Annotated in this window: 103 protein-coding genes and 3 pseudogenes (1 of these 106 cut by a window edge); 61 read left to right on the top strand and 45 right to left on the bottom strand. The window is 57.6% G+C overall.

What is annotated here, in order from left to right:
* The first annotated feature begins 38 nt into the window (after nt 1-38).
* The 4 genes from ACZ9IM_RS13745 (at nt 39) to ACZ9IM_RS13730 (ending at nt 4,729) form a co-directional block, all read left to right on the top strand.
* A complete protein-coding gene (locus ACZ9IM_RS13745; RefSeq protein WP_476224221.1) occupies nt 39-1,400 on the top strand; it encodes an APC family permease in 1,362 nt (453 codons plus the stop codon).
* A 119-nt stretch (nt 1,401-1,519) separates the two neighbouring features.
* A complete protein-coding gene (locus tag ACZ9IM_RS13740) occupies nt 1,520-2,536 on the top strand; it encodes an arginine N-succinyltransferase (protein ID WP_476224220.1) in 1,017 nt (338 codons plus the stop codon).
* A 61-nt stretch (nt 2,537-2,597) separates the two neighbouring features.
* Nucleotides 2,598-3,632: an arginine N-succinyltransferase gene (astA, locus tag ACZ9IM_RS13735; RefSeq protein WP_427627626.1), complete on the top strand. Its 1,035-nt coding sequence runs from the start codon at nt 2,598-2,600 to the stop codon at nt 3,630-3,632.
* A 227-nt stretch (nt 3,633-3,859) separates the two neighbouring features.
* Nucleotides 3,860-4,729 carry an isocitrate lyase/PEP mutase family protein gene (locus ACZ9IM_RS13730; RefSeq protein WP_427627624.1) on the top strand — a complete coding sequence of 290 codons (870 nt, stop codon included), beginning with the start codon at nt 3,860-3,862 and terminating at the stop codon, nt 4,727-4,729.
* A 192-nt stretch (nt 4,730-4,921) separates the two neighbouring features.
* Here the strand turns inward: ACZ9IM_RS13730 and ACZ9IM_RS13725 are convergent, their stop codons facing one another.
* Nucleotides 4,922-6,163 (bottom strand): M20/M25/M40 family metallo-hydrolase, encoded by a 1,242-nt coding sequence (locus ACZ9IM_RS13725; RefSeq protein WP_476224219.1) that lies wholly within the window; start codon nt 6,161-6,163, stop codon nt 4,922-4,924.
* Nucleotides 6,164-6,452: 289 nt separating this feature from the next.
* Nucleotides 6,453-7,526 (bottom strand): diguanylate cyclase, encoded by a 1,074-nt coding sequence (locus tag ACZ9IM_RS13720; protein WP_427623836.1) that lies wholly within the window; start codon nt 7,524-7,526, stop codon nt 6,453-6,455.
* Nucleotides 7,527-7,840: 314 nt separating this feature from the next.
* Between ACZ9IM_RS13720 and ACZ9IM_RS13715 the strand changes: the two genes are divergently transcribed.
* From ACZ9IM_RS13715 to hglS, 5 genes are all read left to right on the top strand, one after another.
* Nucleotides 7,841-8,767 (top strand): alpha/beta fold hydrolase, encoded by a 927-nt coding sequence (locus ACZ9IM_RS13715; protein ID WP_476224218.1) that lies wholly within the window; start codon nt 7,841-7,843, stop codon nt 8,765-8,767.
* Nucleotides 8,768-8,993: 226 nt separating this feature from the next.
* The gene (gene glcD / locus ACZ9IM_RS13710) at nt 8,994-10,493 is read left to right on the top strand and encodes a glycolate oxidase subunit GlcD (RefSeq protein WP_218396706.1); all 1,500 of its coding nucleotides are present in this window, start codon (nt 8,994-8,996) and stop codon (nt 10,491-10,493) included.
* On the top strand, nt 10,493-11,542 hold the full coding sequence (gene glcE, locus ACZ9IM_RS13705) for a glycolate oxidase subunit GlcE (protein WP_476224217.1): 1,050 nt from the start codon (nt 10,493-10,495) through the stop codon (nt 11,540-11,542). The genes glcD and glcE overlap by 1 nt, the downstream gene beginning before the upstream one ends.
* Before the next feature lies 1 nt (nt 11,543).
* On the top strand, nt 11,544-12,761 hold the full coding sequence (glcF, locus tag ACZ9IM_RS13700) for a glycolate oxidase subunit GlcF (RefSeq protein ID WP_476224216.1): 1,218 nt from the start codon (nt 11,544-11,546) through the stop codon (nt 12,759-12,761).
* Between the two features lie 129 nt (nt 12,762-12,890).
* Nucleotides 12,891-14,282, top strand: coding sequence for a 2-oxoadipate dioxygenase/decarboxylase HglS (gene hglS / locus ACZ9IM_RS13695; protein WP_476224215.1), 1,392 nt, complete (start codon nt 12,891-12,893; stop codon nt 14,280-14,282).
* 159 nt (nt 14,283-14,441) lie between these two features.
* Here the strand turns inward: hglS and ACZ9IM_RS13690 are convergent, their stop codons facing one another.
* Nucleotides 14,442-15,119 carry a type 1 glutamine amidotransferase domain-containing protein gene (locus tag ACZ9IM_RS13690; protein ID WP_476224214.1) on the bottom strand — a complete coding sequence of 226 codons (678 nt, stop codon included), beginning with the start codon at nt 15,117-15,119 and terminating at the stop codon, nt 14,442-14,444.
* Between the two features lie 102 nt (nt 15,120-15,221).
* Here ACZ9IM_RS13690 and ACZ9IM_RS13685 point away from each other — a divergent pair, with 102 nt between their 5' ends.
* The 14 genes from ACZ9IM_RS13685 to ACZ9IM_RS13620 all read left to right on the top strand — a co-directional run bounded on the left by ACZ9IM_RS13685 (nt 15,222) and on the right by ACZ9IM_RS13620 (nt 29,824).
* Nucleotides 15,222-15,416, top strand: coding sequence for a hypothetical protein (locus tag ACZ9IM_RS13685; protein ID WP_476224213.1), 195 nt, complete (start codon nt 15,222-15,224; stop codon nt 15,414-15,416).
* Nucleotides 15,417-15,521: 105 nt separating this feature from the next.
* Nucleotides 15,522-16,037 (top strand): Hcp family type VI secretion system effector, encoded by a 516-nt coding sequence (locus ACZ9IM_RS13680; RefSeq protein WP_007900657.1) that lies wholly within the window; start codon nt 15,522-15,524, stop codon nt 16,035-16,037.
* A gap of 131 nt (nt 16,038-16,168) precedes the next feature.
* Nucleotides 16,169-18,211: a type VI secretion system Vgr family protein gene (locus tag ACZ9IM_RS13675; protein ID WP_476224212.1), complete on the top strand. Its 2,043-nt coding sequence runs from the start codon at nt 16,169-16,171 to the stop codon at nt 18,209-18,211.
* A gap of 4 nt (nt 18,212-18,215) precedes the next feature.
* Nucleotides 18,216-18,944, top strand: coding sequence for a DUF4123 domain-containing protein (locus tag ACZ9IM_RS13670; protein WP_427623826.1), 729 nt, complete (start codon nt 18,216-18,218; stop codon nt 18,942-18,944).
* The gene (locus ACZ9IM_RS13665) at nt 18,941-23,716 is read left to right on the top strand and encodes an RHS repeat-associated core domain-containing protein (RefSeq protein WP_476224211.1); all 4,776 of its coding nucleotides are present in this window, start codon (nt 18,941-18,943) and stop codon (nt 23,714-23,716) included. Before ACZ9IM_RS13670 ends, ACZ9IM_RS13665 begins: the two co-directional genes overlap by 4 nt.
* Nucleotides 23,713-24,126 carry a hypothetical protein gene (locus ACZ9IM_RS13660; RefSeq protein ID WP_007900671.1) on the top strand — a complete coding sequence of 138 codons (414 nt, stop codon included), beginning with the start codon at nt 23,713-23,715 and terminating at the stop codon, nt 24,124-24,126. Before ACZ9IM_RS13665 ends, ACZ9IM_RS13660 begins: the two co-directional genes overlap by 4 nt.
* Nucleotides 24,127-24,231: 105 nt before the next feature.
* Entirely contained in the window at nt 24,232-24,762 is a 531-nt protein-coding gene (locus ACZ9IM_RS13655) for a DUF6896 domain-containing protein (protein ID WP_476224210.1), read from the top strand.
* A 55-nt stretch (nt 24,763-24,817) separates the two neighbouring features.
* Nucleotides 24,818-24,985 carry an HNH/endonuclease VII fold putative polymorphic toxin gene (locus ACZ9IM_RS13650; protein ID WP_427623823.1) on the top strand — a complete coding sequence of 56 codons (168 nt, stop codon included), beginning with the start codon at nt 24,818-24,820 and terminating at the stop codon, nt 24,983-24,985.
* Entirely contained in the window at nt 24,982-25,623 is a 642-nt protein-coding gene (locus ACZ9IM_RS13645; protein WP_476224209.1) for a hypothetical protein, read from the top strand. Before ACZ9IM_RS13650 ends, ACZ9IM_RS13645 begins: the two co-directional genes overlap by 4 nt.
* Nucleotides 25,624-25,922: 299 nt before the next feature.
* Entirely contained in the window at nt 25,923-26,318 is a 396-nt protein-coding gene (locus ACZ9IM_RS13640) for a hypothetical protein (protein ID WP_427623819.1), read from the top strand.
* Nucleotides 26,319-26,454: 136 nt separating this feature from the next.
* A complete protein-coding gene (locus tag ACZ9IM_RS13635) occupies nt 26,455-26,859 on the top strand; it encodes an Imm50 family immunity protein (RefSeq protein WP_427623817.1) in 405 nt (134 codons plus the stop codon).
* A gap of 217 nt (nt 26,860-27,076) precedes the next feature.
* Nucleotides 27,077-27,424 carry a DUF6124 family protein gene (locus ACZ9IM_RS13630; protein ID WP_427623816.1) on the top strand — a complete coding sequence of 116 codons (348 nt, stop codon included), beginning with the start codon at nt 27,077-27,079 and terminating at the stop codon, nt 27,422-27,424.
* Nucleotides 27,421-27,687, top strand: coding sequence for a hypothetical protein (locus tag ACZ9IM_RS13625; protein WP_427623814.1), 267 nt, complete (start codon nt 27,421-27,423; stop codon nt 27,685-27,687). Before ACZ9IM_RS13630 ends, ACZ9IM_RS13625 begins: the two co-directional genes overlap by 4 nt.
* Before the next feature lie 268 nt (nt 27,688-27,955).
* Nucleotides 27,956-29,824 (top strand): ATP-binding protein, encoded by a 1,869-nt coding sequence (locus ACZ9IM_RS13620; RefSeq protein WP_427623812.1) that lies wholly within the window; start codon nt 27,956-27,958, stop codon nt 29,822-29,824.
* A gap of 396 nt (nt 29,825-30,220) precedes the next feature.
* On the opposite strand, the pseudogene ACZ9IM_RS13615 reads toward ACZ9IM_RS13620, so the two are convergent.
* The 5 genes and pseudogenes from ACZ9IM_RS13615 to ACZ9IM_RS13595 form a co-directional block, all read right to left on the bottom strand.
* Nucleotides 30,221-30,406: pseudogene (locus tag ACZ9IM_RS13615) on the bottom strand (hypothetical protein); the annotation flags it as partial.
* 199 nt (nt 30,407-30,605) lie between these two features.
* Nucleotides 30,606-31,679 carry a lipocalin-like domain-containing protein gene (locus ACZ9IM_RS13610; protein ID WP_476224208.1) on the bottom strand — a complete coding sequence of 358 codons (1,074 nt, stop codon included), beginning with the start codon at nt 31,677-31,679 and terminating at the stop codon, nt 30,606-30,608.
* Nucleotides 31,669-34,140: an ABC transporter permease gene (locus ACZ9IM_RS13605; protein WP_427623842.1), complete on the bottom strand. Its 2,472-nt coding sequence runs from the start codon at nt 34,138-34,140 to the stop codon at nt 31,669-31,671. The genes ACZ9IM_RS13610 and ACZ9IM_RS13605 overlap by 11 nt, the downstream gene beginning before the upstream one ends.
* A gap of 1 nt (nt 34,141) precedes the next feature.
* Nucleotides 34,142-34,810 carry an ABC transporter ATP-binding protein gene (locus tag ACZ9IM_RS13600; RefSeq protein ID WP_008013141.1) on the bottom strand — a complete coding sequence of 223 codons (669 nt, stop codon included), beginning with the start codon at nt 34,808-34,810 and terminating at the stop codon, nt 34,142-34,144.
* A 183-nt stretch (nt 34,811-34,993) separates the two neighbouring features.
* The gene (locus tag ACZ9IM_RS13595) at nt 34,994-36,691 is read right to left on the bottom strand and encodes a sulfatase-like hydrolase/transferase (RefSeq protein ID WP_427623809.1); all 1,698 of its coding nucleotides are present in this window, start codon (nt 36,689-36,691) and stop codon (nt 34,994-34,996) included.
* Nucleotides 36,692-37,071: 380 nt separating this feature from the next.
* On the opposite strand from ACZ9IM_RS13595, the gene ACZ9IM_RS13590 reads away from it, so the two are divergent.
* The 18 genes from ACZ9IM_RS13590 (at nt 37,072) to ACZ9IM_RS13505 (ending at nt 56,367) form a co-directional block, all read left to right on the top strand.
* A complete protein-coding gene (locus tag ACZ9IM_RS13590) occupies nt 37,072-38,424 on the top strand; it encodes a UDP-glucose dehydrogenase family protein (protein ID WP_427623808.1) in 1,353 nt (450 codons plus the stop codon).
* Entirely contained in the window at nt 38,421-39,479 is a 1,059-nt protein-coding gene (locus ACZ9IM_RS13585) for an NAD-dependent epimerase (protein WP_476224207.1), read from the top strand. Before ACZ9IM_RS13590 ends, ACZ9IM_RS13585 begins: the two co-directional genes overlap by 4 nt.
* Complete coding sequence (locus tag ACZ9IM_RS13580) at nt 39,476-40,222, top strand: sugar transferase (protein WP_427623806.1); 747 nt, start codon at nt 39,476-39,478, stop codon at nt 40,220-40,222. Before ACZ9IM_RS13585 ends, ACZ9IM_RS13580 begins: the two co-directional genes overlap by 4 nt.
* Nucleotides 40,223-40,867: a CpsD/CapB family tyrosine-protein kinase gene (locus tag ACZ9IM_RS13575; protein WP_427623805.1), complete on the top strand. Its 645-nt coding sequence runs from the start codon at nt 40,223-40,225 to the stop codon at nt 40,865-40,867.
* Nucleotides 40,868-40,891: 24 nt separating this feature from the next.
* Entirely contained in the window at nt 40,892-41,914 is a 1,023-nt protein-coding gene (locus tag ACZ9IM_RS13570) for a polysaccharide biosynthesis/export family protein (RefSeq protein ID WP_427623804.1), read from the top strand.
* 17 nt (nt 41,915-41,931) lie between these two features.
* Nucleotides 41,932-43,527: a GumC family protein gene (locus ACZ9IM_RS13565; protein ID WP_476224206.1), complete on the top strand. Its 1,596-nt coding sequence runs from the start codon at nt 41,932-41,934 to the stop codon at nt 43,525-43,527.
* Nucleotides 43,528-43,559: 32 nt separating this feature from the next.
* On the top strand, nt 43,560-44,615 hold the full coding sequence (locus ACZ9IM_RS13560) for a glycosyltransferase family 4 protein (protein ID WP_476224243.1): 1,056 nt from the start codon (nt 43,560-43,562) through the stop codon (nt 44,613-44,615).
* The gene (locus tag ACZ9IM_RS13555; protein WP_476224205.1) at nt 44,612-45,979 is read left to right on the top strand and encodes an O-antigen ligase family protein; all 1,368 of its coding nucleotides are present in this window, start codon (nt 44,612-44,614) and stop codon (nt 45,977-45,979) included. The genes ACZ9IM_RS13560 and ACZ9IM_RS13555 overlap by 4 nt, the downstream gene beginning before the upstream one ends.
* Nucleotides 45,976-46,944, top strand: coding sequence for a glycosyltransferase family 2 protein (locus ACZ9IM_RS13550; RefSeq protein ID WP_427623799.1), 969 nt, complete (start codon nt 45,976-45,978; stop codon nt 46,942-46,944). Before ACZ9IM_RS13555 ends, ACZ9IM_RS13550 begins: the two co-directional genes overlap by 4 nt.
* Nucleotides 46,937-48,073: a glycosyltransferase gene (locus ACZ9IM_RS13545; RefSeq protein ID WP_476224204.1), complete on the top strand. Its 1,137-nt coding sequence runs from the start codon at nt 46,937-46,939 to the stop codon at nt 48,071-48,073. Before ACZ9IM_RS13550 ends, ACZ9IM_RS13545 begins: the two co-directional genes overlap by 8 nt.
* Nucleotides 48,074-48,085: 12 nt before the next feature.
* On the top strand, nt 48,086-49,087 hold the full coding sequence (locus tag ACZ9IM_RS13540) for a polysaccharide deacetylase family protein (RefSeq protein ID WP_476224203.1): 1,002 nt from the start codon (nt 48,086-48,088) through the stop codon (nt 49,085-49,087).
* A complete protein-coding gene (locus ACZ9IM_RS13535) occupies nt 49,084-50,388 on the top strand; it encodes a lipopolysaccharide biosynthesis protein (protein WP_427623793.1) in 1,305 nt (434 codons plus the stop codon). Before ACZ9IM_RS13540 ends, ACZ9IM_RS13535 begins: the two co-directional genes overlap by 4 nt.
* Nucleotides 50,385-52,304 (top strand): hypothetical protein, encoded by a 1,920-nt coding sequence (locus ACZ9IM_RS13530; RefSeq protein ID WP_476224202.1) that lies wholly within the window; start codon nt 50,385-50,387, stop codon nt 52,302-52,304. The genes ACZ9IM_RS13535 and ACZ9IM_RS13530 overlap by 4 nt, the downstream gene beginning before the upstream one ends.
* 92 nt (nt 52,305-52,396) lie before the next feature.
* The gene (locus ACZ9IM_RS13525) at nt 52,397-53,086 is read left to right on the top strand and encodes an N-acetyltransferase family protein (RefSeq protein WP_476224242.1); all 690 of its coding nucleotides are present in this window, start codon (nt 52,397-52,399) and stop codon (nt 53,084-53,086) included.
* A 4-nt stretch (nt 53,087-53,090) separates the two neighbouring features.
* Nucleotides 53,091-54,305 (top strand): GNAT family N-acetyltransferase, encoded by a 1,215-nt coding sequence (locus ACZ9IM_RS13520; protein WP_427623789.1) that lies wholly within the window; start codon nt 53,091-53,093, stop codon nt 54,303-54,305.
* Entirely contained in the window at nt 54,277-55,089 is an 813-nt protein-coding gene (locus ACZ9IM_RS13515; RefSeq protein WP_476224201.1) for a ChbG/HpnK family deacetylase, read from the top strand. The genes ACZ9IM_RS13520 and ACZ9IM_RS13515 overlap by 29 nt, the downstream gene beginning before the upstream one ends.
* Nucleotides 55,090-55,146: 57 nt before the next feature.
* On the top strand, nt 55,147-55,836 hold the full coding sequence (locus ACZ9IM_RS13510) for an N-acetyltransferase (protein WP_427623785.1): 690 nt from the start codon (nt 55,147-55,149) through the stop codon (nt 55,834-55,836).
* A 222-nt stretch (nt 55,837-56,058) separates the two neighbouring features.
* Nucleotides 56,059-56,367: an addiction module antidote protein gene (locus ACZ9IM_RS13505; protein ID WP_427623783.1), complete on the top strand. Its 309-nt coding sequence runs from the start codon at nt 56,059-56,061 to the stop codon at nt 56,365-56,367.
* Here the strand turns inward: ACZ9IM_RS13505 and ACZ9IM_RS13500 are convergent.
* The 8 genes from ACZ9IM_RS13500 to ACZ9IM_RS13465 all read right to left on the bottom strand — a co-directional run bounded on the left by ACZ9IM_RS13500 (nt 56,356) and on the right by ACZ9IM_RS13465 (nt 64,021).
* Nucleotides 56,356-57,195, bottom strand: a complete 840-nt coding sequence (locus ACZ9IM_RS13500; protein WP_476224200.1) for a methyltransferase domain-containing protein — start codon at nt 57,193-57,195, stop codon at nt 56,356-56,358. The genes ACZ9IM_RS13505 and ACZ9IM_RS13500 overlap by 12 nt on opposite strands.
* Nucleotides 57,196-57,288: 93 nt before the next feature.
* Nucleotides 57,289-58,194 carry a LysR family transcriptional regulator gene (locus tag ACZ9IM_RS13495; protein WP_476224199.1) on the bottom strand — a complete coding sequence of 302 codons (906 nt, stop codon included), beginning with the start codon at nt 58,192-58,194 and terminating at the stop codon, nt 57,289-57,291.
* Nucleotides 58,195-58,389: 195 nt separating this feature from the next.
* A complete protein-coding gene (ycaC, locus tag ACZ9IM_RS13490; RefSeq protein WP_218399263.1) occupies nt 58,390-59,016 on the bottom strand; it encodes an isochorismate family cysteine hydrolase YcaC in 627 nt (208 codons plus the stop codon).
* Between the two features lie 69 nt (nt 59,017-59,085).
* The gene (locus tag ACZ9IM_RS13485; RefSeq protein ID WP_476224198.1) at nt 59,086-60,924 is read right to left on the bottom strand and encodes an amidohydrolase; all 1,839 of its coding nucleotides are present in this window, start codon (nt 60,922-60,924) and stop codon (nt 59,086-59,088) included.
* Nucleotides 60,925-60,933: 9 nt separating this feature from the next.
* The gene (locus tag ACZ9IM_RS13480; protein ID WP_476224197.1) at nt 60,934-61,524 is read right to left on the bottom strand and encodes an antibiotic biosynthesis monooxygenase; all 591 of its coding nucleotides are present in this window, start codon (nt 61,522-61,524) and stop codon (nt 60,934-60,936) included.
* On the bottom strand, nt 61,517-61,933 hold the full coding sequence (locus ACZ9IM_RS13475) for a DoxX family protein (RefSeq protein WP_476224196.1): 417 nt from the start codon (nt 61,931-61,933) through the stop codon (nt 61,517-61,519). The genes ACZ9IM_RS13480 and ACZ9IM_RS13475 overlap by 8 nt, the downstream gene beginning before the upstream one ends.
* Before the next feature lie 261 nt (nt 61,934-62,194).
* Nucleotides 62,195-62,563 carry a DUF6124 family protein gene (locus tag ACZ9IM_RS13470; protein ID WP_427623774.1) on the bottom strand — a complete coding sequence of 123 codons (369 nt, stop codon included), beginning with the start codon at nt 62,561-62,563 and terminating at the stop codon, nt 62,195-62,197.
* 534 nt (nt 62,564-63,097) lie between these two features.
* On the bottom strand, nt 63,098-64,021 hold the full coding sequence (locus ACZ9IM_RS13465) for a LysR family transcriptional regulator (protein WP_476224195.1): 924 nt from the start codon (nt 64,019-64,021) through the stop codon (nt 63,098-63,100).
* A 224-nt stretch (nt 64,022-64,245) separates the two neighbouring features.
* Between ACZ9IM_RS13465 and ACZ9IM_RS13460 the strand changes: the two genes are divergently transcribed.
* Nucleotides 64,246-64,710 (top strand): helix-turn-helix domain-containing protein, encoded by a 465-nt coding sequence (locus ACZ9IM_RS13460; protein ID WP_476224194.1) that lies wholly within the window; start codon nt 64,246-64,248, stop codon nt 64,708-64,710.
* A gap of 33 nt (nt 64,711-64,743) precedes the next feature.
* On the opposite strand, the gene ACZ9IM_RS13455 is transcribed toward ACZ9IM_RS13460, so the two are convergent.
* Both ACZ9IM_RS13455 and ACZ9IM_RS13450 read right to left on the bottom strand, forming a co-directional pair.
* Nucleotides 64,744-65,568: an alpha/beta fold hydrolase gene (locus ACZ9IM_RS13455; protein ID WP_476224193.1), complete on the bottom strand. Its 825-nt coding sequence runs from the start codon at nt 65,566-65,568 to the stop codon at nt 64,744-64,746.
* A 34-nt stretch (nt 65,569-65,602) separates the two neighbouring features.
* On the bottom strand, nt 65,603-66,178 hold the full coding sequence (locus ACZ9IM_RS13450; protein ID WP_476224192.1) for a flavodoxin family protein: 576 nt from the start codon (nt 66,176-66,178) through the stop codon (nt 65,603-65,605).
* Nucleotides 66,179-66,501: 323 nt separating this feature from the next.
* Between ACZ9IM_RS13450 and ACZ9IM_RS13445 the strand changes: the two genes are divergently transcribed.
* On the top strand, nt 66,502-69,306 hold the full coding sequence (locus tag ACZ9IM_RS13445; RefSeq protein ID WP_476224191.1) for an ATP-binding protein: 2,805 nt from the start codon (nt 66,502-66,504) through the stop codon (nt 69,304-69,306).
* Here the strand turns inward: ACZ9IM_RS13445 and ACZ9IM_RS13440 are convergent.
* Together ACZ9IM_RS13440 and ACZ9IM_RS13435 are read right to left on the bottom strand one after the other, a co-directional pair.
* A complete protein-coding gene (locus tag ACZ9IM_RS13440) occupies nt 69,271-70,749 on the bottom strand; it encodes an ATP-binding protein (protein WP_476224190.1) in 1,479 nt (492 codons plus the stop codon). The genes ACZ9IM_RS13445 and ACZ9IM_RS13440 overlap by 36 nt on opposite strands.
* A 187-nt stretch (nt 70,750-70,936) precedes the next feature.
* Complete coding sequence (locus ACZ9IM_RS13435; protein ID WP_476224189.1) at nt 70,937-71,887, bottom strand: GlxA family transcriptional regulator; 951 nt, start codon at nt 71,885-71,887, stop codon at nt 70,937-70,939.
* 321 nt (nt 71,888-72,208) lie between these two features.
* On the opposite strand from ACZ9IM_RS13435, the gene ACZ9IM_RS13430 reads away from it, so the two are divergent.
* A complete protein-coding gene (locus tag ACZ9IM_RS13430) occupies nt 72,209-72,931 on the top strand; it encodes a pirin family protein (protein WP_063340345.1) in 723 nt (240 codons plus the stop codon).
* A gap of 200 nt (nt 72,932-73,131) precedes the next feature.
* On the opposite strand, the gene ACZ9IM_RS13425 is transcribed toward ACZ9IM_RS13430, so the two are convergent.
* On the bottom strand, nt 73,132-74,943 hold the full coding sequence (locus ACZ9IM_RS13425) for an ABC transporter ATP-binding protein (RefSeq protein ID WP_476224188.1): 1,812 nt from the start codon (nt 74,941-74,943) through the stop codon (nt 73,132-73,134).
* Between the two features lie 245 nt (nt 74,944-75,188).
* Here ACZ9IM_RS13425 and ACZ9IM_RS13420 point away from each other — a divergent pair.
* From ACZ9IM_RS13420 to ACZ9IM_RS13395, 6 genes and pseudogenes are all read left to right on the top strand, one after another.
* Nucleotides 75,189-75,321 (top strand): annotated as a pseudogene (locus ACZ9IM_RS13420) (VOC family protein); the annotation flags it as partial.
* A gap of 572 nt (nt 75,322-75,893) precedes the next feature.
* Nucleotides 75,894-76,622, top strand: a complete 729-nt coding sequence (locus tag ACZ9IM_RS13415; RefSeq protein ID WP_429581172.1) for a winged helix-turn-helix domain-containing protein — start codon at nt 75,894-75,896, stop codon at nt 76,620-76,622.
* Nucleotides 76,623-76,633: 11 nt separating this feature from the next.
* Entirely contained in the window at nt 76,634-77,389 is a 756-nt protein-coding gene (locus ACZ9IM_RS13410) for an EAL domain-containing protein (protein ID WP_427623761.1), read from the top strand.
* Nucleotides 77,390-77,427: 38 nt separating this feature from the next.
* Nucleotides 77,428-78,096: a winged helix-turn-helix domain-containing protein gene (locus ACZ9IM_RS13405; protein ID WP_476224187.1), complete on the top strand. Its 669-nt coding sequence runs from the start codon at nt 77,428-77,430 to the stop codon at nt 78,094-78,096.
* Nucleotides 78,097-78,585: 489 nt separating this feature from the next.
* Nucleotides 78,586-79,980 (top strand): undecaprenyl-phosphate glucose phosphotransferase, encoded by a 1,395-nt coding sequence (locus ACZ9IM_RS13400; RefSeq protein ID WP_429379455.1) that lies wholly within the window; start codon nt 78,586-78,588, stop codon nt 79,978-79,980.
* A 142-nt stretch (nt 79,981-80,122) separates the two neighbouring features.
* Nucleotides 80,123-81,574: a hypothetical protein gene (locus ACZ9IM_RS13395; RefSeq protein ID WP_476224186.1), complete on the top strand. Its 1,452-nt coding sequence runs from the start codon at nt 80,123-80,125 to the stop codon at nt 81,572-81,574.
* 26 nt (nt 81,575-81,600) lie between these two features.
* Here ACZ9IM_RS13395 and ACZ9IM_RS13390 read toward each other — a convergent pair whose 3' ends face one another.
* From ACZ9IM_RS13390 to ACZ9IM_RS13310, 17 genes are all read right to left on the bottom strand, one after another.
* Nucleotides 81,601-81,960: a VanZ family protein gene (locus ACZ9IM_RS13390; protein WP_476224185.1), complete on the bottom strand. Its 360-nt coding sequence runs from the start codon at nt 81,958-81,960 to the stop codon at nt 81,601-81,603.
* Nucleotides 81,957-84,047, bottom strand: coding sequence for a YjbH domain-containing protein (locus ACZ9IM_RS13385; protein ID WP_476224184.1), 2,091 nt, complete (start codon nt 84,045-84,047; stop codon nt 81,957-81,959). The genes ACZ9IM_RS13390 and ACZ9IM_RS13385 overlap by 4 nt, the downstream gene beginning before the upstream one ends.
* Entirely contained in the window at nt 84,044-84,811 is a 768-nt protein-coding gene (locus ACZ9IM_RS13380) for a capsule biosynthesis GfcC family protein (RefSeq protein ID WP_476224183.1), read from the bottom strand. Before ACZ9IM_RS13380 ends, ACZ9IM_RS13385 begins: the two co-directional genes overlap by 4 nt.
* Nucleotides 84,808-85,467, bottom strand: a complete 660-nt coding sequence (locus ACZ9IM_RS13375) for a YjbF family lipoprotein (protein ID WP_476224182.1) — start codon at nt 85,465-85,467, stop codon at nt 84,808-84,810. Before ACZ9IM_RS13375 ends, ACZ9IM_RS13380 begins: the two co-directional genes overlap by 4 nt.
* A 14-nt stretch (nt 85,468-85,481) precedes the next feature.
* Nucleotides 85,482-86,594, bottom strand: a complete 1,113-nt coding sequence (locus ACZ9IM_RS13370; protein ID WP_476224181.1) for a polysaccharide biosynthesis/export family protein — start codon at nt 86,592-86,594, stop codon at nt 85,482-85,484.
* A gap of 87 nt (nt 86,595-86,681) precedes the next feature.
* Nucleotides 86,682-86,954 carry a hypothetical protein gene (locus tag ACZ9IM_RS13365; RefSeq protein ID WP_063340354.1) on the bottom strand — a complete coding sequence of 91 codons (273 nt, stop codon included), beginning with the start codon at nt 86,952-86,954 and terminating at the stop codon, nt 86,682-86,684.
* Between the two features lie 425 nt (nt 86,955-87,379).
* On the bottom strand, nt 87,380-87,919 hold the full coding sequence (gene rfbC, locus ACZ9IM_RS13360; RefSeq protein ID WP_476224180.1) for a dTDP-4-dehydrorhamnose 3,5-epimerase: 540 nt from the start codon (nt 87,917-87,919) through the stop codon (nt 87,380-87,382).
* On the bottom strand, nt 87,916-88,794 hold the full coding sequence (rfbA, locus tag ACZ9IM_RS13355; protein ID WP_476224179.1) for a glucose-1-phosphate thymidylyltransferase RfbA: 879 nt from the start codon (nt 88,792-88,794) through the stop codon (nt 87,916-87,918). The genes rfbC and rfbA overlap by 4 nt, the downstream gene beginning before the upstream one ends.
* Nucleotides 88,795-88,839: 45 nt before the next feature.
* A complete protein-coding gene (gene rfbB, locus ACZ9IM_RS13350; protein WP_476224178.1) occupies nt 88,840-89,910 on the bottom strand; it encodes a dTDP-glucose 4,6-dehydratase in 1,071 nt (356 codons plus the stop codon).
* A 2-nt stretch (nt 89,911-89,912) separates the two neighbouring features.
* Nucleotides 89,913-91,037: a DUF1972 domain-containing protein gene (locus ACZ9IM_RS13345; RefSeq protein WP_476224177.1), complete on the bottom strand. Its 1,125-nt coding sequence runs from the start codon at nt 91,035-91,037 to the stop codon at nt 89,913-89,915.
* Nucleotides 91,027-92,121 carry a glycosyltransferase family 4 protein gene (locus ACZ9IM_RS13340; protein ID WP_476224176.1) on the bottom strand — a complete coding sequence of 365 codons (1,095 nt, stop codon included), beginning with the start codon at nt 92,119-92,121 and terminating at the stop codon, nt 91,027-91,029. Before ACZ9IM_RS13340 ends, ACZ9IM_RS13345 begins: the two co-directional genes overlap by 11 nt.
* Nucleotides 92,122-92,123: 2 nt before the next feature.
* The gene (locus tag ACZ9IM_RS13335; protein ID WP_476224175.1) at nt 92,124-93,410 is read right to left on the bottom strand and encodes an O-antigen ligase family protein; all 1,287 of its coding nucleotides are present in this window, start codon (nt 93,408-93,410) and stop codon (nt 92,124-92,126) included.
* On the bottom strand, nt 93,407-94,540 hold the full coding sequence (locus ACZ9IM_RS13330) for a polysaccharide pyruvyl transferase family protein (protein ID WP_476224174.1): 1,134 nt from the start codon (nt 94,538-94,540) through the stop codon (nt 93,407-93,409). Before ACZ9IM_RS13330 ends, ACZ9IM_RS13335 begins: the two co-directional genes overlap by 4 nt.
* A gap of 32 nt (nt 94,541-94,572) precedes the next feature.
* Nucleotides 94,573-95,556 carry a nitroreductase family protein gene (locus ACZ9IM_RS13325; protein ID WP_476224173.1) on the bottom strand — a complete coding sequence of 328 codons (984 nt, stop codon included), beginning with the start codon at nt 95,554-95,556 and terminating at the stop codon, nt 94,573-94,575.
* Between the two features lie 38 nt (nt 95,557-95,594).
* Nucleotides 95,595-96,980: a flippase gene (locus ACZ9IM_RS13320; protein ID WP_476224171.1), complete on the bottom strand. Its 1,386-nt coding sequence runs from the start codon at nt 96,978-96,980 to the stop codon at nt 95,595-95,597.
* A gap of 123 nt (nt 96,981-97,103) precedes the next feature.
* Nucleotides 97,104-99,332 (bottom strand): polysaccharide biosynthesis tyrosine autokinase, encoded by a 2,229-nt coding sequence (locus ACZ9IM_RS13315; protein WP_476224170.1) that lies wholly within the window; start codon nt 99,330-99,332, stop codon nt 97,104-97,106.
* Between the two features lie 45 nt (nt 99,333-99,377).
* Nucleotides 99,378-99,818, bottom strand: a complete 441-nt coding sequence (locus tag ACZ9IM_RS13310; protein ID WP_476224169.1) for a low molecular weight protein-tyrosine-phosphatase — start codon at nt 99,816-99,818, stop codon at nt 99,378-99,380.
* Nucleotides 99,819-100,457: 639 nt separating this feature from the next.
* Here ACZ9IM_RS13310 and galU point away from each other — a divergent pair.
* From galU to rfaH, 3 genes are all read left to right on the top strand, one after another.
* Nucleotides 100,458-101,291 carry a UTP--glucose-1-phosphate uridylyltransferase GalU gene (gene galU / locus ACZ9IM_RS13305; protein ID WP_218399230.1) on the top strand — a complete coding sequence of 278 codons (834 nt, stop codon included), beginning with the start codon at nt 100,458-100,460 and terminating at the stop codon, nt 101,289-101,291.
* A gap of 76 nt (nt 101,292-101,367) precedes the next feature.
* The gene (locus ACZ9IM_RS13300) at nt 101,368-101,799 is read left to right on the top strand and encodes a phosphomannomutase (protein WP_476224168.1); all 432 of its coding nucleotides are present in this window, start codon (nt 101,368-101,370) and stop codon (nt 101,797-101,799) included.
* A complete protein-coding gene (gene rfaH, locus ACZ9IM_RS13295; protein ID WP_401173505.1) occupies nt 101,796-102,302 on the top strand; it encodes a transcription/translation regulatory transformer protein RfaH in 507 nt (168 codons plus the stop codon). The genes ACZ9IM_RS13300 and rfaH overlap by 4 nt, the downstream gene beginning before the upstream one ends.
* A gap of 140 nt (nt 102,303-102,442) precedes the next feature.
* Here the strand turns inward: rfaH and ACZ9IM_RS13290 are convergent, their stop codons facing one another.
* Nucleotides 102,443-103,279: an undecaprenyl-diphosphate phosphatase gene (locus ACZ9IM_RS13290; RefSeq protein WP_123497711.1), complete on the bottom strand. Its 837-nt coding sequence runs from the start codon at nt 103,277-103,279 to the stop codon at nt 102,443-102,445.
* 334 nt (nt 103,280-103,613) lie between these two features.
* Between ACZ9IM_RS13290 and ACZ9IM_RS13285 the strand changes: the two genes are divergently transcribed.
* Nucleotides 103,614-104,030, top strand: a complete 417-nt coding sequence (locus ACZ9IM_RS13285) for a hypothetical protein (protein WP_476224167.1) — start codon at nt 103,614-103,616, stop codon at nt 104,028-104,030.
* Here ACZ9IM_RS13285 and ACZ9IM_RS13280 read toward each other — a convergent pair.
* The 5 genes from ACZ9IM_RS13280 to ACZ9IM_RS13260 form a co-directional block, all read right to left on the bottom strand.
* Nucleotides 104,024-104,926, bottom strand: coding sequence for a universal stress protein (locus ACZ9IM_RS13280; RefSeq protein WP_476224166.1), 903 nt, complete (start codon nt 104,924-104,926; stop codon nt 104,024-104,026). The two genes, ACZ9IM_RS13285 and ACZ9IM_RS13280, sit on opposite strands and share 7 nt — an antisense overlap.
* 204 nt (nt 104,927-105,130) lie before the next feature.
* Nucleotides 105,131-105,730 (bottom strand): trypsin-like peptidase domain-containing protein, encoded by a 600-nt coding sequence (locus ACZ9IM_RS13275; RefSeq protein ID WP_427623839.1) that lies wholly within the window; start codon nt 105,728-105,730, stop codon nt 105,131-105,133.
* A gap of 330 nt (nt 105,731-106,060) precedes the next feature.
* Nucleotides 106,061-107,290 carry an organoarsenical effux MFS transporter ArsJ gene (gene arsJ, locus ACZ9IM_RS13270; RefSeq protein WP_476224165.1) on the bottom strand — a complete coding sequence of 410 codons (1,230 nt, stop codon included), beginning with the start codon at nt 107,288-107,290 and terminating at the stop codon, nt 106,061-106,063.
* 9 nt (nt 107,291-107,299) lie between these two features.
* Nucleotides 107,300-108,304 (bottom strand): ArsJ-associated glyceraldehyde-3-phosphate dehydrogenase, encoded by a 1,005-nt coding sequence (locus ACZ9IM_RS13265; protein WP_476224164.1) that lies wholly within the window; start codon nt 108,302-108,304, stop codon nt 107,300-107,302.
* Nucleotides 108,305-108,351: 47 nt separating this feature from the next.
* On the bottom strand, nt 108,352-108,714 hold the full coding sequence (locus ACZ9IM_RS13260) for a metalloregulator ArsR/SmtB family transcription factor (protein WP_427623729.1): 363 nt from the start codon (nt 108,712-108,714) through the stop codon (nt 108,352-108,354).
* 95 nt (nt 108,715-108,809) lie between these two features.
* Between ACZ9IM_RS13260 and ACZ9IM_RS13255 the strand changes: the two are divergent.
* The 3 genes and pseudogenes from ACZ9IM_RS13255 to ACZ9IM_RS13245 form a co-directional block, all read left to right on the top strand.
* A pseudogene (locus ACZ9IM_RS13255) lies at nt 108,810-109,091 on the top strand (TonB-dependent receptor); the annotation flags it as partial.
* A 325-nt stretch (nt 109,092-109,416) separates the two neighbouring features.
* Nucleotides 109,417-109,680, top strand: a complete 264-nt coding sequence (locus ACZ9IM_RS13250; RefSeq protein ID WP_007900892.1) for a PepSY domain-containing protein — start codon at nt 109,417-109,419, stop codon at nt 109,678-109,680.
* A gap of 7 nt (nt 109,681-109,687) precedes the next feature.
* A complete protein-coding gene (locus tag ACZ9IM_RS13245) occupies nt 109,688-110,215 on the top strand; it encodes a cytochrome b/b6 domain-containing protein (protein WP_476224163.1) in 528 nt (175 codons plus the stop codon).
* Between the two features lie 68 nt (nt 110,216-110,283).
* Here ACZ9IM_RS13245 and ACZ9IM_RS13240 read toward each other — a convergent pair whose 3' ends face one another.
* Nucleotides 110,284-111,960: an MFS transporter gene (locus tag ACZ9IM_RS13240; RefSeq protein ID WP_476224162.1), complete on the bottom strand. Its 1,677-nt coding sequence runs from the start codon at nt 111,958-111,960 to the stop codon at nt 110,284-110,286.
* A gap of 362 nt (nt 111,961-112,322) precedes the next feature.
* Between ACZ9IM_RS13240 and ACZ9IM_RS13235 the strand changes: the two genes are divergently transcribed.
* The 4 genes from ACZ9IM_RS13235 to ACZ9IM_RS13220 form a co-directional block, all read left to right on the top strand.
* A complete protein-coding gene (locus tag ACZ9IM_RS13235) occupies nt 112,323-112,994 on the top strand; it encodes a GntR family transcriptional regulator (protein ID WP_007900901.1) in 672 nt (223 codons plus the stop codon).
* 113 nt (nt 112,995-113,107) lie between these two features.
* A complete protein-coding gene (locus ACZ9IM_RS13230) occupies nt 113,108-114,040 on the top strand; it encodes a 4-hydroxyproline epimerase (protein ID WP_476224161.1) in 933 nt (310 codons plus the stop codon).
* On the top strand, nt 114,037-115,152 hold the full coding sequence (locus ACZ9IM_RS13225) for an NAD(P)/FAD-dependent oxidoreductase (protein WP_476224160.1): 1,116 nt from the start codon (nt 114,037-114,039) through the stop codon (nt 115,150-115,152). The genes ACZ9IM_RS13230 and ACZ9IM_RS13225 overlap by 4 nt, the downstream gene beginning before the upstream one ends.
* Nucleotides 115,145-115,343 carry the 5' portion of a (2Fe-2S)-binding protein gene (locus tag ACZ9IM_RS13220; RefSeq protein WP_476224159.1) on the top strand. The gene runs 38 nt beyond the window's last position, so 199 of the gene's 237 nt are visible here — the first part of the coding sequence; the start codon lies at nt 115,145-115,147; the stop codon falls past the right edge of the window. The genes ACZ9IM_RS13225 and ACZ9IM_RS13220 overlap by 8 nt, the downstream gene beginning before the upstream one ends.

Below are 115,343 nucleotides of genomic sequence, written 5' to 3'. Positions count from 1 at the left end.
CAGCGTGCAGCTGCTTTCAAATCAAGGAGAAGGGCTTCATGGAAATAGAAGAATTCGGCTACAAGCAAGAGTTGAAACGTAGCCTGTCACTGACGGACCTGGTGGTGTACGGGATGATCTTCATGATCCCCATCGCCCCGTTCGGCGTCTATGGTTACGTCAACGCCGAAGCGCCGGGGATGGTGCCGCTGGCCTACATCATCGGCATGGTGGCGATGCTGTTCACCGCCTTCAGTTACGGCAGCATGGCCCGGGCCTTTCCGATTGCGGGCTCCGTGTATTCCTACGCACAACGCGGCCTCAACCCGCATGTCGGGTTTATCGCCGGTTGGCTGATGCTGCTCGATTATTTGCTGATTCCGCCGCTGCTCTACGTCTACGCGGCGATGGCGCTGAATCATTTGTACCCGGATATCCCGAAAGTCGGCTTCATTCTGGCCTTTCTGGTCAGCGCCACCTTCGTCAACCTGCGGGGCATTACCTTCACCGCGCGGATGAACATCGTCTTTCTACTGGCGCAACTGGTGGTGCTGGGGATCTTCCTGTTCTACGCCTGGAATGCCCTGCACAGCGGCGGCGGTAATGGTCAACTGACCCTGGCGCCGCTGTACAACCCCGAGACCTTCAACTTCGCCTTGCTGATGCAAGCGGTGTCGATTGCCGTGCTGTCGTTCCTCGGTTTCGATGCGATTTCCACCCTCGCCGAAGAGATCAAGGGCGACCCTGGCCGCAGCGTCGGCAAAGCTGCGCTGATCACATTGCTGGTGATGGGCGTGATCTTCGTCGTGCAGACCTGGATTGCCACGGATCTGGCCGCCGGCCTGGGCTTCAAGTCCGCCGACACTGCGTTCTATGAAATTGCCGAAATCGCCGCCGGCAGCTGGCTGGCAACCTTGACCGCCGTGGCCACCGCCCTGGCTTGGGGCGTAGCCGTCGCGATCACCTCGCAAGCGGCGGTTTCGCGCCTGCTGTTCGGCATGGCCCGGGACGGCAAACTGCCGAAAGTGCTGGCCAAGGTGCACCCGAAACACAACACGCCGTACTTGAGCATCTATCTGGTGGCGGTGCTGTCGCTGGTGATCTGCTACCTGTTCATCAACTCGGTGGACACCCTCACCTCCCTGGTGAACTTCGGCGCCCTGAGCGGCTTCATGTTGCTGCACCTGACCGTCATCAACTATTACTGGCGTCGGCAGAAGTCCGGCCAGGTGATCCGTCACCTGATCTGCCCGGTAATCGGCTTCATCATCGTCGCGGCCATCATGTACAACATGGGTGTCGATGCACAGAAACTCGGCCTGATCTGGATTGCCCTGGGGCTGGTCTATCTATTCTTCCTCAACAAACTGGGTGCCAGCACGGCGCTGCCTGATCCGAGCACCGACCCAAGCAATGGCTGACAAGAAAAAGGGCAGCGTCTGACATGAATTCAGGCGACTGCCGATTTCAAGCGTGGAAACCGACAGTGATAGTCAGGTTCGGTGCAAATCGCCGAACCCTTTGATACAGGAGTACATCCATGCTGGTCTTACGCCCGGTGGAGTTAACCGACCTGCCCCAGTTGCAGCAACTGGCGCGCGACAGTCTGGTGGGGGTCACGTCCTTGCCGGACGACACCGAACGCCTGCGCGAGAAGATTCTCGCCTCCTGCGCTTCGTTCGAGAAAGACGTCCAGGGTCCTGGTCCGGAGAATTATTTCTTCGTGCTGGAAAATCTCACGACTCGCCGTCTGGTCGGCTGCTCGGAAATCCTCGCCACCGCAGGGTTCAACGAGCCGTTCTACAGTTTGCGCAACCGCCATTTCACCAGTGCCTCGCGGGAGCTGAACATCGAGCACGGGGTGCCGGCGCTATCGTTGTGCCACGACCTCAGTAGTCATACTTTGCTGCGCGGCTTCCATATCGACGCAGCGCTGGAACGTACGCGGTTTTCCGAATTACTGTCCCGGGCGCGGCTGCTGTTCATCGCCGCCCACACGGCGCGCTTTGCCGAAGCGGTGATCACCGAAATCGTTGGCTACAGCGACGAACAGGGCCAGTCACCGTTCTGGGATGCGCTGGGCAAGCATTTCTTCGACCTGCCGTACGTTGAGGCCGAACGGCTTTGCGGTCTGCAGAGCCGGACGTTTCTCGCCGAACTGATGCCGCAATACCCGATTTACGTGCCGATGCTGCCGCCAGCGGCACAGGCCTGTATCGGCCGGATTCATCCTGACGGTCAAGAGGCCTTCGACATTCTTGAACGCGAAGGCTTCGAGACCAACAGCTACATCGACCTGTTCGACGCTGGCCCGACGCTGTACGCACGCACCTCGAGCATTCGCTCCATCGCCCAGAGCCAGATCGGCACGGTGCATCCTGACTCAGCCATCGATGCGCGCGGCAGTTACTTGGTGAGCAACGATTCGTTGAAGGACTACCGCGCAATTGTTGCCGAGCTGGACTACCACGCCGGGCAACCCGTGGCCTTGAGCGCCGAGATGTGCGCGGCCCTGAATGTGACCGACGCCAGCACGATCCGGTTGATCGCCCTGTGAGCCGCCACCGGCCCCGTGCCCAACGACAGCGCCCGAACATGCGCGAAGAAGGAGCTGCATCATGATTGTCCGCCCGGTTCAAGTCACCGACCTGCCCGCCTTGCTTGATCTGGTGCAACGGGCCGGCCCCGGGTTCACCACCCTGCCGGCCAGTGAAGAGCGCCTGACCCACCGTGTACGCTGGGCCCAGCGCACCTTTGCCGAACAGGTCGAGCGTGCGGACGCCGATTACCTGTTCGTGCTTGAGGACGACGATCAACAAGTGGTCGGCGTCAGTGCCCTGGTGGGGGCTGTCGGCCTGCGGGAGCCCTGGTACAACTACCGGGTGGGGCTCACGGTCAGCTCCTCGCCGGACCTGGGTATTGCGCGCCAGATCCCTACGTTGTTCCTGAACAACGAAATGACCGGCCAATCGGAAATCTGTTCGCTGTTTCTGCGACACGATCAACGTCATGGCAATAATGGTCGACTGCTGTCGCTGGGGCGCCTGCTGTTCGTTGCCGAGTTCCCCCATCTGTTCGGCGACAAGCTTATCGCCGAACTGCGCGGCAGTGCCGACGAACAAGGCTGCTCACCGTTCTGGGACAGCCTGGGTCGGCACTTTTTCAAGATGGATTTCAGCCATGCCGATCACTTGTCGGGGCTTGGCAGCAAAGCATTCATCGCCGAACTGATGCCGCGCCAGCCGCTCTACACCTGCCTGCTCACCGAACAGGCGCAGGCGGTGATCGGCAAGCCGCACCCGAACACCGAACCTGCACTGAAGATCCTCACCGCCGAGGGATTTGCTCATAAGGGTTACATCGACATCTTCGACGCCGGCCCGGTGATCGAAGCCCCGGTATCGAGAATCCGCACGGTGCGTGACAGCCAACGCTTGGAGCTGGCCATCGGCACGCCCGACGACCAGGCGCCAATATGGTTGATCCACAACCGCCGCCTGGAAAACTGCCGCATCACCACTGCCCAGGCGCGGCTGGTGGGCAACAGCCTGATCGTCGACCGACTCACTGCCAAACGCCTGCAACTGCAACCCGGCAACTCGGTGCGTGCCGTGCCGCTGCGCAACCGACAGCAGCAGGCGGTGGCGGCGTGATCGGAAAAAAATCGCAGCCTTCGGCAGCGCCTACATCATTCTTCACCCGTCCGCATCGATCGTTGAACATCCTGTAGGAGCTGCCGCAGGCTGCGATCCTTTGATCTTGCATCCCTTGGCCGACAAATTCGTCATCATTCTTTACCCTTCCCCGTGATAGCCTTTTGTTCCTTCGGCGTTGACACTTTTGCTCAAGCCCTTCCATTCCTTTGTATGGTGGAACTCATATGTCCAGGCTGTCACATCAAGATTTGCGCCGTAATTTCCGCCAACTGTTCGCCTCCAACGCCTGCTATCACACCGCGTCGGTCTTCGACCCCATGTCGGCACGCATTGCCGCCGATCTGGGTTTCGAGGTGGGGATCCTGGGTGGTTCGGTCGCGTCGTTGCAGGTGCTGGGCGCCCCGGACTTTGCCTTGATCACCCTGAGCGAGTTCGCCGAGCAGGCCACCCGCATCGGCCGCGTGGCCCAATTGCCGGTGATCGCCGACGCTGACCACGGCTATGGCAACGCGCTCAACGTCATGCGCACCATCGTCGAACTCGAACGCGCCGGCGTGGCCGCGCTGACCATTGAAGACACCCTGTTGCCGGCGCAATTCGGCCGCAAGTCCACCGACCTGATCACGGTTGCCGAAGGTGTCGGCAAGATTCGCGCGGCGCTCGAAGCCCGGGTCGACTCGGAAATGGCGATCATTGCGCGGACCAATGCCGGGATCCTGCCGGTTCAGGAGATCATCAGCCGCACCAAGCAATACCAACAGGCCGGGGCGGACGGGATTTGTATGGTGGGCGTGCGGGACTTCGACCACCTCGAACAAATCGCCGAGCACCTGAGCGTACCGCTGATGCTGGTCACCTATGGCAACCCGTTGCTGCGCGACGACAATCGCCTCGCCGAACTGGGTGTGCGCGTCACCATCGACGGGCATGGTGCGTACTTCGCGGCGATCAAGGCGACTTATGACAGCCTGCGCGAACAACGCCAGATCTTCACCCAGGCATCGGATCTGAGCGCGACTGAACTGACGCATACGTACACGCAGCCTGAGGAATACATCGTTTGGGCGAAGGAATATATGAGCGTCAAAGAGTGAGGGTTCGGCGGAAATGATGGTGTGACATCTGGCCCCTGTGGCGAGGGGGCTTGCCCCCGTTGGGGCGCGAAGCGGCCCCTGCATTCTTTCAGCCCCACCGAGTCGTCTGGATTACGACTGCTGCGCAGCCGAACGGGGGCAAGCCCCCTCGCCACAGGGAGCCGGCCCCACATCAAGGAATGATCTGGCCGATTACTTCCTGGTCAATTCCATAATCATCCGCGACAGCAGATAAATCCGTGGCGCCACGCTCTCGACCTCGGCGTATTCCTCGGGGGTATGGATATTGCCGCCGACAATCCCGAACCCATCCAGCGTCGGCGTACCCACCCCGGCCGAGAGGCTGGCATCCGCCGCCCCGCCGCTGCCTTCTTCCGTCAGCTTGCGGCCAATTTCGCCGTAAATCCCCTGGGCCATGGCCATCAAGCGATCCGACTCCGCCGTTTGCGGCATCGGTGGCAAGCCGCGTTTAAGGGTAGTGGTCACTTCAGTCTCGGGAATCAGCTTGTCCTTGGAGACTCGCGCCAGGTCCTTCTCGATCCGGTCGAACTCTTCCGGCACCGCTGCCCGCACGTCAGCCTTGGCGGTGGCCTGATCCGGAATCACGTTGGTGCGATCGCCAGCATTGAGCACGGTAAAGTTAATGGTGGTTTTCTTCTGCGCATCCCCCAGTTTGCCGAGTTGCAGGATCTGGTGCGCGGCTTCCATGGCCGCGTTACGTCCCAGCTCCGGCGCGACGCCAGCGTGAGATGCCTTGCCCTTGACCTCAACCACGGCGGTGGCGCTGCCTTTGCGCCATACCACCAAACCATCCGCCGGGCGGCCCGGTTCGAGGTTGAGTGTTACGTCGTGGGCCTTGGCGGTGTTCTTGATCAGATGGGTGGCGACGTCCGAGCCGGTTTCTTCGCTGGCGTCGAGCAGGAAGGTGATCTGCGCGTAATCCTTGAAATCAAGGTTTTTCAGGACCTTCAGTGCATAGATCCCGGCGACGATGCCGCCCTTGTCGTCCATCACGCCCGGCCCGTAGGCGCGGCCGTCCTTGATGTGGAACGGGCGCGCGGCGGCGGAGCCTTCCTTGAACACGGTGTCCATGTGCGCCATCAGCAGGATTTTCGCCGTGCCGGTGCCTTTGAGCGTGGCCAGCACATGGTTGCTCTTGTCCGGAGTGTTGGGCACGAGTTCGATAGTGGCACCGAGTTTCTTCAACTCTTCGATGGCGATGTCGCTCACCTGGGTCAGGCCCGGCTCATAACCGGAGCCGGAGTCAATGTTCACCAACCGTTCCAGCAGTTTCAGGGCTTCACCTTTGTACTGTTCGGCATCGGCGAGGACTTGTTTATGGGGTTCGGCGAAGGCTGTAGGGGTGAAGGCGCCGAGGGCGAGGGTCAGGCCAAGGCTGGTGGCCAGGAGGGAGCGAGAGCGTTTGAACGTCATGAATCGATCCTTGTTTCGTGTCGGGGTCGAAAATACCCTACCTGACTACGACGCAAGGCTCTACACCGGATGCGACACCTACAAACCTGAATGACCACACATCCCCTGTGGGAGCGGGCTTATGTGGCGAGGGGGCTTGCCCCCGTTCGACTGCGAAGCAGTCGTAAAACCAGTCACCGCTGTCTAATTCAAGATCGCGGTGACTGGTTTTAGGGGTGCTTCGCGCCCCAACGGGGGCAAGCCCCCTCGCCACATAAGCCCGCCTTCGAAGGAGATGTGCGGTGGTTTGCTAGACCGAATCGAGCAATGCCTTATGCGGTTTACCGTCACTGTGGCAAATGACGCGGTTGCGGCCGGTGGTCTTGGCTTCGTAGAGCGCCTGGTCGGCGTCGTTGAGCCACAGGGTCGCGTCGTCATGGGCCGGGTTGAAGGCTGCCAGGCCGATGCTCAAACTGACTTTCAATGCCGGGTTCTGCTCGTAACCCAACGTGGCGAAACGATCACGCAGCGCATCCATCGCTACGGCAGCGCGGTCCAGCGGCAGGTCCGGCAGCAGCACACAGAATTCGTCGCCGCCATAACGCCCGGCGACATCCGCTGCGCGCAGGTTCTGCTTGAGCATTTTGCTCAGCTGCCGCAGGACGATGTCCCCGGCGACATGGCCGTAGGTGTCGTTGATGGTTTTGAAATGGTCGATGTCGATCAGCGCAATCGCCCCGCCCTGCTGTTGGCGTTGGCAGCGCTGAAACTCGATTTCCAGCTGATCTTTCCAGGCACCGTGATTCAGCAGGCCGGTCAGGCTGTCGGTGCGGCTCAGGGCCAGCAGTTCGCGCTTGTGCCGGCCGAGGGTGTCGGCCTGACGGAAGCAGATCCAGCCAAAGGACAGCGGATAAATCGACAGCAAAGGCAAGCAGGCGTACAGCTGAAACGGACTGGTTTGCGGGACAAAAGCCGGCATGAACACCAGCAGCCCGAGGCCTATCCCAAGCACCTGCGCGACGACGCCCATCAACAGAAAACGCAAACCGCCAATGGCCACGTTGTGCATCGCCATCATCGAAAGGGTCGCCGCGCTGGGCAGCGGATTGAACTGCATGGCGGCCACCCAGAAACCGCCGAGAAACGCGTCCACCAGGATATTGCGGTGTTCGGCACGAAAAGGAATTTCCGCCCGGCGCGCCCATTGATAGGCCAAATGCGGCCAGAGCAGCCCGTTGAACAGCATTACCCCCCAGACCCATGGCGCCGGGTCGAGTGGGTACATCCCTGCGCCGACGCACAATAATCCAAGGGCCAGCCCCAGGATTCGCGACCCGTAAAGCCTCCTGGCCACTGAAAGTCCCTTTCCTCCCTTTTTTTCCATAGAGGCCTCTGTACCGCTGAACGGAGCCTGACAACACACGGGATTGAAAGTGTGTTTGAAGTCTATCAGGGCAACGGCAAATAGCCATCACCGGTTGGCGGTCTGAATAGCATCACCTCCCATGAGCTGAATACCCAATGTTTGGTCTATACATGAAGGGAGGGATCGATAACAACGATAAAGAGGACGCCTTTGTAGCAGCGGAAATGGCTTGATTGGGGTTTCTGGATTTCAGTTTCAGTTATCACCCATTGACCCGAGCGCTCAAACCCGCCGACCACACGCTGTCCTGATCACTGCAAAGGAATAGCCTGATGCTTTTGTTGGTTGTCACTATCGCCGTCTTCGTGGCCTGGAGCTGGTTGAGCTATCCGGCCATCGGTTACTGGCTCTATGACTTGAACATGGCGCTGGAGGCCCGACTGTACCGGTTACACAAGATCGTCGTGCCAATCCCCGAAATGACCGTTTCGACCTGGCAAGGCGGGCCTTACGAAGCCGCCAGCAGTGTGCTGATGCTGCACGGCTACAGCGCCGACAAGAACATCTGGCTGCGCTTCGCCCGGCATTTTGTCGACGACTACCGGGTGATTATTCCTGACCTCGCGGGGCACGGCGAAACCGGCTTCAAGGCCGGCGGTGGCTATGACATTCCGGTCCAGGCCAAACGGTTGATCCAGTTGCTCGATATCTGTGGGGTCGAAAAGGTACACGTGATCGGCAACTCCATGGGCGGCTACATCGCGGCATGGCTGGCGGCCAACTACCCGGAGCGCATTATCTCGCTGGCGCTGCTCGACCCCGCCGGCGTCACCGCCCCGGAGCCCAGCGACATGGAGCGACACCTGGCCCGCGGGCATAATCCGTTTTTGATTCATTCCCGTGAAGAGTTCCAGCATTTTTATGCCATGACCATGGTCTCACCGCCATGGGTGCCGGGGATCGTGCTGGACGCTGTCGCCCAGCGTTATGAACAGCAGCGCGACGAGCTGGAAGAAATCTTCAGGGACTTCCACGCCAGCCCGCCGATGGAGCCAAAACTGCCCGACATCAAATGTCCGGCGCTGCTTCTGTGGGGGCGCAAGGACCGTTTGATCGACGTCAGCAGCGTACCGGTCTGGAGCAAGGGCATCGCCGATCTGCAAGTGGAAATCTGGGACGGTGTCGGCCATATGCCGATGGTTGAGCAACCCGCCAAGACAGCGGGGCTGTATCGGGAGTTTTTGGGAAGGAAAACCTGATGAGATCCCCTGTGGTAAAGGGGCCTGTGGCAAGAGATCCTGTGGTTAGAGGTCCTGTGGCGAGGGGGCTTGCCCCCGTTGGGCTGCGTAGCTGCCCCAAAACCCGCAATCGCGATTCTTCCGGCGCACCGCATTCGACGGTTTACGACTGCTGCGCAGCCGAACGGGGGCAAGCCCCCTCGCCACAGAACTCTTCATCACAGGGATCTGTGATTGGTGGTGAACGATGAACATTCTTTACGACGAACGCATCGACGGTGTTCTGCCCAATGTCGACAAGGCTGCGTTACTCAAGGCCTTGCAGCAGGAGGTGCCGGACCTGGACATTCTCTGGCGCGAAGAAGAACTCAAACCCTACGAATGCGACGGCCTCTCGGCCTATCGCACCACGCCGATGCTGGTCGCCCTGCCCCGGCAGCTGGAACAGGTGCAAGCGCTGCTCAGGCTCTGTCATGCCCGCAACGTGCCGGTGGTGGCGCGCGGAGCCGGCACCGGGTTGTCCGGCGGTGCACTGCCGTTGGACAAAGGCGTGCTGCTGGTGATGGTACGGTTCAACAACATTCTGCACATCGACCCTGCCGCCCGCACCGCACGAGTCCAGCCGGGAGTGCGTAACCTGGCGATATCCCAGGCAGCGGCGCCCTTCGGTTTGTATTACGCGCCGGACCCGTCCTCGCAAATCGCCTGCTCCATCGGCGGCAACGTCGCAGAAAACGCCGGCGGCGTGCATTGCCTCAAATATGGCCTGACCGTGCACAACCTGCTGAAACTCGAGGTGCTGACCCTTGAAGGCGAACACCTGACCCTCGGTGCCGACTCGCTGGACGCGCCAGGCTTCGACTTGCTGGCCCTGTTCACCGGCTCCGAAGGCTTGCTGGGGATCATCACCGAAGTCACGGTCAAACTGCTGCCCAAACCCCAGGTCGCCAAAGTCCTGCTGGCCAGTTTCGATTCCGTGGAAAAGGCCGGCCGCGCGGTGGCCGAGATCATCGCCGCCGGGATCATCCCGGGAGGCCTGGAGATGATGGACAACCTGGCGATCCGTGCCGCCGAGGATTTCATCCATGCCGGCTACCCGGTGGACGCCGAAGCGATCCTGCTCTGCGAACTGGACGGCGTCGAAGCGGATGTCCATGACGATTGCGAGCGGGTCCGCGAGGTGCTGCAACAGGCCGGTGCCAGCGACGTGCGCCAGGCTCGGGACGAAGCCGAACGTGTGCGGTTCTGGGCCGGACGCAAAAACGCCTTCCCGGCGATCGGCCGTCTCTCGCCGGATTACTACTGCATGGACGGCACCATCCCCCGCCGCGAATTGCCCGGTGTACTCAAGGGTATCGCCAGCCTGGCGCAAGAGTACGGCTTGCGCGTGGCCAACGTTTTCCATGCCGGTGACGGCAATATGCACCCGCTGATCCTGTTCGACGCCAACCAGCCCGGTGAACTGGAACGGGCCGAAGCCCTCGGCGGCAAGATCCTCGAACTCTGCGTGAAAGTCGGCGGCAGCATCACCGGCGAGCATGGCGTCGGCCGGGAGAAAATCAATCAGATGTGCGCGCAGTTCAACAGTGATGAACTGACCCTGTTTCACGCCGTGAAAGCCGCGTTCGACCCAAAGGGCCTGCTCAATCCCGGCAAGAACATCCCGACCCTGCACCGCTGCGCGGAATTCGGCGCGATGCACATCCACGCCGGGCAACTGCCGTTCCCTGAGCTGGAGCGTTTCTGATGCCGGATTTCGATGCCAGTGAAGCCCTGCTGGAGCAAGTCAAACAGGCGCGGGAGAACGCCACGCCACTGCGCATTCAGGGCGGTAACACCAAGGCGTTTCTCGGTCGTGAAGTGGCCGGAGAAATACTCGACACCCGCGCCCATCGCGGCATCGTCAGCTACGACCCGACGGAGCTGGTGATCAGCGTTCGCGCCGGCACGCCGCTGAGCGAACTGCTTGCCGCACTGGATGCAAAGGGGCAAATGTTGCCCTGCGAGCCGCCATCGTTCGGCGAAGGCGCCACTGTCGGCGGGATGATCGCCGCGGGTCTGTCCGGGCCGCGGCGCCCGTGGTCCGGTTCGGTGCGCGATTTTGTCCTCGGTACCCGGGTGATCAGTGGCCTCGGCACCCACCTGCGCTTCGGCGGCGAAGTGATGAAAAACGTCGCCGGCTACGACCTCTCGCGCCTGATGGTCGGCAGTTACGGCTGCCTCGGGGTGCTGACCGAAGTCTCGCTCAAAGTGCTGCCCAAACCCCGGCAATGCTTGAGCATCAGCCTGGACATCGACTGCGTCCGCGCCTTGGAAAATCTGGCGCAATGGGGCCAGCAGCCACTGCCCATCAGCGCTGCCAGCCACGATGGCCAACGTCTGTATCTGCGGCTGGAAGGCGGCGAAGGTTCGGTGATGGCCGCCCATCAACGGCTCGGCGGCGAACCGTTGGACTCCGGTTATTGGGCTGACCTGAACGAACAACGACTAGACTTTTTCAATGAGGGCCTGCCGCTGTGGCGCTTGTCATTGCCCAACAACCTCGGGCCTCTGGACTTGCCCGGTGAGCAACTGATCGACTGGGGCGGCGCGCAACGCTGGTTGAAATCCGCAGCCGACAACATTCAGTCGCGAGCCCGTGAACTCGGCGGTCACGCCACCTGTTTCAGTCATGGCGTCAGCGAGACGCCATTCCAGCCGCTGGCCCCGGCGCTGCTGCGCTATCACCGGCAACTCAAGGCGCAACTGGACCCGCAAGGGCTGTTCAACCCTGGGCGGATGTACGCGGACCTTTAGCATGCAAACCAACCTCAGCGAACAGTCCAAACTACTGCCCCGCGCCGAAGAAGCGGACAAGATTCTGCGCACTTGCGTGCATTGCGGGTTCTGCAACGCCACGTGCCCGACGTATCAACTGCTGGGCGACGAACTGGACGGGCCGCGCGGGCGCATCTACCTGATCAAGCAAGTGCTCGAAGGCGCCCCCGCCACGGCCAAAGCCCAGTTGCACCTGGATCGCTGCCTGACCTGCCGCAACTGCGAAACCACCTGCCCGTCCGGGGTGGATTATCACAACCTGCTGGACATCGGCCGCGCCGTGATCGATCAAGCGGTGCCGCGCCCGGCCAGCCAGCGGTTGTTGCGTCAGGGGTTGCGGGCGCTGGCGCCGAACCCGAATCTGTTCAAGACTTTGCTGCAAATCGGCGCCACATTCAGGCCATTGCTGCCACGGGGCATAGAGGCAAAATTGCCCCACGACCTCCCCGCCGCAGGCGAGCGCCCTGTCCCTCGGCATGCGCGTCGGGTACTGATGCTCGAAGGCTGCGTGCAGCCCGGTCTGTCACCGAACACCAATGCCGCGACGGCGCGGGTGCTGGATCGGCTGGGGATCAGCGTGATCCCGGCACCAGACGCCGGCTGTTGCGGCGCGCTGGACTATCACCTCGACGCCCAAGCCATGGGCCTGGACCGCGCCCGACGCAACATCGACGCCTGGTGGCCGCACCTGGAAAATGGCGCCGAAGCCATTGTGCAAACCGCCAGCGGCTGCGGCGCGTTCATCAAGGATTACGGGCATCTGCTGGAACGCGACCCGGTCTATGCGGCCAAAGCCCAGCGGGTCAGCGAACTGGCCCTGGACCTGGTGCAAGTGTTGGCCGATGAACCATTGGAACGGGTCTGCACTGCCACTGACCAGCGGATCGCCTTCCACTGCCCTTGTACCTTGCAGCACGCCCAAAAACTCGGCGGTGCGGTAGAAGCCGTGCTGACCCGATTGGGCTTCAATCTCACGACGGTGCCCGACAGTCATTTGTGTTGCGGCTCGGCCGGCACCTACTCGATCACCCAACCGGAACTGGCGCAGCAACTGCGCGACAACAAACTCAACGCTCTGGAAAGCGGCCACCCCGAGGTCATCGCCACCGCCAACATCGGCTGTCAGAGCCACCTCAACAGCGCCGGACGAACGCCGGTCAGGCACTGGATCGAATTGGTGGACCAAGTGCTGCGATAACCGAACATTCCTGCGATGCAAGAACAGTCCTTGGCAGAATGAAGTTCGTCAGAAACTTCGTTTGTCGGCGCCGCCGAAGGCTGCGATCTTTTCCGGCATCCGTTACGTCACTGCGCCAGGAAACTTTTCATGAGCCATCCGAACTTCGTCAGCCCTGACCTGATCCGCCAACGCTTCTCCAAAGCGATGTCCGACATGTATCGCGAAGAAGTGCCGCTGTACGGCGCGCTGATGGAGCTGGTGGAACAGACCAACCGCCACGTGCTGGACAGCGACCCGCAGATCGCCCGACAGTTGCACAGCACCGGCGAAATCCAGCGCCTGGACCTGGAACGCCACGGCGCGATCCGGGTCGGCACTGCCGCTGAACTGTCGACCCTCGCCCGCCTGTTTGCGGTGATGGGCATGCAACCGGTGGGCTATTACGACCTGACCCCGGCCGGCGTGCCGGTGCATTCCACCGCGTTCCGTGCCGTGCATGAGGCAGCATTGCAGGTCAGCCCGTTTCGAGTGTTCACCTCGCTGCTGCGCCTGGAACTGATCGAAGACGCCGAACTGCGAGCCTTTGCCCAGTCGGTGCTGGATACGCGCTCGATCTTCACCCCGGCGGCACTGGCCCTCATTGAACGCGCTGAAACCCAGGGCGGCCTGACTGAATACGAGGCGCAGGACTTCGTCGCACAAGCCCTGGAAACCTTCCGCTGGCACCACAGCGCCACCGTCACGGCCGAACAATATCAACAACTCAGCGCCCAGCATCGACTGATCGCCGACGTGGTGGCCTTCAAAGGCCCGCACATCAACCACCTGACGCCACGCACCCTGGACATCGACATTGTGCAGGCGCAAATGCCCGCCCATGGCATCACCCCCAAAGCAGTGATCGAAGGCCCGCCCCGCCGCCAATGCCCGATCCTGCTGCGTCAAACCAGCTTCAAGGCGCTGGACGAGCCCATCACCTTCACCGATCAAGCCCAGACCCGCGGCAGCCATAGCGCCCGTTTCGGTGAAATCGAGCAACGCGGTGCGGCGCTCACCCCCAAAGGCCGGGCGCTTTACGACCGCTTGCTCAACGCTGCCCGGGATGAACTCAAGGATTTCCCCAACGAAGCCAATGCTGCACGCTACAACGCACTAATGACGCAGCACTTCGGCGAATTCCCTGACACCGTCGAGGATATGCGCCGACAGGAACTGGCGTATTTTCGCTACTTCGTGACGGAAAAAGGCTTGGCGGCGAAGGGGCTGAATGGTTTGTCGCTGGAGGATTTGCTTCGCGACGGCTATGTGCGGGTTGAACCGCTGGTGTACGAAGACTTTTTGCCGGTCAGCGCGGCGGGGATTTTTCAGTCGAACCTGGGGGATGCGGCGCAAACCCACTATGGCGTGCATTCAAACCAGCAAGCGTTCGAAAAGGCTCTGGGAAGGTCGACGATTGACGAGCTGGGGCTGTATGCCGAGACGCAGCGGCGGTCGGTTGATGAGTGCTGCAAGACATTGGGATTGTCGAATCTGACTTGACCAGTCAAACACACTTTGTGGCGAGGGAGCTTGCTCCCGCTTGAGTGCGTAGCACTCACAAAATCTCCGCTTGTACGCAGAGTTTTGGGGCCGCTGCGCAGCCCAGCGCGAGCAAGCTCGCTCGCCACATAAAAAGTGTCGACCCGCAGGCTTCATCGCTTAACCCAGCTTCGCCAACAACGCCTTGGCGGTCGCTTCCGAAGACGCCGGGTTCTGACCGGTCAGCAACAGACCATCCGCGATCACGTAACTCGCCCAGTCATCGGCCTTGGAGTAAAGGCCACCGTTGGCCTTGAGCATGTCCTCCACCAAAAACGGCACGACATCCGTCAGCTGCACAGCGGCTTCTTCGGAGTTGGTGAAGCCTGTCACCCGCTTGCCTTTAACCAAAGGCTGGCCATCCTCATCCTTGACGTGGCGCAACACCCCCGGCGCATGACAGACCGCCGCCACCGGTTTGCCCGCGTTGTAGAACGCCTCGATCAGCGCAATTGAAAAGGGGTCTTCAGCCAGATCCCATAACGGGCCATGCCCGCCTGGATAGAAAACAGCGTCGTAGTCTTCGGCCCTCACGGTATTCAGCAACCCGGTAGACGCCAATGCGGACTGGGCAGCGGAATCCTTGCGGAAGCGATCGGTGGCCGCGGTTTGCGCGTCTGGCTCATCACTTTTAGGGTCCAGCGGTGGCTGGCCGCCCTTGGGTGAAACCAGGGTCAGTTGTGCGCCAGCATCCTTGAAGGTGTAATACGGCGCGGCGAATTCTTCGAGCCAGAAGCCGGTTTTCTTACCGGTATTACCCAATTGATTGTGGGACGTTAAAACCATCAGGATTTTCATGTCGTTCTCCAGTCAATGCCAGGGGTGTTCAGTGATCTCGGCGCTGGATTTGACCTCCGGGCAGCGCTATTCGTTGCGCCCATTGTCGGGGGATGACGGCTCATGGCCTTGATGCGCAAGAAGTTGCGCAACTGTGTCGGTGAAAAGTCCTCTAGCGAGGCTGGACGTCAGGTTTATCAAGCCCTCCAGCCAAGTGCGCAAGAAGTTGCGCAGTGGTGCGCAACTTCTTGCGCACTTTTTCAGCGGATCCTTGCCAAAAACCTCTCCGGCGTTGGAAAAACAACCTCAACCACCTGATTTATATAGCATTAATCATTTCTGGCACGGACCTTGATAAAACTCAGGCACCCACCGGGCGATACCGCCTCCCGGGCACCCTAACTTTTAGCAAGGAGCACATCCATGGCTACACCAGCGTACATGTCCGTTACCGGCGAGAAACAAGGCCTGATCACTGCCGGCGCATTCACCGCCGACTCCGTTGGCAACACCTACCAGGAAGGTCACGAAGACCAGGTCATGGTTCAGGCTTTCAGCCACGACGTGATCATCCCGCGTGACCCGCAGTCGGGCCAACCGACCGGTCAGCGTGTACACAAGCCAGTCGTGATCACCAAGGTATACGACAAGTCCTCGCCACTGCTGCAAGCGGCGTTGACCTCCGGCGAGCGCATGAGCGAAATCGTTATCCAGTGGTACCGCACCTCGGCTCAAGGTACCCAAGAGCACTACTACACCACCAAACTGGAAGACGCGATCATCGTCGCCATCAACAACAAAATGCACAACTGCCAGGATCCGTCGAACTCGCACTTCACGCACCTGGAAGAAGTGCAATTCACCTACCGCAAAATCACCTGGACCCACGAAGTATCCGGTACTTCGGGTTCCGATGACTGGCGTGTTCCAGTCGCTTAATCGCGGCTGACGGTTCCAAACATCGGCCAGCTCTGCTGGTCGATGTCATTTGCGCCTTCCAGGAATTTTCGCGTCCGCAAGCGCCCGTTTGGGTGCCGGCGTGCGCCGCAGCACTGCACGAGGAACAAGGGATGTTCGCGCCGGCCAATCAGACTCACTTTGCCCTGACTGTCGAAGGTCTGGAAAACGACCTCCAGGTCCTTGCCCTGCAAGGTCGGGAAGCCATCAGCCAGCCTTTTGTGTTTGAGGTGGAGCTGGTCAGTGAACAGCCGTCCCGGGACCTCGAGACCCTGCTGCACAAACCGGCCTTTTTGCAGCTCTCGCCTGACGGCAGCGGCATTCATGGCCAGATCTACCGCGCCGCCCAAGGCGATTCCGGCAAACGCCTGACCCGCTACGCCGTGACCCTGCGTCCGCAGCTGTCCTACCTGGCGCACCGCATCAACCAACGCATCTTCCAGAACCTCAGCGTGCCGAAAATCATCGGCATGGTCCTCGAAGAGCACGGTATCCAGAGCAACGCCTACCAATTCAAAGTCGGGGCGATTTATCCCGAGCGCATTTACTGCGTTCAGTACGATGAATCGGACCTGCAGTTCATCCAGCGTCTGTGCGAGGAAGAAGGTATTCATTACCACTTCCAGCACAGCGCCACGGCCCACAAGCTGGTGTTCGGCGATGACCAGACGGTGTTCCCGAAACTCGCGCCCGTGGCCTACCAGCAAGACTCCGGCATGGTCGCCAACGACCCGGTGATCAAGCGCTTCGACCTGCGCCTGGAAACCCGCACCAGCCGCACCACCCGCCGCGACTACGACTTCGAAAAACCGCGCCTGACCCTGGAAAGCGAACACCGTGGCGACGCCCTGCCCGACCTTGAAGACTACGACTACCCCGGTCGCTTCATCGACCGCGAACGCGGCAAGCACCTGGCCAAGCGCGCCCTCGAGCGTCACCGTAGCGACTTCCAGCTCGTCGAAGGCAAAAGCGATCAGCCGTTGCTGGTCAGCGGCCACTTCCTGGCCCTGACCGAACACCCTAAGCCTAAGTGGAACGACCTGTGGCTGCTGACCGAAATCCTCCACGAAGGCAAACAGCCGCAAGTGCTGGAAGAGTCGGTCACCAGCAGCACGACGAACCTCAAGGACGATTTCCACCAGGGCTACCGCAACCGCTTCCAGGCCACCCCTTGGGACGTGCCGAACCGCCCGCCGCTGAACCACCCCAAGCCACGGATCCTCGGCAACCAGAGCGCCGTGGTCACCGGGCCCAAAGGTGAAGAGATCCACTGTGACCAGTACGGCCGCGTCAAAGTGCAATTCCACTGGGACCGCGAAGGTCAGGCCGACGACAAAACCAGCTGTTGGCTGCGCGTCTCCTCCGCCTGGGCCGGCGCCCATTACGGTGGCATCGCCATCCCGCGGATCGGCATGGAAGTGCTGGTCAGCTTCCTCGAAGGCGACCCCGACCAACCGCTGATCAGCGGCTGCCTGTACCACAAGGAAAACGTCGTCCCGTACGCCCTGCCGGCGAACAAAACCCGCAGCACCTTCAAAACCCTGAGCTCTCCGGGTGGCGGCGGTTACAACGAACTGCGCATCGAAGACAAGAAAGGCCAGGAACAAATCTTCCTGCACGCCCAGCGCGACTGGGACGAAAACGTCGAACACGACCAGAAAATCCGCGTCGGCAACGAACGCCACGACACCGTGGAGAAGAACAGCTACAGCGAATTCAAGGCCGAAGAACACCACACCGTCTACGCCGACCGCAAAGTCGAAACCCGCGCCAACGACCACCTCACCGTGGGCGTGAACCAGCACATCAAGATCGGCACCGGCCAGTTCATCGAAGCCGGTCAGGAAATCCACCTGAGCAGCGGCATGAAAGTCGTGCTCGAAGCCGGCAGCGAACTCACCCTCAAGGGCGGCGGCAGCTTCATCAAGATCGACGCCAGCGGCGTGACGCTGAGCGGGCCGGTGATCAACATGAACTCTGGAGGTGGGCCGGGAAGTGGGACGGGGGCTGCGCCGTTGTTGCCGGGGGTGTTGAAGCAGGCGGATGCGGACAAGGCTGGTGCGGTGTTGACCCCGGCGCAGATTAATACGCTGAAGCGCAATGCGCCGTTCTGTGAAGAGTGCGAGAAGTGCAAGGCAGGTGTTTGTGCGATCTGATCCGATGACTCCACAGGCTTGGCTGGCTGAACGGCCGTTGCAGACGGGCGAACGTTTGTACCTGATCGTCAGCGCCGCCAGCGATGCCGAAGCGCTCAAGACGCTTTACCAAAATGAACCCACAACCCAGGCGATCCCGATCTGGGGCGGTACACCCTACGCGGCTTGGCAGCCAGTGATGCCCTACCTCACCGAGTTGAAACCCAACTCAAGCTTCCTGTCATGGATTGCCGAAACGGACACCCTCGATTGGGGGTGGCTGGCCATTTCCCGCAGCGAACCGAACGTGGTGTTCGAGCATCTGCGTAGCCTCACTCAGGTGAGGATGCCGGACGGGACTGAAGTGTTTTTCCGGTTCTGGGATGGGCGGCATATCTACCCGATTCTGGAAGGTCTCGGCGATGCCGCTGGGGAAGTGTTGCCGGTGTTTGATCGGTACCTGATTAATGGCAAAAGCCTGGAGGTTGGACCGAGGGTGGTGCCGCCGGCGAAGGATTGGCCTTGGTGGGAGGTTCCGAAGGCGTTGCTGGATGGCCTGACCAAGCAAAACCCATCGACCGTAGTCGGCAACATGATGCAGTGGTTGAAGGAGGATCACGCCGACCTGTACTTCTCGTTTCCCGAACCCAACCTGCGAACAAAAGTGGCGCGCTTCGTAAAACGCACGCCATTCACGGAAGAAAACTTCACCGGGCTGTTGAAGGCCCATCTGGAAAATGAGGTGGCTGTATGAGCATTTTGATGGGTTCGATCGTTGGGAACCTGACAGCGAAACAACCAGATGCTCAGGTCATCGTCAGTGACTTCAAGAAGTGCCTGAAGGATTACCGTGAGCATGCCGAGGCCTGGTACGGCGGAGTCCTGGACGCGGAACAGCAATTCAAGGTCGGTGATGAGGTCCACACTCAGGACAAGGACAGCAAAAAGGAAAACACCCTTTATGCCAACTGCCCGGCAAACGGCAAACTCACGCTTTTGCATAGCTTCGAGTCTGCGCGATTTGTTCCGATCGGTAATACGCCGGTCCGTCTGGTGCCTGTGGTGGATGGCCGGTTCATTGGCAAGAACGAAACCGGACCGGAAATCAACAAGACAATCGACTCGACCGGGATTCTGGAAGTCACCGGCCTCACGCCTAATCAACAATACAAAATCACGTTCTTCCCGAACCCTACACGCGCGCAGATCGACAGCCTGTTCAACTCCTATCAGGGCGTGATCGGCGATTTGAGCGGCTGGTTGCAGACTGAATGGAGCACCAGTTTCCTACCGCTTTGGCAGGCACATACCGACGCATCGATGGGTGGCCGCGCCCTGCAGGAGCTGGAGGCCGCATGGGAAGGCTTTCTGAAAGCGATCATGGGTTTGTGGGGCGATATCAAAAGCCTCTACAACCTGGTTGCGCATCCTCGTGAGAACTACGAGAAGCTGAAAAACTTCTTCACCGAAGAGCAAATCAAGAAGATTTATGACGCCTCCGCTGAGGCCATTCACACCGCCTTGTTGATCGCCAGCGATGAACCACTAATGTGGATCTACGTTGCCGCCATCATGGCCTGGGTGAAGATGCTGCCACCGCAGACATGCACAGAAGTGCTGGCTCAGCTGACCACAGAGTTCCTGCTGAACATTCTGGTTGGTGTGGTCCTGACCGGTGGTCTCGGCCTGGCCGTGCGTATTGGCACGAAGGTAGTTAAAGCCACGCAAAACAGCGCCAAAGTTGTGAAACTGATTGAAGATTTTACCGGCATGCTGATGAAAGTCAGCAAAACAAGCGCCACACCGCATACCGAGGCTGCTCGGCCTTTATTGCTTAATGGCAATTCGGCATTCAACCCGGCGCGTAAAGCCAACGTTGAGATCGCCCCGCCCAAACCCGCCGAAACAGCAATGGCGCCGAAGAAAAAGCCACCTGTCGCCGGTGGAAAAGTGGAAACGGATGCGCAGATCCAGGCGCGCGGCAAAACTGAAAGCGCCACACGCGTCGAGCAAAAAGAGGTGGTCGACAACGCGCCAAACCAATCGAAAAACCCGGCTGACCAACCCACCGAGTGTGCCAACAAAACCTGCCTCAAAGACGACCCGATTTCGATGGTGACCGGCGAGGAACTGCTGACCCTCTCCGACGGCGAGTTGGGTGGGTTGTTGCCTCTGGAATGGACGCGCCTTTACCGAAGCAGTGCGGTCGAAATCGACAGCCGTCTTGGCCATGGTTGGAGCCATTCCTTGTCTCATCGTTTGCAACTGGACGATGAAGGTGTGCTGTGGACGGACAACGAAAACCGCCAGATCCGCTTCCCGATACCAACCGAACAACGTCCGGCTATCACCAACAGCCTGGCGCAGGCGGCGATTTATTTGGGCGATGCACCCGGTGAGTTAATCCTTACCCAGGCGGGACCAAAAGCACGCTTCTATCACTTCCGTGCCGGGCGATTGATCACCATCAGCGATGCCTATGACAATCGGGTGCATATCAGTTATGACTTTGTCGACCGCATTCAACGCATCGACAACGGTGCAGGCCGCGCCTTGCTGTTGCGTTACGACGACCGTCATATCGCCGCAGTGGATCATCAGCAACAACGCTCCGAGTATAACGACCGCGGTGAACGCCAGGATCCATGGCTAACCATTCAGACCTTGGTCTCCTACCGCTACAACACGCGCAATCAGCTCGTATCCTCGACCAATGCAGCAGGTGAAACCGAGCATTACCACTACAACGACCAGCACGTCATTCTGGAACGGCAACTGGCCGGTGGTGCCAGTTTTTTCTGGGAATGGGAGCGTGAAGGCAAGCTTTCCCGTTGCGTCCGCCACTGGGCTAACTACTCGCAGCTGGAAGCGCGTTACGAGTGGGATGACAAAGGTTCAGTGACTGCTTACAACTCCGACGGCAGCGAGCATGTGTACGTGCATGACAAGAATGCGCGTTTGATCAGCGAGACCGCTCCCGATGGTGGGGAAACGCAGAAAGCCTATGACGATCAGGGACGTCTGGTCGCAGTAAAAGACCCGATGGGCGCCATCACCGAATATCAATACAGCGATGCCGGGCGCTTGATGGCCGTGATCCCGCCAGAAGACGAACCGACCCGTTACAACTACTTCAATGGTCAACTCATTGATGTCCAACGAGGTAAAGCGCGCTGGAAGTACGAGCGCAACCGTCAAGGCGATATCACCCAGCAAACAGACCCTCACGGCGCCGAAACCCACTACAACTACGACCGTCAAGGCCGCTTGCTGGAAATCCGCCATCCCGATGGCAGTCGTCATCAACTGGGTTGGAACAACCTCGGTCAACTGTTGGAAGAACGCCTGCCCGACGGCAGCCAACGCAAGTACCGTTATGACGCGCTAGGTCGACAAATCACACGTCAGGATGAAACCGGCGCCATCACCCATTACCAATGGGATGCCGTTGATCGCCTGACACAAATCACCTTCCAGGGCGGCGCCACCCGCGCCTTCACCTATAACCCGTATGGTCGCGTCACCGCCGAACGGGATGAACTCGGGCGCATCACCCGCTACGAATACGCAGACAACCTGCACCTCGTGAGCCGCCGCATCAATCCGGACGGCAGCCATCTGCGCTACCGTTACGACAACTCGCGCCTGCTGCTCACCGAGATCGAAAACGAACGTGGCGAGCACTACCACCTCGACTATTACCCGAACGGCCAGATCCAGCAGGAAACCGGTTTCGACGGTCGCCGTACCGCCTATGAATACGACCTTAACGGTCGGTTGCTGAAGAAAACCGAATTCGGCGACGATGGCAGCGAGCTGATAACCGAGTACCAGCGCGACGCTGCTGGCCGCCTGCTGGTGAAAACCCTGGCTGACGGTGAAGAAATTCACTACAACTATGACGCCCTCGGGCGCCTTGTCAACGTCGACGACAGCCACTGGCCCCTCGCCTACGAATACGATCTGCAAGATCGCCTGATCACCGAACACCAGGGCTGGGGCACTCTGCGCTACGAGTACGACAGCGTCGGCCAACTGAAACACTGCCGCCTGCCGGACGGCAGCAAGCTCGATTACCGCCACCAGCCTGGCGGCCAGCTGAGCAGCATCGACCTCAATGGTTCGCGCCTGACCAGCCACCAGTTCAACGCCGGCCGCGAACAGCAGCGTCAACAAGGGCTGCTGCTCAGCCAATACCAGTACGACGAACAGGGTCGGTTGCAAGCACACAGCGTCAGCCAGCGCGAAAAGAATCTGTTCCAGCGCCGCTACACCTACGACGCCAATGGCAACCTCGCCGGCATCGACGACAGCCGCAAAGGCCACCGCAGCTATCACTATGATCCGCTTGACCGCCTGATCAACGTACGCGGCGCTACGCCTGAAAGCTTCGCCCACGACCCGGCGGGCAACCTCCTCGGCCAAAACAACGAGCCGACCGCGAACCTGGCCAACGTCAAGGGCAACCGCCTGCTGATGCAGGGCGACCGTCATTACGACTACGACGCCTACGGCAACCTGATCCGCGAACGCCGAGGCGCCGGGCAGAAACTCGTTACCGAGTACCGTTACGACTGCCAACATCGCCTGATCGGCGTCAGCCTGCCGGGTGGCAGCGTCGCATCCTACAAATACGACGCCTTCGGCCGACGCATCGAAAAGACCGTCGACGGCCACACCACCGAGTTCCTGTGGCAAGGCGAACGCCTCATCGCCGAGAGCGGCGACAACCGCTATCGCAGCTACATCTACGAACCCGGCAGCTTCCGCCCGCTGGTGATGCTCGATGGCGAAGGCCCGCTAAAGGCCGCGCCGTTCTACTACCAACTCGACCACCTCGGCACCCCGCAGGAACTCACCGACTACAGCGGCGAAATCATGTGGTCGGCCAAGTACCGCGCCTATGGCAACCTCGCTGCGCTGGACGTCGCCGAAATCGACAACCCGCTGCGCTTTCAGGGCCAGTATTTCGATGCCGAGACAGGCTTACATTACAACCGGCATCGCTACTACAATCCGGGGACTGGACGGTTTCTGACGCCGGATCCGATTAAGCTGGCGGGTGGGTTGAACAACTACCAATACGTGCCTAACCCTACGGGGTGGGTGGATCCGATGGGGTTGACAAGCTGTCCTGGAGCGGGTGGTAGCAAGCCGGAAATCAGACTGGAAGATCCACCAGTTAAAGCGACCGTAAATGAAGGATCTCCTCCCCCTCCAGCCCCTCCAAAACCGGACAAGTGGAGTCGGGAACCTAAAAGCATTCAAGATCAGATGACATTACAGGCAGCTAAAGAAGGTCGAGGCGTCGTTATTATCGAAAACCTCAATGATCCTGCCTTTAAAGGAATGGATAAAATTGAGCTCAAGATAAAATCGAAGAACGGAAATGACTCCGTAGTACATTATGTACGCAATCCGCAGACCGGAGAGCTCATGGATTTCAAATTCAAAAAACACAGCACCGATGATATAAAACCTTGGGGTAATGACCCATCAGTGCCACCCGGAGCCATCGACAAATGAAAGTCGTATGCAAAATCAACAATCTGAATGACATATCAGCACCAGAAACCGTCATGCGTTTAAAGCGTTACATATTCATGCCTGACGGCGAGCTAGACTTGCAACTGGGAATGGAATACACGGTTTACGGCATCGAGTTTCGAGACAACTGCCCTTGGTTCTATATATGCGCAGAAGAAGATGATGAGTATCCAAAACCATATGCAGCTGATGTCTTTGATATTATTGATGAGCGACTTTCCTCTCATTGGAAACTTAGCTTTCGAACCCAAGAAAACAACAAATACAAAAGCTCGCTTATATTCCAAGAATGGGCCACAAACATTAGCTTTTATGAAAACTTAATTGATGGCGACGAGCAAGCTATCACTACATTTGCGAAATACAAAACACTTATGGACTCAGAGTAACTTAGCAACCAAAAAAAAAATAACAAGAAAGGCGACAGATCTATTTTCTACGCACTCATGAAAATAAATCTGTTCCTTTTGGCTGCTCCCCTTTTGGCTGAGAAGATGATTAACAAAAATCTGAAATTATTAATTTTTGATTTTTTAGGCGCTGTAGAAACCTCACTACAGTTGCTTGAAGACAAATTCGGCTCGAGATCACTACACCAATTATGGCATGACAATAAAATAGCTCAAAGAGGAGAGATTTTTAAGAGTGTAAGCTATCAATTACATGGGAACGGATGCATGATCGAATACCCGGAGTACTGTGTGGATTTCGATTTCGGGCCAAATGGAAGAACCGATGGATTCGACGCATGGCGCTTGTATAACTATGCATGCGAATTCCCAGAAAAACATGCAAAATACACAAACCTCACTACAGTTGAATCAGAGTTAAACCAATACATTCAAGAAAATATGGTTAAAAAAATAGACAATTCCACCTCCAACTTATATTTTTTACGCAACCAAAAAAGACCAATTAATCTCACATTTAAATTTTCGCCCCTTAAAATTCAGAGTTTTTTAAATTTTATTGGGGCGCTGACAACCTCACTTAGAATTCACGGACTAGCACGCCGCCAACATTGAAAGAAAAGGAGACAGATTTATTTTCTATGCGAATTAAAATAAATCTGTCCCCTTTTTGGTCAAGGATGGGCGAACTGTGACAATACGCGAACACTCCCTTGGCCACGTGAAAGGTAATGAAGGCCCACACTTCAATACAGAAGTCACTGGGACCACAGGTACAAAAGCAGCCCTAAAAGAGGGAGACAACTCACACACCTACTTCAAGAAAGAAAAACCATGAGCACATTTTATACTTGTGAACCAGTAATAAAGCTATGGGAGCAACCAACCTATACTACTGCTCCCGGATTCATAACTTTTTCATTTCTTGGTCCGTCCATTTTGGAAGTATGGGGCACTTGGAGCAAAGTCACTAATTCTTTGGCACCCGAATGGTCAATCGTGATGAAATGGCGAACAGTTGGCTACTCCTTGGAGCAACATAAAATTCAAGAGGTACGTCTACGCAAAGAAATTGAAAAAACCTTAACCGACGAAGATTTAATAAAAAAAAATGAAACATCAAAAATATATTCATATATTCAATCCAGCAATAGCCTAGACAACAAGTTCGAACCAAACGAGTTAACACAGCATCGAAATACAATTCTAATCTTCAAAAAGTCCACCCCTAACCTCAACCTTATATGGGAACAGCTTAGTAAAGCAGACAAAGGCATCACCTCGCAAAACATCTTTGACCTTTTAACAAATAGTCGAGAAACCCTCATAGGCCGCTTCATAGAAAGCGATACTCATTCAGCCGCACAACTTATCGCCCCAATAGAGTATAGCGATAAAATAAAATCCTTAATTGAAATGTTAGACACCATAAAAACAACCAAAACTGAAATACCAAACATCATTCAAAGCTTTTAAAACAAAACCCAACATAAATGGCAAGTGACCGCAAGAAAGCGGTGCAGTGATTTCATCTTATCCAACAGGGGTCACCCCATGAAAGGTTATGAAAAAAAACGAGACTTATGAAAAGCTTCACTCATGGATCGGCGATTCGGAGGAGTCAAACTGGACTGAGTACGGTACAGAGCTTGTTGCAAAGTCAGTCCTTATAAAGAAAAGGTGACAGATTTATTTTTCTAGTCACCTTTCTCTAAGCGTTCATAAAAATAAATCTGTCACTTTTTCGATTGACCAAATCAATTTCAAGGTCAAAAATGAGCAATCCAAAAATAATCCCAAGAAAAGTCTGGTGGGGTCTGGAAGCGAAATCGTATACAGAAATCGCGCAAGAACTCCCTACAAACGACGACTCCTTACGCAGATGGATTGCTATATACGCGGTATACCATTTGAATTTTACAAACAGATATCCAGGAGAGCTCTATTATAAGTTCTTGGAAGACGCAAAATATTCAAAATATGTAGCAATAGACTTCACAATACCTAAGTCAATAATTGAAACAAGAGATAGCATTGGAAGCAGAGACGCTACCATTATCAAGTGTCAAACGTTAGAAACCGAAGAAGAGATAAATGACTACCTTCAAGAGAACAACATCAATCCAGAGCTATTCACTCCACCTTGGACATGTGACTATCCGCTAGACTGAAAGGCGAATCGAAAAAAAGAAGAGAAGGAACAGGACAAGGAACAGGGGACAGGGGACAGGGGACAGGGGACAGATTTATTTTCTACTCGTTCATAAAAACAAATCTACCCACTAAGTTTGGCCACAAGGAGCAAAAATGAAGTTCTGGAACGATATCGATGGCAGCATTTTTTTCAATCAGATTTTCAAAAGCCCCGTACCAATCGGCTTCATTGAACTTTCCACAGTAAATATCGACAACAACAGACCAACGATAATACTGGAATTTGACATCGAAGAGCTCCCTGACGCCCCTCCCGCAAAATGGAAAAAGGCTGAATTCAATACATGTTGCATCGGTTTAAACTGCAGCGAAATCAGCAACCTGACGATCAAAAATATACCTACAAAAGAAAAACTTAGCATAAGAATCACTCAGAGCGAAAATCTCTTCACGATTCACGCTTCGAACAACAGCTCGATAATTGAATTCACAACGAAATATCCACTACTTTGTGGACCCTCAGTTTACATGAGCGATAAAAAACCCGAGTTCACTTAAAACCAAATCTGACTCAATTTTTCTGCCCCTCGGGACGGCTGACAAAAGCATCGGACATTTCCCACAAAACCCGTCGCTCCCAATGAACTTGTACACCCCTTCTTCCCCAGATAACCTCCCCCAGCCGCTGCAACCTCAGCGACCGGTTTTGACAGGCCGAACACGATCAAGGCATGCAAATGCCGCTTTGCGGCTCCATTGTTTCAGGAGCTTCACGATGAAAAAATTTCCACCCGAATCCCTCGACCCCAATCAACTCAGCCAAGCAACCCAACGCACCATCAGCGCCCGTCTCCGCGACCCACAAAATCCCGACCCCATCAGCCACGTTTTCACCCTCCTCCCCAACATTGACACCGAAACCCTGCTAAGCCACGCCTACGAAACCCTCGCCTCGCTCAACGTGCTGACCACTGACTTTGCCCGCGAACTCGAAGGCTCGCACCGCAGTCTGGCGCTATCGATTCAGCAATTGGCCGTACTGGGCGAGTTATTGGTAAACCGGGCGCTGGACAACCTCGATCCACCCGGTGGGGCGTCCGACGCTGAGGAGGTTCAACCATGACTCGATACATGCCGATTACCGGCATCGACTGCACGATCCCTTCCCTGCTGATCGACACCGAAGCGCCTGTCGACGTGTTGCACGACACGGCGGCGTATCGCATTCGCAGCGTCACTCAACTATTGGAAACGCTTTCCCTGGGCGAAGCGATTGGTGGTGATGCTGCGCTGTTGCAAGAGTTTGCGCGGGTGTTGGCACTCCCGTTGCGCGATGGTTGCGATTTGCTGGATGTGGTCGGGCGGCGGCTACAGGCGCAGCTTTAAATTTCCCAATAAAAATGGGCGACTTCAAGGTCGCCCATTTTTATGTCCGACACATTTAAACATCGCCGCCCAGACTTATACACGCTGCACTTCACAAGAGTTTGTTAAAAACTGTCTTTAAATTTCTGATCAATCCAAAAAATCGGCGAGTAAAAAAACTGGCTATTCGGTCAAGTAACGCCTCACCTGAAAATAGCAAAAAACAAAACAATGGTTTTCAGCTCGCCTTCAAATTATGCTTGGGCCTACAGTATGGAGGCTGTGATTTATGTTCAAACTCAAGCGGAAAACGTGGATTTTTCTCTTGGTCTACATAGTAGGTGTCAGTGGCTATATCTACTACCTCTACGTCGAGACTCAAGGGATCCTCACTGACAATATTAATAACAAGCTGCTGCATGCCGCGTTGGGCGCTTCGGCCATCCTTGGCGATCGCTACCATGACAATCTGATCGACAAACAGTCCAAATCCGAGGCGGAGGACTGGAATGCCATTCAACGGCTCTCCAGCTTCAACGATTCCATGGGGACTGCTTTTGTCTACAGTGTGGTCAAACGCTCGGGCGAGGCTTATCTAGTCAGCTCCAGCGCATCGAAAAAAGAGATCTTGGAGAAGAATTTCGTACGCTTTTTCGATCCCTACCCGGATGCCAGTCAGGCTTTGCTCGACAGTTTTGAGCGCACCGAACCCACCTGGATCGACTACTCGGATCACTGGGGAGATTTTCGCGCCGTCTTCGTCCCGATGAGATCGCAGGACGGTACGATTTATATTGCGGGTGCGGAGATGACGTTGGCGGATTACTACCAGCAACTTAATCAAGACTCCCTGCAGCATATCATCCTGGCCATTCTGGTATTTCTCGTCTTCAGCCTTATACGCATGCGCGCTCATCTCCAGCAATTGCAAATAAACGAAGAGGTATTGAATCAGGCAAAAAATGCCGCCGAGGACGCTGATCGTTCAAAAACCAGATTTTTGGCCACCATGAGTCATGAAATTCGCACGCCCATGTACGGTGTTATCGGCGCGACGGAGTTGCTGGCGAGGTCCGCCCTGAACCGCGAGCAAAGCAGTCTGCTACAAACGATTAATACAAGCGGGCGAGCCCTGCTGTCTCTTATCGACAACATTCTCGACCTTGCAAAAATCGAAGCGGGAAAACTTGAATTGACGCCTCGTGTCTTCGAAATCAGAGCTCTGGTTTCATCCAGTATTGAAATGATCCGGCAAAACATTCAGGACAAGCCAATTGTACTTGAGGCCCTGGTCTCACCAGACGTACCTCCCTTGGTCAAAACCGATACCAATTGCCTGCGCCAGATATTGATCAACTTGCTGGGCAATGCGGTTAAATTCACCGAAGCCGGAAAAGTATCGCTCATGGTCACGACTAGCGGTTACGGCACTCGGGCCCGACTCGAATTCTCCATACGCGATACCGGCATAGGTATCCCAATGGAACGGCAAGACAGCCTGTTCAAGCCCTTTGCTCAGTTTAAAGGACCGGCCAGTCAACGCTTTACCGGGAGTGGGCTCGGTCTTTCCATCTGCAAAAATCTGGTCGAGGCGCAGCAGGGGACTTTATCCTTTACCAGTCAGCCTGGCGTCGGATCGACGTTCTCCTTCTCACTCCCCATGGAGCTTTTTTCAGTCTCGGAACTACCCATCCGGGATGATCATGCATCGGTTGATTTCGACTCATCCTTTGCCGAGGATTACCCGCTCGATATTCTGCTGGTGGAAAACCATCCCGTGAGTCAGAAAGTTGCAATGGCGATGTTACAAGAGTTGGGCTATGCACCCGGTCTTGCGTCAAATGGCTTGGAGGCGGTCAATCAGTGCATGACTTCGACCCCAGATATCATTTTTATGGATATCAACATGCCTGTCATGGATGGGCTAACGGCCATCCGTAAAATCCGCAAACGACCACTGGGCGATACTTGCTACATCGTTGCTTTCACCGCGAGTGCTTTTTCGGGCGAGATAGAACGTTTCCGGGCCGCCGGTGCCAATGACATTTTAACCAAACCGGCGACCTTTCAGGCCTTGACCCGCGTGCTACAGCGTGCAACCAACTACCGGCAGCAGCTCCAGGCCAGCACGCCGATAATGGATACAATTTCGGGTTGAAATGGACTCAGGCTACAAACGCCATTACAGCCCCCCGGTAGGGTGTCCGGCGCCACAGCTTTAACCCAGCCAATAAAAATGGGCGACTTCAAGGTCGCCCATTTTTTATATCCGAAACTTTTAAACATTGCGTTCCAGAGGAGGTGTTCGCCCAGTGTAATGGCCTGGCAATCCATGCACCGGTAAAGAGCCCTGACACCGGGCGAACGGGAAGGATTTTAATAGAATTTGGCCGATATGTCCTCGGTATAAACATGAAATTTATGCACGTGATATTTCGTAAGCCTTTGCTAAAACTTCAGATACAAACTTCTTAAACTCACCAGTTCGACCATTAAAAATGATTGTTCTTATACAATTATTTGTACAAGAACAATCAATACGTACAAGTAATGATCAGCTTGGGTGTTGGCTGGTTACTTTCAGCACATCGGTATAGGTCACCATAACGCTCTGCCCAACTTTCAGATCTTTCAGTTTCGCCTGGACTTCAGGCCTTTCGACGTTGACGGTTTTGGATTGGCCGGCCGGGTTTTGGAAGGTCAGCTGGTTTTTCTTCAGGTCGATGTGGGTGGTGTTCAGGCTTCGGGATCGTCGACTTCGTGGGCAACGTTCACGGCGGGCTCCTGCCGGTATTATTACGGTAGAGAGATGGAGGCCTCTGGGAGTTCCTGTGGATTGGACGCATTGAGCAGGATCAAAAAATCGCAGCCTTCGGCAGCTCCTACACCGACCGAGTACACCCGCGACATTGCGGCATAGGCATAACCCTCTTTTGATCTTAATACCCGGTCATCTCCAGATACCCCTGCCCGCCATGGCTGCCGCTCAGCCGCACCGGTCCTTCCCAATAGGGAATGCGCAAGTCCATCCAGGCCTTGGGGTTGAGGGCACCGATTGTGATATCGAGGTGCTTGGCGGGTATCTTGATCGACCAGCTCACAGGCATCGAACGGCCAGCGACATTGGCCTTCTCCTGTGGGGTGAGGCTGATGTCGTCGGCATGCAATAACTGCGTTTGCCCTTGGGCATCGATCCAGGTGCCGGTGAGGTACGGCGCGCCGTCCTTTTGCCGCATGCGATAGAGCATGACCTGTTCGCCGCTGTCCAGGTGCAGGGAGAACCAGTCCCAACCGGTCTGGTTGGCGGTCAGGGGTTGGCTGCTCCACTCGCGGTCGAGCCAGGCCGGGCCGCTGACCGTGTAGGTTTTGCCATCGATTTCCAATGTGCCGCTGGCCTGGAAAAACGGCTGGCTGTAGTAGTACGACGCCTGGCCTTGTTCGGATTTCTGGCTGAAGCCTTTGTCGCCCTGAAGTATCAGTGGACGTGTGGAGGTCAGTCGAAGCTGGTATCTAAAAGCCTTGTCGCGGGCGCTGAGTTGCAGGTCCGCCAGCGGATTTTCATTGCTGGCCTGACTACTGAAATGCCAATCGTCGATCCATGCATTGAACGGCGCCAGGCTCACGCCGGCCTGGCCGACGCCGCCTCGGGCGTAGCGTTCGGCGGCGTGATGTACCGTGGCGGAAGTCACGGCCGCGTGGCCCAGCCAGATGGTCTGATTGCCCCAGCCGGGTTGCTCGGGGGTCGCTTTCAAGGCGCTGCGAAACAGTGTCCATTGCGCGCCGAATTCCTGGCCCTGATCGTCTTTGAGGTTGGCGGTGATGTACCACCATTCGATGCGAAAGCCATCGTGGGGGCCGTGGTCCGCCGGGAAATTGAAAACTCGCCCAGGCACCACCGGGGTAAATGCGGCGGCCTGATGGCCAAGGCCGGCGAAGCCTTTTTCCGGCGCAGGTGTGTTGTCGCATCCATTCAGCAGCGCGGCCAGTAGCAACACGCCGACCTTAATCTTCATGAGCAAACGTCCTCAACAGATCCGCCGGTTGCGTGCGATACAGCGAGTACAACGGCCACGCCGAAGCGAGCAAGGTCGCGAGCAAGGCCAGGCCCATCAACTGCAACAGTTGCAACGGAAACACCCGCAACGGCAAGCGCCAACCGAAGGCCTGAACGTTGATCACCGTGTCCAGGCACCACGCCAACGCGATGCCCAAGGGCAACGCCAGCACCAGCGTCAGTACCGCCAGCAACCAGGTTTGCCCGAGGTTCAGCAGCATCAATTGGCGCCGAGTCACGCCCAGCGCCCACAGTGGCGCGAGTTGCCCAAGGCGGCTTTGGCTCTGGGTCAGCAGGCTGATGAACAGTGCCACGCCCGCGACGCACAGCGTCAGGCTGTTGAGCGCGGCGGTGGCGGCGAAGGTGCGTTCGAACACTTGCGTGGACCAGCCCTTGAGCCGGACCTGATCGACGATACGGCTGTCGTCCAGGGCGAAGCGTGCTTGCAGCGCGGTCAGGAACCCGGGGATCGATGCCGGGTCGATGCGCAGGTTGAAACGGTTGGGCGTCAACTGCGGCCAGCCGCGCAGCAGATGATTAATGTTGACCAGCAGATGCCCCTTGGGATTGCCGTAGTCGGCGTAGATCCCGACGATCCGCGGAGACCATGGGCCATTCGGCGTGGGGATCGTCAGGTGATCACCGAGCCGTACCTTCAACCGCCGGGCCAATTGTTCGCTGAGCATCAGCGCGTCGTCCTTGGCCAGTCGCTCCCAAGGGTTGTCGCCCAAGGCTTCCAGCAGCGGCCAGTGCTGGCGATAAGTCGGGTGGTCGATCACGCCAAAGACGTCCGCCGGCCAGCCCTGCAACTGGATCGATACCTGCCAGTTCGGTAGCACCGCGCTGACGTGGGGTTGTTGTTTGAGCCAGGTGTGCAGTTCTCGAGCCTGGGCGGGATTTTGCGGATTGAGGTACAGCTCGGCGGTCAACCGTTGTTCGAGCCAGTTGCTGAAGGTCTGACGGAAACCGGCGGTCATGCTGCCGGCGCCGATGTTTGCCGCCAGCGCCAACAACAGCGCCATCAAGGCAAGGCTCAGGGCCGGCAGTTGCTGGCGGCAGTCGGCGAGAAACCATTGGCCGAGCACCGAACGACTGCGCCCAAGCACCCAGTTGAGCACACTGTTCAACACCACCGGCAAGGCCAGTGCGGCGCCAATCAACAACGCGCCCATCAACACGAAGCCGCTGCTCAGGCTGTCGCCGAAGATCAACGCCAATAACGCGATCATCGTCGCCATCGCCGCGACCCACCCCTGGCGCCGCAACCAGCGCGCGTGGGCCAGGTGCCAGGCTTGCGGATTGGCCAGCGCCAGCAACGGCAAACGCGCCGCCCGCAGCAAACTGTTGGCACCGGCCAGCAAGGCACCGAACAGGCTCAGGCCGATACCGCTGAACCACCACAGCGGACTGAGGTTCAACTGCCCCGGCACTTCGGCGCCGTACAAGCCGCGCAGGCTGGCGGCGACGTCCGGCAACAGCACGCCGGCCAGCAGGTAGCCGCTGACGACGCCGGCGATACCACCGATCAGCGCCAGAGCACCCAGCTCGACGGCAAGGCAGGCAATCAACATGCGGGCACTGACCCCGCAGGCGCGCAGGGTTCTGAGCAAGCTTCGGCGTTGCTCCAGCGCCAGGCCGATCGCCGCGTGAACGATGAACAGACCGACCACGAACGACAGGAAGCCCAAGGCATCGAGGTTCAGGTGGAAGCTCTCGGTCAGGCGCGCGAGGTTGTTTTCTTCGCCGCTGCTTTTGAACTGGAGTTGGCCCTTGAGCTCATCAGGCAGGGTCGCGGTGAAATCCTTGGGCAGCAGCAGGCGTGACAATTGATCGGGTAATTGCAGAATCTGTTGGGCGAAGCCGATGTCCACCAGCAACACACCGGGCGCCATGTCGGTCTGGGCACGCAGCGGCGGCAAGGTGACTCCACTCCGGGCTACCGGGGTTTCACCTTCGCGCAAGCCCAACGCCTGTAAAGTCTGCGGTGAAATCCAGGTGCTGCCAGGCGAGGTGAAAAACTCGACGATCAGCTCGATCGGCAACGACCGCCCGGCCACTGCGGAACCAGCCGGCAGCGACACAGGCTCAATCCCCATTAACTGCAAGCGCTGCTCTTCATGACCCTTGAGCGTCAACCGGCCTTGCAACACGGGCGATACCGGCCAACCCGCACGACGCAGATCGACAAACACTTGCTGGGAAAACACCCCACCGCCGAGTGCCGTGAGACTGGCTTGCGGTTCGCCGCCGATCAGCTGACTGGCTCGGGCGTAGCTTTCTCGCGCCTGGCTGTTCAGCGCTTGCACGCCGGTCAGCAGGCTGGTGGCGAGCCAGAGCCCGGTCAGCACACTGAAAAATTGCACCGGGTGCTGTCGCCAATGGCTGAGCAGCGCCCGCAGCGTCTCACGAAAAACCCGCACTTCAGCGCTCGTCCGCGCCAGCCAGACGGCCACCGTGCAGCACCACTTTGTCTGCCAGCCGCGCGGCGACCCGTGGGCTGTGAGTGACCATCAACAAAGTTGTCGGGCTGTCGTCGAGCAGTTCCAGCAACAACTTCAACACCTCATCGCTGGTGGCTTCATCGAGGCTGCCGGTGGGCTCGTCGGCCAGCAGCAGTTTGGGTTGCGATGCCAGGGCGCGACCTAAGGCGACCCGCTGCTGTTGCCCACCAGACAGTTGCTCCGGATAGCGCCGCAGCAAATCTCCCAACCCAAGACGTTGCACCAGATGCGCCTGCCAACGTGGATCGTGGCGCCCGGCCAGACGTGCCTGAAACGCCAGATTGTCTTCAACGCGCAAACTGCCAATCAGGTTGAACTGCTGGAACACCAGACCGATTTCGGTCCGCCGCCAGTTCGCCAATTGGCTTTCGTTCATCTGCTCCAGCCGATGCTCGCCGCTGCGGATGCTGCCGCGATCGACCTTGTCCAGCCCGGCGATCAGGTGCAGCAAGGTGCTCTTGCCACTGCCCGATTCACCCATCAGCGCCAGGCTGCTGCCGGGTTTCAACGTGAGGTCGACGCCTTGCAATACCGGCAGCGGGCCTTGGGGGGTGGCGTAGCTTTTGAAGACGCCCTGGACCGAAAGCATGAGGGGAGACTCGTTGAAGGCAGTGGGCCTAGGATAGCGGACGGCAGCGGGACCGCGTTATCGTTCTTCGCGAGCAAGCCCGCTCCCACAGGGATCGCCGGTGTACACAAAATCTGTGTTCACACCCATCAAATGTGGGAGCGGGCTTGCTCGCGAAGGGGCCGGCTTAGCCAACAAACAACCTCACTGCCCCACCGCCACACTCGGCACCACCCGCCCCGGCGTCACAATGCTGTTCAGGTCAATGTGCTTCCACTCTGGCTTGGCCCCCAACCGTGCATTGAAACGATAGTTAAAGGTGAAATCGTCCCCCGTCGGCACACTCAAGGGTTTGCCATACACCGCCTCAATCCCCGCTAGGTCATAACCCATCACCTGCAGCAACGTCGGGAAGATGTTGTAGTGGCTGGAGCGATCCTTGTTGGCCGGCAATTGCGCCTGCCAGTCCAGGGTCTGCAAATCGCTGCCGGAAATCACCACCAACGGCACCAACCCTTCCTCCTCCACCGGATCATCACCGCAGTGCGTATTGAGCCCCGGGTTACCGCGCTCGTGCAGATCCTGCCCGTGATCAGAGGTGTAGATCAGCAGCGCATGGCTCAGATCCGCCTGAGCAAACACCCGTGCGAAGAACTCGCCGACATTCCACAGCACGGTATTTTTATAGGCGTTGCGGTACAGCAACCAATCATCCGGCTGACCGTTGAAACCATCGCGTGTGCCCGTGTCCGCCACTTCGACGAACTGCCCGCGGGGCAATGTCGGGCGGTAAGCCATAAAGGCGTCCGGGTACTTGTCGTGTACCGGAAAATGCGCACCGACCTTGTTGATCACTACCAGCTCCGGCTTACCGTCGTTGAGCAACTCAATCAGCTTGGCCGCCGCTGCCATGTCGCGGTCACGCACGCTGGTGCGGTCGAATTGCACGAACTCGTCGATGTCCTTTTGCTCGGCAGCGTTCATCAGGTTCTGCAAGTTGCCGCCCGTGCGCTGGGAGTCGATGTAAACGGTGCGCAGCCCGGCTTTTTTTGCGTACTGCCAGATCGACGGCAATGTGCTGTTGATCCGCATGTAGTCGGCGCGGGTGCCACCGTAGCGCAGGGTGACATTGGTGTCGGCGCTGCAATTGGCGATGGACGCCGCGTAGCCATAATTGAAGATGTCCACGCCCGGGCGCGGTTCCTTGAGATTGCTGTGCACACCGAACGGCGTGTTGATGTCCAGGTAGTTGCCGGAAATGCTCTCGTCGATGATCAGCACAATGTCGTGCCCCACCGGCTGATCGACGCGCGACAGGCTCACTGGCTCACGCGGCCCGACGGTGTTGTGCAGCGCTTCATAGGTGAACAGATTCAGATAGGCCAACGGTGTGTACATGATCGGCAAGCCACGGGCGCCCTCGCCGGCCCGCACGAACAGCACGGTGCTGAGCATCAGTACCCCGAACACTGGCGCCGCCACCAACAGTGCACCCGGTAATGGCGCCCGTCGCCGCGGCTTGAGCCCGATACCGAACAGCAGCAACAAACCACTGACCATCGCGCTGATGATTGCATCGCGGTACTGGTACACGGCCTCTTGAATGAAGCCACCGGAATACACCAGCGACACAAAACTGCTGTAGGTCATGTAACCGGCAGTCACTTGCGTATAGACGTCGAAGAACACCGCCGAGCCAGACATCACCAACGCGAACAGATGACGGATCAGCGTCTGGCGGATGTACGCGGTCATGAACAACGCCACTGTCAGCACGACGAACATTGCGCCATACAGCAGCACAGGAAAACCGATGCCCAGCGCGTCAAGACGATCGAGGTAGTAGTCGTAACTCTTGAGTAAATACAGAACCAGTAACAGTTCCTTGAGGTAACGGATCATGGTGATTACAGCACCTCCGTGGCCAATGGATTGTCGGCCATTTTCTGACACTAGCACCGAGCCCTCGAAGCGCAAGAAATGCCGGTTTTTTCCCCAAAGCGTCAAAAAAACGTTGCCTCGAATCTGACACACTCAAGTGTCTGTAACCCTTGTGTTTCAAGCCCTACGACCGTTTATCGTTTTCTTAAAACCCTCACAAACCCCTCAAAATCGCGGCAAATCCAGCAGCGGCAAGCACTTGATGGCAAAAAGCCCGTCAAACCGGGGTTTTCCCGGTCGCGCTACCCGTCATTTTGCTGACTCGCTTTCCCACGGCTGGGCTATACCCCTTTTGACAGTCTCATTTCAGTTACATCCACCGTTTTACGAGGCACGCCAGTATGGACGTGAGCGTATTTGGTACGGGTTACGTCGGTCTTATACAAGCCGCGGCATTGGCCGATGTGGGACATCGCGTGCTGTGCGTCGACATTGACCTCAACAAGATCAAGCAACTGCAACAAGCCGTGCCCCCGATCAGCGAACCGGGACTGTCCAGCACCCTGGAAGACAACATCAAGGCCGGTCGCCTGCTCTTCTCCACCCAGGCCAGTGACGCGGTCGAACACGCGGAGCTGATTTTCATCGCGGTGGGCACTCCCGCCGATGAAGACGGTTCCGCCGACCTCAGCCATGTGCTGAATGTCGCTCGGCAAATCGCCAGTTTCATGGAGTCCGATCGCACCCTGATCATCAAGTCCACCGTGCCGGTGGGCACTGCGGACCAAGTGGCGATCGCTGCCAACGAAGAACTGCAACGCCGTGGCAAAAAAGCGTTGAACGTGCGGGTGGTGTCCAACCCGGAGTTTCTCAAGGAAGGCAGCGCCCTGGCCGATTGCATGCGCCCGGACCGGATCATTGTCGGCACCAATGACGATGAAGCGCGCAACCAGTTGAGCGAACTCTATGCACCGTTCTGCCGCAACCGCGAAAAGCTCATGTTCATGGACAACCGCAGCGCCGAGCTGACCAAGTACGCCGCTAACGCAATGCTCGCCACCCGCATCAGTTTCATGAACGAACTGGCCAACCTCACCGAGTTGCTGGGAGCCGACATTGAAGCGGTGCGCAAAGGCATCGGCTCGGACCCGCGCATCGGTTACCACTTCATCTACCCCGGCTGCGGTTTCGGCGGCTCGTGCTTTCCTAAAGACCTGCGGGCTCTGCTGCACACCGCCGAACATCACGGCATGTCATTGCGCCTGCTGCGTAGCGTCACCGATGTGAATGACAGCCAACGGCACATCCTCTTCAGCAAACTGCAGGCGCTGTTTCCCGATGGCCTGGTCGGCAAGTCCATCGCGATTTGGGGCCTGGCCTTCAAGCCCAATACCGATGACATGCGCGAAGCGCCCAGCCGTTATCTGATGGAGGCGCTGTGGGCCGAAGGTGCGAGCGTGCAGGCTTACGACCCGGAAGCCATGTCCGAGTGCCGGCGCATTTACGGCTACCGCAATGACCTGCACCTGTGCGCCACCCGCGACGACACCCTGGAAGATGCCGACGCGCTGGTGATCTGCACCGAGTGGAAGAACTTCCGCGTGGTCGACTTCGATCTGCTGGCGAGTAAATTGCGCGCGCGGGTGATTGTCGACGGGCGCAATCTTTACAACCCGGAGCACGTGGCGGCGGCCGGTTTGCACTACAGCGGTATCGGGCTTCGGCACATCGTTCCCGAGGCGCCACGGCCATGAAAATACTCGTCACCGGAGCGGCCGGTTTCATTGGCGCCCATTGCCTGTTGCGGCTGTTGCGCGACGGGCATGAGGTATGCGGCCTGGATAATTTCAACGACTTCTACGACCCGCAACTCAAACACGACCGCGTGGATTGGGTGCGCAAGCAAGTCGGCGATTTCCAGCTCGCGAAAGTCGATGTGGCCGACGCCACGGCCCTCGACGCACTGTTTGTCGCTGAACAACCGCAGGTGGTGATTCACCTCGCGGCCCAGGCCGGGGTGCGTTACTCCCTGGAAAATCCCCGGGCCTACGTCGACAGCAATCTGAGCGGGTTCCTGAACATTCTCGAAAGCTGCCGCCACCACCCGGTCAAGCACTTGATCTATGCCTCGTCCAGTTCAGTGTATGGCGCCAACCAGCACACGCCTTACTCGGTCAAGGACGGCGTCGATCACCCGTTGTCGCTGTACGCCGCGACCAAAAAAGCCAACGAACTGATGGCTCACAGTTACAGCCATCTGTTCGGCATTCCCTGCACCGGTTTGCGTTTTTTCACGGTGTACGGGCCTTGGGGCCGGCCAGACATGTCGCCGATCCAGTTCGCCCGGGCGATTGCCGAAGGGCAGCCGCTGAAGCTGTTCAACTACGGCCAGCACCAGCGTGATTTCACCTACATCGACGACATCATCGAGAGCATCGCCCGCCTGATCGAGCGCGCCCCCCAACCAGCACCGCAGTGGAACCGCGAACAACCTGACCCGGCCAGCAGCATGGCGCCATGGCGCATTTACAACATTGGCGGACAACAGCCAGTGGAGATCAAGGACTACCTGGCGCTGCTGGAAAAACACCTCGGACAAAAAGCCCTCGTCGAGTTGCTGCCCCTGCAGCCGGGCGACGTGCTCAACACCTGCGCCGATGCCAGCGATCTGGCCCAGGCCACCGGTTTCCAGCCACGGATCGAGCTGGATGAAGGACTCGGACGATTCATCGCCTGGTTCCGTGACTACTACCCACTGCGCAACGCCCACTCGCCACTCGCGCAAGGGCTTCAGCGGAGGACTCTATGACTGGACATGAAAAAGGCGTGTTGCTCAATCACATGCTGCGTGACAAACGCCTGGACCCCGAACACCGAATGCGCCTGGACACGGCGATCCACATGCAGGGCCGCGGCTGGATGACCGGCCGTGACGGTGGTCGGCCCTGGACGCTGTCGCGAACCAACCGAGTGGTTGCAAGCCTTGGCGCGCTGGTGATTCTGCTGCTGCTGTCCCCTGTGCTGCTGGGCCTGGCGCTGGTGATCAAGTTCAGCAGCCCGGGGCCGGTGATGTTCGTGCAGAAGCGCACCGGTTACCGCGGCCGCCTGTTCGGCATGTACAAGTTCCGCACCATGGTGACCAACGCCGAAGAGCTCAAGGAATCCTTGCGGCATCTGAACAAGCACGGCGCCGATGCCATCGATTTCAAGATCGACAACGACCCGCGGATTACCCCTATCGGTAGCTTCCTGCGGCGCAGCAGCCTTGATGAGTTGCCCAACCTGATCAATGTGGTCAGCGGCGACATGCGTTTGGTTGGTCCCCGACCGACCTCGTTCAACGCTTATCGCTACAAGGACAGCCACCTTGCACGCCTGAGCATCTACCCCGGCATGACCGGCCTGTGGCAGATATCCGGGCGCAGCAATATCGACTTCGACCAGCGCGTTGAGTTGGACCTCAGCTATATCGCCGAGCAGAGCCTCTTGCTTGATCTGAAGATCCTGTTGAAAACCCCCTTCAAAGTATTCAGCGGCCACGGAGCGAGTTAAATGGACGGTTCATCGAACAAAAGCCTGACCATCGCCAGCCCGAGCGAGTCCAACCTGACCTCGACCGTGCTCGACCTGGATCTGCGGATCCTCTTCCTGACCGCTGCCAATCCAGGCGCCGGCACCACCACCAGCGCCCTGGCGCTGGCCAGCCAACTGGCGTCAATGAGCAGCGGCCAAGTGCTGCTGGTCGACGCCAGCCAGTCGGAGGGCAACCTCACGCAACAGCTGGGGCTGACCAAAGAGCGCGGCTTTCGAGACCTGCTGTTCAACGACTCACCGCCGCTGCTGCAGGACTGCCTGGTGAATGTTTCCAGCCTGCCCTTCCACATCCTGCCGAACGGGCGGCACATCCGCGGCGCCGAGCACCTGACGACCGAACAACTGGCCCCGTTGCTCAACCAGTTGGGCGATCGCTATCGCTTCGTGGTGATCGACGGCGACGCGGTGTATTCGGCCACCGACACGTTGGTCATCAGCACCTTGGTGGACGGCGTGATCATGGTGGTGCGCGCCGAAGACACACGCTGGGAGGTGGCCCAGGCCGCAGCCCAGCGCCTGACTCAGGCTGGCGCAAAACTGGTGGGCAGCGTCTTCAACCGGCGCAAGTACTACATGCCCAAATGGCTCTACAAAAACCTGTAAGCAACCGCAGAAAAGGATGACGCTATGAACGCCAAAATGCTTCTCCTGCTGTTGCTGCCGCTTGCAGGTTGCTCCAGCACCAGTGAAACCCAGCAGATGCCGGTGCAGATCCTCACGGCCGAGCCGGCCAATGCCCAGGCCACCGACATGCCCAAGGTCGAACAGACCCTGCGGCCCAAGGACGTGCTGGATGTGATCTTTCACGTCAGCACCAGTAGCTCGGGCGCTTACCGCATTCAGTCCGGTGACCAGGTCGCCCTGAACTTCACCGCGGCCAGCCAGCTCAACGGCACCCAACGGGTGCTGCCCGACGGCACCATCGAACTGCCGGGGGCCAATACCTCGGTGAAAATCGCCGGGCTGACAGCTGTCGAAGCACGGCAGGAGATCCAGCGTGCCTATGAGCGCAAATCTCTTTTTCAGCCTAATCGCAATCAGGTGACGGTGCTGGTGACCAGCCCGCTGAGCGACGAGCAAAACCTCAAGAGCAACCTGAACCACCCCGCTACCGGTATGAGCCGGGAGATCGTTGTGGGCAACGACGGCTATGCAAGTTTCCCGGAAATCGGCTCCGTGCCGCTGCAAGGCATGACGGTCAACCAACTGGAAACGTTCCTCAATCAACGCTACGCGCAATTGCCGGGGCGGATGAAGGTCGACGTCATGCTCAAATCCACGTCGGGTAACGAAATCTATGTGCTGGGTGAAGTCGCGCAACCGGGCTCCTATCCGATTCGCCGGCCGGTCTCGGTACTCGAAGCCTTGACCCTGGCCCGTGGCACTAACGTCAAGGCGCGGCTCGATTCGGTAGTGATCATGCGCCGCACCGGCAACCATGTGCAGGCCGTGCATTACGACGTTGAAAAAGCCTTGTCCGGTGATGCGTCGCAGATTGCTTACCTGCAACCGGACGACATGCTTTACGTGCCCAAGACCAAACTGGCCAGCGCCGGTGAGCTCGCGCGGCAACTGGCGGACGTGGTGTTGTTCCAGGGGGTGGGCTTCGGATTCGCCTACCGCGTCGACAACAAAGACAGCGACAACTAACGCTCAGGTGACCGACCATGAACCCAAAGGAAAACTACCTGCATGAGTTCTTCAGGATTTTCTTCGCCAACAAGCAGTTGGTGAAACGAGTCTTCCTGATCTTTGCAGTGATCGCCCTGATCTTGCCGCTGATGCTCAAGCAGAGCTTCGACATCACCGCGCAGGTGATCGTGCAATCCAAAAAACTCTCCCAGGGAGACGCCACCACGTCCCTGACCCAAGGTGATGCCTCGTTCATTCCGCCGTCACTGGCAGACATGGAAACCGAGAGCAATATCCTGCGTTCGCCGGCCCTGATCCGTCAGACCATCAGCGACCTGCGGGCCAAAGGCGAGTACGCGCCCAACCCCGGGATCTTCAGCAAACTGGTGACCGAACCGATCAAGCGTTTTGTGACCACCCCCTTGCGTGAATACGTGGTCAATCCGGTGCGCGATGCATTCGGGCTTGAGACCGATCCGGTTCGGGACACCGCCCTGGATACCTACACCCAAGAGGCCGTCGATAACCTGAAAATCGAAACCCTGCCGGGTTCTAACGTGATCTCCATTGTCTACAGCTTTGGCGATCCCGCCCAGGGCACCCGGTTTGTCGCGGCGCTGCTGCAAAACTACCTGGCCAGCCGTCAGGAACTGCAATCGATCGACCTGCCGCAGAGCTTCTACGAAACCAAGAAGAAGCAGTATCAGGTGCGTCTCGATGGCCTGGAAGGCACGCGGCTGGCGTTGCTCGAAGGCGTGGCTTCATCCGATCCGAAGGAAGAAATCACCTTCCGCCTCAATGCCATCAACACCGAGGAACAGGCCCTGAACCTGTATCAGGATCGCCTGTTGCAAAGCCAGCGCTGGCTCGATTACCTGAAAGCCGCCCTGACGTCTGCCACCAATACGTCCCGGCTCAGCGAGTACACCTTCCCCTTCACCTTCACCACCACGGTGGACAACATTGCGTTCGAAGACCGGGAGATCAGACAGCTCGGTGAGCAACTGACCACTCTGGTCAGCCGCTACATGAACGACCTGGCGGTCTTCCAGCCGGGCAGTGAACCCATGCTGTTGACCCGCGAGCAGATTTCCCGCACCCGTCAGCAGTTCCTGAAAATCGTCAGCAACCGGATTCAGGAGCGCACCAACGACCTGGCGATTGTCACCTCGGTGATCAAGCAGAAAACCGCGCGCATCGCCGACTTCAAGGAGCGCATCCATCAGTTGCAAGTGGCTCAGAGCAAGTTGCAGCAGATGGACACCGAGATCAATGCCTTGCACGCGGCGTTCTCCACCTACGCCCAGCGCTTTGCCGAAAGCAGCTCCGCCGGTTTGCTGGACAACGATATGTCCAACGCCCGGGTACTCAGCCCGCCGTATGAACCGACCGATGCAGCGTTCCCCAAACCGCTGCTGATCATTCCGTTCGGGATGCTGACCGGTCTACTGCTGGCGATTGCCTTCGTCTACGTGCGTGAGTTCTTCGATCACCGCTTCAAACACCCAGCGCAAATCACCCATGAACTGGGCTTGCCGGTGCTGTTGGTGATTAACGAGCAAGACGTCGTGCCGAACAATCCGCACAAAAACTGGACCGTGGATAGCTTCGTGCATTGGGTGCGCCATTGAACGGGCCGCTCAGCGCCAGCGCTCTGCCGATCATGCATTTGATCAGCAGCGGCGGCTTCTATGGGGCTGAGCGGATGCTGCTGGACCACTGCCTGGCGACGCCGGGGCGGCACCAAGTGCTGTTTCTCGATGCGCCACCAGCGCTGATCGCGCGATTTCGCGGGGCTGGGGTCGACTGCCGCAGCTTCACGGGTTTGAGGGGATTGCTGCGTCATTTACGTCAGCGGCGGGCTGAACAGCCGCTGATCAACACGCACAATTTCAAGGGGCTGCTATTTGGCTGGGTGGCCGCCACGTTGTTGGACTTGCCGTTGGTGATTACGCAACACGGTTTCACCCCGCGCAGTCGCAAGCAACGCGTTTATGGCTGGCTGAGTTTGCAATTGTGTCGCACGGCGTCGGTGCACCGCGTGGTTTGCGTGGCCGAAAGCATCGCCGTGCTGCACCGCAAGGCCTGTGTCCGGACGGAGAAACTGCAAGTGATTCCCAATGGTCTGCCAAAGGCCAGCGGCCTGCTACCTCACACTGCCACACACCCGCGCTGGCTCGCGGGTTACGTCGGTCGGCTGTGCAATGAGAAAGGCCCGGACCTGTTTCTCGATGCCCTGATTCCGCTCTGTCAGCAACACCCGCAACTGGACGCCGTGATGCTCGGCGACGGCCCGGAACAGAAAACCTTGCTGGCGCGGATTGCCGCTGCCGGCTTGCACAAACGCATCACCTTGCCGGGTTATCAAACCGACATGAACCGGTGGTGGCAGCAACTCGATGCGCTGGTGATCAGTTCGCGTACCGAGGGCACGCCGATGATTTTGCTGGAGGCCATGCAGGCCGGAGTGCCGGTGGTGGCGTTCAGCGTCGGCGGGATTCCCGATGTGCTGGAGGACCGGCACAACGGCCTGCTGGCGACACCCACCGACACCACCGCTCTCGCCCGGCAGATCGATATGCTGCTGAATGAGCCGGCCCTGGCTCGCGAATTGATCGACAACGCAAGACGTACGCAATTGGACCGTTACGACCTGAAGGCCTTGGCCGAACGCTGGTCGCAGCTTTATATCCGTACTGCACGGGAGGCACGCGCGTGATCTTTCCGCTCTCGATCGTCAGTCTGCTCGCCCTGGTCTGCCTTGGTTTGCTGGCCAGCCCTTATCCGTATCTGGCGCCAGGCGCAGTACTGGGCCTGGTGGCTGTCGCGGTGCTGTACCGAAAACCTGCCTGGGGTTTGTTGGGCATCGCGGCGTTGGTGCCGTTCGAAGGTTTCTTCAAGGGCAGCGCGCTATCGGGCACCAAATTCATCGGTGCGTCTCTGGCGCTGATCGTGATGTTGCAACTGGCTATCCACCAGATTCCGTCCGAGCGCCTGCGCAGCAACATCTGGCGCTTCCTGATCTGGTTCATGGTGTTGTACCTGTTGAGCATGATCAATACCGATAACCTGGACATGTCCCAGAGTCATCTGCGGGATATGAGCGTCGGCCTGGTTCTGTTTGTGATCACCTTGCTGATCGGCCGTGAGTTGAACCTCGATATGTTCGCCCGGCTGGTGACCCTCAGCGTCAGCGCGACCAGCGCGCTGGCCATGTTCTCCACCAAGTATCAGGACCAGGGCCGCGCTGCAGGACTGCTGGAAGACCCGAACTCGTTTGCCCTGCTGATTGCCTTCGCCGTGCCATTGGCGCTGCTGCTGGTGATCCGCGGCCCGAACCTGTTGCACCGATTGTTCTGGGGCGGCTGCTGCATTTTGCTGCTGGGCGGCATGACCAAGACCGATTCCCGTTCCGGGCTGGTGGTGCTTTTTCTCAGCTTGATGATCGGTGCCTGGCACTACCGCGCGCAGTTGCCACGCATCCGTCCGCGCCACTTGGGTTTTGCCATGCTTGGCCTTGCGATCGTGATCCCGCTGGCCATTTATTCAATGCCGGCCGGTTACATCGCGCGCATCCAGTCCTTGAGCATCTTGAAAGCCGGGGCCAAGAGCCAGGACGAATCCCTGGGCCGTCGCGCGTCGTACATCCTGGTCGGCAACCAGATCATCCAAGAGCACCCGTTACTCGGTTCCGGCCCCGGCACCTTCCCGCTGCACTACGCCACCACCGGTTACGCCAAAGTGTTTTCCGCCAACCGCAAGCCCGGCGACCTGTACCGCCGCGCGCACAATACTTACCTGGAAATCTTCAGCGAAGTGGGGATTCCCGCCGGCCTGTTGTTCGTCGGCATGCTGGGCCTGGGGATGTACAACCTGGTCCGCGCCCGTCACGCCTGGATGCTGCGACGAAATTGGGAACAGGCCGACCTGATCACGCACCTGAGCATGAGCTATATGTCGTTGCTGCTGTTTTTGATGTTCCTCAGCGCACCGAATCACAAATACCTGTGGATCATGCTCGCGCTGACGTTCGTGTTGCGCCTCAAGGCTGAAGAACGTCCGCCGACGGAGGCTAGCGCATGAGCCGCATCAGCCTCGTCATCCCGATGTACAACGAAGCCCGACACATCGGCCGTACGTTGCTCGCCGCGAAAAAAGCCGTCGAGGCTGCCAGGCTGGAATGCGAGTTGATCGTGGCCGACAACGGTTCCAAGGATCAAGGGCCGCACATTGCGCGGCAAATGGGTGCGCAGGTGCTGGTTCTGCCGGGCCTGCTGATAGGTGCGCTGCGCAATCGCGGCGCCGCCGTTGCCACAGGCGAATGGCTGGCCTTCATTGATGCCGACATCGAAGTGCCCGAGGACTGGCTCACGCTGTTGTTGAGCATCCAACCCGCAGTTCAGGTCGACGTCCTGGGACTGGACCTGCACACCCCGGCCGAAGCCCCGTGGTATGCCAATGCCTGGCAACGCCGCACGTTGCGCCCGAACGATGAAACGTTGAAAACAGTGCGATGGCTGCCCAGTTCCAACCTGTTGATGCGTCGTCCATGGTTCGACAAGGTCCGCGGCTTCAACGAAAACCTGCGCACCGGCGAAGACAAAGATTTCACCATGCGCCTTTCCCACTCTGGCGCACGCCTGCTGTCCGTCAACCAGAGCGTTGCCCTGCATTGGGGTTACGAAAGCAGTTGGCGCGAATGGATGGGCAAGGAGTTCTGGCGTCAAGGAAGTCACCTGCAATTACTGCGCAGCCACGGCATGAATATGCGTTTACTGCGTTTCCCGATGCTGTCAATCATCGCTTGGGTGTTGGATTTCATTGCGCTATCCGCCCTCCTCAACGGTTCTCCCCTGCTGGCGGTATTCACGCTGTTCATCACCAGCCTGCCAGCGCTCGCCCAGAGCCTGCGCCAAAGCCTGAAACACCATGACATAGGCCTGATGCTGCAACTGTGGGGCCTGCACTGGGTGCGCCTGCACCTGGCCGGTGCCGCGCTCATTTTGAGCCTGTGTCATTGGAATGCCAGGAGGCCGGACCGTGGCTGAATTCATTTTCTGGTTGTGCCTGTTATTGCCGGTGTATGCCTGGCTTGGCTATCCGCTGCTGCTGACACTGATCGCGCCGTTGTTCCGCGCGCGGCGTCATGCGCCAGCCCCCCCCATGAATGTCAGCATCATCATCGCCGCGCACAACGAAGCCCGGCATATCGAAGAGAAATTGCGCATCCTGCTCGCCCAGGATTATCAGGCGCGCTCGCTACACATCATTTTGGCCAGCGACGGCTCCACCGACGACACCGTGGCCTGCGCCCACAAGGTCATTGACCCGCGCATCAGCGTGCTCGACCTGCCTCGTCAGGGTAAGGCAGCCACCTTGAATGCCGGCGTGGCCCTGAGCACGGGCGAGATTCTGGTGTTCACCGATGCCGACAACCAATGGTCGACCGACACCCTCGGCCAGTTGCTCGCGCCCCTGGCCGATCCACAGGTCGGGGCCTGTGCCGGGCACATGCTGATCCCGGTGCCGGGCAAGGGCCTGAGCCTGGGCGACAGCCTTTATCGGCATTACGAAGGCTGGTTGCGCAAGGTGGAAAATCGCACCGGCTGCATGGTCTCCGCCGACGGCGCCCTGCTCGCCCTGCGCCGCGAGTTGTTCCAGTACGTGCCGGCGGAGGTCAACGATGACTTCTTTATCAGTACCTGCGCACCGGTGGCGTTCAAACGCATTGTCTATGTGCCCCAAGCACAAGTGAGCGACCAGGGCGTCGACGAAATCGCCAAGCAATGGCGCCGCCGCCAGCGCGTCACCGTCGGCGGTCTGCAAAGCCTGGCCCAGCGCCGGGAGCTGCTGAACCCTTGGCGGTATGGCCTGTATGCGATTGCACTGATCAGCCACAAGCTGATTCGACGCTTGGCACCGGTCCTGTTGGTGCCGTTGCTGCTGAGCAATTTCTGGCTGTGGAATGTACATGGCTTCTATCGCCTGAGCCTGATCGCACAACTGCTCGGTTACGCGATGGCCATCGTCGGCCTGCTGGATGTGCAACACCATTTACCCAAACCCTTTCGCCTCGCCGCGTTTGTTCTGGTGACCCTTGCCGGGATGAGTATCGGTCTGTGGCAGTTCTTGCGCGGCCAGCGGTACGCGCAATGGAACCCCGAGCAAAATCGTTGAAAGGACCGCGCCATGGCGATCAAACAATTATTAAAACGCACCAGTGGCTGGCTTTATCTCAACTCGCCCGTAGGCCGTCACCAATTGCACGGTGCCGGGGTGATCCTGATGCTGCATCGGGTGCTGGCCAATGACCGCGCCGCCGACCTGCCCCATCGCAATGAACTGTGCGTCGGGCCGAAGGCATTCGAACATCTGCTCGCCTGGTTGAAAAAGAACTTCGACTGCGTGCCACTGATGGAGATCTTGCAACCGGGCGCCATCAGGACCGGACGACCAAAAATCGCGCTGACCTTCGACGACGGCTGGCGCGACAACGCGCTGAATGCCTTCCCGTTGCTGAAAAAGTATCAGGTGCCGGCGAGCATTTTTCTCTCCACCGACTTCATCGGCAGCCGACAACGCTTCTGGTGGGAAAGCCTGGGAGAAACCCTGTGGCACAGCCACGGTGAAAAAGCCCGGACGCATTTGATTGAATGCCTGCAACAGATCGGGCGACCGTTACCGGTGCTGCTCGATGATCTGGATGTGCAGCGCCGAAGCCTGGCGCTTTTGCACTTTTTGCACAGCCTGAAAAACTTGCCATCGGGCGAACTGGATCGGCTCAGCGATCAATGCCCTGAAGAGTCGTTGCCCCAGGCCCTGGACTGGCATCAAGTACGCGCGCTGGAAGCCAGCGGGTTGATCCGCTTCGGTCCCCATGGCGCCAGTCACGCGATTCTCACCGACCTGGACGACCAACGTCTGGATGAGGAACTGAGCCGCAGCCGCAATGCCCTGCTCAACGGTTGCAACCGGCCGCTGCCGGTCTACTGCTACCCCAATGGCAACCACGATGCGCGGGTGCGCGAACACGTGGCGGACCACGACTTCCCGTTTGCCCTGGGCACCGACGTCGGGATTTATCGTGGTATCAGCGATCCATTGGCCTTGCCGCGAATCGGCATCAGCCATCGCACGGCGCGCAATCCGGAGTTGCTGTCCTGGCGCATCTATCGGGGAGCCAGGCCATGAGTCGCAGTCATTACCTCAAACACCTGGCCCTGAGCATGGGCACCAAACTGGCGATGATCGGCCTGAGGCTGCTGCGCAATGTATTACTGGCGCGGATTCTGGGGCCCAGCGAGCGCGGTCTGTTTGCGTTGCTCAGTACCCTGCCCGATTTGATCAGCGCCGCCACCAGCGGCGGGCTGAATTCGGCGGTGGGGTATCAGGCGGCCAAGCAACGGCCCATGGGATTGTTGTTGAGCCAGGTGCTGGTGTTTGGTTGCCTGCTGGCGGGTTTGCTGACGTTGCTGGTGGTGGCGCTGGTGCGGGAGTTCGGTGGTGAACTCGACATCACCACGCAACTGGGATTGCTCGCCTGGCTGTTGCTGCTGGCGGTGCCGCTGACCGTCCTCAAGAGCGGCCTGCTGACCTTGCACAATGCGTCGGGCGGTGTGGTGGCGTTCAATGCCTTGCGGCTGGTGGAATCCCTGGCGCCACTGCTGTTGTTTCTGGCCTTGTTCTGGATGTGGAAAGACGCAGCCCTGGAAGCGGCGCTGATCAGTTGGCTGGCCGGCCTCAGCCTGGTGGTGCTGGCCGGGTGGTTCTGGCTCAAGCGCGCTCAGCCCTTGAAGTTGCAGTGGGACCGTGCCAGCCAGAATGAACTGCTGCGCTACAGCGCTCGCAGCCATCCGGACCTGTTGTTCCAGCAAGTGATTCTGCGCTCCGATTACCTGTTCATCGGCGCCCTGCTCGGCAGCACCGCGTTGGGGCATTACGCCATGGCCAGCGCCGCCGCCGAGTTGCTGCTGATCGTCCCGGAAGCGGTGACCACGCCGCTGATGAAACGCCTGCTGCAACAGGACGAAGGCATGGATCGCCTGACGCCGTTGGCGCTGCGCCTGACCGCCACGGTGATGCTCGGCGCCTGCCTGACCATGGCGGTGATCGGTGAATGGCTGATCGTCACGCTGTTCGGCATTGCCTATCAGCCAGCCTACCCGGCGTTGCTGGCGCTGCTGCCGGGGCTGCTCGGCCTTTGCTATGCGAGCATCTTGCGCCTGGACTTGCTGGGCAAAAATCGCCCCGGCACGATTTCGCTGTTGATGGGCCTCGGCGCGTTGCTGAACCTGGCCCTGAACCTGTTGCTGATCCCGATTTACGGCATCGTCGGCGCTGCGACGGCATCGTCCATCGCCTACCTGGCGGTAACCCTCGCGCTGCTGGTGATGTATTGCCGGTTGAGTGGCGTACCGGCCTGGCAAACCCTGATCATCCTGCCCAGCGATGTGGCTCCGATGCTTCAGATGCTGCAACGGAAATCGGCATGAAACGCCTGATGCTGCTGTTGAGCCTGGGCCTGGGTTTGAGCGCCCAGGCGGCACCCATGCGCTGGGCTGATATTCGCGACGGCAGCCTGTACCTGCAAACGGATCGCCCCGACACGCTGACTGTTCGTTGGGTTCCGGCGTGGCAGGCCGATGCCAACGAAGAACGCCTGTACCTGCTCGACGGCAACGGCAACCTCAAGGGCGAGCGCCTGATCGCCGCCAGTGAAACCCGAGGCAAGCAGAGTTGGCCACTGGCGCCGAGTGCCGCCAGTTATCGACTGGAAATTCCGGGCTACAGTTTCCGCCGCTACACGATCGAACACGATGAACGCACGGTGGCGCTGTTCGCCCCGGCCAAGGTGCATTTCAGTGCCGAAACCCGCGGCGGCGATGAGCTGTATTTCAAGGTCGCACCCGGGGAACACGCCGTACTGGCCGGCAAGTTTCACGGTGGGATCAACGCCCTGCAGGCCCAGCGCGTGGGCGACAACAAACAGTTGTCCCTGGCGCTGAAACCCTATCGTGCCTATTGGCAGTTCGATCAGGTGGCATTGCCCGTCACTCAGGACGAACAGGTCTGGCGCCTGCGCCTGCAAGGCAGCGGCAAGGTCGCGTTCTGGCTCGATGGCACGGCGAATCTGTTTGCCCAGAAACCGCAGCAGCTCAAACCGCTGCGCGAGGACGATGGCCAGACCCGCTTGACCCTGCACAAAGAGATGCTCGGCCCCACCCCGAACCTGGGCATTTATTTGCCCTACGTGCTGCCCCCTCAATCCAGTTTCGCAGCGCTCGACGCCCTCAAGCCTCAGGCGGGCACCTATTACAGTTTCGTTGACGTCACCGCGCAAAATCCGCACCACGAAGATGCGTTCCGCCAGCTCTATCAGAACCGCTTCGGCATCACGCAGGACCTCACGCTGTTGGCCGGCAGCCAGCGTCAGGCGGATTTGCGCGCCGACACTCAAAGCAACGCCGGCCTCGGTGCCTGGCTCGCCGCCACTCGCGCCCTCGGCGGCACCGGTACGCACTACATCGCGTTCGCCGACGAGCCGAACCTCAACTACCCGAGCTACGCCGACTACCAGTCGATTTTCAACAGCATGGCCCGGCAGGTGCGCAGCGATCCGGCCAACGCCAAGGCGGGTGTGCGCATCGCCATGCCCGCCACTTCACGCTTCGTCAACGGCCCGTTCGCCGACAACGCCGCCGACAAGCGCGGTATCGATTGGGCAAGGCGCCTGTTGGCCGAATCCGGTGAGCAGATCGACGCCCTCGCCTGGCACGAATGGATGATTCGCGACCTGCTGGCTACTCGGGTCTACCGCGACAGCGTGCGCCGTGCCGCCGAGCTGGTGGGCCTCGATGCCAAGGGCCGGCCACGCAAGGCCTTGCTGCTGGATCAGACCAACCTGTCCAGCGGTTCAAGCCTGAGCCCCTATGATCAGGAAACCCACTTTGCTTCGCTGTGGTGGACTTCGGTGGTCATCAACTCGGCGCAGGATGGGTTGCTGGACATGCTCAACTGGTTCCAGGCCGCCGACGAACCGACCTATCCCAAAGGCATGGTGCGGGTGCTGGGCGGCGATCGTTTCGAACTCAAGCCGGTGGGCCTGGCCCAGCAATTCATCCAGCAGCACTGGCTGAAAAACGTCATGCGCCTGGACAACGACGCTTTCGAAGTCGATGTGTTGGCCATGGCCACCGAGCGCCAGCGCAGCCTGTTAGGGGTCAATAAAGGGGGGCGCTTGCAGCGTGTCGATCTGGGCGGGGCGACGTGCCCGCTGGCCAAGGGAGCGCTGGTGTACTTCGGTGCCGACAACCGCAGTCGCAGCGCTCAGTTCACCTGTCACGACGGTCGCGTCAGCTTCGACCTGCCGGGCGAAACCCTGTTCGCCTTGAGCTGGAGCGCCTCATGAACGCCGTCAACTTGCATCACCACGACCGTGCCGCTCTCGACCGCGCGTTTCACCACGCCAGCGGCGACCGGTCTCTGTCTGGAGGCAATGATATGAATGCCTTGGGAAAACTTCGCCAACACATCAAACGAAAAGGCCTGCGTGCAACGGTCCGGCTCCTTTGGAGACGCTACATGTTCGTTCACTGGGAGCTTCTGTGGATGAAGCGTGACCTGGTCAGCCCGGTACCGCCCCACCAGCTCAAGCCTTACCCACCGCTGCAAGTGAAGACCATCACGGTGCACAACACCGCAGCCTTTGCCCGTCACTTTGGCGACCGGGTCAACATCATGGAAGAACTGGCCACCGAGGGTTACACCGGGCACATGTATCTGGATGGCAAAGGCGACGCGGTGGCCTTCATCTGGGGCAGCACCCGGGAGTACCACGACCGCCATTTCTATGGCTGCAAGTTCCCGGTAAAAAAAGGCGAATTCTTCGAATTCGGCGGCGAACTGGCTCGCGCGTATTGGGGCACCACGCTCTCGGTGGACCTGCAACTGCGACTCTGGAAAGCCATGCAGGCCCAAGGCTGCCACACGGTCGTGGATGTCTGCGACGCCCACAATATACCGGCGCTGAAACTGCACATTCGCATGGGCTATCAAGAGCAAGGACGCATCCAGCACGTCTATCGATTATTCGGTCGCTGGCGTTTCTTGCGTGAAACCCGTTACAGCGACTCACGCCTGGATGCGCTACAAAAACCGTCCCGTTCACCTGTTCCTGAGTCAGTGGCGTGAAAATATGATGGCTCGATTCGAATGGCGCACCTCGCTGTGCGCCCCGGACTTTCCGGCAGCTGCTTATGAGGGGTTGCGCAGGCGCGTGACGGACCATACGCCGTTCAACACCCTCGCCTGGCTGTGCGCATCGGAACAGGCACTGACCGCCGGGGAACGCTTGCACGTTCTGCTGGGCTGGCAAGGTGATGAATTGGTCTTGTGCCTGCCGCTGGTCGCGTCCGTTGAGCGCTTTGGAAGGCTGCCATTTCGGGTCTTGCGTCACCTCGGTTATCCCCTCACCGATCGCCTGGCCCTGCTCACCTGCCTCGATGCCGACAGCATGCGCAAGGCGCTGGTGATCATCCGCCGTCACTTGCCCCATGCGATGCTGCAACTCAATGAATTGTCCGAACCCATCGGCGAAGAAAGCGCGCTGACCGCATGGATGGCCCACAGCTCGACCGGCGAGCGTCGGCTCAGTTGCCGGGTGCCGGTGCATTTGATCAGCGATATCGACCGCCAGGAAGTCTCCGGCGACCCGCGCTACAAACTGCGCCGGGCGCGTAAACGCATGTTGGCTTATGGTGCCCAGGTCCGACGCATTACCCCTTACGCAGCAACCATCGGGCCTTTATTGCAGGCCCTCAGCGAAGTCGAAGTGCAGAGCTGGAAAGGTGTCGAAGGCCTGGGGATTTTCACCAGCAACCGTAGCCGACAATGGATCAACCTGGCCTTCACCGCCCTCGCCGAACAGGGACTGCTGCGGGTGGTGCTGCTGGAAGTGGACGGGCGCTGCATCAGCTACCGGCTCGGCTTGCTGGAAGAGGGCCGGCTGTACGACTACAACCTGGCGTTCCTGCCCAAATACGCCGACCTGGGCAGCGGTCGTGTGCTGCTCGAAGAGTGGATTCGCTGGGGTCTGGACGACAACTGGCACTGGATCGACGCTTCGCGGGTCAGCCTGATGAACTCCAGCCATCAACTCCAGGAGCGCATGACCGGGCAACTTGAGCACTGGCGCTGGAGCTTCTACTCCTGGCGCCCCAGCGGCCTCGCTCTGGGGTTGGCCATGCGACTCTGGCATCAATTCAAGCCGTGGTTGAAAAAGTGGCGGGCCTGGCGTGCATCAGTTGCTCCTGCATCCCCTGCGACACCCACTCGTGTCGACAAAGGCCCGGTGCCCATTGAAAAAACCAAGGAGGGAGAACATGCCTCGCCAAGTCATAGTCAACGCTGACGATTTCGGCCTCAGCCTGAGCGAAAACGCGGTGATCCTTGGTGCCTTCCAGGCCGGGGTCATCAGCTCCGCCACCGCCATGGCCAATATGCCGGCGTTCGAGGAAGCCTGCGTCCTGGCCCGGCAGCCGTTGCTGCAAGGACGAATCGGCTTGCACTTCAACCTCACCTATGGCCGGCCGTTGAGCCCGTCGATTCTTGCGCGTTCGACGTTCTGCGACAGCCAGGGCATGTTCGATCTCGACCTGCCCCGCCACAGCCTCTGGCTCAACCGCCTGGATCGCGAAGCGGTGCTGGAGGAACTCCAGGCTCAATGGCAACGTTGCCTGGATAACGGCCTTATCCCAAGCCACATCGATTCCCATCAGCACGTGCACAACATCTGGCCCATCGGCGAAATCGTCGCGCGCTTTGCCGCCTACCAAGGGGTGCCCGTGCGACTGGCGCGCCATCTGGGAAATAACCTGAGTGTGCGCAAGCGGGTGTTCAAGACATTGCTCAATCATCGATTGAACCGCCTCGCCGGAGCGACCGCCCAGTACGTATGCACCCCGGTAGACCTGCGCAACGTGGCGATGCCGATCGACGGCCTGCTGGAAATCGTCGTCCACCCGACCCATATCGGCGCTGATTTTGGCGATATCTATTTAAACCCCGGAGAGTCTCTGGCTCACATCCTGGAGCTGCGTCTTCCGGGCATTCCGAGAGTGTCCTATGCCGTTGTGCCAAGGACGCTCAAAGACGAACAGCAGTGCCCGATTGAGCTACGCCCGTTGCAACCTTGATTTATCGCTATCGAAAACGTTACCCACCACACCCTGGCTTCAGCCTCGGAGGACTTCATGAGCGCCATCGACAAGCTTCGCGAACGTATCAAACAAAAAGGCCTGCTCCACACGCTCCAGATGCTCTGGAAGCGCTATGTGTACTTCCACCGAGAACTGTTGTGGCTGGGGCGCGATCTGGTCACCCCGGTGGCGCCGCACAAACTACGGCCCTATACGGGTTTGAAGCGGGTGACGATTACCCGGGAGAACGCCATCGCTTTCACCAAGTATTACGGTAACCGCGTCAAGGCCATGGCCCAGATCGCCTCCGAAGGTCACACCGGGCACATGTATGTGGACGAGGCAGGTGATGCCATCGGATTCATCTGGGGCAGCCTCAGTGACTACTTTGACCAGCATTATTATGGCTGCTGGTTCCGGGTCAAACCCGGTGAGTTTTTCCAGTTCGGCGGTGAAATGATCCCTCTCTACTTCGGCTCCAGCCTGTCGGTGGACGCCCAGTACAATATCTGGGGGGCGATGCGGGACCAAGGTTGCGACAAGGTCATGGACGTCTGCGATGTCCGCAACATCCAGGCCATGAAAATGCACCTGCGCATGGACTACCAGGAACAGGGGCGAATCACCCACGTCTACGACCTGTTCGGCCGCTTTCGCTTCTTCCGCGAAACACACTACAGCGGCTCGCGGCTGACTGCGCTGCGCAAACCGGAACAGCAGACAGTGACTGCGGCGCAGGCGTGATGGGTGGGAGCGATTGTTGTTGCTTGACTGAAGACAGTATCGCCGTCATCGCGGGCGAGCCCGCTCCCACATGACCGCATTTCCGTGTGGGAGCGGGCTTGCCTGCGATGACGTCATGTTGCCTACACAGTTCAGCGAAAAATACACCAAACTCAAGGAACCGACTGACTTCTCATACCTGCGCGAACCTATACATTCGAACAGGAATGAGGAGTCAAAACCATGAGCCACAAACTCACAGATTTCGATATGACAGCACTGCTCGACAGTGACGAAGCCATCAGCGAGTACCTCTCTCAGGTACTGGCAGACGGCGACAACGAAGAATTTCTTCGTGCTATTGGCTACGTGGTAAAGGCCCGTGGCATGACACAAATTGCCAAAGACTCCGGAATGGGCCGCGAAAGCCTGTACAAAGCCTTCGCGCCAGGCGCGAAACCACGTTTTGATACGGTTCTAAAGGTCATTCATGCCCTTGGTATTGATCTCTGCGCACAACCGGGACATGCGGCAAATCACTCAACTCTCTGAGAGTGTCCTTGTCACTATGTTGTTCGCCTTCACCGCCACCAACGTGTAACACAACGGCAACTGCGCCTTTTGCTGCTGATACCGATCGTAGAGTTCTTCGCGGTTGGAATGCGGGTATTCCTTGAAGTGGCCGATCTGCAACCCCGCCTCAACGGCACCGGTGAAGATGGCACCCAGGGTGTGGACGAACCAGTAAGACGCTGAGGCGGGCTGTTCGACTTTGCCCTCGTAAACGATCGGCTGGTTCTGAACGAAAGGTTCGCTGCGAAAATACGAGCTGTCCGGGCGATAGGGATCGGCTGACTCGGGGTCGAACATTTCTAGGAACGGGTGGGTTTCGTACACCACCAGGCTGCCGCCGGGCTTGAGGGTTTGCGCGGCATGGCGCAAGAATTCAGCGATGTCCGGCATCCAGTTCAATACGCCGATGGTGATCAGCGCCAGATCGAAACACTGGTGAAGATCAGTCGGCAGATGATGGATGTCAGCCTCGATGAATTCGGGCTCATGGGGCGAACGGGATGCCAGCTCCCGGGCCTGATCGAGAAAGGCCTCCGACTGGTCAATGCCCACGACACGACGGGCCCCCAGGGCAAACAGCGAAAGACTTTCGCGTCCGTTGTTGCAGCCGAGCTGCACCACATCCTTGCCGTCGACGCCGACCTGTTGAAGCAACCCGGTGAGGGTGTCATCCAGGCAGGAAAAATCGCCATGGCTCACGGCACTCAAACAGGCCTGCCACTCAGGGGTATCTTTGTGGTGTTGGGCGGAGTCATTCCACGCATCGCGATTGCTGGCGATGGCTTTTTCTTTTGTCGGCATTTCCATTGCACGCTCCAGAATTCGGACCTTTGATTGGCCGCCACGAGTCTGGATCAGCGTCAGCAAAACTACCATTCGAGCTTTGTTGCGATCTTGTAATCACCGGTGGTGCGAACCCTCTTCGCCTTGATTCAACCGCTCACGCAAGAACTCGATCAGCGCCTGCACCGGTCGTGACCTCTGGCGATGCTGCGGGTAGACGGCCGACAAGGTCAGCGGCTTGGGGCGCAAATCATCCAGCACCGGCACAAGTCGGCCGTCCTCAAGGGCCGAACCGACAATGAAGGTCGGCAGGTACGTGATGCCCATACCGGCAATGGCAGCGTCCTTGAGCAATTCACCATTGTTGACCCGCATCCGCCCAGTGACGTTGACGTTCAGCGGCTTGCCCTGCCCCTCGAAACGCCATTGCACCTGACGACTGTGGCCGTAAGGCAGGCAATCATGGGTGTGTAAATCCTCGGGTTTAAGCGGCGTACCCCGCTCGGCCAGATACACCGGGCTGGCACAGTACAGCCGCTCGATGGAGGCGAGACGTCGGGCGATCAGTGTCGAGTCTTCCAGCACGCCGATGCGCAATGCCAAATCGTAGCCCTCACCGAGTAAGTCCACTGGTCGATCACTCAGGTCGACTTCCACGGTGACCTCGCGATAACGCTGCAAAAACTCCGGTAACAGACAGCCCAGATGCGCCACGGCAAACGACAACGGTGCGCTCAGGCGAATTGTGCCGCGAGGCTCGGTGGTCTGGCCGGCGATGCCCTGCTCTACTTGCTCGACTTCGCTGAGCAGGCGCAGGGCTGATTCGTAATAACTCTGCCCCAGCGGCGTAACGTCCAACCGCCGGGTCGAACGGTTGAGCAGGCGCACGCCGAGGCGCTCTTCCAGTTGCATCAGGCGGCGGCTGACGAACTGCTTGGACAACCCTAATTGATCGGCCGCCGCAGTGAAGCTGCCGGAGTCCATGACCTGGCAAAACATACGCATATCTTCGAACGGATTCATTGTCGCGCCCTGGTTGACAGCCAAACGCTTTATAGCCGTTTTTTTCGTTTCTGACTCCCCAAATCTAAAGATCAAAAGATCGCAGGCTTCGCCCGCTCCTACGGGAATTGAGTACAGGCGGGTGTACCCAATCGTAGGAGCTGGCGAAGCCTGCGATCTTTTCAAGCGGCCGGCCGAGGCCGGCAGCCATACCTCTTACTTCGCGGTGAACGTCGTGTAGCTGTTGATCAGGTTGCGGTAGTTCGGGATGCGCTGGGACAACAGGTTGGCCAGGCCTTCCATGTCGTTGCGCCAGTCGCCCTGCAGCTCGCAGGCCACAGAGAACCAGTTCAGCAGTTGCGCACCGGCAGCCGACATGCGAGCCCACGCCGCTTGTTGCACCGTAGTGTTGAAGGTGCCAGAAGCGTCGGTTACCACAAACACTTCAAAACCTTCAGCCAGTGCCGACAACGTCGGGAACGCCACACACACGTCAGTTACAACACCGGCAATGATCAGCTGCTTGCGGCCGGTGGCTTTCACGGCTCTAACGAAATCTTCGTTGTCCCAGGCGTTGATCTGGCCCGGGCGTGCAATGAACGGAGCGTCCGGGAACTGCTCTTTGAGTTCCGGCACGATCGGGCCATTCGGGCCGCTGTCGAAACTGGTGGTGAGGACGGTCGGCAGGTTAAAGAACTTGGCGATGTCGCCCAGGGCCAGCACGTTGTTCTTGAATTCGTTAGGCGAGAAATCCTGCACCAACGAGATCAGGCCTGTCTGGTGATCAACCAGCAATACCACTGCATCATCTTTGTTCAGACGTTTGTAAGGAACGTTGCTCATGTGAAACTCCTCGGGGGATGGACTTACCTCAGGGGCGCCGACACACCAGGCCGGCGCATTGTTTAATCACTAGAAGGCAAAACACGAGCAGCCAAACGCGCCCCAGAACCCCTGGAAATCGCTGACCGGTGCGTTCGACAAACGCGCCCGCTCATGGCTGTGGGAATGCACCGCGCACGGCCCGCTGCACTGGTGAACCTGCGCCTGCATCGGTGAAGCCGGACGCCAGTGACCCGGCACCTTGACCACCGGAGACCAATCCGGCAGCACTGGCACGCTGGCCGGCCCGAGTTTCTCGAAGTCACCGGCGGCGTACACCACCTTGCCGCCAACCACGGTCAATACCGACTCGATCCACTTGATGGCTTCTTCCTCGACGCTGAAGAAGTCGGCGCTCAGGGCGGCGACGTCGGCCAGTTGCCCGACCTTGATCTGGCCTTTCTTGCCCTGCTCCGACGAGAACCAGGCACTGCCGTGGGTGAAGAGCTCCAGCGCGGTCTGCCGGGTCAACCCTTCACTGTGCAATTCCAGCCCCCCCACCGTGCGGCCGCTGACCATCCAGTACAACGAGGTCCAGGGGTTGTAGCTGGACACCCGCGTCGCATCGGTGCCCGCGCCGACGGGTACACCTTCAGCCAGCATGCGTTTGATCGGTGGCGTGTTTTCGGCGGCCTTGGCGCCGTAACGCTCGACAAAATATTCGCCCTGAAACGCCATGCGATCCTGGATCGCGATGCCGCCGCCCAACGCCCTCACCCGCTCGATGTTCTGTGGGGTGATGGTTTCAGCGTGGTCAAAGAACCATGGCAAACCATTGAAGGGAATGTCGCGGTTGACCTTCTCGAACACATCAAGCATGCGGCTGATGGATTCGTTGTAGGTCGCATGCAAACGGAACGGCCAGCGCTGCTCGACGAGGTGGCGGACCACCGGTTCCAGCTCGTCTTCCATGGTTTGCGGCAGGTCCGGACGCGGCTCGAGGAAGTCTTCGAAATCCGCCGCCGAGAACACCAGCATTTCCCCGGCGCCGTTGTGCCGCAGGAAATCGTCGCCCTGATGCAGCTTGACGCTGCCGGTCCAGTTCTTGAAGTCGGCCAGTTCTTCCTTGGGCTTCTGGGTGAACAGGTTGTAGGCGATGCGGATGGTCAGTTGCTGGTCCTTGGCCAACTGCTCGATCACCGCGTAGTCGTCCGGATAATTCTGGAAACCACCGCCGGCGTCGATGGCACTGGTCAGGCCGAGGCGATTGAGTTCGCGCATGAACTGGCGGGTCGAGTTGACCTGGTATTCGAGCGGTAACTTCGGCCCCTTGGCCAGGGTCGAGTACAAAATCATCGCGTTCGGCCGCGCCACCAGCATGCCGGTCGGCTCACCGTTGGCATCGCGCACAATCTCGCCGCCCGGTGGGTTCGGCGTGTTGCGGGTATAGCCGGCGACGCGCAGTGCCGCGCGGTTGAGCAAGGCGCGGTCGTACAAATGCAGCACGAACACCGGCGTATCGGGTGCGGCCTGGTTGAGTTCTTCCAGGGTCGGCATGCGTTTTTCGGCGAACTGGAATTCGTTCCAGCCACCCACCACCCGCACCCACTGCGGCGTGGGCGTGCGGTCGGCCTGATCCTTGAGCATGCGCAAGGCATCGGCCAGGGACGGCACACCTTCCCAGCGCAGTTCGAGGTTGTAGTTCAAACCACCGCGGATCAGGTGCAAGTGCGAGTCGTTGAGGCCGGGGATGACGCAACGGCCCTTGAGGTCAATGACCTGCGTGCCCGAACCGCGCAGGGCCATGGCGTCGGCATCGGTACCAACCGCGACGAAGCGGCCATCGCTGATCGCCACGGCGCTGGCGAGGGGCTTCTCACGGTCAACGGTATGGAACTGGCCATTGAACAGAATCAGATCGGCGTTCATCGCGTTTCCTTAAGGCTGTGTGGAATGGGACTGGCCGGCTTCCAGCCACGGCGCGAACAGGCGCGTGGCCAGCGGCATAAAGACGTACACCACCGACAGCACAATGGTCAGGGTGATCAGGAAAGTGGCGACCACGTAGTTGGACAGGAATGCATTGAGCTGCAACAGCGGCCCCCAGATCAGCGGCACCAGCAAGGTGTGCGGCAAAATCACCAACAACGTCACCACGGCCTGCTTCCAGCGCGGCGGTGGCGAACCGGCGTCAACCAGCGGCGAGAACCAGAATTCATTGACCGGGTTGACCTCGGTCTGATCGCCGTCGGCCAGCATCGGCGCGGCTTCATCGACCAGCGCCTGGCGTTGCGGCGAGTCGAGCCAGCGCTGCATCGCCTCGGTGGAGCAAAAACGCAGCACGCAGGTGAACAGGTCGAGGCCACCGCTCTTGCCGCGAATCACATCCACGCCCAAGTGTCCTTCGCGTTGCCCGGCCACGCTGACGATGTTGCGCAGCCAGGCTTCATAGGCCGCTTCAAAACCGGCCTTGACCCGGTGTTTGACGATCAGCGTCACGATCTCATCGATACGATTGGAATCAGGCATAACGGAGGGCTCCGGCGAGACGAACATTGAGCGCCAGCCGTCCCGGCCCGGCGATGAAAATGCTGGTGAACAGAATCAACAGCAGCCAACCGAACTGCCCCTCGGCCACACTCCATTGCGGATGCACGACCAGCAGTGCCACCAGCAACACAAACAAAATGGGCAGGCACGCCAGACGCACCAGCACACCGACAACGATCAGCAGCGGGCACAGCACTTCGGCGAAGATCGCCAGGATTAGCGTGAGGTGGGCGCCGAGGTGGAACGGGTCTTCGATGCGTTGCAACTCGGCGCTGAAGTTCAGCAGCTTCGGCAAGCCATGCACGCCCAGCAGAAACAGTGCGCCACTGATCCGCAGAAACAGCAGCCCGAAATCTTGAGCCCGTTCATTCCATTGCGAAGCGTTCATGGCCCCTACCCTTGATCAATCATTGCCCTGAATAGTGCAGCGACGGGGTAGGGAAAAATTGAATGTACGTGCTCTCTTTGTACGGGGAACGCCGTACACAAAGACAACACAACTCACTGTGGCGAGGGGGCTTGCCCCCGTTGGGCTGCGAAGCGGCACCAAAACCTGCAATCACCGTCTGTCTGGCAAACCGCATGCTCAGGTTTTACGACTGCTGCGCAGCCGGACGGGGGCAAGCCCCCTCGCCACAAGTTTGTTTCGTTACCGGGATGAATCAGCCTTCAATTCCAGACTATCCAGCGCCCGACTCACAGCCAGTTCACCCAGCATGATGAGCTGCGCAACGCCCAGTATCGTATTGCGCTGCGACCCCTCCAGAAACCCGGCACAGTCACTGGCGATCACCTTGGCCGAGGCAAAGGATTCGCAGGCATTGGCCAGTAGCTCTTCGATGTCGATGCCCGGGGCGACGGTGTAAATCGTGCTCGGTTTGCGCGAGGTCTTGGGGTCGGACGGTTTGAGGTAGTGATCGAGAGCACGCTCGGCGGCTTCGTTGAGTTTTTTGGGATCGAGGGGATCGTAGGGGGAAACGTCGTCGGTTCCTGGCGGGTTAGGTGTGGCTTTGAACATGATGGATCTCCGTTATACCTGATGGAACCACCAGTACCTGTCGCTAAACAAGTAAGGGTGGCGGCTGTACGCAGGTTAGCGAACCGAGAGGTATAAGACCCGGCAGACCCGAGGGCCTCCCGCGCACAGCCACCATATCGAAACTGCAGACATGGAATGCCTGCAATATGACGGAGTGTTGTTGCGCTTATACCTGTTCAAGTCGCTAAACCCGATCGCTGATTGGCAGCGATGCGGAAACGATAAAGACCAGGCCCAAAGCGCACAAGCCGGCGGATTCTGGCGCAGTCGTAGGCAACGGCGCAAGGATCTGTAGCTTTCAGGAAGTAACGCTAAACACTATTAAACACAGCCCTCGAATCAACACACATTCCCCTGTGGGAGCGAGCCTGCTCGCGATGGCGGCCTTCCAGTCAACAATGATGTTGTCTGACACTCCGTCATCGCGAGCAGGCTCACTCCCACAGGGGATCGGGTATATCCGCAAAATCGGGTCGGCCATCAGGATCAAAAGATCGCAGCCTTCGGCAGCTCCTACGGGGTTGGTATTTTCAGGGGCTCAGACATGAACTGACTGATCCGCGAGCGCAGCCATTTTTCGGCAGGATCGTTGTCATGCACCCCGCTCCACGCCATCGACAACTGCGCCGCATCGATAGGAAACGGCGGATCTTCGGCGCGCAAGGTACATCCCTCGACCAGCGCACACGCAGCGTAATCCGGCACCGTGGCGATCATTTCGGTACCGGCCAGCAACGCCCGCAAGCCACTGAACTGCGGCACGCCCAATACAACGCGGCGAGAGCGGCCGACCTTGGCCAGATCCATATCGATGTTGCCGCTCAGGTCACCGGAGAACGACACCATCGCGTGCGGCCGCGCGCAATACTCGTCGAGGGTCAGCGGCCCTGGACGATCGTCACCGCGCAGCACTTTGCAGGGAATGTCGCGCAGGCGTTTGCGTTTGGCATTGGCCGGCAGGTCGGTGGTGTAACTCACCCCCACCGAAATCTCGCCAGACGCGAGCAACGCCGGCATCAGCAGATAGTTGGCGCGACGCACCACGACCACGATCCCCGGCGCTTCTTCTTGCAGTTTGCGCAACAACGGCGGAAACAGTCCAAACTCGGCATCGTCCGACAGCCCGATGCGAAACACGTCGCAGCTGGTCGTTGGGTCGAATTCCTTGGCGCGGCTGACCGCCCCGGAAATGGTGTCCATCGCCGGTTGCAACTCCTTGAGAATCGCCAGCGCTCGCGCCGTCGGTTCCATGCCGCGACCGTTGCGCAGCAACAACGGATCGTCGAACAAATCACGCAACCGCCCCAGCGCAGCGCTCACTGCCGGTTGGCCCATGAACAGTTTCTCGGCGACCCGGGTCAGGTTTTTTTCGAACATCAGGGCTTCGAAAATCACCAGCAGGTTCATGTCGACGCGGCGCAGATCGTTACGGTTCATAAGCACAATCCCATTGTGTTTTCAGCCCGGCACGGGGGTTAACGAGTGTGGCTGACTGTACTCGAGACGGCCCATGCCAATCGAGAAATTAACAACGTTTAACTCGCAAGCCAAAGCCTGCGCGACCAAAAATGAAGCCCTCTGCGCAAACCTTTTTTTCAGAACAAACGTACTGGCTCATCGTGCAGTGCACCCGCGCGCGCCCACCGACACGGACATTGGCCATGGCTCCCTTTCAGCAAAGCGCGATCAACGCGTCCTCCACTGAAATGCGAAAAAAAACCACTGGCGGGCTCAGCCCCTGGCGTGAACATCTGGCCAAGCAGCTGATCCTCGACCATCTCGATGAAACCCTGGAAGTGACTGAACTGGCACGGGCGTGCGCCCTGTCACGCAGTCATTTTTCCCGTGCGTTCAAGTGCAGCACCGGCCTCTCGCCGCAAGACTGGATTCGCCGGCAACGCATCGCCCGGGCCAAGCAGCTGATCCAGAACACCGACCTGACCCTGACGCAAATCAGCCTGGAATGCGGCTTCTGCGATCAGGCGCATTTTTCCCATATCTTCACCCGCAGCGAAGGCGTTTCACCGTTTGCCTGGCGCTGTCGAACTGTGCGTTCTCTTCCCCCTCTCACAATCAAAAGATCGCAGCCTTCGCCAGCTCCTACAGGGGTCCACATAACCGCGTAGGGGCTGCCGGAGGCTGCGATCTTTTGATCTTGATCAGCCCTTGATGAACGCCAGCAGATCTTCGTTGAGTTGATCCTTGTGGGTGTCGGTCAGGCCGTGGGGCGCTCCCGGATAGACTTTCAACGTAGAGCCCTTGACCAGTTTCGCCGCGGCGATGCCGGAGGCTTCGATCGGCACGACCTGGTCGTCGTCGCCATGCACCACCAGGGTCGGCACGTCGAACTTCTTCAAGTCTTCGGCAAAGTCGGTTTCGGAGAACGCCTTGATGCAGTCATACGCGTTCTTGTGGCCGGACATCATGCCCTGCAGCCAGAACCAGTCGATCATGCCTTGGGACGGTTTGGCACCCGGGCGATTGAAGCCAAAGAACGGACCGCTGGCCAGATCCTTGTACAGCTGCGAACGGTCGGCCAGGGACGCCTTACGAATACCGTCGAACACCTCCATTGGCAGGCCGCCAGGGTTGGTGTCGGTCTTGAGCATCTGCGGCGGCACCGAGGAAATCAGCCCGGCCTTGGCCACGCGAGCGGTGCCATGGCGACCGATGTAACGCGCCACTTCGCCGCCGCCGGTGGAGAAGCCGAACAACACGGCGTTCTGCAAATCCAGATGTTCGATCAGTTGTGCCAGGTCATCGGCGTAGGTGTCCATGTCATTACCGAACCACGGCTGGCTCGAACGCCCGTGACCACGGCGATCATGGGCGATGACCCGATAGCCTTGGGAGGCCAGGAAGATCATCTGCGACTCCCAGCTGTCGGCGTTCAACGGCCAGCCGTGGCTGAAGACGATCGGCTGACCGGTGCCCCAGTCCTTGTAGTAAATCTCGGTGCCGTCTCGGGTGGTAAAGGTGCTCATGGTGATGTCTCCTCATGCATGGTTTTTGTGGCGGTTAATAAGAGGTATGGGCCATTCGTTCGGCCAGGCGTGCCACCCGCTCGCCCAAATGCGCGGCAGTGCGGCGGTCTTCGGGCGGCGGTGCAAGGTCGGGGGACTGTTCGACATTCGACTGCGCCATGGCCCCCAGCGAACTGCCGAGACGGTTCAACTGCCCATCGAACAGGCCCGTGCTGCTGCGCGCCGGCAGCAGGTCGAGGCCGACCCAGATCATCGAGTGCTGGGCGGCGAACACCGCCATCTGCTGCAAGGTGTTGAGCTTGTCGCCGCACAGGCAGCCTGAATTGGTGAAGCCGGCGGCGAGTTTGTCGCGCCAGGGCTGGGCCAGGTAGAACGAGGCGGTAGCGTCCATGAAGCCCTTGAAGGCTGCCGAGGCACTGCCCATGTAGGTCGGGGCGCCAAAGATAATTGCATCAGCACGGTGTAAGCGTTCCCAGTGATCGTCCACTTCTTCGACCGGAATCAGCCTACAGGTGCTACCCAAGTGCCGTTCCACACCCTGGCCCACAGCCTCGGCCATGACCCGGGTGTGCCCGTAGCCACTGTGATAGACCACCACCACGTTGCTCATTCCGGTTCCTCCAGAAGGGTTCATCCTTTTTGCGGCATGCTTTTTGTTGCAAGAAGGACGGTGCCTTCGGTTGAACTTGAAGGGATGGATTTTTGAGCGTAGGCCGGACACAGGACGAGTTAAACGTTGTTAATTTTCAACGGTGCACCAACGAACCCGGCCAGCGCCGCACCCAATAAATACGGGTTCGATAAGCGCTGACGGGAATCCAGCAGCCGATGCACACACCGACGAGGTGCACGACAGAGCATTGCACTGCCGAAAAAACCTAAGGAATATGCCCCGATACCGTGCGATAGACGGATGCAAGCAGGAGTGACCCGTTGACCCTTTCTCCCGAACAGGCCATCCATTTCGGCCCTTACCGGATTTACCCCGGACAACGCCTGGTGATGGAGGCCGACCAGCCCTTGCGCCTGGGTCGGCGGGCCATGGACATTCTGTTGATCCTGCTGGAACACGCCGGGCAGGTGGTGAGCAAGCAGCAACTGATCGCCCGGGTCTGGCCCAAAAGCGTGGTGGAAGACATCAACCTGCGGGTGCACATGGCTGCGCTGCGCAAGGCCCTCGGTGATGGTCAGGCCGGCCAGCGCTACATCATCACCGTTGCTCAGCGCGGCTACAGTTTTGTCGCGCCGTTCTCTGTGGAGCACATCGAGCAAAGCCCGAAAAGCGCCGAAAATGGATCGAGCCGGCATAACCTGCCAATCCGTCGGACCCGCATGATTGGTCGTCAGGCTCTGGTCGACAGCGTGATAACGCAATTGACGCGGCAGCGTTTCATCACCCTCGTGGGCCCCGGCGGAATCGGCAAGACCACGGTGGCGCTGCGCGTCGCCGAGCAATTGATCGGCCGCTACCGAGACGGCATTCGCCTGCTGGACCTGGCACCGATCAACGACCCTTTGATGATCACCACGCACTTGGCAACGCTGCTGGATTTATCCTTGCACGACGCCGAACCCATGAGCGGTCTCGCCACGTTCCTGCGCGAACGGCAGATGCTGCTGGTCATCGACAATTGCGAACACTTGATCGATGCCATTGCGTTGCTCAGTGAAAGCATCCTGCGCGCGGCGCCCCAAGTGCACATTCTGGCCACCAGCCGCGAGAGCCTGCGGGCCGAAGGCGAGTTCGTGCAGCGCCTGGAATCGCTGGACTGCCCACCGCCCATCGCCGTGCTCGACCGCGCTCAGGCCCTGACGTTTTCGGCGCTGCAATTGTTTGTCGAACGGGCGATGGCCAGCCACGACAGTTTTGAACTGAGCGAAGCCGAACTGCCGCTGGCGATTGAAATCTGCCGGCGTCTGGACGGCATACCGCTGGCCATCGAACTGGCGGCAGCGCAAGTGGGCAGCCTGGGTTTGAGTGGGTTGCTGTTGCAGCTGCAAGGCAACTTTCGCCTGCTCACCCAAGGCTGCCAAACGACCTTGGGCCGCCATCAGACCCTGCGCGCGACGCTGGATTGGAGCTTCGAACTGCTCAATGCCTGCGAGCAAACCTGCCTGCGTCGACTGGGTATTTTTCGGGGCGCCTTCACCCTGGAGTCGGCGGCCGCCGTGATCGTCGGCGAACACCTCGAGCCCGATCTGGTATTCGGCTCGATCACCCAATTGGTCGCCAAGTCGTTGCTGAACGTGGAAGTCGGCGACGAAGAAGTGTTCTACCGTTTGCTCGACACCACGCGCAGCTATGCACTGGAAAAACTCGCCCAGGCCCAGGAGTTGCCAGACACCCGCGAGCGCCACGCCGAACGCTGCCTGGCCTTGATGCAGCAAGCCCGGGACGACTGGGAGCAGATCTCGAGCGATCGCTGGACCGAGCGTTACGCCCGCAACCTGGAAGACATCCGTTCTGCACTTGATTGGGGCTTGAATGCGCAAGGGCCGCAGGCCATGGCGATCCGCCTCGCCGCGACCTCGACGCCGCTCTGGCAGGAACTGTCGCTGCTCAAGGAGCATGGCGTGTATGTGCGCAAAGCTTTGGCGTTGCTCGAAGCGACGCATCAGCCCTGCCCGCGTGTGACCATGACCCTCAAGCTTGCCCTCGGCAGTTCCTGCTACCACACCCTGGGCAGCAGCGACGAAGCCGTCGAAGCGTTCGTCAGCGCCAAATACCTGGCCGAACACTGCAACGATGTGGCCGGTCAGCTCAAAGCGATTTCCGGGCACTTGGCAGTTGATCTTAGTTGCGGCCACTACCAGCAGGCCCTGGAGCAGAGCCGACAATTTGAGCAGTTGGGGCTGCACGGTGATGCGGTGTTGGCCCTCAGCACCCAACGCTTGCGGGTTCTGGCGCTGCACTTTGCCGGGGATCAGGCTCTGGCGCGGGAGAATGTCGAACAGGTTATTCAATGCCTGGCCCAGAGCGGTTACCTCAACCGCTTCACCTACTGTTTTGGTGTGCATTACGATCAAAGCGTCGCAGCCCTGACGATTCTGGCGCGCATTCTCTGGTTACAAGGGCACCCGGAAAAAGCCTGGCGTACCGCACGACAAGCACTCGACATCGCGATGCAGATCAATCATGGCACGTCCATCTGCTACACCCTGGCGCTGGCCGGTTGCCTGATCGCTCACTACAACGGTGACACCCCGGTCGCCCGCGAGCTCCTGAAGCTGCTGCTTGAACAGGCGAAGAAACACTCGGTGCTGCTGTTCTACACGTGGGCCAAACATTACGCGCAGGTGATCGAGGGGGCCGATGCGCCCTCGTCATCGCGAGCTAACACCGGGTTGATCAAGGAAATCATGGTCACGCTGGACAGCCGTTTCATCGATGACGCATTGCTGGAACGAGCCGAAAGCGGCGCGGCGGGTTGGAGCACCGCGGAAATTCTGCGAGCCCGGGCCGACGCGTTGCTGGCAGAGGATTGCCCGGCACAGGTCGACGCAGCCGAGGCCGTGCTGCTCAAGGCGTTAGCCGTGGCAAAAACCCAGGGAGCGCTGGCCTGGGAACTGCGTAGCGCCACGTCACTGGCCCAACTGTGGCAGCGTCAGGGACGCTGCCGACAGGCCCATGAGTTGCTGGCGCCGATATACCAGCGCTTCACCGAAGGCTTTGCTACTCCGGACTTGACGAAAGTCCGTCGCCTACTCGACGAGTTGCAGCGACACCTGCCCGGTTGATGTCCAGCGTGCTCGGCTAATGTAGCGGGCATGGCGCAGTTCAAAGGCACGCAAATGACCGCTGTGTTCGAGTTTCTCCAAGGCGTAGATACGGGTGGTGTTGAGGAAACGGTAACGGGTCACACCACTGCCCTGCTCCACCGACAGCAGTGATTTGCTCGCCAGCCGCTCTACGATTTCGACCAAGCGGCTGGGCCGCAGCACCGCGCAACTGATCACGCCAATCGCCGAGTCCAGGGTGAACGCCATTTTGAACACCGCCAGCCGCTGCAACACGGTTTGCTCCAACGGGCTCAGCTGTTCATAGCTCCAGTCCAGTGCGGCTTTCAGGCTCTGATGCCGTGGCACGGCAGTACGCCGACCCTGTGTCAGCAGTTGAAAACAGTTACCCAGTTGCGCTTGCAACCCCACCAGCGCCAACGCATCGATCTGCACCGCCGCCAGTTCAATGGCCAGGGGCAGGCCATCCAGGCGCCGACAGATTTCGCGCACTGCCTTGAGGTCCTGTTGGCGCAGGGCAAACCCTTGCTGACGGGCTCGGGCGCGGCTGACCAACAGCTGCACCGCCGAATAATCCATGGCCTCGGCCACGCTGTACATCGCTGAAGCCGGCGGCACCGCCAGAGCCGGTAAACGCAGCAGCGTTTCCCCCGCCGCTCGCAGGGGTTCGCGGCTGGTGGCCAGGATCGACAGCCGTGGCGCCGAGGCCAGCAAATCGTCCACCACTGCCCGACAGCATTCGAGCAGGTGATCGCAATTGTCGAGCACCACCAAGGCATGCCGCTGCTCCAGCGCCGCCCCGCCAACGTCCAGTTCCAGCGTGCGCGACAGATGCTCGACGAGTTGCGCCGGGTCATCGATGGCCGCCAGATCAACCCTCCAGACGCCGTCGCGATAGTGCTGCAACAGCAGCTCGGCCACGCGCAACGCCACGGTAGTTTTGCCAATGCCGGCGGGACCAATCAAAGTCATGAGACGTCGAACCGGCAACTGCCTGACCACACTGCCGATGATCGAGTCGCGACCGGTCACCGGCGTGAGCCGGGCAGGCAGATTGTGTTGAGGCTTGTGCTCCGTCTCGACGGGCACCGGCGTATCTGCCCGGTCGCACTGCACCGGGGCGATGAAGCTGTAGCCGCACTGGGGAATATTAACGATGTAACGCTGCCCGTTCTGGCCATCGCCGAGTGCCCGACGCAGGGCGGCGATGTGCACGCGCAGGTTGATTTCCTCAACCACCGAGGTCGGCCAGACGTGGGCAATCAGGGCATCCTTGCTCACCACTGAGCCGGCGCGTTCGACCAGCACCTGCAAAATATCCAGGGCCCGCCCGCCCATGCGTAGCGGGCGATCACCGTCCAGGATCAGTCGCTGATGCAGGTGGAACGCGTAGGGCCCGAACCGCAGCACCGCATCGCTGTTTATATTTCTGAGGCTGTTCATGCACGTTCATGCGCTGAAAACCCTGGGCCGGCTCAAGGCACTGCAAAATCCATCGCCCCCGTCCATCCAGGCTCCCGCATCTCCATGGCAAAGAGTTCATGGGTATCTTGGCAGGCATGGGTGACGGCACAACGGCCACGGGAGGAGCATCACGGCCATCACGGTGCGCGTGACGGACAACGCCCCCCTAACTGAACTGTTCGCGGTACTGGGTGGGGGTCAGGCCGAGCTTTTCACTGAACAGAAAACGCATGTGCCGCACGCTGCCGAAACCACTTTTGAAGGCCACGGTCTTGAGCGGCAGGTCGCTGGTTTCCAGCAGGTTCCTGGCACAATCGATGCGCGCACTTTGCAGAAACTCCATGGGCGTCATGTTCACTTCCCGGGCGAAAACCCGGGCGAAGTGCCGCGCACTCATGTTCACCAGGCTGGCCATGCGTTCGATGCTGAACGCCTCATCGAGATGTTCGAGCACATAGTTCTGCACCCGGGTGATCGGCGTTTCATGGGGTGCCACTGCCGCCATCAACGGGCTGAACTGCGCCTGCCCGCCCTGGCGTTTCATTACCACCAACAACACTTTGGCAACGTCCTGGGCGACCTTCTTGCCATGGTCTTCGGCAACCACCGCGAGCGCCAGGTCGATGCCAGCGGTGACACCGCCAGAGGTGATGAGATTGCGGTCTTGTACGTAAATCTGATCGGTCTCGACGGTGGCCTTGGGGAAGCCTTTGATCAGACGTTCGGTGTAATGCCAGTGAGTGGCCACGCGATAGCCGTCCAGCAGCCCGGCATGCCCGAGCACGAATGCGCCGGTGCAGATCGACCCATAACGGTTCGCCCGGGTGACAGCGCCCTGAAGCCAGGCGAGCAATGACGGATGTTTTTCGTTGTAGGCTCCCGGCCCGCCCGGCACCAGCAACAAGTCATAGGGCTCGTTCGCTTGATCGATGTGCAGATCGGCTTGCAGGCTGACGCCATTGGAGGCCCGCAACGCGCCGTGTTCGGTGCCGATGGTCGACAGCTCATAACGGTCCGCCGGTTCCAGATAGCGATTGGCGATGGAAAACACTTCCATGGGCCCGGCCATGTCGAGCAGAAGAAAGTCGGGGAACAGCACCATTGCCACGGTTTTCATGGGTTCAAGGTCACTAAAAGAGAACTGTTAATACCACGGCGCCAAACACCACCCCCTTGTGGGAGCGAGCCTGCTCGCGATAGCGGCGGGTCAGTCGACATCAACGTTGAATGATAAATGGCTATCGCGAGCAGGCTCGCTCCCACAAATATCACCTCGGCATTATGGCTAAATGTAACAACAAGGATACATGAACCAGCCCACATAACTGTCAACTTAAACGAGACAGTATTTCAATTTTCATCTACTTATTGCACCAAACGGTAAACATTAACCTTCTCCTCACTCGGACGAATTCACGTCCTGACAGGAGATTTCATCATGCTGACCCTTCGTAAAGCTTCGGATCGCGGCGCGGCCAATCACGGTTGGTTGAAGTCGTTCCATACCTTCTCCTTCGCCAACTACCGCAACCCTCGGGAGCAGGGTTTTTCCGACCTGCTGGTGATCAACGACGACCGCGTGGCGGCTGGCAAAGGCTTTGGCCAGCACCCTCACCGCGACATGGAGATTTTTTCCTATGTGCTCGAAGGTGCCCTGGAACACAAGGACACCTTAGGCACCGGTTCGGTGATCCGTCCCGGTGATGTGCAGTTGATGAGCGCTGGCAGCGGCGTGGCTCACAGCGAGTTCAACCATTCGACGAACAAACCGGTGCACTTCCTGCAAATCTGGATCGTGCCAGAGGTTAGCGGCGCCAAACCGCGTTATCAGCAAGAACACTTCAGCACGCAGAAAAAACGCGGGCGCTTGCAGCTGATCATCTCCCCGGACGGCACCAACGGTTCGCTGAAAGTAAGACAGGATGCGCGGGTATATGCCGGCCTGATCGACGGCAAGGAAAGCGCCACCCTGGAACTGGCCGCCGATCGTTACGCCTATGTGCATGTGGCGCGCGGCAGTGTCGAGTTGAACGGCGTGCAGTTGCAGGAAGGCGATGGTGTGCGGGTTCGGGAAGAACAGGTGCTGACCTTGAGCAACGGCGTGGATGCCGAGGTGTTGGTGTTTGATTTGCGGCCTCAGGAATTGCCGCAAATGCCATGAAGGCCCACACCTTGTGGCGAGGGGGCTTGCCCCCGTTGGGCTGCGAAGCAGTCCTGAACCGTACCACCACGGTGAATCAGGCACATCGCATTCACTGGCTTGGCGACTGCTGCGCAGCCGAACGGGGGCAAGCCCCCTCGCCACATTAGTCCGTATCACCAGGCCGTGGGCTGGCACGAATCCCCAGGGGATTTGAGTCGCTACCGGTAACCACGAGCCTGCACGTTGAACAACTGCGCATACCGCCCGCCCGCCTCGACCAGGCTGTCGTGATCGCCTCGCTCAAGGATCGAACCCTGGTCCAGCACGATGATGTGATCGGCATTGCGCACGCTGGAGAACCGATGAGAAATCAGCAACGTCATGCGGTCTTCGGTGTGTTGACTGAAATGCTCGAACACCGCCGCTTCCGCCGCCGGGTCCAGGGCAGAGGTTGGCTCATCCAGAATCAAAATATCGGCGTCGCGGCGCATGTAGGCGCGCGACAAGGCGATTTTTTGCCATTGCCCCCCGGACAATTCCTGCCCACCGGCAAACCACCGCCCCAATTGCGTGGCGTAACCGCGATCCAGGCGCTCGATAAAGGGCGCGGCCATGCCCTCGGCGGCCGCTTGCTGCCAACGCATTTCATCGTTGAACGCCAACGTATCGCCCACGCCGATGTTCTCGCCCACGGAGAACTGGTAGCGAATGTAGTCCTGAAAGATCACGCCGATGCGTCGTCTCAGCGCTTCTTCGTCCCAGGACTGCAAATCACTGCCATCCAGCAAAATACGGCCCTGATCGGGGCGATACAGCCGAGTCAGCAACTTGATCAGCGTGGTTTTGCCCGAGCCGTTTTCCCCCACCAGGGCAACGCTGTGTCCAGGCATCAGGTGCAGATCGATACCCTGCAAAGCGGCGCGGCTCGCTCCCGGATAACGAAAACCGACGTTCTCGAAACGCAAACCGTCGCCGGGCACCGCGCCCACGGTAAGGCTTCCGCTATCGGCAATAACCGGTTCGGCCAAATACTCGTAGAGGCTCGACAGGTAAAGGCCATCCTCGTAAAGACCACTGATCGCGCTCAAACTGCTGCTCACGGCGGCCTGCCCCTGCTTGAACAGCACCAGGTACATGGTCATTTGCCCAAGGGTGATATTGCCGTGAACGGTATCGACCACGACCCAGGCGTAGGCCAGATAAAACGCCGCGGTGCCCAGCAGTCCCAGTACAAATCCCCAGCCATCACGACGCAATGTCAGGCGCCGGTCTTCGGCGTAGAGACGCGCAAACGTGTCCCGATAACGCTGCAACAGCAGCGGCGCGAAACCGAACAGTTTCACCTCTTTGATGTAACCCTCGTGGGAGAGCAGCGTCTCGATGTAATTCTGCTGCCGACTCTCCGGCGCCCGGCGCGTGAACAGGCGAAAGGCGTCCCCGGAAAAATGCGCTTCGGCAAAGAACACCGGCAACGCCCCAACCACCAGCAGCACCAGCGCCCACGGCGAAAAATGCACCAGTAACACACCGAAACTGATCAACACGATCAGGTTCTGGATCAGCCCCAGCGACTTCATCACCAGCGCCAGCGGCCGGGTCGATGCCTCGCGTCGCACCCGTACCAGCTTGTCGTAGAACTCGGAATTCTCGAACTGCACCAACGATAACGTCTGGGCTTTTTCCAGAATCATCGTGTTGACCTTCTGCCCCAACTGCACCCGCAATAGCGATTGCTGAACCGACAATGCACGCTGTGTCCCGGACAGCAACGCAAGCACGCCTGCTTCAAACAGCACATACCGCACAACCGGCCATAATGGCGCACTGCCCTGTTGGGCGTGCAATTGCATGGCCGTGACTACGGCATCGACAATCCGCTGCCCCAACCAGGCCGCCAGCGCCGGCAGCACACCGGCAACCAGAGTTGCCAGCACCAATCCCAGAAACAGCCCGCGGGACGTTCCCCAGACCAGCAACAAGGCACGTCTCGCCTGGTCGAGCAAAGAGGCGAAGCGGGTCAGGACGGGCATAGGACGAGGGACTCGCTGGCAGATGTCAGAGAAGCGCGGCGGTTCTACAGTACGTGAAACAAGCCATCACAAGGCGATAAGCCTCGCTTGGCCCATAAAAAAAACACCTGAAAAATACCACCGCTCGCCAGGTTTCAGCGCTTTGCTATCTGGAGTCAATGCCCACCGGCATTCGAGCACGAACCTGAACGTCCCCCTCAATAACTGCCTGATCTTCAACGGCGACTGCGAGGCCGCTTTTACGAAATGTCGACAGTGTGGCGGAGGCAGAACGGTTTTTTGCTGCCGCTGGAGGCGACGTTCTGGGCGGTCCGTTTCGCAATGCTGGTCGATCGGTTTGGCGTTGCGTGGAGGGTTAATTGCAAAAAGGACGGTTAGTACATAAAATTTAATGGCGCTTTAATATCAGCTTTGGGATTTTTCAATAGCCAAACAGAATAACTACCCGCTGACAATTATACTTTCGTACATAAATATTACTAATATAATGCGAAAAGCCTCAATTAATATGGTCATTCGCCCTAAAAAGAGGCTGTCGCTGTACTAATCGCCATCCCAACGTGCACCTACATCACCCTAGAACACCGTGGAATATCCTTATAAATCAACTCCAATTTTCAAAAATGCGGACATCCGCACCGTTCATACGCAAGACTCCGCAGTTGTGCTTCGTTCTGCAGCAAGGTGGGCAATTAGCCATCGCATCTGTATTGCTGCTCATAGAAAAGTCAACCTAAAAAGCCTAGTCCGACTGAAAGGGGCCACCAACTAAGTCCGATCACAAACACCAATGGGCTTAAGCCTCGGCATTTGCCTATGTCATTGAATCAGCTAAAACTACAGGGCATGGAGTACGTGTGTTCCAGACGGGAAATGTTATAAAAAGTCAGATAACGTCAGTATTTTGTGTATTAAGATTGCAACGCCAGCACATATGAGTAATTTGCACGATGAGTACTGAGAGCAAAATCGAAAATAGCCAGAGAGGTATTCTCGCTATTGGGCGCACTTGGCGCTCGACAGAGAAACTTCGCCAACTATTTGTACCTAATCTCACAAATGTTTATACATTAGATTATCCAAACCCGGCAAGCATGGATATCGAAACGCAAACACTCGATACCGTACTGATCGATATTGAAACCCCCTCCATATTTAATGATAGCCTGGCACTGATCAAGAAGTTACGTACGAATCCGACAGAACTGGCCATTATCGTTGCAATCAACTATCGCTCTCCGCACGCTAAAATTGAATGTTACCTGGCCGGAGCCAATCACTGCATCAATGTACCTAACGATCAGGATGAAAAAGCCAGGTTACTCTCAGAACTGCTCGAAACCCCTGAATGGCAGCCGAGTATAAAGTTGACTCTGGACCAAACATGCCTGCACTTATACAACGATGAATACAAACTGGATCTGGCCTATCAGGAAATGAAAGCCCTGGATGCGCTTATCAATGCAGAAGGCAATATCCTGCACCATGATTGCATGGCCGAGTCCATGGGCTTGAATATAAAACTCTACGACTCGCGCGTCTTGGAGAAATCCATAAGCCGGCTTCGAAATAAAATCAAAAAACACTTTGGCATTAACATCATTCACAGTGTACGTGGTTATGGTTATCGACTGCTTCGAGGGGTCGTCTCAGTCAATCAAACAAATTTTCACTCTTAAAGGACTAGGAAATGGAGCCCAGCAGGCAAGCTATAGCGCACGAAAACTTCGCATTGGTATTCTTCAGGCAATCGATTCTGAAACGAAACGATGAACTGTTCGGCAGCGAAATCTATGCCAAGGCGACCAAACAGGAGACACCTCTGAACAAGGGGTATCAACAACTGCATTCCGATCATCCACTGGCGACTTATTACGAAGTCCTCACACGGATCCAATTGAATGCCCTCTCACAGATTGAGGCGACACCTTCCCATTCCGCACCGGCACCAAACAAACTGTTCGTGACCATGAATCAATCTGCTTTATTGGATAAAGCGCTGATCAAGGAAATGAACGATGCTCAAGCGATACTCAAAAAGCATGAGCAACAGCTAATCCCCAGCATTAACAGCAGTTCGTTCCTGTCGTTCAACCTGAAAGAAAAAAGAACTATTATCAATCATATTCACTTATTGAAAGACAATGGTATCGAGATCGCTTTCGATGGCTATGATTTAAGCGACGACAGCACCGAAAAACTGATCAGCCTGGCCCTCTTCGATTACATAAAAGTGGACCTGACCAAATCCAATTTCGACATCATGGTCGAAAACAGCCAGGATTTTTTCAACAGGTCTTATGACTGCCTAAGCGGCATGATCCATGACAGCAAGATCAAATTCGTGGCGGACAGGGTGGAGCACAAAGCGCTACACACACTGGCTCGCAGCATGCCCTTCGACTTTTTTCAGGGGAGGTACTACTCGCCGACTGAGCTCATTTAAGTTTTGAAAACTTCACCAGACTAGGAAGGAACCTTATTGTGAACACGCCGAATAACAGCTTTCTGATTTTCACCCGCGACCAGCTGGCACGACAAGCAATCGAATCGCTTCTCGCGCAACGCCTGTATTTATCTGTTGAAATCGAGTCAGGTAAACTCAGCAGCGAACGCATCCGAAAGAGTCGATTCACGCACATCCTGCTCGATCAGGCGGACATATCGCTAAGCGATGTCAGTTTCATCCGTAAAAATCAAAAAGATGCGGAAATCATCCTCATAACACCCAACTCTGAATCTTCAGAACTCAATCACTTCTCGCACTTCGGTGTTGATGGCTTTCTCAAGAAGCCGGTGGCTGACGAAGAGTTCATCTCGGCAGTCAGTCGGGTTAAAGAGTCCCAGGGCAATCCTGATATCTGGTGGTTTAACGCTGACGATCGAACACTGGCCAAAGAAGACATCACTATTCCATTGACCGGTACCGAATCGTTAATGCTCACCCAACTGGTACTCAGCGATCGACGTGTACTCAGCAAAAACGATCTTATTCTACGCATCGACAAAGACCCGGAACAATATAGCGGCCTTGAAATGTGCCTGAGCCGATTGCAGAAAAAGTTCAAGACGGCAGCCAATGGAGAACGGCTGATCCGCTCGGTTAGAAACCGTGGTTACTGCCTGGCACAAAGGATAAGAGTCGCTTACTGAGCGAAGGATCGCAAAAAACAATAACAATAAACGCGATTCTCCGCCCCACTTGATACACCACCCACACCCACCACCTGCCTCTTCGCACCGCATATCCTGACTATCGCCATGAACTCTCCTATGGCGCACGCTCCGCTTTCCCCTCGCCTAGCCGGCAAACGTTTTTCGAATGCCGCAATTATATAGATGATTGAGCGATATCCTCCTAACAAAACAGCACGACCTTTTATAACAAGGCCTCTAAAAGAGTGGCCGTTATAATTCGTCAGACACCCACGAAGATTTAGGTACTAGTATAAAACCAGACACTGAGACAACCGTATCAGCTGACTTTAAAACAAAGCCTGGATGGCCAGCCATAAGCCCCGTTATTCCCTTCTAATAATAAAAACATTTCCTGACTGACGCGCTCGCTCAGCCTTTGTGCGTGGCTGCCATTTATTAACCGTCGACTGATACACAACGTGGCGCAGGCCCGAGGACACCGCGATGGTACATAATCGTATTAATCGAAATAACATAACCAAAGGACTGACCTTCTGGGGGCAATGGATAATTGCCATCACTTCGGTCAATACATTGTTATTTGGTCTGGCGTTGTACCAGACAGGAGAAATCGACGCCCATTATCGTGTGCTTGCAGTACTCACGTTCCTCGGTTCGGTCCCTTCCTACTCCCTGCTGCTGGTCTATCACAAGCAGCATAGTTACCTCAGCGGCTTGGCGCGCCTGCTACTGGGATGGCTGCTGCTGCTGGCCGGACTGACCAGTATTGGTTTTTTCAGCAAGACCAGCGAATTGTTCTCCCGGGAAATCATCGTGGTCTGGGCCGCGGCCGGTTATTGCATTCAGGCCTTGCTGTACCTGCCATTGCACAGTTTTTCCAAGCACTACCAGCGGCAATTGCACAGCCAGTACAACACCCTGATTATCGGCACCGATCAACTGGCGGTGAATCTGGCAGACAAACTGACCAAAACCGAGTATCCGCCGCTGGTGGGCCTGATCAGCTCAAATCCCAACGAGCTATCGACCCAGGTCAATGCCCACCGGGTTCTGGGCCCATTGCAGGAACTGCGAGAGCTGATCCAGGTGCACGACGTCCGGCGGCTGTACATCGCGCTGCCCTTGAGCGAAGCCAAACAGGTCGAGGCGCTGTACATCGACCTGCTCGACGCCAATGTCGATGTGGTCTGGGTTCCTGACCTGGGCAGCATGACGTTGCTCAATCACTCCATCAGCGAACTGGACGGCCTGCCTGCCATCCACCTCAATGAAAGCCCGCTGACCAGTTACCCAACAGCAGCGCTGAGCAAGACCTTGCTGGACAGAAGCCTCGCCGCCCTCGCGCTGATCGGCTTCAGCCCTCTGCTTCTGGTGATCGCCGCCGCCGTGAAGATTTCTTCCCCGGGCCCGATCATCTTCAAACAGGAACGGCACGGCTGGAACGGCAAGATCATCAAAGTCTGGAAGTTCCGCTCCATGCGCTTGCACGACGACCACCAGGTCCGCCAGGCCGGCCGTGAAGACCCACGCATTACTGCGGTCGGCCGCTTCATTCGACGTACCTCCATCGATGAACTGCCGCAGTTCTTCAACGTGCTGCAAGGCCATATGGCGCTGGTCGGGCCACGGCCACATGCGGTCGCCCATAACGACTACTACACCGGCAAGATCCAGGCTTACATGGCCCGCCATCGAATCAAACCGGGCATCACCGGGCTCGCCCAGATCAGCGGCTGCCGTGGCGAAACCGAGACCCTCGACAAGATGCAAAAGCGAGTGGAGATCGACCTCAACTACATCAACAACTGGTCGTTGTGGCTCGACATCAAGATCCTGATCAAGACCCCTTTTACGCTGTTTTCCAAGGATATTTATTAACTGCTGCGATGTTCGCGCTCATAGCCTGTCTATTCTTCAGCTCATTGCAAACAGGGCTACAGCCCGGGCAGTCAGGCCTCTGACTGCCCGGAACACCCCGCCCCCACCACCTCATCCCACCCCATTTCTTCCAGGTTGAACCATGCGCCCGATTACCCGACGTCAGCTACTCGCCGCCACTGCCTGCGGGGCTGCCGGCCTGGCCAATGCCGCCGATTCGGATGTGGGTCCGAACATGCTGGGGTTTCTGCAATCAGGAACGGGCACCGAATTGCGCACTGTCGGCGACAAGCTCAAGGAACGTCACAGCCTGCTCGACTTCATGAGCCAAGCGCAGCGAGACGACGTGACCTCGGGAGCCGCGCTGCTCGACCACACAACTGCGATCAATCGAGCCTTTGCCTCGGGATATGAAATCGAGCTGCCGGACGGGGTGCTCAATGCCCAATACATCGACCTGGTCGACGGTACTCGTGCCATCGGCAAGGGGCATATCGCCGGTCGTATGGATACCAGGAACTGGAGCGGCACAGTGATCAGAGCCTTGCCCTCCAGCGAACGAAAATTCATCCGCATGCCCGCGGGCAAAATCAGGGGGGTTTTGCTGGAGGGGTTTACGCTGGCCGGCGACCATGTGCAAAACCCGTTGCAGGACGGCATCAGCCTGGAGGGAGTAGTGTCGGGCCGTGACGGCGGCTTGTGGGATTTCGAACTGCGCCGCCTGTTCATCAAAGGATTTGCCGGTGACGGCTTGCGGCTGGTGGGGGGCTATAACGATTATCGGGCTCCCATGCAGTTCGGCCATGTCGCTCATGTGCTCGTTGAACGACCCGTGGCCACAGCGCGCAGTCTGGTATTGATGGGGCAATGCGAACATATTGAATTCGACGAGTGCCGATTCGATGGCGTATCCGGCCTGGGACCTTTGGGCACGGGCTCTTATATCGGCAGGTTCGATCCTTCCGACTACATTAGGCCCAACAACATCACCTTTACCAACCCCAGCTTTCAGCGCGCCAACGTCGGTATCGAAATCGACCGCTGCGAAAACATCGTGATGATTGCACCCTGGTTTGAAACGGTTAGAACCGCGATCGTTCAAAAGAACTCATCCGCCGGGTTGGAGTTGATCGCGCCACGCTTCGCCAATGTCGTCACTGGCCTGGATTGCGGCAAGAACTGCAGGGCATCAATTCGCTCCCCCATCGTCGCGGGGACCATGTCGAACCTAGTAGTTGGTAGCGACCATGCCGGCGTACGGCTCGACTCACCCTCCAAGGTCGGCGTCGAAACTCGCGGTGTTCATTCCACTGTTTCGTTTAATGCCGGACGCCGGCTTGAGGTCAAGGCCCATGCCTTGGTCAACGTCGAGTTTGGTCCAGGGGTAACGATAGAAGCGATCAACGGCTACCACATGCCAGGAGAAACCTTGACCCTGCTGGTCGGTTCCAATCCTGTGAGATTCATGACAGGAGGCAATCTCGCGCTGGGTAGCCAGGGCCCTTATAAGATATTGGCCCCTGGCAGCAGCATCACCTTCATTCGAACAGATGCACTTGGCGTCGCAGCCTGGCAATGCATCGGGCTGGTGTGACGTAACAAACTTGCCCTGCTGACGCTCTAGCGCAACCAGTACCTCGCGACCAGCAAGCCCATCAACACGCCGACAGTATTTGCCAGCATGTCGTAGGGCGAAGCCGTGCGCAGCGGCATCAAACCTTGCGCGGCCTCGATGAGTACGCCGGTGAGCAAACACCCCACAGCAATCCAGCGAAACTTCACAGTGGGAAAGGCCAGGCGGCAGCTGCACGCAAATACCAGAAAACCGATCCAGTGATGGAGCTTGTCTTCTTCGGCGAACAGCTCCGGGATCGGCTGAGAGCGCAATCCGGCAAACAGCAGAATCACAGTCACCGTGACAAAGACCAGAGCTCGAAGCCAGAACGGCAACTCGACCAAGCCTTTGAGCCACGTGATCATTCGGTAATTTTCTCGAAGTTGTTGTAGAACAGGTCGCTGTCACGTCCGTCGGTCATGGTCTGCAGCGAGTAGGCACGATTCAGGCGTGCACCGCCATCGCGGGTCAGTGGCGCCCAGACGATGTTGGCCCGACGCATGGTGGAGGTACTCATCAGTTCGTCGAACGGGATGGAAACATAGATCCCTTTGTCGAAGCTGCCCTCGCCATACTCCTCCTTCGAGGCGCTGGTCAGGGTGACCCAGGCGCCAAACTTCACACCGTTCTTGAACACCCGCGACAAGTCGACGGTGGTGCCCCAGTCCCGCGCCAGATAACGCCCGACACTGACCGCTGCAAGCATGTCATCGGGCAGCTCAGTATAGCTGGTGACATGGCCCGTCACGGTGTTGTAACCACGCAGACCGAAGCCCTGATCATAATCGCGCTGGCGCACGAAGTTCAGGTCAGCGCCCACCGACCAGCGTTTCCCCGTGGGTCGATACAGCACTTCGCTGCCAACGCCAGCGTACATTGATTCCAGATAGCCGCCGTAGACCATGCCATACAAGTCCTGATCCAGCTGTTTTGCATGGTTGAACTGGAACGTCGGCATCATCACATCGGAGGTGGTCATGTATTGACGCAAATCGGTGCGCACTCGCGGCAGCCCGCTCGGCGCATCGTAGGTGAACTTGTCGTAGTTGTTCAGCAGGTTGACACTGAGCAAGCCGCTCCACCAGGTATTGCGGGTGAAACGGTACTCCGCATCGGCATCGGCGGTGAACTGATAGATCAGTCCGTCGGGGCCACCGATGTTCTGTTTGTAGCCCAGGCCGAGGCCATAGGTGAACGGTTCCAGCGCCTGGGTGTAGAGCGTGGTTTCCCGGTGCGCCATCGCCGGGTTGACCTCGGTCGTACGGTGCAAATCCTTCAACGGCTGGTCATTGTTCACGACCGCGCGGAACGTTTCGCGCGGCACGCTGGTTTCCTCGATGGACATGTCATAACGCTGATTCACCAGGGTGAACCAATCGATGTCCTGATTGACGCTGTTATCAAGAATCCGGCTAGCCCGCCCGACGGCTTTGGACGGATAAAAATAGCGGGACTGCTCGCCATACACCATCAGTTCCGAACCGCGCTGGGTGATGCGTTTCACCTTGTAGCCGGCATTTTGCTGTAGCCGGTCGGAGACATCGGCCCAATTGACCTGATCAGCCGGAGTCGACGGTGCCTGCACCGGCAATGGCTCGGCGGGAGGGTCATAGGTCTTGACCGGTGCCTTGCGGCTGACAAAATTGGTGTGCAGGGTGATGCCGAACATCGCCGTATTGCCACGCTCCCAGCCAGCACTCAGATCGACACTGTCCGCGAGTTTGTAGACCACGCCGATGTTGATCGGCAGGTCTTGCTTGATCGAGTTATCCAGCGGCTCATTCTTGTAATCGTTGCCCTCGTACTCGATCTTCAGACTCAGCGGTGCCCAAGGCGTTTGATAAGCAACCCCGCCAAACAACGAAGGGTGGCCTCTGAAATACGCGTTGGTGTTCACGTCCCCTGCCCTGGCGATAGCCGCCGTGCTTTCTGGCCGGTCGTTGAACTTGCTGCCGAAGACCGCGAGCGGGTTACTGAAATCTCCGCGATTACCCAGATAGCCCCACGCAATACCGAGGCTGAAATCCAGGTCGCCATAACGCTTGTTGGCGACGAAATACTCGCTGGAAAACAGCCCGGTACCGCCGATGTCCCTGGCGCCGATGGCGACCTGCGGTGCCCAGCGACTTTCTTCCCAAAGCCGCGCCTTGACGTCGATGGCCTTGTCTTTGAAGCTCTGATCGCCGCTCAACTCTTCGGTGCCGTACTTGCGGTTGGTGATCGCGGTGTAACGAAAAGAGCCCTCCAGCCAATCGAACGGCTGCAGGGAAAAACCATAGCGGGTGTAGGGGTCGGTACGACTGGCAGTGGCACTCAACTCCCCCACAGGAGCCATACGCGCGGTGGGGGTCTGTAACAGACCGACGCCACCAAAATCATTCTGGGTGTAGCGTGGTTCACCATTAACCAATCCACAGGGCAGGAGCAATACAACAGCAAAACGCAACTTCAAGGGGCCACCTCAGCCAGGGGTTGAGTGGCGAAAAACTCAGCCATTTGTTGATTGAGATCAGGCGTCGGTAGCTCTAGATCATCGTTGCGGATCGGCACCAGGATCCTGCTGCCCGGGGCCGCCACAACGCCCTCCTCACGATTCCATGCCGCCACGCCCACGCGCCGTACCTGACCGTCGGGCTGGATCAGCCACAAATAATCACGTTCGGCGTCGTCGAGGATGGCGCAGTGCCGGGCATAGGTACGGACTTCCTGCAGGGCGCGGTAAGGCACATGACAGGGCTGCGCAACTGCCCCGAGGACTTCCACGGTGGACGGCCGCGCGGGATAAACAAGACGGTCGCCATCATCGAGCAAAGCGTTGCGGGCGAACCCCACTTCCACCGCGATCGGGTCGAGCACTGCAACCTGACGCCCGGTGACCGCCAGTCGCTCGATCTGCTCATACAGGCGCGCACTCAAGTCCGCCCGCATGCTCCTGCCATCGAGCAAGGCGCCCCGTTGTACCAGTTTCAGATCGAACAGAACGCCAGCCTTCAAACGCGCCTGCTTATCCTCCAATGAGCGGTGCAGCCACGCAGCACCCAGCCAGTAACTTTCGGCGTTGGGTTGGGCCTTGAGAATGACATCCAGCAAGCGTGCACCGGGTTTGACGTCGAACTGCCCGGGGCTGCGCACATCGCCGCTGACCGTGACAGCCGCCTGGCTAACGCTTGGGCCGATCAGCAGCAGGCCAAGCAAGAAAAGGTTTGAACACTTCACCGGGCAGCCCCCCGATCAGGGCGCAACTGCACGATTTTCAGCAACAGCTGCGGCGTCAGATGCTGCTCGCTGCGCAAGATGAAACCGTCCTGGGGGTCGACCCAGTAGCGGTTGGTGGCGTGGAAATTCAGGGTGGGTGCATCCACCTGCTCGTCGATGCGCAGCAAGGCGTAATCCTTGTCCAGAATGCTGATGGTCTCGATGCCATGGGTGCTGAAACGGCTGTCGACCGCAATGCCGATACGGTTGCCGTCATAGATGTCGATCCAGCGCGTGCTGGTATAGCCATCAGGCAAATGCTGAAGGCCGCGCTTGAACGGCGACTCTTTATTAAAGCGAGTGCCGTCCAGAGAAACGCCCAGCCCGACGGTGCGTACCACCAGACCGTCGCGCATCATCAACACTTGCTTGCCGGAAGCAACCCAGAACTGCAGGTCACCGCGCCGACGGGCCATGGCCATCACCCCCTCGCTGGAGGTGGTGGTGACCAGGATCTGCGGATACGGCACGGCGTCGACCTGAGCACGGGTCAAGTGGATGGAGGCAGGCCCCGTGATGGAAGCTCCAAGGGTGTCCCAGGAAGCCTTCATCAACGGATTACACCCGCACAACAAGAGCGCCATCGTCAGACAGGCGCAGGTAGGCAAAATTTTCACGGCGGGATAGAGCCTTATCTGCTGTTGGCTTCGCTGAGATTATTAACAGAGCTGGCGCCGGTCCCGAGGACTGCGGCCGTAGGCAGAAGCTGGCTGATCAAACGGTTCCAGCGCGTCACGCCGGCCGGACCAACGTAGACGATGTCTTGCGGTTGCAAATCGAAACGGGTGGCCAGCACCAAGGCCGAAGGGGATTCGGCATCGAGCTGGAACACTTTGGCCGGTTCAGTTTCAAGGTTATCCGCGCCGCGAATCACGTACACCGCGTTGCCGTTGGAGGTGTTCTGGTTCAAGCCACCCACCGTGCCCAGAGCATCGGTCAGGTTGATCGATTTGCTCTTGAAGCTCAACGCGCGAGGCTGGTTGACCTCACCCATGACATAGATTCGCTTTTGGTCGTTATAAGGCAAGTACAACCGGTCGCCACCCTTGAGGTAAACGCCCTGCAGCTGTGCGTCCGGGCGATTGAGCATGTCCAGATCCAGCTTGTATTCGCGCCCGTCACGGGTCAGCGTCAGGCCCGACAAATCTGCGTTCAACGGGTCCACACCGGCCGCGCCAACGGCCTCCACCACACTCAACGGGTTGGTGGTGATCGGTTGCTGGCCAGCTTTGAGTACCGCACCGGAAACCACCACGGTTTGGCTGGCGAAACGCAAAACGCTGACGTCAACCTGTGGGCTTTCGACAAATTGCGACAAGCGCTCGGCGATAAAGGCTCGCAACTCTTCGATGGTTTTACCGGCGGCCGGAATATTACCGATATAGGGATAAAACAGCGTGCCGTCCGGGCGCACCAGACGACCGTTGGCATCGATTTGCTGTTGCGGCCCGGAAGGCGCCGTCAACTCGGGGTGATCCCAGACCGTGATAAACAACAGGTCATTGGCACCCACGCGATAACCGCCCGGAACATAGGACAACAACGCAGCGGGGACCGATTCGCGAACTTGCGTGGCCGCATCCATGGCAATCAATTTAGGGGTGATCGGAATAAGTTCCACCCGGCTACTCTCCGGAGAGCCGTCACTAACCATTTGACTGGTGTCCATGTGTTGACCAGGCGAAAACATACAGCCGGACAAGCTGATACTTGCCAGCATAACAACAGAAAACCTACGGATCATAATGGCACTACACTAGTCGAGGGCAAGTCTAAAACAAGATCACCCAGAAAGTTCTGAGTGATCTTGTACAACACACTTCGCGGGGTATTAGTTGGTACCGGTCGTACCACCCGTACCAGTGGTGCCGCCCGTTCCAGAGGTACCGCCATTGGAACTGCCACCGGAGTTTGAAGCGGCTACTGCAGCGCCGAGGATGGCCGCACCGACCACCATAGTTTCGGCGACCGTCACGCCCCCGACCAGCGGGGTGTTCAACGACAGTGGCTCGCTTTCGCTCACCGTCTTGCTCACTGGTTCATCCGCTGCCAACGCCGCGGTACTCATGACAGCCAGCAAGCCGGCCGTAAGTAGTTTCTTCATATCAGACTCCTTCTCGACATCAACTATGCATTAGATTTGATACTAGGGACCGGGAATGAACAGCAGGTGAATAGAACTGACACCCGTATATTGAACGAGACAGTTCATGCACATTGCCTCCTTTGGAGGATGTCATTTATAGGCATTGCATGCCATATGCCGAGCCTCGTCACCTCATCCTCAAAAGCGCTTGCGCAGGGCAGGACGCTTTGACGAAAAGGAGATTTTTCAAGACGTTCACTGCCCAATAAGACATTTTCGGCACAAACTCACGACCTTGAACACCTCGCGCCTCACGCCGACTGTTATTATTAGTCAGGATTTTCCCGAATTCTTATCCCGCAAAGTTCTATGTGATTGAATATCCAAGGCTCAATACATCGGTCATAAATAGTTAATGTTAACTATAGACCATTATTAATCCGTCATTCCCCACTCAACACCGTGCGCAAGCGCGGGTTGCGCAAGTCTTTTTCCGAGAGTACAGGCGACTCCAACGGCCAGGCGATGTCCAGCTCCGGATCATTCCAGAGCAACCCACCCTCATCCTCTGGGTAATACAGATCGGTGCATTTGTATTGAAAATCGGCGATATCGCTGAGCACGCAAAAGCCGTGGGCATAACCTGGTGGCACCCATAGCTGAAGATGGTTGTCGGCGGTCAATTTGACCCCCACATGTTCACCACACGTCGGGGATTCAGGATTGATATCTACCACCACGTCGTACACTGCACCTTGTGTGACCCGCACCAACTTGCCTTGGGGCCGGGTCTTTTGGAAGTGCAAACCACGCAACACGCCATACTGCGAGCGCGAGTGATTGTCCTGGACGAAAGGCAATTCGATGCCGGCGTCGCGATAACGCTGCTGGTGGTAGCTCTCGAGAAAGAACCCGCGGGCATCGCCGAAGATTTTAGGCTCGATGATCAGTACACCGGGCAGCCGGGTATTGATGACATTCATTTTGCGGGCTCCGTATTCAGCACCCGTGCCAGATATTGGCCGTAACCGGTTTTGTGTAACGCGGTGGCTTGTTTATCGAGTTCCGCGGCCGACAACCAACCCTGGTGGTAGGCCACCTCCTCCAGACAAGCCACTTTCAAACCCTGACGCGCTTCAATGGTCTGGACAAAATGCCCGGCCTCCATCAACGAATCATGGGTCCCGGTGTCCAGCCAGGCAAAACCACGTCCCAACACACTGACGTGCAAATCCCCGCGCTGCAGATACGCGTTGTTCACGTCAGTGATTTCAAGCTCGCCGCGGATCGAAGGTTTGACTTGCTTTGCAATGCTCACAACGTCTTTATCGTAGAAATACAAGCCGGTGACAGCATGGTCGGACTTCGGATGTTTAGGCTTCTCTTCGATCGAGATCGCCTTGCCGTTATCGTCGAACTCGACAACGCCAAAACGCTCCGGATCGCTGACTCGGTAACCGAAGACGGTGGCACCGGTCTGTCGTTGTGACGCTTCGCGCAACAAGGCGCTGAAGCCATAACCGTAAAAGATGTTGTCGCCCAGAATCAGCGCCACATTACTGTCGCCGATAAAATCCTCGCCGATCAGGAAGGCCTGGGCCAGACCATCGGGAGAAGGTTGTTCGGCATAACTGAGTTCAATGCCGAAAGAAGAGCCATCACCCAACAGGTTCTGGAAGTTGGGCAAGTCCTGCGGCGTGGAAATAATCAATATCTCGCGAATGCCCGCCAGCATTAATACCGACAGCGGATAATAAATCATCGGCTTGTCGTAGACCGGCAGCAGCTGTTTGGATACACCACGGGTAATAGGATGCAAGCGGGTGCCGGAGCCGCCTGCCAAAATGATGCCTTTCATATGAGGATTCCCTTCAAAGTTGAATAGAGGCAGGGTCTGAATGGTTCAACCGATATGGCCAAGACGCTCCGGGCGGTACTCACCGTTAAGGACTCGTTGCCACCACTCTTGATTATCCAAGTACCACTGAACCGTTTTGCGTATACCGCTCTCAAAGGTTTCCTGCGGTCGCCAACCGAGTTCGCGCTCGATCTTGCCCGCATCGATGGCGTAACGAAGATCATGCCCCGGCCGATCCTTGACGAAGGTAATCAGCTCGCGATAACGATCGACACCCACTGGCTTGTTGGGCGCCAACTCTTCGAGCAGATCACACAAGGTTTCCACGACCTCAAGATTGGTTTTCTCGTTATGGCCGCCGATGTTGTAGGTCTCGCCGACCTTGCCCCGACTCACAACCTCGCATAGGGCGCGGGCGTGATCTTCTACAAACAACCAGTCGCGAATCTGCAAACCATCGCCATAGATAGGCAGAGGTCGCCCGTGGATGGCATTCAGAATCACGTGGGGAATCAACTTCTCGGGGAAGTGATAAGGGCCGTAATTATTCGAGCAATTGGTCACCAGCACCGGTAGACCATAAGTGCGTTGCCAGGCTCGAACCAGGTGATCCGAACTGGCTTTGGACGCCGAATAGGGCGAACTTGGCGCATAAGGGGTGGTTTCACTGAACAGGCTATCGGGCCCTTCCAGGTCTCCATACACCTCATCGGTGGAAATATGGTGAAAGCGAAACGCCCACTTCACTTCTGCCGACAGTCCATTCCAATAACGCCGGGCCGCCTCGAGTAAGGTATAGGTCCCGACAATATTAGTCTGGATAAAGTCTGCAGGGCCGTCGATAGAACGATCGACATGCGACTCGGCGGCCAAGTGCATCACCGCATCCGGTTGAAACGTCGCGAATACTTGATCCAGCGCTTGGGCGTCACAGATATCGACGTTAAAAAAGTGATAGCGCAGTGACTGGGCAACGCCGGCCAAAGATTCCAGATTGCCGGCGTACGTTAACTTATCGAGGTTCGCCACTTCATATTGAGTATTTTCAATCAGGTGCCTGACGACAGCAGAACCAATAAAGCCGGCTCCGCCGGTCAGCAGAATACGCATCGTCATCATCATCTCCCGACCGACTGATGGGGATACCACTTAGCCAATAACTCTTCGTACTGAAGCAAGATCTGATTCCATGTAAACCGCTGATGAAAACGGTTACGACTAGCCATTTCCATCTGCTGTTGCGTTGAATCGTCCGTCAGCAGTTGAGTAAACAAGGCGCTGCAAGAAGCTTCATCCTTGAAATAAGCGGCGCCACTTTCCGTTACCCAGCGATTGAATTGGTTGTCATGGGCAATGACTGCACAACCCGCGCCTAGCGCTTCGACCAACGATGGGTTGGTTCCGCCGACACGATGCCCGTGCAAGTAGAACCGGCAATAAAAACGCAGCGCCTGCACGACTGAAGTTTCATAGATCGCTCCGGGAAAGATGACCTCGGCGCTGGCCGCGTCCATGACCTGTTTATGGTACGGATTATTATTCGGTTGAAAGTTACCCAGAACGACAAGCGTGTGATTGCGCAGTGTGGAACTGAATGCGCGGACCATCTCCAGAAACGAGTTTTCGGGTTCGGGCCGGGCAATGATCACCGAGAACTGGCCCGGTTCCAGGGCATAAGTTGCCAGTAACGTCGGATCAGCGCCGGTGACCTCATCCCCGCCATAAGGGATCATCGTGATCCTGGCCGCGGAAACCCGTGTCGCCAAGTGATCTTTGATCTTCGGGTGATCGGCGACCAAATGATTGCCCATCCAGCAGCCGGCTCGTTCATTAAGCCAGAACCAGGTCTTGGCAATGGTCCCCCATTTGTCACGCCGCCACTCAATGCCATCCATGTTAATGATGTTGGTCTGGCCTTTGAGCCTTTGCAGCAAACTGAACACGGCGGTGTTGTAACCCAGGGTCAGAAACAACCCCTGTTGCGCTGCTGCATGACGCGTGGCTTTCCAGTCAAAAACAACTGTCCCCAGCGCACCTGCCTGGGTCACAGGGATATGAATTCTGTTGACATCGTTCCAAGTGCTATAAGTGATTTCTCCGCGGCCCTCTTCCTGGCAGTAGACATACACTTGCCAGCCGTGCGCCGTTAAATAAAGCGATAGCTTTTCCGCAAAGGTTTCAAAACCACCGTGTTCAGCCGGGACACCTCTTATGCCAAGGATATAAAGTTTTTTAGGTGTCATGTTGCATCTCGTTAAATAATGTTGAGAACTTGCTTTCGAACACTTCCAGGCTGAAGTCTCGAGTACGGGATAACGCATTATCAGACAGCGTCTTGTATTTCTTCGGATCCAGCGAGATCCTGCTCACTGCGCTGTAAAGTTCTTCTATGTCGTACGAAGAAATCAAATAACCTTCGATATCACTGCGTACTAACTCGGTGGGGCCACCTACGGGAGGAACGATCACCGGCAAGCCATGGGACATCCCCTCGAGAATGGTCAAACCGAATGTTTCAATCCAGCCATCAGGTCGGGAAAGATTCAGAAGCAAATCAGCTCGAGAATAAAAGCCCGACAGGTCCGTTTGGCGAGGATAAATTGCAACATTGCCCGGAATGTCGATGTTTGAAAAAAAACTATCGATTTCACTCAGGCTGGCATTGAGCACCAGAGTGAAACTCAGATGTTTGTCATCCTTGCTGCGCTGCGCCAGCGCCAAGAACTCCATAACGCCTTTGTAGGCCTTCAAGGAACAGATCATCAAAGAAGTGAAACCGGCCTCTTCCTTCACTCGATACTGCTTCTCAACCTCGGAATCCAGCGCATTATGAATAATCACTTGGGGGAGTTTGGTAAAGCCTTCCTCCTGCATCAGGTAGTTTGAGACGAAAACCACCTTTGTACTGGTCTTCTCAATAATTAGCCTGAGAAACCGCTTCAGAATATTGGGTTTTATCGATGTTTCATGCACATGATAATAAACCGGAATTTTTAACAGCTTGCCCGCCAGTGCCGCCCCAAAGGGCATCATGGTATTGACATAAAACACGACATTCTGCCGCCTGTATTTAAAGCACTGAATAAACAACAACCCTTGAGAGATTAGGTAGTAGCCAAGGGTCAACAACTTATTCTCTGACCTTTTATAAAAAAGCCTGCTCTGCACATCGGCCACTCCAGCCAAGAAACCGTCGCCGTGAGCGCTAGTGATCACCTCGGTGGCTATATTGTTATTGGTCGCAGCCCTCACCACTTGAGACAAGACTTTTGGGCTACCACTTCTGTCGTTGAACAGGTGAATGAAAACCAGCTTCTTTGAGTTCATGCTTAAGTTCTTTTAATGAGTGAGCGACTGAGAGTGGTGAACCGCTCGGTGAGCGCGAGGCACACCCAAAAAATGGCGATCGAATGGGCGGGAATAGTCTGACTCGAGAAGGTCATGGCCAGGAAAAACGCTACCAGAGCGGCCCCAACTCTGACTTGATAGCGGTCGACACGCTGGTCAATCGCCAGTTTGCGGACAGCGGTCAAACTGCGCTTGATCACCAGAATTATGAATGCGAAGAAGACGATGAAACCGACGGCGCCCGTGTCATTGAGGATTGCCAAGGGCAAATTGGATATCCATGCACTGCGATGATTCTCTGAACCGACCAACTCTGGCGCAAAAGAATAGATTTCGCTGAAGCTGTAGATGCCATTTCCGAACAGGGGGTTTTCCAGGATGGAATTTGCCGCCAATGCCCACATGATAAAACGCGTCTTGACCGAGTGGGTCCTGCCAATCAGCTCATAATCACCAAAGGAAGAAACAATGAAATAGGACAAAAGCGATACAACTGCCACCAATAAGGCTGCCCCCAACAGGTACTTCACCAAGTCCCTGTTCGTGTACTTCCTTGGATAACTCAAGCCGTGATATAGCCAGACTGAGATAATGTAGGAAACCCACGGCGCCCTTGAGAACGAAAAAAGCAGGGCGGTGTGCAAGCCGATCACAAGCACCCACCACCATAGCTTTCGGTAATAACCCAACGCTAGCACTGTCAGGGTGATTAGCGAGACAAACACCCCGAACAGATTGGCCTCATAAATCCCGCCACGGATGCGCGTCCCCCCACTCCCCTCCTGCAGCCAGTGAACGGCTAAATCAGGAAGCGGAAATTTCAACAGCGAGAGCACATAGATCACAGACAAAACCGGACCTGAAAACCACGCCAGCAACAGATAGGTTCTGGACTTGAAAATTGTAAAAGGATTGGCCTTTAACCAGATCACTACGTAATAAAACGAAGCCGCCAGAAGTAAGCCTGCATACATCTTCAGGGACCAGGCCTCCACCGGCCCGGAAGCTGATGCGTAAAAAGCCAGCACAATCCATACAGTCAGAATCACTCCTGTTTTGGGTAAGCGCAGCGCGATATTCGAGCTGACCAATAACAGCACAGCGATAAAGAAAATAGGGGCGGCCAGTAACCTTTCCAGTGTCAGATTATTACCACCCAGCGACCATTCAATATTATTGAACACCACCGTGATGCCGATAATAACTGCCAGCACATAACGCGGATTGATATTTGAGGATCTTAAGCTAGCGGCACGCTGGTTCATCATGAAAATTCAATTGGCTTTTTTACTATTTTGCTTGCAAGGGCTCCATCTAGATACTTCCAGGTCGCCTGCCTCAGTGTCTCCAACTGCTGATGACTGTGCGTAAAATCGACGGGCTTTTCGACCACCGAGTTGACGTCACTCAGGCAGGTTACCAGACGATCGGTCAAACCGACTTTATCCAAAAGACCCTTGATTCTGTTCAATCCGCTTTCCGGCAATGCGGTAACAAACGGAATACCAAAGTTCAAGGCAAAGGCGGTGCCATGGAAAGAATTAGTGATCACGAAGGACGCATTGGCGAACAGCGAAACATAATCAACCGGGCTGGCATCCATTATGTGTTGATCGCTTTTGTAGCCCAGGAACGGGTCTTGATCGATCGCCACAACTCGTAGCCCTAGAACGGTTCTTATTCTGTTGATGGTCTCCCGAACCAGAGCGTCTTTCTTCAGGGTATAAACAAGAATGTATTTATCAGCGCTGCCTGGTCCTTGACTGGAAAGCTGCAGGCTCTGCATCCACTCTTGCTTGTTAAGCATTAAGGTAGGATCCAGGGTGTGATCGACCTTTTGGTTTCCCAGCATGTTGCGCAGGTTTTGCGCCGTGTCTTCCTCCCGGACGGAAATGCTGTCAAAGGTCGACAATGCCTTTCTGACCTTGAGTTCTTCCTCCTCGGAATAGCGGTAGGAGCCCGCACTTGAGGAGAACGAAATCTTCTTTTTGGCTCGGGAAAACGCCAGCATATAGTTCAAATCCAGTTCGCCCGTAATCATCGGGTTCCATATCTGGTCGCTGCCACACACCACACAGTCAAAGTCACTGGATAAGGTTTGAAGCGCTTGTAAATCCTGGCACGCGGGGGTCAGATTGTAGTGAGTTCGCATAAACTCTCTGAATTTCGCGATCAACCTTCTGCGAGGAATGATTCGAAAGAAGTCCTTCCCGGCTCTGAAAATACTGCGCGGGTTACTGTCTACCCGAATCAGTTTTAACGTGTTTTCCAGCTCCTTACTTTTGTAATCGATGATGTTGACGTCGCCATATTTCGATAGCACGTTCTGGCTGGCGAGTGCTTGTAACGTTCCGCCATAACTGTTGGCGTGATGTATGGTGATCAATGCAATTTTCAAGGTGCTGAGTCCTTTGCGACCAAGGGTGAGACTTACTGACCGGACAGCTTGGTATACACTTCACTGATGGGGCGACGCGGAGAAGCACAGACCGTGTTCTGCTCGTTCGGATAACCTATCGCCAACATCATCATCACCGTGTGCTGCGGACTTATCTTGATCACCTTGCGGAACTTGATATCCGCCCTCCCCGATTGACTCCAGTTCAAGCAGCACGAAGCTATACCGATTGAATGCAACGCCAGAATCACCGACATGGAAAACATCCCCCCGTCGATCCAGTGTTGGTAGCGTTCTCGTGGAGAAACGAAAGCCCGCAAGTCGGTGGTTATAATCAGCAATTCTTTTATTTTGTGGCCGAAACCCCGATTGCCATCTTGAAAAGCAAGGGCCTGTTGCGCCAACTCGCCCTCCAGATGATAAACATGCCACGATTGTCTGTTACAGGCCGAAGGTGACTTCATGGCCATCTCCAGGGCTCTGCTTAATGCTTCGGCACTTATTTTTTCGTCGGAGAACTCTCGCAGCGAGTACCTGGACATGAAAAAATTTTCTGGAACGGCCAGTCGCCCTTTATCGAACGCTGTCTTGTCGTGGTTAATGGCGCCACTGTTGTCATAAAACGGAATTGATCGATTGCTCAGGCTCTCGACTTTAATCAGGCGTTTTATAAGCGCAGCGGTTTTCTCTGGCTGGTGGGTTATTTCCGCTTCAGCGAATTTCTTTAATACCGTGATCGCCACCAAGTCATGATAGCCCGTGCCATTGAGCGTAAATGACTGCTCCAGTGCCTTGATAAGTGCATTGGCGCCCGCCCATCCAGACCCCGGCTTGCGATTGGTAAAACTCAGGCTCTTTTCCAGGGTGTGGTACACCTTGACCATGTAATAATTTCGGGTTTCTACCGAATTGAGTGAAGATCGCCATCCGGCGTACCTGATATACCGACCCAAGTCATATAAAAAGCCAAACCCAGCCAATACTGTTCGGGCATAGATTTTTGCGGTATCAATCATGAGAGTTCATCTCCCGACTGTCGGTGTTCATAAATAATTTAGGCATGGGGAGCTGCACCTGCTATCGAAACTTTGTTCTTGAAAACTAACCGTTGGGCGCCATAAAAATATAACGACAACAGCAGCAAATTACTGATGACAGTCGCTACCGCGGCACCCCGCAAGTCAAAGCGAGGGATTAAGACCAAGTTAAGCAATACATTGATGACCGCCACCACTACCATGCATTTAACTTTAACTTTCATATGTTCCTGAGTCACCAATGTGGCGCCAGCACTGAATGCCAGAAAAATGATCGGGGCCGACAGGGAAAGAATTTTCAAGATCGACGAAGCGTCTCGATAAGCCTCACCAAACAGTAGCGGTACTGCCCAGTCCGCGCAGACCAGAATCGCCAGCATGGCCAGCGTTCCCAGCAACAGCATCAACCAGTTGCCCTTGCGGTATATCTGATAAAACATGTCTCGATCATGGTTCGCCCAGCGATGCATCTTGGGCAGCAAGAATCGCTGATAAATCACGCTCGGCAACAAATACACGGCGGTCATGATGGTGAACGCAACGCTGTAGATACCGGCAGCGCTATTACTTGAGAGATGTTTAAGCAAGATAATGTTGCTTTGAAAATAAATCAGATGCGAGAACGCCGCGACGCCAAATGGCCAACTGGCGCCGGCAACACTTAACATCTTCGGACTCACTGACAGGGCCGTGAATCCAGCGGTCAGTTCGTGGCCCTTCAGGGTCAACTTCCCATTTGTCATCTGCAACAGCTGGGGAACGGCCAACAAAAAAAACAACACTGCAATGGCCGAAAAAAAGGCGGCGTAGTATTCCGTGGCTATCGGCGTGGCACTCATGACCGCCGTGACGAAGACCATCGAACAACGAACAAAATGCGGCAAAAATTGCCAAAGTGCCAAGTGCAGATATTTTTCTTCAAGTTGAAGTTTGCTGCTCACTAGTTCTACTGACAGCTGCCCCAGTATGTACAAGGAAAGAATCAACAGCAGGTTCTGCGTTAACCGATCATGGCTGGAATAAAGCGCCCACGCCACAATGGAGCAGATGAGAAACAAGGTACTTAAGGCGATGAATTGAAACGAAGGTTTCAGCCAGCGTTTCGCCGCCCAGCCCTCTTGGCCAAAAGCCTTGAGCCAGTACTGCGATATCCCAAAGCCCGCCAAGGGCGCGAGTAGTGTAATGGTGGTAAGTGCTGACGAAAAAGCACCGAAGTCATTGCTGCCCAACTTTCTGGCCAGGAACACCTGAGTGAGAAAGGCGAACCCGGCTCCCGCGAGGGAACCGACCCAAAGGAGCGATATAGCCTTGAACGCTGTGGTTTTATTCATTGACCTGTCATTCTCAATCACGCTACCGCCCCAGGATTTTTCGTCATCTTCCTCAGGACGTGGTGCTTCCATTAAATATCGGTTTGATCATGCCTATTGGCTAATGATCCGGCGCAGCAATAAACGATAAAAACTCAAGAACAACAGCAATACCGTCAAAAATCCGAACTTATGACGTGCCCCGTTTAATACCCATCAACTCTTGTCGGAGGCGTATTCGTAGTGGTAATAACCATAATCACTGTAACCATATTTATTGGAGGCTTTTTTCTCCACGCCGTTAAAAATCGCACCTTTAATGACAACGCCATTCTGGGAGAACCGGCGGACCGTCAACTCGATTTCTTTCGCCGGATTCAGGCCATAACGCGTCACAATCAGGTTGGTCCCGGACAAGCGCCCGACGATCGCCGCGTCTGTCACCGCCAGTAGTGGCGGAGTATCGAGAATCACCAAATCATATTGCTCACTCACCTGCTCCAATAGCGCACTGAAATTGGCGTGCATCAGTAACTCGGAAGGATTGGGCGGTATTTGGCCTCGACTGACAAAATCGAAGTTGTCTATTGCAGTCTTATGGATAGCGGTGGCCGCATCGCAGCGCCGGGCCAGGATATCGGAGAGCCCATTGTCTGAAGAAACACCTAACACTTTGTGCAGATAGCCCTTGCGCATGTCGACATCGATCAGCAATACCCGCAACCCGGTTTGTGCTATCACTACTGCGAGATTGGCCGACACAAACGTTTTACCCACCTGAGGGCTGGGCCCGGAAATCATCAGACGGTTGTTGTCAGACTCATGCATGGCGAAGTGCAGACTGGTTCGCAAACTGCGCAACGCCTCGACTGCCAGATCGGTGGGATGACTGACAGCCAGCAAAGTAGAAGCTTTACCGGGACGCCCTCGTCCGCGGGAGACTTTGTCTTCTTCGGTTTTCTGCAAAATGCTGTAAGGAATCGAAGCGTAGACCGGCAAGCCAAGTTGCTCGATGGCTTCGGGACTTTCCAGCCCTCGGTTCAGCGCCTTGCGTACCAGCACCAAAGCCACCGCCAGGAAGCCGCCAAGAATAGTGGCGATCAGTACAATCAAGGCTTTTTTCGGTTTGACCGGCTTGAGGAAATTGACATCCGCGGTGTCGATCAGACGCACGTTACCGACGGTGCCCGCGCGCATCACATCCAGTTCCTGAGACTTGTTCAGCAGTTGGGTATAAATGGCGGTACCGACCTCTACATCCCGGGTCAGGCTCAGCAGTTCTTGCTGGGTGGAGGGAAGGCTTTCCACCTTGGACGCCAAACTTTTCTGCTTGCTGCTCAACTCACCAATCTGGGTCAACAAGGCGCGATAGGCGGGATGTTGGCGGGTGAATTTGCGGTCCATCTCGGCTTGCTGCAATTTCAACTCTGAAATGCTGGTATCAAGCCCGACAATCTGATCAAGAATGGCTTTGGTTTCGAGCGTGATGTCCACGGACTTGCTGCGAGTCTGGTATTCATTCAAGGCATTCCCGGACTTTTCCAAGTCCTTCTTGACCACCGGAAGTTGCTCTTTTAGAAACGCCAGGCTTTGCGCTGCCTCTGCTGAAGTGCGTTCGACGTTTTGCCGCACATATATGGCAGCAATTTCATTAAGTATATTAATAGCCTGATCCGGATCTGTACTTTCCAATGCCAGGCCGATCATTCCCGAGTCTTTTCCTCGCTCGGATACATCCAAATCCTCTTGGTAGTCGAGGATGCTGGTCAGGCGAGAATTGCGGATGATTCTGAAGCGGGTTCCAGGATTGGCGTGCATTTCCTCTATCTGGAACGCAACGCCATTTTGTTCGAAAAGTTGCCCAGTCTGGGTGGCTGCCAATAGGTTGTCGTCTTCGTCCACCAAGGTGTAATGACCATTTTCACCCGCGGTCAGGGTCAACTTCTTGCCCAGTTGCGAGTCGGGAAGATCCAGTTTGAATATCTTCAGCGACTCCCCTCCCCAGGCGAAACTGTTCAACCCCAACAAGGGGTCGGCTATTTCACCGGGATTTTTACTCTGGAATCGACGAGCCAGGAACTCGCCGACCACCGGGAAGTACATTGGTTGTATGACGATATCAAGCTTCAGCTCATCGACCGTTTTGCCAATCACCGCTCGCGACTTGATCAGCTCGATCTCAGTCGCCGAAGGCGACTCTTTCCCCAACATGCTGCCGACATCGGAGAAACCCAACAAATCGTTCTTTTTTGCTTCAACCTGCAACAGCGCATTCGCCTGGTATACCGGGGTCGCAAGCACCGCGTACGCGGCTCCAGCCACCATGAAGGCACCGGTAACCGCGGCAATCAGCCATTTATGGTCGATGAGTGTTCCAAACAAGCCGAGAAGATCAATCTCGTCATTGTCGCCGTCCCGCACGTTAACTACCGGTGCTTGCTGCATAAGTCGGATTCTTTGCCTGTATTACGATTCAAAAAGGAGTGGCCATCAGCGCGCCAGGCGCTGTGCCCATGCGAGTACGGCTTCTTCGATCAACGCATAAGCGTGCACAAATGCAGGTTTGCCTTGACGGTAGGGGTCGCTGATTTCGCGATCGTCTTGCCATTTGCCCAATAGCAACACTTTGCCTCGCGCTTCAGGGGCAATGTTGAGTACCCCGCTGACATGTCGCCGCTCCATCACCAGAATCAAGTCCGCCTCGCTGACGGCTTGAGACGTGAGCTGAACGGCCTGGTGCTCATGGGGCAGATGACCGTGCTCCGTGAGTACGGCGTGTGCCGTCGACTCGATGGGTTTGCCCGCCAAGGCAGCGAGGCCAGCCGAACTGACCTTGATATCGGAATGAACGAGAGCCCCGCGCAGCAGATGCTCCGCGGTGGGACTGCGGCAAATATTGCCGACGCAGACAATCAAAACCCTTTTAAGCAAGATAACATTCCCCGTCTTGTCAACATTGGCGGTGACATAGCACTTGCCGAACATAAGAGCTTTAAACTACGAATGAATCCGGGTATGTATAACCCCAGTAACTGCAGCTGAAACTTTCAAACCATCAGTGCGTATTTATTACCATGACGTTTGAACAGCCCCCAACTTTTTCTTCAGACAAAAAATAACATCTCACTCTTTGAGCGCTGAAAATAACAGTTCTGGAATTTATCCAGACAATTTCTAACAATTGTCGTTTTCCCGCGACCGTTCAATCTAAATTACACCGAAATAGCGAGTGGCTAATATATAGCCGTTCCGTTAGTGCATTGCCAGGACGTCGGACATTCGGTTAGAAGTTGGGTAAGAGATGTCTTGGGTAATAACGTTGTTTACAGCGGGTTGCGTCAGGAGCATGCCGTGGAACAACCAGGCATGCTCGCCGGCCAACCGCTGCCCCCGCCTTGCGCGAAACATGGCGTACAGGCCTTTCGCTGCCCCTGCAGCGTTGCCAACATTTTTCTCGAGTGAACGAGCCATTTAGAGCCCGCACTCTCCAGCGTTACCGGTTCCGACAACCCGTCGAACCTTTCCTACTGCCATTAGCCATTCCATCTGTCTACTTTCAAGGACGCTTTCATGATTCGTAAATGCCTATTCCCCGCTGCCGGCTATGGGACCCGCTTTTTGCCCGCCACCAAGGCCATGCCGAAGGAGATGCTGCCGATCGTCAATAAGCCGCTGATCCAGTATGCCGTCGAGGAAGCGCGCGACGCCGGCCTGCAACATATGGCCATCGTCACCGGCCGGGGCAAACGAGCGCTGGAGGATCATTTCGATGTCAGCTTCGAGCTGGAACACCAGATTCGTGGCACCGATAAAGAGCGGTACCTGGAAGGCACTCGAGAGCTGATCGATACCTGCACTTTTTCCTATACCCGCCAGGTAGAGATGAAGGGCCTGGGTCACGCGATTCTCAGCGGTCGTTCGTTGATCGGTGATGAGCCATTCGCCGTGGTGTTGGCCGACGACCTGTGCCTGAACCTTGAGGGCGATGGCGTACTGGCGCAAATGATCAAGCTCTATCAGCAGTTCCGCTGCTCGATCGTGGCCATTCAGGAAGTGCCGCGTGAGCAGACTCAAAAGTACGGTGTGATTGCCGGCGAGCTGATTCGCGAGGGTATTTACCGGGTCAACAGCATGGTCGAAAAGCCCCGCCCGGAAGACGCCCCATCCAACCTGGCCATTATCGGCCGGTACATTCTGACGCCCGACATCTTCGATCTGATCGCTGACACCGAGCCTGGCAAGGGCGGTGAAATCCAGATCACCGACGCCTTGATGAAGCAGGCCCAAAATGGCTGCGTGCTGGCTTACAAGTTCAAGGGCCAACGCTTCGATTGCGGCGGCGCTGAAGGTTACATCGAAGCCACCAACTTCTGTTTCGAGCACCTGCATCAGAACACCTTGTGACGGCGCTGAACCCTGACAAACGTGTGCGTTATCGAATTGATTTTATGGTCTTTATTTCCCTATGGACGAAGCCTCTATGAAGACATTGAGCGGTTTCAAGGCAGGTGACAGTCGCCGCCCGTATGGCGCTGACCTTAAAAACAACCTCGCGTACCTCATCGTGCGCGCCTATGCGTCGGAGCTGATTTTCCCCCGCGTGCAGAAACCGTCGGTGCTGCTGGTGGAACGCATCGGTGCCTTCCCCTCCTCCGGGGAAATCCGCCGTCAGGTCAAGGATGGTCCGGCGTTAATGGCGAGCATCAGGCAGCGTTACGCCGCCGACGCCCTCGACATCGACGAGAGCGATGGGCTGAACCTGGTCTTTGCCGACTGGCGTCTCAGCTTGCGTCTTCTGGACGATGATGGCGCGACGTGCCTGACCGTGGAAAGCCGCGGCGACAGCTCGCTCATGCAGCACAAAACCGCCGAAGTGCTGAAGCAGATCGACGCAGAGGAGGCATTTAAATGAACGCGATTGCAGAGCACACCGCCAAAGCCTGGTACCTGCTTCAGTGCAAGCCCAAACAGGATGAGCGCGCCGAAGAGCATTTACAGCGCCAGGGCTACGCCTGTTTTCGTTCGACCTACCGGCGTGAGCGCGTTTTGCGCGGGCAGCGTCGAGTGATCAGCGAGTCGTTGTTTCCGGGCTATCTGTTTATTCAACTGAGCCTTCAGGACAGTTGGGGCCCGCTGCGCTCGACCCGCGGTGTTTCGCGAGTCGTCGGGTTCGGCGGTCAGCCACTGCCGATCCGCGATGCACTGATCGACGAGCTTCAGGAGCGAGACAGTCAGGCGATCGTCACCACGTTGTTGAGGCACGGAGATACGGTGCGCATCACTGAAGGCCCGTTCTCCGATCTCGAGGCGGTGTTCCTGGCCATGGATGGTGAGGAACGGGTGCTGTTGATGATGAATTTCCTGCAGCGTGAACAGCACATCAGCTTGCCACTGGCAGGGGTTAACAAGATTTAGATCCACTCAGCATCTTGAGTAAAAGAACCTGTGGCGAAGGATCTTGCTCCCGTTTGAGTGCGTAGCACCCACAAAAATCGGTTGGCAGATTTTTGGGGCCGCTACGCAGCCCAACGCGAGCAAGCTCGCTCGCCACAGACCTACGCCCCTTCCGAGAGATGATTCCAGTCGATCCAACCCAAAAACCATGTCGCCAGAATCAGCAAACCGAACGCAATCCGGTACCAGGCAAACACCGCATAACTATGATTGGCGATGAACTTGAGCAAACCGCGCACGGCAATCATCGCAAAGAGGAATGCGGCAACAAACCCCAAGGCAAACACCGGCAAGTCTGCGGACTGGAACAGGTCGCGGTACTTATAGCCCGAGTACACCGCGGCCCCCACCATCGTCGGCATCGCCAGGAAGAATGAAAACTCGGTAGCCGTCTTGCGTGACAGGCCAAACAGCAACCCGCCGATAATCGTCGAACCCGAGCGCGAAGTGCCGGGGATCATCGCCAGGCACTGTGCGCAACCGACTTTCAAGGCATCGGTCCAGCGCATCTCGTCAACGTGATCGATAACCACCACATGCTCACGTTGCTCCGCCCACAACATGATGATTCCACCTATCACCAGCGCCACGGCAACGGTGATCGGGTTGAAAAGATACTCATGGATTTTGTCGGCGAACATCACACCCAGAACAACCGCCGGCAAGAAACCGATCAACAAATTCAGCGTGAAACGTTGCGCATTACGCTGGGTTGGCAAACCGGTAGTGATCTCCAGAATCTTGCGACGAAACTCCCAGACGACCGCCAGAATAGCCCCCAACTGGATGATGATATTGAACGCCATGGCTCGCTCACCGCCGAAGTCGAGCAAGTCCGCGGCAATAATCTGGTGTCCCGTACTGGAGATGGGCAAAAACTCTGTGAGCCCTTCAACCAACCCTAGAATCGATACCTGCGTGGTGGTCCAGAAGTCCATTAATCCCCCGTTAAACCCTCTCGGCTGAAAGGTCTGTTGATGATGCCGAACATTTGATTCTGGTCGCGATTAAGCCTGTCGGACCAGCGGAGGATTAAAGCGCACTCTCTGCCTGCTTGAGCTAAACGTTATAAAACGTCCATGTCGCAGCGCCGGGTCCGCGCTCCTGAAATACCCTTCGGCCCAAGAACGTCTGAGAATGAAATTCTTTTGCAAAATCGGCACTTGGGTATCGCGAATTTATGGATGCCACTCATCGTCGGATCGTTGACGTTTCGGCTTTGGGCGCGCGCAATGTTCTACCCAAAAATGATCGCCCAAGAGAAAACTCCATATGGCAAAGATCATAGTACTCGCCGGCGACTTCCCGCAGTGCGACGGGGAATATCACCTTGGAACCATCACCCTCAAAACGTCCCTCAAACCCCGGCTTGGAACCAGCTTCCCGGTCTCGGAGTTTAAAGATCTAACCGTTCAGAACACTGATTCCAACAAAAATATAAAGAGCGCCATAGGCCTGGGCCTCGCGGGTGCCATGTTGCTCGGTCCCGTCGGCGCCATCGCCGGCTATCTGCTCGCCGGAAAAAACACCGAGGTGACCTTTATGGCCACAATGAAGGACGGTGCAAAGCTGCTCGCGGCGACCGACAGTGACACCTTCCGGGATATCTCGGCACGCGCCCTGAAAAAATCCCGAGCCGGCCGCCGAGGCCCCCTTTCCAGCTCACTTAACAACGGATCCATTCATTGATCCGCTTGCCCGGCGACTGCGAGAATGTTGCAGGGCACCCGATACAGAACATGCTCCGTGGTACTGCCCACCCATTTTTCCAGCCCCTTGCGATGGGCATTGCCCATGACGATCACGTCGGCCCGGTGATGCGCTGCAAAGTCGGCCAATGCTTTGCCTGGCGGCCCTGCAACGAAGTGTTGCCGTTCGGTGGGCACGCCGTAGTGATCGGCCAACGTGATGAATGACTTGTGCAAAGACTTGCGCACGTCGCTGTTGAAGCCGGGCATCGTCACTGCACCCGCGCCCGCATCGGATATATGTGTCTGCGATAGATCGTAGGCATACAGCAGATGCATTTCTGCATGGCATTGCGTTGCCAATTCGTTCGCAGCCTGGATGATCAGGTCGTTGATTCCAGTGATCTGAGTCTCTGGATGCGACGGATCGACGGCCGCCACAATCACGCGTGGAAGTGGGCAACTGACTTCGCTGACCAGATGCACAGGCACCGGACATTCACGCAGCAGATGCCAGTCCAGAGGCGTGATGAATACGCGCTTGAGCGCCGACTCATGCTGCACGTCCTTGATCACCAGATCCGCCTGCGTTGTTGTCACGTGCTGAAGGATCTCTTGCAACGCGTCGCGTGTGAAAAGCACCTCAGTACTCAGGTTGATCCCGCGCCCACGGATCAGATCGGCTTCATCGTTGAGCCATTTTTCGTTCTCTTGCTGGCAAGCCTCACGAAACCGCGCACTGGCGTGGATCAAACCCAAGATGTTGAAATCTTCGATAAACACCGTGATATGCAGCGCTGCGCCCGTGGCCTCGGCAATGGCGACGGCCCGCTGCAGTGCCGGCGTGTGACGCATGGTGGGGCCGGCTATTAGAAAGAGTCGTTGATATTGGCTCATGTCACACCTCCAAACGTTCTGGGATATCTGCTAGCCCCCCAGCCTTTCGTCTGTCGCACCGCCAGCGATCTGCTATCGCCTCAATGACCCGGATCGACACAATCAATATACGCCTGGATTCAACTAACCAGCCATGATGGGGTTCATCATACCCACTACGATGAACCCCATCCCGACGGTCAATTGATTGACGACAATTCAACGTTACTTCTTCGCGTACTTCGCGCCGTGCGGATCGTTAAGTTTCACCTGCATCAACTCCCATTCACGCTGAATGATCGAGTAAGGGATAAAGACGCTGATTCTCTCAGCCCCCTTTAACCCAGGGTGAAAACTCACATCATTAAAAGAGGTGGAGAAAAAACCGACATTGATACCGACAATACTACCGTCATTGGCGATGACGGGACCACCCGACATCCCCTTTATTATCGGGGCATCATGAATGGCATAGCGTTCGCCGCTGCCTTCATTGCTATTGATGAAAGGCGCCGAATACACCTTGCCTTGGCCGCTGACGGTGGTCATGTAGGGGCTCGCCCCCACGGCGGTGATGTGTTCACCCACACGCGGTGTGCGCCATGACGGGTAGCGGCCGTCGGCCTTGTGCTGGATGAAGACAAGGTCGCAACCGGTGCTGCAGCTGTATTTCACGTTGCGGATGAGGGGGGTGTGGCGAGTGGTGACGGCATAGTCTTCGTTCCATTGCACGGCCGAGGCCATGTACAGATAAGGCAAAGGAAAGCCCGAGAAGACTGAAAAGTATGAATCATTGGCAGGCCCCGACAAGTCGGGCTTTACCATACCGTTGCATCCTGCAAGAACAGCTCCTATTAAAAAGTAGGTCATGAATTTAATCATGATGATCACCGACTTATAAGGAGGATTGGATTTTTATTGTGGCGAAACTTTTGGTTGTCAGGTTCTTGTAGTTTTCCTCGCAGCCCGGCCTGGTTGGTTATTTATGGCTTAAGTTTTAATAAATGCGTATGAATAAATTGTGCTAAGACTAATTACTTTTCGATCCATATAAGAAACTTCAACTATTTGACGCCTGAAAAATGGCACCCAGATAATAAGCACACTAGAAATTAAACTTTCTTACTTGGTGTAAAGCCCATGAAACAGCGGCTTTCAGGGCAGTTGAATCGCCTTGGCATGCCGGGGTAACGCCACAGAAATCAGCGCAGCGAAAATAACAAATGCGCTGGATATCCATAAACACGCCCCCAGCCCGAAAGCCTGATAAACCCAGCCAGAGAGCACGGTGCCGATCAGCCGCCCCATGGCATTGGACATGTAGTAAAAACCCACATCCAGCGACACGCCGTCTTCCTTGGCATAGGACACGATCAGGTAGCTGTGCAGAGAGGAATTCACCGCGAACAGCGCACCAAAGACCATCAACCCGCCTAACAGCACCGCCTGTTGCGACAACCCGGTGTTCAGGCCCAGAGCGATTGCCGCGGGCAGGCCTGCCAGAGCAAATGCCCACAGAAAGGCAGCGCGACCATCAGGAACATGCCCCCGTTTCTTGCCAGTGATTCGCGGCGCGAACGATTGCACGATGCCGTAGCCGATCACCCAGGCCGCGAGGAATCCACCGACCTTCCAGAAGTCCCAGCCAAAGACGCTGCTCAAGTACACCGGCAAAGCCACGACAAACCAGACATCGCGAGCACCGAACAGAAACATCCGGGCCGCCGACAGAATGTTGATCGCCCGGCTTTTGGACAGGATGTCGCGAAACCTGGGCTTGGCTTTGGCCTTGCCCAAATCCTTTTTCAACAGGACCAAACTGCTGACCCAGATCAGCGCCAAGACACCCGCCATGGCCAGCAATGCCCCTTTGAACCCGATCAGGGCGAGCAATGCCCCGCCAAGAAAGAAACCAACACCCTTGAGTGCATTCTTCGAGCCGGTGAGGATGGCTATCCATTGGTAAAGCGTGCCCTGCTGCCCCTCGGGCACTAACAGCTTGACCGAGCTTTTGGCGCTCATCTTGTTCAGGTCTTTGGCGATCCCCGACAGCGCCTGCGCGCCCATCACCCAAGGAATCGTCAGCCAGGCCACTGGCACCGTCAGCATCAACAACGCCACAACCTGCATCCCCAGCCCGATGTTCATGGTCCGGTTCAGGCCCAATCGAGCGCCGAGATAACCGCCCAGCAAATTGGTGATCACGCCAAAGAGTTCATAGAACAGAAACAACGCCGCGATTTGCAGCGGGCTGTAACCCAACGCGTGAAAGTGCAGCACCACCAACATGCGCAAGGCACCATCGGTGAGGGTGAAGGCCCAGTAATTGCCCGTCACGAGCAGGTACTGCCGCACTGGCGGAGCGAGGGCTGACAACGCTTTCATCACCGCTCCTTAAACGGCCAGGCCGACCATTCTGGCCAGTTCGACGGTGCGATTCGCGTAACCCCATTCATTGTCATACCAGGCATAGAGTTTGACCTGGGTGCCATTGATGACCATGGTCGACAGCGCATCGATGATCGATGAGCGCGGGTCGGTGCGGTAGTCGATGGACACCAGCGGACGCTCCTCGAAACCGAGAATGTCTTTCAGTTCGTTCTCGGACGCGTCCTTGAGGAACTGATTCACTTCTTCGACGGTGGTGACGCGCTCGACTTCAAAGACACAATCGGTCAGCGAAGCGTTGGCCAACGGTACGCGCACGGCGTGGCCATTCAGACGCCCGCGCAGTTCCGGGAAGATTTCGGCAATCGCGGTGGCGGAGCCGGTGCTGGTCGGGATCAAACTCATGCCCGACGCCCGGGCACGGCGCAAATCCTTGTGGGGTTGGTCGAGGATGCTTTGAGTGTTGGTCAGGTCGTGGATGGTGGTGATCGAGCCGTGGCGAATGCCCAGCTTCTCGTGGATCACCTTCACCACCGGCGCCAGGCAGTTGGTGGTACACGACGCGGCGGTGACAATGCGATGTTCCGCCGGGTTGAACAGCTGATGGTTGACGCCCATGACGATGTTCAGCGCGCCCTGCTCCTTCACCGGGGCGCTGACCACCACACGCTTCACGCCTTGGTCGAGGTAAGCCTGAAGCACCGCGACGGTCTTCATCTTGCCGCTGGCTTCAATCACCAGATCGCAGCCCGACCAATCGGTGTCGGCAATCGCCTTGTTGGCCGTTACCTTGATGCGTTTGCCGTCGATGACGATGTTGTCGCCCTCGGAGTCGGCCTGGTCATTCCAACGGCCATGCACCGAGTCGAAGTTCAGCAGGTGCGCATGCGTTGCCGCGTCACCTGCCGGATCGTTGATCTGCACGAATTCAAACTCTGGCCAGCGCCAGGCTGCTCGCAGAGCGAGGCGACCGATGCGGCCAAAACCATTGATGCCCACTTTGATAGTCATGTTGGTGTGCTCTGTTTCTGTTGTCAGGGGTGGCGCTTTGGGAATCATCAAGCCGGGCAGCAAGCCGCTGCCCGTTCAGGACGGTCACCCATGTCTTCAAGGCGTTTGGCATCCGGGCTCAACCAGTGCTTGTTGGCTTCGAGCACCAAGGTCAGCACCTGATGCACCCAGTCCGGGAGATTCGGGTGCAGCCGGTAATAAACCCATTGGCCCTGCCGACGGTCCGAGAGCAATCCGCCTGTGCGCAACTGCGCCAGGTGCCTGGAGACTTTGGGCTGGCTCTCATTCAACGCACAGGTCAGCTCGCAGACGCACAGTTCACCCTCTCGGGCGATGAGCAGCATCATGCGAACCCGGTTGTCGTCAGCCAGGCATTTGAAAACAGTGGTCGGCGTCAGTTGGTCAGCCATTGGGTTTCTCAGCGTTTGGTGTACACGCGGTGCGAATGAATACAGGCATATGCGTTTTACCGAATATATGTTTTCCCGCATGTACGGGTCAACGTGCCAACCTCTGGCTGGTGCGCTCACTGACCAACACCTGGCGCGTAGGCATGGGGGCGAACTATGTCGATGACCGTTACACCGCCCTGGATAACCAGGTGGTCATGCCCGCTTACACCACCGTCGACGCGGCGTTGCTCTACAACTTGCCGAAATGGGACATGGCGTTGCGCTTGCGTAACGTCTTCGACAAGGACTATTACGCCTCGGCCCATGGCTCGGTGGACCTGATCACCCCCGGAGCACCACGGACTCTGGAGCTGAGCACCAACTACCGGTTCTGAGTGGAAACCTGAAAGCAAATGCCCTGCCTTCCAGGCAATGCTAATCAAGCACTGTTCCTCAGTCATGCTTACCTTTGTGGCGAGCGAGCTTGCTCGAGTTGGGCTGCGTAGCGGCCCCAAAGATCTGACAACAATCGTCGATTTTTGTGAGTGCTACGCACTCAAGCGGGAGCAAGCTCCCTCGCCACAGGTGTCGGTGACTCAAGACGCTCTTCAGTGAATAGGAACATCGTGACAGCGATCAAAAGCTCGACTAACCTTCAGCGCGCACAAAGTGATTGAGAATCTCTCGCGTTGTCAGACAACAATATTTAGAGGAAAACCCATGCGTAAACTTCTGTTGCTCTCGCTTCTTGCCGCCTCCCCCTTGGCTTTCGCCGGAACTCAATGCACCACAGCCGACAAGGCCCAATGGCAGGACCAGGCCAAGTTTCAGGAAGATCTCAAGGCCAAGGGCTACAACATCAAGAAGTTCAAAGTCACGAGCGGCAATTGCTACGAGATCTACGGCTGGGACAAAGACAAGCGCAAAGTCGAGATCTACTTTGACCCGGTCACCGGCAAAGTCGTGAAAGAAGAAATCGAATAGGCCCCCTGTGAAAGCTGAAACCCTGCGCCTCTGGGACCCGCTCGTACGTATTTGCCACTGGTCCCTGGCGGTTGTCTTCATCAGCGACTACTTCCTCAATGAGGAAGGAGACGGCTGGCATCGCTGGCTCGGCTATTACGCCGTAGCTGTCGTGCTGGTGCGCGTGGTGTGGGGGTTCATCGGCCCGCCATCGGCGCGTTGGTCAGACTTCTGGCCGACGCCGACGCGGGTCGTTCAGCATGGCCGGGCGCTGTTTTCCGGCAAGGACTATCACCGCATGGGGCACTCGCCCATCGGTGCACTGGTGATGGTCTTCATGCTGCTGTTGATGACCGGTCTGGGTATCAGCGGTTTCTTGATGGAAGAAGTGGACTATTTCTGGGGCGAAGACTGGCTACGTGATGTTCACGAGTTTATGGCCAATGCACTGCTCGCATTAGTTTGTGTGCATATCGTCGCAGCGTTGGTGGAAAGCCTGCGTTTGCGTGAAAACCTGCCTCTGTCGATGATCACTGGCCATCGTCGTAAGCGCTAACGCTCAAGCACGCTCCCCCACGCAAAGGTTCTTGCCCTCTCCCCCACGGGAGAGGGCGGGGGCCAACCCTATGTGTGATGTATTTCCCGATCCTTGGTTTCCGGCAGGAAGAACGTGCCAAGAATGGCCGTCATCACGGCGATGACGATCGGGTACCACAGCCCGTAGTAGATATCCCCCGTGGCCGCGACCATGGCGAACGCCACCGTGGGCAGAAAGCCGCCGAACCAGCCATTGCCGATGTGGTACGGCAGCGACATCGAGGTGTAGCGAATGCGCGCCGGGAAGAGTTCCACCAGCCAGGCGGCGATCGGACCGTAGACCATCGTGACGTAGATCACCAGGATGGTCAGGAGCAGCAGCACCATCGGATAGTTGGTCTTGGCCGGGTCGGCCTTCTCGGGGTAACCGGCGTCCTTGAGGCCGGTGCCGAGGGTAGCGACGAAGGCATCGTTGCGGGCCTTGAAGTCGGCGGCCGGCATGCCGGTGCCCTCGAAGCTCGGGATCACCTTGTCGCCGATGCGGACCTGCGCGATTGCACCTGGCTCAGCCTTCTCGTTCTTGTAGGGTATGGCCCTCTTCGCCAGTACGGTCTTGGCAAGGTCGCAGGAGCTGGTGAATTTGGCCTTGCCCACCGGGTCGAACTGGAACGAGCACTTACTCTGATCGGCGATCACCGTGACCGGGTTCTTCTCCTGCGCGGCGAACACGTCGGGGTTACCGTATTGGGTCAACGCGTGGAAGATCGGGAAGTAGGTCAGCGCCGCGATAATGCAGCCGGCCATGATGATTCCCTTGCGGCCGATGCGATCGGACAGGCTGCCGAATACGATGAAGAACGGCGTGCCAATCAGCAGCGAGCCGGCAATCAGATAGTTGGCGGTCTGCGGGTCGATCTTCAGCGTCTGCAGCAGGAAGAACAGCGCATAGAACTGCCCGGTGTACCAGACCACCGCCTGGCCGGCGGTACCGCCAAGCAACGCCATGATCACTATCTTGAGGTTTTCCCAGCGGGCGAAGGATTCGGTCAGCGGCGCCTTGGAGGACTTGCCTTCTTCCTTCATCTTCAAGAACACCGGTGACTCGCTGAGTTGCAAGCGGATGTACACCGAGACGATCAGCAGCAGGATCGACAGCAGGAACGGAATCCGCCAGCCCCAGGCCTCGAAGGCTTCGGTGCCGAGAATGGTTCGGCAGGCGAGGATCACCAGCAGCGAAAGGAACAGGCCGAGGGTCGCGGTGGTCTGGATCCACGAGGTGAAGTAACCGCGTTTGCCTTTGGGCGCATGTTCGGCCACATAGGTCGCCGCACCGCCGTATTCACCGCCCAGGGCCAGACCTTGCAACAGGCGCAAGGTGATCAGGATGATCGGTGCCGCCACGCCGATGGTCGCATAGCCGGGCAGGAAGCCCACTACGGCGGTGGAGATACCCATGATGACAATGGTGATGAGGAACGTGTGCTTGCGCCCGATCATGTCGCCCAGTCGGCCGAAGACGATGGCGCCGAAGGGGCGTACGGCGAAGCCGGCGGCGAACGCGAGCAGCGCGAAAATGAAGGACGTTGTCTCATTGACGCCGGCGAAGAAGTGCTTGGCGATGATCGCGGCGAGGGAGCCGTAAAGGTAGAAGTCGTACCATTCGAACACGGTGCCCAGGGACGAGGCGAAAATGACCTTGCGCTCCTCCCTGGTGATCCCGTGGTGGGGCGCGCTGCCCGTGGATGCGTTGTCGATTGCGGCCATGAGTCTTCTCCGTCTTGCTCTTGTTGTAGGCCGGAGTACCTCACTCTCTTTTTACCGCACCCAGGCCCTAGGGCTATGTCATCGGATTACGGATTGCGCAAAGCATGCAAACAGGCTGACGGCCTCGCATCGCTGCAAGGTTTCCTGAAGCATAATCGGCTTCGCGCAGATATCCACTCGGCCATCCCGCCCAGACCCGGGCCGACGCGCTGTCGAATGACTATTCAGGCCCGTGAAATCCCACGCGAAGCGTCTGGGTGGCGCTCGCTGATGCCTATTCTTCGGGGCGGCCATCGCCTGGAACTTCGCAGCGAAAGAATTTCGTATACCCTATCGCCATCTCACTCCAAACGACCGCTGCCGTGAACCTACCCAAACTCAACGCTCCCGACCTTGGCAATACACCTTCGACCTCGGAAATCATCACCCGTCATCTGCGGGACGCGATCGTCGCCGGGCATTTTGCCGAAGATGAGCCGATTCGCCAGGATGACATCGCCCGCCAGTTCAACGTCAGCAAGATTCCGGTGCGCGAGGCCCTCAAGCGGCTGGAGGCCGAGGGGCTGGTGATGTTCCAGCGTAATCGCGGGGCAATGGTCACGCGGGTTTCCGATGCGGAGCTGGCGCAGATGTTCGAAGTGCGGATGTTGCTGGAGGACAAGATACTGCGCCTGGCCATTCCCAACATGACCGAAGAAACCTTCGCCCGTGCCGAGCGCATCTGTCAGGAATTCATCGGCGAGGACGACGTGGGCCGCTGGGCCGAGCTCAATTGGGAGCTGCACGCTTGCCTTTACGAGCCGGCGCAACGGCCGTTTCTGGTCAGCCTGATTCGTTCGGTCAACGATAAGCTGGAGCGCTACTTGCGCATGCAGATGAGCCTGTCGGCCGGCAAGGAACGGGCTGATCACGAGCACCGTGAGATCATCAAAGCCTGTCGTGCCGGGGATGTGGATCTGGCAGTAAAGCTGTTGGACGAGCACATTGCCGGGGTCTGCAAGACCCTGTTCGAGCACCTGCCTCACGCGCACTGACCGCTAGAATGCTGTGCTGATTTCGTCATCGGCACAGGATAAATCCATCAAGCCGACACCCCGCTGCACAGGCCACTCTTTCGTTCACTCATCTGAACGGACGTGGCCCTCCCATGAAACGCATCACCGTGATCGACTCCCACACCGGCGGCGAACCGACCCGTCTGGTGACCGCCGGCTTTCCTGACCTGGGCACCGGCAGCATGGCCGAACGCCGCAAGCTGCTCGCCGAACATCACGATCAATGGCGCGCCGCTTGTGTGCTGGAACCCCGTGGCAGCGACGTGCTGGTGGGTGCCCTGCTCTGCGAGCCGGTCGACCCGAGCGCCTGTGCCGGGGTGATCTTCTTCAACAATAGCGGTTACCTGGGCATGTGCGGCCACGGCACCATCGGCCTGGTGGCGTCGTTGGCGCATCTGGGCAAGATCAGCCCCGGCGTGCATCGCATCGAGACGCCAGTGGGTACGGTGCAGGCGACCCTGCACGAAGATCATTCGGTGAGCGTGCGCAATGTGCCGGCCTACCGTTACCGCAAGGCGCTGGTGTTGCAGGTGCCAGATGTCGGTCAGGTGGTCGGCGATATCGCCTGGGGCGGTAACTGGTTTTTCCTGATCGCCGAGCATGGCCTGCGGGTGGCCGGCGATAACCTCGACGCGCTGACCGCTTACACCTACGCCGTGCAGCAGGCACTGGAGGCCCAGGGTATACGTGGCGAAGACGGCGGGCTGATCGACCATGTCGAGCTGTTCAGTGATGACGATCACGCCGACAGCCGCAACTTCGTCCTCTGCCCCGGCAAGGCTTATGACCGCTCACCGTGCGGCACTGGCACCAGTGCCAAACTGGCGTGCCTGGCAGCGGACGACAAGTTGCAACCGGGACAGATCTGGCGCCAGGCCAGTGTCATCGGCAGCGAGTTCGAAGGCTCTTACGAATGGCAGGGCGAGCGCGTTGTGCCGACCATTCGCGGCCGCGCTTTTATCAGCGCCGAAGCCAGTTTGATCATCGAACAGGATGACCCGTTCGCCTGGGGCATTCGTCCATGAACGAGGGCCTTGTGGCCGACGTGATCGTGATCGGCGCCGGCATCATCGGTGCCGCCTGTGCCCAGGCGCTGGCCCGTCGTGGTTTGCAAGTGCTGGTGCTGGACGCCGGCCTGCACGGTGCGACGGCGGCGGGCATGGGCCACCTGCTGGTGCTCGACGACAACCCGGCCGAACTGGCCCTGAGTCAATATTCCCTGCAACGCTGGCGCGAACTGGCGCCGGACTTGCCCGACGGCTGCGCCTACCGCAACAACGGCACGCTGTGGCTGGCGGCCAACGCCGAGGAAATGGCGGTCGCCCATGGCAAATACCTGAACCTGCAAGCCCAGGGCGTGGCGTGCGAATTGATCAGCGCCAGTGCCTTGAGCCAGCGTGAACCGGAACTGCGCGAAGGTCTGGAAGGCGGTTTGTTGATCAATGGCGACGGCATTCTTTATGCGCCGGCGACAGCCAACTGGATGCTCGACACGCCGAACATCCGTCAACGCCGGGCGCGGGTCAGCGCGGTCGATGGCAACCGCGTCTGCCTCGATGACGGTCGCTGGTTGAGTGCCGAAGCGGTGGTGTTGGCCAACGGTATTCAGGCCAACGAACTGTGCCCGGAGTTACCCATCGAGCCGAAAAAAGGTCACCTGCTGATTACCGATCGCTACCCCCGCACCGTCACCCACACCTTGGTAGAACTGGGTTACGTCACCAGCGCCCACAACGCCACGGGACCGTCGACCGCCTGCAATATTCAGCCGCGCCCCACCGGGCAATTGTTCATCGGTGCCTCGCGGCAATTCGGCACCACCGACCCGCAGGTCGAAGGCTGGATGCTGGCGAAAATGCTCAAGCGCGCCGCCGAGTACATGCCGGGGCTGGCCCGACTCAACGGCATCCGCGCCTGGACCGGTTTTCGCGCCGCCAGCCCTGACGGCCTGCCGCTGGTTGGCCAACACCCGCAGCGCCAAGGCTTGTGGCTGGCGGTCGGTCATGAAGGGTTGGGGGTCACCACGGCCCCCGGCACCGCCGACTTGCTGGTGGCGCAACTGTTCAACGAAACCCCGCCTCTGGCCGCACAGCCCTATCTGCCCCAGCGTTTCCTCGGAGAACCTGTCTATGCCTGAATTGCTGCTGGATGGCCGCGCCTTGAAGGTTGCCAAGGGCACCAGCGTCGCCGCTGCCTTGGCGTTGGGCAGCGACGGCTGCACGCGCACGTCGGTCAGTGGTCAGCGCCGCGCACCGCTGTGCGGCATGGGTATCTGCCAGGAATGCCGGGTGACCATCGACGGCCGGCGACGCCTCGCCTGCCAGACTT

The sequence above is a fragment of the Pseudomonas sp. TE12508 genome (genome assembly GCF_056279485.1).
Note: the sequence above shows the minus strand (reverse complement) of the source record. Positions and strands in the feature narration are given on the sequence as shown.

What these genes read in the sequence shown, in the direction of transcription:
- ACZ9IM_RS13460 (WP_476224194.1), top strand. Translation starts at nt 64,246, where the DNA reads ATGGCTCCCTTTCAGCAAAGCGCGATCAACGCGTCCTCCACTGAAATG.
- ACZ9IM_RS13635 (WP_427623817.1), top strand. Translation starts at nt 26,455, where the DNA reads ATGAAGTTCTGGAACGATATCGATGGCAGCATTTTTTTCAATCAGATT.
- ACZ9IM_RS13285 (WP_476224167.1), top strand. Translation starts at nt 103,614, where the DNA reads ATGGCAAAGATCATAGTACTCGCCGGCGACTTCCCGCAGTGCGACGGG.
- ACZ9IM_RS13660 (WP_007900671.1), top strand. Translation starts at nt 23,713, where the DNA reads ATGAAAGTCGTATGCAAAATCAACAATCTGAATGACATATCAGCACCA.
- ACZ9IM_RS13675 (WP_476224212.1), top strand. Translation starts at nt 16,169, where the DNA reads ATGTTCGCGCCGGCCAATCAGACTCACTTTGCCCTGACTGTCGAAGGT.
- ACZ9IM_RS13335 (WP_476224175.1), bottom strand. Translation starts at nt 93,410, where the DNA reads ATGATGAACCAGCGTGCCGCTAGCTTAAGATCCTCAAATATCAATCCG.
- ACZ9IM_RS13550 (WP_427623799.1), top strand. Translation starts at nt 45,976, where the DNA reads ATGAGCCGCATCAGCCTCGTCATCCCGATGTACAACGAAGCCCGACAC.
- ACZ9IM_RS13645 (WP_476224209.1), top strand. Translation starts at nt 24,982, where the DNA reads ATGAGCACATTTTATACTTGTGAACCAGTAATAAAGCTATGGGAGCAA.
- ACZ9IM_RS13540 (WP_476224203.1), top strand. Translation starts at nt 48,086, where the DNA reads ATGGCGATCAAACAATTATTAAAACGCACCAGTGGCTGGCTTTATCTC.
- ACZ9IM_RS13570 (WP_427623804.1), top strand. Translation starts at nt 40,892, where the DNA reads ATGAACGCCAAAATGCTTCTCCTGCTGTTGCTGCCGCTTGCAGGTTGC.
- rfbC (WP_476224180.1), bottom strand. Translation starts at nt 87,919, where the DNA reads ATGAATGTCATCAATACCCGGCTGCCCGGTGTACTGATCATCGAGCCT.
- ACZ9IM_RS13400 (WP_429379455.1), top strand. Translation starts at nt 78,586, where the DNA reads ATGGTACATAATCGTATTAATCGAAATAACATAACCAAAGGACTGACC.
- ACZ9IM_RS13525 (WP_476224242.1), top strand. Translation starts at nt 52,397, where the DNA reads ATGAATGCCTTGGGAAAACTTCGCCAACACATCAAACGAAAAGGCCTG.
- ACZ9IM_RS13575 (WP_427623805.1), top strand. Translation starts at nt 40,223, where the DNA reads ATGGACGGTTCATCGAACAAAAGCCTGACCATCGCCAGCCCGAGCGAG.
- ACZ9IM_RS13730 (WP_427627624.1), top strand. Translation starts at nt 3,860, where the DNA reads ATGTCCAGGCTGTCACATCAAGATTTGCGCCGTAATTTCCGCCAACTG.
- ACZ9IM_RS13275 (WP_427623839.1), bottom strand. Translation starts at nt 105,730, where the DNA reads ATGGTAAAGCCCGACTTGTCGGGGCCTGCCAATGATTCATACTTTTCA.
- ycaC (WP_218399263.1), bottom strand. Translation starts at nt 59,016, where the DNA reads ATGAGCAACGTTCCTTACAAACGTCTGAACAAAGATGATGCAGTGGTA.
- arsJ (WP_476224165.1), bottom strand. Translation starts at nt 107,290, where the DNA reads ATGAAAGCGTTGTCAGCCCTCGCTCCGCCAGTGCGGCAGTACCTGCTC.
- ACZ9IM_RS13430 (WP_063340345.1), top strand. Translation starts at nt 72,209, where the DNA reads ATGCTGACCCTTCGTAAAGCTTCGGATCGCGGCGCGGCCAATCACGGT.
- ACZ9IM_RS13465 (WP_476224195.1), bottom strand. Translation starts at nt 64,021, where the DNA reads ATGAACCGTAACGATCTGCGCCGCGTCGACATGAACCTGCTGGTGATT.
- ACZ9IM_RS13510 (WP_427623785.1), top strand. Translation starts at nt 55,147, where the DNA reads ATGAGCGCCATCGACAAGCTTCGCGAACGTATCAAACAAAAAGGCCTG.
- ACZ9IM_RS13560 (WP_476224243.1), top strand. Translation starts at nt 43,560, where the DNA reads ATGCATTTGATCAGCAGCGGCGGCTTCTATGGGGCTGAGCGGATGCTG.
- ACZ9IM_RS13290 (WP_123497711.1), bottom strand. Translation starts at nt 103,279, where the DNA reads ATGGACTTCTGGACCACCACGCAGGTATCGATTCTAGGGTTGGTTGAA.
- ACZ9IM_RS13340 (WP_476224176.1), bottom strand. Translation starts at nt 92,121, where the DNA reads ATGAACTCAAAGAAGCTGGTTTTCATTCACCTGTTCAACGACAGAAGT.
- ACZ9IM_RS13670 (WP_427623826.1), top strand. Translation starts at nt 18,216, where the DNA reads ATGACTCCACAGGCTTGGCTGGCTGAACGGCCGTTGCAGACGGGCGAA.
- ACZ9IM_RS13470 (WP_427623774.1), bottom strand. Translation starts at nt 62,563, where the DNA reads ATGTTCAAAGCCACACCTAACCCGCCAGGAACCGACGACGTTTCCCCC.
- ACZ9IM_RS13410 (WP_427623761.1), top strand. Translation starts at nt 76,634, where the DNA reads ATGGAGCCCAGCAGGCAAGCTATAGCGCACGAAAACTTCGCATTGGTA.
- ACZ9IM_RS13250 (WP_007900892.1), top strand. Translation starts at nt 109,417, where the DNA reads ATGCGTAAACTTCTGTTGCTCTCGCTTCTTGCCGCCTCCCCCTTGGCT.
- ACZ9IM_RS13320 (WP_476224171.1), bottom strand. Translation starts at nt 96,980, where the DNA reads ATGGAAGCACCACGTCCTGAGGAAGATGACGAAAAATCCTGGGGCGGT.
- ACZ9IM_RS13520 (WP_427623789.1), top strand. Translation starts at nt 53,091, where the DNA reads ATGATGGCTCGATTCGAATGGCGCACCTCGCTGTGCGCCCCGGACTTT.
- ACZ9IM_RS13495 (WP_476224199.1), bottom strand. Translation starts at nt 58,194, where the DNA reads ATGAATCCGTTCGAAGATATGCGTATGTTTTGCCAGGTCATGGACTCC.
- ACZ9IM_RS13625 (WP_427623814.1), top strand. Translation starts at nt 27,421, where the DNA reads ATGACTCGATACATGCCGATTACCGGCATCGACTGCACGATCCCTTCC.
- ACZ9IM_RS13600 (WP_008013141.1), bottom strand. Translation starts at nt 34,810, where the DNA reads ATGCTTTCGGTCCAGGGCGTCTTCAAAAGCTACGCCACCCCCCAAGGC.
- ACZ9IM_RS13455 (WP_476224193.1), bottom strand. Translation starts at nt 65,568, where the DNA reads ATGAGCACCTTTACCACCCGAGACGGCACCGAGATTTACTACAAGGAC.
- ACZ9IM_RS13620 (WP_427623812.1), top strand. Translation starts at nt 27,956, where the DNA reads ATGTTCAAACTCAAGCGGAAAACGTGGATTTTTCTCTTGGTCTACATA.
- ACZ9IM_RS13395 (WP_476224186.1), top strand. Translation starts at nt 80,123, where the DNA reads ATGCGCCCGATTACCCGACGTCAGCTACTCGCCGCCACTGCCTGCGGG.
- ACZ9IM_RS13415 (WP_429581172.1), top strand. Translation starts at nt 75,894, where the DNA reads ATGAGTACTGAGAGCAAAATCGAAAATAGCCAGAGAGGTATTCTCGCT.
- ACZ9IM_RS13325 (WP_476224173.1), bottom strand. Translation starts at nt 95,556, where the DNA reads ATGATTGATACCGCAAAAATCTATGCCCGAACAGTATTGGCTGGGTTT.
- ACZ9IM_RS13225 (WP_476224160.1), top strand. Translation starts at nt 114,037, where the DNA reads ATGAACGAGGGCCTTGTGGCCGACGTGATCGTGATCGGCGCCGGCATC.
- glcF (WP_476224216.1), top strand. Translation starts at nt 11,544, where the DNA reads ATGCAAACCAACCTCAGCGAACAGTCCAAACTACTGCCCCGCGCCGAA.
- rfbA (WP_476224179.1), bottom strand. Translation starts at nt 88,794, where the DNA reads ATGAAAGGCATCATTTTGGCAGGCGGCTCCGGCACCCGCTTGCATCCT.
- ACZ9IM_RS13485 (WP_476224198.1), bottom strand. Translation starts at nt 60,924, where the DNA reads ATGAACGCCGATCTGATTCTGTTCAATGGCCAGTTCCATACCGTTGAC.
- rfaH (WP_401173505.1), top strand. Translation starts at nt 101,796, where the DNA reads ATGAACGCGATTGCAGAGCACACCGCCAAAGCCTGGTACCTGCTTCAG.
- ACZ9IM_RS13565 (WP_476224206.1), top strand. Translation starts at nt 41,932, where the DNA reads ATGAACCCAAAGGAAAACTACCTGCATGAGTTCTTCAGGATTTTCTTC.
- ACZ9IM_RS13315 (WP_476224170.1), bottom strand. Translation starts at nt 99,332, where the DNA reads ATGCAGCAAGCACCGGTAGTTAACGTGCGGGACGGCGACAATGACGAG.
- hglS (WP_476224215.1), top strand. Translation starts at nt 12,891, where the DNA reads ATGAGCCATCCGAACTTCGTCAGCCCTGACCTGATCCGCCAACGCTTC.
- ACZ9IM_RS13745 (WP_476224221.1), top strand. Translation starts at nt 39, where the DNA reads ATGGAAATAGAAGAATTCGGCTACAAGCAAGAGTTGAAACGTAGCCTG.
- ACZ9IM_RS13725 (WP_476224219.1), bottom strand. Translation starts at nt 6,163, where the DNA reads ATGACGTTCAAACGCTCTCGCTCCCTCCTGGCCACCAGCCTTGGCCTG.
- ACZ9IM_RS13480 (WP_476224197.1), bottom strand. Translation starts at nt 61,524, where the DNA reads ATGCCTGATTCCAATCGTATCGATGAGATCGTGACGCTGATCGTCAAA.
- ACZ9IM_RS13300 (WP_476224168.1), top strand. Translation starts at nt 101,368, where the DNA reads ATGAAGACATTGAGCGGTTTCAAGGCAGGTGACAGTCGCCGCCCGTAT.
- ACZ9IM_RS13535 (WP_427623793.1), top strand. Translation starts at nt 49,084, where the DNA reads ATGAGTCGCAGTCATTACCTCAAACACCTGGCCCTGAGCATGGGCACC.
- ACZ9IM_RS13425 (WP_476224188.1), bottom strand. Translation starts at nt 74,943, where the DNA reads ATGCCCGTCCTGACCCGCTTCGCCTCTTTGCTCGACCAGGCGAGACGT.
- ACZ9IM_RS13370 (WP_476224181.1), bottom strand. Translation starts at nt 86,594, where the DNA reads ATGATCCGTAGGTTTTCTGTTGTTATGCTGGCAAGTATCAGCTTGTCC.
- ACZ9IM_RS13365 (WP_063340354.1), bottom strand. Translation starts at nt 86,954, where the DNA reads ATGAAGAAACTACTTACGGCCGGCTTGCTGGCTGTCATGAGTACCGCG.
- ACZ9IM_RS13240 (WP_476224162.1), bottom strand. Translation starts at nt 111,960, where the DNA reads ATGGCCGCAATCGACAACGCATCCACGGGCAGCGCGCCCCACCACGGG.
- ACZ9IM_RS13680 (WP_007900657.1), top strand. Translation starts at nt 15,522, where the DNA reads ATGGCTACACCAGCGTACATGTCCGTTACCGGCGAGAAACAAGGCCTG.
- ACZ9IM_RS13530 (WP_476224202.1), top strand. Translation starts at nt 50,385, where the DNA reads ATGAAACGCCTGATGCTGCTGTTGAGCCTGGGCCTGGGTTTGAGCGCC.
- ACZ9IM_RS13715 (WP_476224218.1), top strand. Translation starts at nt 7,841, where the DNA reads ATGCTTTTGTTGGTTGTCACTATCGCCGTCTTCGTGGCCTGGAGCTGG.
- ACZ9IM_RS13685 (WP_476224213.1), top strand. Translation starts at nt 15,222, where the DNA reads ATGGCCTTGATGCGCAAGAAGTTGCGCAACTGTGTCGGTGAAAAGTCC.
- ACZ9IM_RS13580 (WP_427623806.1), top strand. Translation starts at nt 39,476, where the DNA reads ATGACTGGACATGAAAAAGGCGTGTTGCTCAATCACATGCTGCGTGAC.
- ACZ9IM_RS13440 (WP_476224190.1), bottom strand. Translation starts at nt 70,749, where the DNA reads ATGAACAGCCTCAGAAATATAAACAGCGATGCGGTGCTGCGGTTCGGG.
- ACZ9IM_RS13230 (WP_476224161.1), top strand. Translation starts at nt 113,108, where the DNA reads ATGAAACGCATCACCGTGATCGACTCCCACACCGGCGGCGAACCGACC.
- rfbB (WP_476224178.1), bottom strand. Translation starts at nt 89,910, where the DNA reads ATGACGATGCGTATTCTGCTGACCGGCGGAGCCGGCTTTATTGGTTCT.
- ACZ9IM_RS13590 (WP_427623808.1), top strand. Translation starts at nt 37,072, where the DNA reads ATGGACGTGAGCGTATTTGGTACGGGTTACGTCGGTCTTATACAAGCC.
- ACZ9IM_RS13500 (WP_476224200.1), bottom strand. Translation starts at nt 57,195, where the DNA reads ATGGAAATGCCGACAAAAGAAAAAGCCATCGCCAGCAATCGCGATGCG.
- ACZ9IM_RS13740 (WP_476224220.1), top strand. Translation starts at nt 1,520, where the DNA reads ATGCTGGTCTTACGCCCGGTGGAGTTAACCGACCTGCCCCAGTTGCAG.
- glcD (WP_218396706.1), top strand. Translation starts at nt 8,994, where the DNA reads ATGAACATTCTTTACGACGAACGCATCGACGGTGTTCTGCCCAATGTC.
- ACZ9IM_RS13390 (WP_476224185.1), bottom strand. Translation starts at nt 81,960, where the DNA reads ATGATCACGTGGCTCAAAGGCTTGGTCGAGTTGCCGTTCTGGCTTCGA.
- ACZ9IM_RS13260 (WP_427623729.1), bottom strand. Translation starts at nt 108,714, where the DNA reads ATGGCTGACCAACTGACGCCGACCACTGTTTTCAAATGCCTGGCTGAC.
- ACZ9IM_RS13655 (WP_476224210.1), top strand. Translation starts at nt 24,232, where the DNA reads ATGATTAACAAAAATCTGAAATTATTAATTTTTGATTTTTTAGGCGCT.
- ACZ9IM_RS13585 (WP_476224207.1), top strand. Translation starts at nt 38,421, where the DNA reads ATGAAAATACTCGTCACCGGAGCGGCCGGTTTCATTGGCGCCCATTGC.
- ACZ9IM_RS13505 (WP_427623783.1), top strand. Translation starts at nt 56,059, where the DNA reads ATGAGCCACAAACTCACAGATTTCGATATGACAGCACTGCTCGACAGT.
- ACZ9IM_RS13265 (WP_476224164.1), bottom strand. Translation starts at nt 108,304, where the DNA reads ATGACTATCAAAGTGGGCATCAATGGTTTTGGCCGCATCGGTCGCCTC.
- astA (WP_427627626.1), top strand. Translation starts at nt 2,598, where the DNA reads ATGATTGTCCGCCCGGTTCAAGTCACCGACCTGCCCGCCTTGCTTGAT.
- ACZ9IM_RS13690 (WP_476224214.1), bottom strand. Translation starts at nt 15,119, where the DNA reads ATGAAAATCCTGATGGTTTTAACGTCCCACAATCAATTGGGTAATACC.
- ACZ9IM_RS13595 (WP_427623809.1), bottom strand. Translation starts at nt 36,691, where the DNA reads ATGATCCGTTACCTCAAGGAACTGTTACTGGTTCTGTATTTACTCAAG.
- ACZ9IM_RS13475 (WP_476224196.1), bottom strand. Translation starts at nt 61,933, where the DNA reads ATGAACGCTTCGCAATGGAATGAACGGGCTCAAGATTTCGGGCTGCTG.
- ACZ9IM_RS13665 (WP_476224211.1), top strand. Translation starts at nt 18,941, where the DNA reads ATGAGCATTTTGATGGGTTCGATCGTTGGGAACCTGACAGCGAAACAA.
- ACZ9IM_RS13630 (WP_427623816.1), top strand. Translation starts at nt 27,077, where the DNA reads ATGAAAAAATTTCCACCCGAATCCCTCGACCCCAATCAACTCAGCCAA.
- ACZ9IM_RS13610 (WP_476224208.1), bottom strand. Translation starts at nt 31,679, where the DNA reads ATGAAGATTAAGGTCGGCGTGTTGCTACTGGCCGCGCTGCTGAATGGA.
- ACZ9IM_RS13640 (WP_427623819.1), top strand. Translation starts at nt 25,923, where the DNA reads ATGAGCAATCCAAAAATAATCCCAAGAAAAGTCTGGTGGGGTCTGGAA.
- ACZ9IM_RS13435 (WP_476224189.1), bottom strand. Translation starts at nt 71,887, where the DNA reads ATGAAAACCGTGGCAATGGTGCTGTTCCCCGACTTTCTTCTGCTCGAC.
- ACZ9IM_RS13515 (WP_476224201.1), top strand. Translation starts at nt 54,277, where the DNA reads ATGCCTCGCCAAGTCATAGTCAACGCTGACGATTTCGGCCTCAGCCTG.
- ACZ9IM_RS13345 (WP_476224177.1), bottom strand. Translation starts at nt 91,037, where the DNA reads ATGACACCTAAAAAACTTTATATCCTTGGCATAAGAGGTGTCCCGGCT.
- ACZ9IM_RS13450 (WP_476224192.1), bottom strand. Translation starts at nt 66,178, where the DNA reads ATGAGCAACGTGGTGGTGGTCTATCACAGTGGCTACGGGCACACCCGG.
- glcE (WP_476224217.1), top strand. Translation starts at nt 10,493, where the DNA reads ATGCCGGATTTCGATGCCAGTGAAGCCCTGCTGGAGCAAGTCAAACAG.
- galU (WP_218399230.1), top strand. Translation starts at nt 100,458, where the DNA reads ATGATTCGTAAATGCCTATTCCCCGCTGCCGGCTATGGGACCCGCTTT.
- ACZ9IM_RS13280 (WP_476224166.1), bottom strand. Translation starts at nt 104,926, where the DNA reads ATGAGCCAATATCAACGACTCTTTCTAATAGCCGGCCCCACCATGCGT.
- ACZ9IM_RS13720 (WP_427623836.1), bottom strand. Translation starts at nt 7,526, where the DNA reads ATGGAAAAAAAGGGAGGAAAGGGACTTTCAGTGGCCAGGAGGCTTTAC.